Source organism: Clostridium sp. UBA4548 (genome assembly GCF_002387895.1).
Classification (GTDB): Bacteria; Bacillota; Clostridia; order Clostridiales; family Clostridiaceae; genus Clostridium_J.
Genome location: NZ_DGLI01000001.1, coordinates 115,343 through 230,685 on the forward strand (window position 1 = coordinate 115,343; position 115,343 = coordinate 230,685).

Consider the following 115,343-nt stretch of genomic DNA (forward strand, 5'->3'; position numbering starts at 1 on the left):
CTATTACGAAAGCTGTCATATCTACCCCCGAAAGATTTAATGCTAATAATATGGTTGAATAGGTGGGTAAAAAGGCTTCTGAAATATGCCTAAAATAGCTAGTAATAAAAGTCTTCTCCTCCTTGCTTATATAGTCTCCACCTGCATTGTCAACTATAGGAGAAGCTATTAGAACTGCACCAGCAGATGGTAATAAGCCAATTATAAATGGAGCAACCATGGCATTTACTCGTCTGTTGTTAAATAAATTGCTTAAGGATTTTTCTGCTAGTATTAAATGATCTCTTTTTTCCATCATTCTTTGAAGAAAGGTAATTGTATAAAAGGCTAAAACCAGATTAATTGTATCTAAACTAAAAGCTCCATGTTTCATAAGTTTAAAAGATTCTAAAGGATTTATTCCATATAAGAAAATTGTACCTAATATACCAGCGAATATTGATATGTATAGAGGCTTTTTTAGCTTTATTACTATAACTATACAAGAAAATATTAATATTAGTTTGATAATGTCCACAGTAGTCCCCCTTCAATTTTCTAAAATCATTATGGAGTTGTATTTTTAACTTAGCTACTAACTCTTTTATCCACAGAATACCATTAGTATTTTATCTATTTAAAAGATGATATTTATGTTATTTTATTACCTTTTCCAAAACTTCAAAATGTATTATAAAACTATTGTGGGCATTCTTATTCATTGTTATAATCACACTTCTGACATTGAGCCATTATATGATCACTTCCACTCTTATGATAAGCTCCAGACCATTTACAAATACTTTGTAAAATTGGCACAACAGATTTCCCTTTCTCCGTTAATGAATACTCAACCTTAGGAGGAATTTCATCATATTGTTCCCTTCTTACTATGTTATCTGAAATTAACTTCTTTAAAGTGGCGGCTAATACTGCATCTGTTATATCTGTCATTTCATTGCGAATTTCACTATAACGTAAGATATGCTTTTCAGCCAGCACACATATAATGCGTGAATTCCACTTGCCACCAAAGATGTCCAACCCATACTCTAAAGGGCATCTAATTTCTTTTTCCAACTTTGGTTTATACATATGCCATTCCTCCAATACTCCTGATACATAAATTATAACCTTTGTTGCTATCTATGAACAAGTTACTATGAAATTTATTAGTTACTCATAAATTTGCTCATATCTTTAACCCATGGAGCTTTCTTTATATACTCTAATTACACAATAAATATACCAATATTTAAGGAGGATTTTTTTAATGGAAGTAAAAGCTTATCTTGAAATCACAATGAAAATTAACAACGAAAAAAGGACTGCTGCAGCAAAGGTTTATTCAGATTATCGCACTCCATTTTTGAAGAGCATCTCAGGTGCACTTACTAAAGATCTTTTAATTCGCCCTGAGGATGTTCAGGTACTTCATGGATTTGACAGTTTAGAAAATGCAAAATTATATTTAGACAGTGAGTTATTCAAAAATGATGTTTTTGTAGCTCTCAAGCCCTTATGGGATACTGTTCCTGATGTAAAGATATATAGTGTAGCATAATTAAAAATTATATTCAAAGCCGTACAACATCCTATTTGTACGGCTTTTTAAATATTTTAATTTTACCTATATCTTGTTGATATCTTTTCATATGCTTCATATATAGAGCTAACAGAAGGTCCTCCCAATTCAAAAAAAACAAATTATAATTCTTGATTTTTTCTAACATCTGTTTTATCTTAATAATATTCTTAAGCTATGTATTAAGAATATTTTATTTATACGATATAATAAAATATAAATACATATAAATTTATATACCGGAGGGTGATTCATTTGAAAAAGGCTCGAAAAATTACATCACAAGGTAAGCTTAGACTAATTTCTGTCTTTTGCCTACTCACTCTTATTTTTACTATACTTCTGTCTAGATTATTTTATATAATGATAAATAAATCTAAAACCTATAAAGCTCTGGCACAATCACAGTGGACAAATCAAATGAAGATATCGCCTCGAAGGGGTAATATCTTGGATAGAAATGGTAACAAACTTGCAGTAACAGTTGATGAATACAGAATAGATCTAGATCTTGTTACCTTAAATCAAACTCTTAAAGATAAGAAAATTACTATAAGTGAATTAGCTTCAACACTCTCAAGCATTTTAGATATGAAATCAGAAGATATTAGTGGAATATTTGATAAAAAACTTGATAACGGTGACCCTATTACCTCGGCAATTTTAAAACGAAGTGTAGAAAAATCCCATGCTGATGAAATTAAGTCCCTTGATTTAAGAGGCATCATAATATCTCCAGAACTTGAAAGATACTACCCCAATAATAATTTATTATCTCAAGTTATAGGTCATACTGATTATGATGGGAAGGGTATTACTGGGGTTGAATTTAACTATGGTAAAGAACTTGAGGGCATCTCAGGCCTTAAGGGCTTTGAGGCAGATATTGCTGGAAATCAACTGCCCTATGATTCTTTTAATGTAAATGCAATTCATGGTGAGGATATTATTCTGACAATTGATCAAAACATACAACTAATGGCTGAAAAAGCTGCTGAAAAAGCACTTAAGGATAACAAAGCTAAATCAGTTTCTATAACAATAATGGACCCTAACAATGGAGAAGTGCTAGCCATGACAAATAAACCAGATTATAATTTAAATTCCCCTTGGGAGGTTGGCACTACTTCAGAGGAAATTCAAAATGCTTGGAAAAACAATGCAATACAAAGTGCCTTTGAACCTGGCTCCATCTTTAAAGCAATCACTGCTGCAGCCGCATTAGAAAACAACTTAGTTGATGAAAATTATAGATTTACTTGCAATGGAAGTCTTAAAGTTGGAGACAAAACAATATATTGCTGGCAAAGAAATGGACATGGTGAAGAAAACCTGATTGATATATTAAAGAATTCCTGTAATGTTGGCTTTATGGAGCTTGGTGAAAAAATAGGTAAAGAAAAATTGCTAGACTTTGTAAAAAAAATGGGGTTTGGTGTAAAGACAGGCATTGACTTACCTGGTGAATCTACTGGAATTCTTTCGCAAAGTAGTTCTATAGGACCTGTGGAACTTGCTACCATGTCTTTCGGACAAGGAGTAGCTGTTACTCAAGTTCAATATTTAGCCGCTTTTAATGCCATTGCAAATGGTGGGACCTTGATAACTCCTCATATAATGAAAGATGTTGTACATTATGAAGGCGACACAAAAGTGGTAGATAAGAAATTTGATCAGTCTAATGAAAAAAAGGTTATAAGCGATAATACCTCCACTAAATTAAGATTTGCCCTTGAAAAGGTTGTAACTGACGGAGTAGGAAAACCTGCTTTTGTTGAAGGGCTTCGTATTGGAGGAAAGACAGGTACAGCTCAAAAATCCAATTCTTCTACAGGTCAGTATGAGTCCGAAAAATACATAACCTCTTTTTCTGGCATGGCTCCTGTGGATAATCCTAAAATAACAATGCTAATAACTATAAATGAACCTGATCCTTCAAAATATTATGCTGCACAAACAGCAGCACCTGTTGGTAAAACTTTATTTACTGACATTATGAATTATTTAAATACTAAGGCCCCATAGTATATGGAAACCACTTCAACTTCGGAAACCTTCTTAGAACACAAAAAGGATTACCATAAACTTGGTAATCCTTTTATTATAATTAATTACTTCCTACTGAAATTCTACTGACCCGCCTGCTTGTTTAATAGCACTTACTATGCCCGCTAAATTTAAACCATTATTTCCACCTAATAAAGGAATTCTTACTATTAGACATATTCCACCTGGAGATGTTACTTCTAAAAGATTTAATAAATTAATTGTAGTTCCAGCCGGAATATTAATTCTTAATACTGTCCCTGGCAATTGTGGGCAATCATTTTGTGGATGTTTATCTTCATGATTATTATTACAATTCTTATTATAAGTGTTAGGAGTTATATAATCCTCAAACATTTAAATCACCTCGTATTATTTTCTGTACTATATCCTATTCATACACATGGACAAGCGTTACAGTTTTTTTATATAAATTACTTACCTTGATTCTTATAACTATGAATCCTTGAGATGAGCAATGCAATATGGCTTAATATTCCTTTTATATTCCTTAATGACTTAATATTATATTATAAAGATTTTATAAATTTAATCGATATTATAATTTGATTATCTCACAAAAATGCTTTCTTAAAAGTCACCGAAAATCAGTTGTGCTACTTACATTAATAAAGCCCTTCAAATTACATAGTGGAATTTAGGTGTGGCTTATTGTGATTTAATCATAATTTATATTATTCATAAGCAAAGCTTTAGGAAAGAAGGGATCAAACTATGAAAAACTTAAGAATGCGTCTCAAAATATTAACTTTATCAATAACAGCCCTACTTATAATTTTAGTAGTTGCTGGCGTAGGCTTCCTAAATATCCAGGATACCAATAGTGACTTAGCTTCCTTGTATGATAATAATCTATTACCAGTACAATATCTTAATGATAACAGAAACCAAGCTAGGGCCATTGAGGCTGATATTTATGCCACTATTTTAAATGTTGGCAATAAAGGCACGCAACAAGAAAAAGTAAGCGATATAGAAAAAGAAATAAAAGTTTTGATGATAATTTTAGTAAATACAAAAAACTAGATTTGGATAAATTCGAAACTGATTTGATTCCAGTGCTGGAAGAAAACTTGAAAAAATATAGAGAAGGTAGAGATGAAGTAATTAAACTAGCCTTAGAGGGAAAACAAAGTGAAGCTGCTACTAAATTCGATTCCACACAAATTCACCTTGATGCTTTTCAAAAGAACTTAAAAGATTTAGCAGATTATAATATAAATGATGCTGAAAAAGTAAAGATCCGCAATGATGAAGGTGCCAAAGCACTTACGAGATTTTATATAATTTTAATACTAATATCAACAGTTATAGGTGTTGTTATGTCACGTTTAGTTTCAACTAGTATTGTAAAGCCCTTACTAGCTATAAAAGACTTTGCAAACAGACTTAAAGACTCTGACTTTACAACTCCTATTAACCTTCAAAGAAAAGATGAGCTAGGCCAAATTGCAGCAGCTCTTAATGAAGCACAAAGTCAAATAAGTTCTCTTATAGGTGAAGTTCAAACTTCTGTTAATGATTTAAGCTCGGAAAGTGAAGAGCTTTCTGCAACAGTAGAAGAAATCACCGCAAAACTTGAGGAAATAAATATGACCACAGAAGAAATTGCCTCATCTGCACAAGATGCAAGTGCTGGAGCTGAAGAAATTGCAGCCTCTACTGAAGAGGTGGATGCAAGTATTCAGGAACTTTCCTCTCAAGCTCTGGAGGGAAGTAATAAGGCAGATACTATTAAAAGCAATGCTACTGCAGTGAAAAAGGAAAGTAATGATGCCTTTGAAAAACTACAAGCAATTCAATTAGAAAAGGAAAAAAACATTCGTGAGGCTCTTAAAAAAGCTGAAGTGGTAGAAAATATAAAAATGATGGCAGATGCAATTTCTAGCATCTCAGAACAAACTAATCTTCTTGCACTGAATGCAGCTATTGAAGCTGCAAGAGCTGGGGAGCAGGGAAGAGGCTTTGCAGTGGTAGCTGAAGAAGTTAGAAAGCTTGCTGAACAGTCCTCACAAGCTGTAGTTAAAATTCAGGAAACAATCTCAGAGGTAAGAGAAGCCTTCTCTGATTTAAAAGAAAACAGTAATGAAATCTTATTCTTCTTAACTAATGATATTTCAGACCAATTTAAGAAGTTCCTTGAAGTGAGCAAGGACTATTATGATAGTGCAGATTTCTATGCTAAGGTTTCAGAAAACATAGCTTCTATGTCTGAAGAAATAACAGCCACTGTAGATCAAGTTAATGGTGCTATACAAGATATGGCCTTACAAGCCCAAAATACTAGTGAGAGTTCTGAAGGTATAAAGGGTGGAATTAACGAGACTTCCATTGGTATGAATCAGGTTTCAGTAGCTGCTCAACATCAAGCTGAGATGGCAGAAAAACTAAGCGAGTTAGTTTCAACATTTAAAATATAATAATATTACTTATTTAACAACTCCATTTATAGACATCTATAAATGGAGTTGTTTTCACTTTAAACCTTCTTATAATAATTGCTATCATATTCTATAGTTAGCTCAGTGATGCCTGCTTTCATCAGCTTTTCTTCTATTATATGTTTCTTTTCATTACTTTCCATATTATTTACAGTGTTAAATACTCCATCAGCAATTGCTGTGAATTGTTTCATAGGTATGCCTACTGCTAACTCATGATCTTTCCAGCCTGCTCTATGTCTAGTACCAATACAAAGTGCTGATATTTGCATATCTTGAGTAAGAAAAGTTTTTGCAGTACATTCATAGCATATAGCTTGATTCCCTACAAATCCAAAATTACTTCTTGCTCCATAGTGATAGGAATAACCTTGTACAATTCTCATTAAATTATAGGAGTTAGTTACAATTAAAGCAATGTCAGGCTCACTGTCAAAATTGCTTAATGGTTGAACCAAAACACCATAAGGGTTGGCTTTTGAGTATGTAAGGCTTTCCCTCACTTGTTTTGAAACTTCAGCATTCTTGTATAACCCTAATCTGGTCCAAACTTGTCCACTTTCATTTACCGTATCTTCTATAAACCCTAGAGTTCTGCCACCACTAGCACAGGCTAACATATCTCCTGTTACTTTAAGGGCATTTCCACATGCCCCACTTTTTACCATACCACAGTAGTTAATTTTTTTTATAGGGCACTGCACCTCTAGTGATTTATATTCTTTTTCAGAAAAAATAAACTTAATCCCGACAATTTGTCTTTCTAGTTCTAAAGAACAATTTAACTTTATCAAAGCTTCCTTCCAAGTTAGTTCCATATACTTCCTCCTTCTATCCTTTTAATGATATATGAAACAGTACAGTTATTTTAATAACTGTACTGCAATGCTACACCTTTTTTTAAATTATTTCCCTAGATTATTATGTATTAATAAAAACTTTATTTCCCATTGTATTCATAATGAGTAAACACACCTGGAAATTTAGCATCAATTTCATCTCTTACGGATTTTACTTTTAAAGCTTTTGCAAAGTCTATAGCCCACTGTTTATCCTTGTTTTCTGCTTTAACAATAGGGCTAATTGGATAATCTACAGATTGTTTATCACGTACTAAGTATTTTGAAGGATCTTTTTTTGCATTAAACATGTGGGTAAAAAACACTAATGCTCCATCCATATCTTGTAGGCTTCTTACAGTTTGAGCTTGCTCCATATCAATGATTTGAATGTTTTTAGGATTTTTTGTTACATCTGTTATAGTGTAAGAACCAGTATGGTTTTTTTCTAATTCAATTAATCCTGCATCTTGAAGTACACGCATACCAATATCCATATTCATAGCATCGTTCATAATTGCTATTTTAGCACCATTAGGAAACTCTTCTACAGATTTATACTTTTCCGAATATAAACCAATTCCAGTGTAATAGCCATAGGGTTCTACCATATTTAAATTTTCATTTTGTCCCTTATTGAAGGTTTCCATGAATTTTTTATGTTGTCCCATAGAAATATCCACTTGTCCATCATTAGCTGCAGTTATAGATAAAACATTTGAATCAAATAGCACGAATTCTGTCTTATATCCTAATTTGCTGTATTCTTTTTCTACTGCATCATAGGTTACTTTAGAAACTTCGGTTCCTCCTACTTTAATCACTTTCTTTTCCTCTTCTTTTTTTGCTGTGCAACCTACCAACAATGATGCTACCATCATTGTTAATGTGATAATCTTTAGTAGTTTTTGTGTTCTTTTTTTCATTGTTTTCTTCCTTTCTATTTCAAAATTTTATAAATGAACCTGCCTAATCTTTGAATTAGAAGAACCATTAATAATAAAATAGCTACAATAAAATACATTATTAAATCATCGAACCTTTGATACCCGTATGCAAGGGCTACTGCTCCTAATCCTCCAGCACCTACAGCACCAGCAATAGTTGTAGTGTTTAGCATATTTATAATCATCATAGTGAGATTAGATACAAGATTAGGTAGAGCTACTACATACATTACTTTAAACACAATTTGAAAGGTTGAAGCTCCCATTGACTTTGCTGCTTCTATAAGTTGCTTGTCCACTATTCTTAATGAACTTTCAACTATCCTAGTTGCATAAGGTATTCCAGCTATGGAAATTGAAAAAATTGCTGAATTTACTCCAACAGTTGTACCTACAATGAGTCTTGTCAAAGGCATTAATGCCACAATAAGAATTAAGGTTGGAAAAGCCCTTAATATGTCAGCACTTTTATCAATAATAGTAAATATAAATTTATTTGGTGTTAGTCCTTCTTCGTCAACAAGCACTAATATAGTGCCTAAAATTAATCCTATACTAATAGAAAACAGAGACGAAAAGAATAAGATTTTTACTGTCACCCATATGGCAGGAATAATCACAGTTGGCAAATATTTTAGTAAACGACTATTACTTGCATCCATCAACAACTTCCTCCTTGGGTAACACCTTAAATTCAATATTTTTATCTCTTAAGAAATTTATGGTTTTATCAAAATCTTTATCATCAATATTAATAGTCATATTGTTATAACGTGTAGAGTCATAATTATAAAACTCACTATCTAGCAACTTAAAATCCCCTGAAATACTTTTACCTAGCTGAGAAATTAATTTACACTCCTTATCTAAATTAATATTAATACTCATATTAACGCCATTTTTAGGAAACATCATTTCTTTTTCTCCCAATAATCTTAAAAGAGCTTCAGGCTTGTCAGCAAATAACTTAACCACACTACCTGATTCTGTTATTTTGCCTTGTTCTAAAATTGATAGTTCATCACATATGCTTTGTACAACGTCCATTTCATGGGTTACCACCACAACAGTAATATTCATATCTCTACTAATTTGTCTCATAAGACTAAGAATAGATTTTGTAGTATTGGGATCTAGTGCTGATGTAGACTCATCAGATAAAATGTATTTCGGTTTTAGAGCTAAAGCTCTAGCAATTGCAACTCTTTGCTTTTGTCCTCCACTTAGTTCACTAGGACGAGCATGTATTTTATCCTCTAACCCTACTATCTGAACCAATTCTTTTACTCGTTGATTAATGTAGTCTTTTTTATATCCCCAGCATTCTAAGGGAAAAGCAATATTTTTATAAACTGTTTTTCTATCTATTAGTGAAAAGTGCTGAAAAATCATGCCAATATCTTTTCTGAAATTGCGTATCTCATGGCCATTCAAATCTTCAACTTTTACACCATCTACAAGAATTGAACCACAATCATATTGTTCTAACCCATTTATACATCTCAAAAGTGTTGACTTACCTGCACCACTTTGCCCAACAAGGCCATATATCATTCCAGTTTCTATTTTTAAGTTAATACCATCTAATACCTTAAGATTACCAAAGGATTTTCCCACATTTACAATTTCTATCATACTTTCTCCTTTATTATTCACTGTTAGAAATAGTAGCTTTTACTCTATTTTGTCATTTTATAAAACTTCATGTCATACATTGTGAAATTATACACGTTTATGATATATTTTAGAAATAGTAATAACTAATGGATAAATAACCACCTATTAGTTAAATCTATAGCATTAAATCAACAGCAAACGCAGATTTTCATATAATATTTACTATACATGTGAAGGAAATAATAAATCTCTTAGTAGAGTAGTAATCTCAAAACCCCTATAAAATAAAAATATCAGTAGGTATCTTATTGTAGGGAACCAGAGTTAAAACTTAACTTATAAATGAGTCCTACTCTGGTTTCCTTAAGGGTTTATGAATATGAATAAAATTCATCATGAATAGGTTAAAATTCTATCATGAAACCCTATATAAAAATACTTACTGATGTTTTGTACATTATTAAAAGTCCTGGAGAAACTGTGTCTACTATATTAACTTAAGTCCTCCCTAATTTTATGCCATAACTTATAACATCCTCCAGATTTTTTCCATAGTAATCCGCCCCTGTTTCTTCGCAGGGATTCTCACAATTTAAATATGCAGCTCCACCAATTATTATTTTTGGAGCATTTTTCACAAAGTGATTTTTAATTGCAGTTATAGTATTTTTTGCTGAATCTATATGGTAAGGTAGAGTGGTTGATATTGCAACAATATGAGGTTTTTCCATTTCTATTGCATTTATAATGCTTGCAACTGGCAAGTTTGACCCTAAATAAATTATGTTATACCCTTCTAGCTGAAGAAGATCTGTAATCATCCTTAAACCAATATTATGCATTTCTGGACCTGATGTAAAGGCAAGAATAGAGTACCCTTTTCCAGGTAACTCATCTTCCATTGCCTTTAATTCTCTCATAATATCCAAAAGGGCCTCAGATATAAAATGCTCCTGCCATACATCTATATGACCCTTTTCCCATAGAGTTCCAACTTCTACTAGCACTCTTTCTATAAGTGTAAAGTATATATCTTTAACACTGTAACCTTGTTCATAAAATTCCTTTACTATTTCCCTTGCCAATTCTCTTCGTCCTTTAATTAGGTATTCCAGCAGAATTTTATACACATTATTAAGCGTGACCATGGAAATGCTTATTTTTCTCTCCTCATTATATAATAGGTTCTCTTGCTCTCTTCCTAAAAGGTAATCAATTGTAACTCGAAAAAAGTCAGCAATTTTATTTAGTTTTTCAGCATCAGGAGTTCTTGTTCCTTTTTCGTAATTTGCCACAGTAGTCTGCCCTACCCCTATTGCCTTTGCCAACTGGTTTTGAGTACACCTTTTATGTTCTCTAAGTTCCTTTATTCTGCTAGAAAGTTCTATATTCATAAAATCACAGCTCCTTTCACTTTAGTTTTGCTATAGAATAATTTATTAACCTTACTTTATTTTCTAATAAATCTTACTATTATTATATCTTCTAATACCCCCACTTAGCTTATTTGTAAAATCACTTACTTCTCTTAATATCTTCTAAAAACCAATTTATGTCTTTTCTTAGGACGTTGATTATAAAAATATCACACTTAGTAATTTATATCAATATTTTTTTGTTGCAATTATCTTTTTCTTCTTGATTTATTACTTTTCGTGATATATTATATTAATATAAACAGCAACTAATAATAATTATCCATTAATAACTAATAGAGATAAATAATAACCAATAAATTTTTTTTATATTTAACTTGATAGTTAACTCTTTAAAATTGCTAGATTATCTGCTAGTAGTTTTCTAAAACATTTATAATATTGCTTTTATACTATATAGTGATTTTTAGATAAGTTTTTCAATTAGGATGATAAAAAGATAATTAGATTTATAAAAATTTCTAATATAGGGAACCAGCGTTAAAACTTAGCTTATACTGGAGTCCTCCTCTGGTTCCCTTAAGGGTTTATGAATATGAATAAATTAAAATTTCATCATTGAACCCTATAACTTGTTGTAAAAAAAAGAAAGGAGATATTTTATGAACAGTTTTTATGATGAATTTATGCAAATTATTGAAACAGAAAATCGTGAAGCGTCTTTAGATTTTATTTTATCCAAAGTGAAAAATCGTGACCTTGACATTGTTACTCTTTATACCCACATACTAACCCCTTCTCTAAATACCATGGTTGAAAAACCCAATGACGTAGCTTTTATTTGGAGGGAACATGTAAGGAGCTCTATTATAAGAACTATTATAGAAAATTGTTACCCTTTTGTTATTAAAGAAAGGGAAGAAAAATACAAAATTAAAACTGATAAGAAAGTTGCTGTGGTTTGCCCTTCTGAGGAATATCATGAAATTGGTGCCAGAATGGTTACTGACTTTTTTACTCTCTTAGGCTATGATGCTACTTTCGTTGGAAGCAACACTCCTAAGAATGAGTTTTTACAAGCCCTAAACACTATAAACTTCCATTACATTGCACTTAGTGTATCAAATCCTTATAACCTTATTGCAGCTCGTAAAACTATTGAAACTATAAAGGAAGTGGATTCTAAAGTTAAAATATTAGTAGGAGGAAATGCCTTTAAGCATAAGGAAAACTCTTATCTAGATGTTAAAGGACATATATTTATTGATACTTTTGAAGACATAATGAAACTTGCACAGGAGGATAACCATGAGGCTACCATTTAAAATTGCAGTACGTTTTTTAAAATCAAATAAAGGTCAAACCGCACTTATTGCTCTTGGAATTGCAGTTGGAGTATCTGTGCAAATCTTCATTGGTTCTCTCATACAAGGACTTCAAAAGGGTCTTGTAGATAAAACTATCGGAAATTCCCCACAAATTACTATAACTTCAAATACTGATGATAAGACAATTAGTGATTATGAAGATATAGTTACTAAGGTATCTAAAAATAATGGAGTTATAAATCTTTCCCTAGCTGCTGATGGACCAGCACTTATAAAAGAAGATAGTAAAAATTACTCTGTACTAATTAGAGGTTTTAATATAGAAGCTTCAGATAAAATTTACAATATTAAAAATAGAATCTATGAAGGAAAAGCACCCCAAGAAGAAAATGAAGTTATTATAGGAAAAGAGCTTCAAAAGGAGCTAGGCATAAGCCTTGGAGAGGAACTTGAAATCTTCGCTAACTCTAGTGGATTAAAAACTTTAAAAGTTGTAGGTTTTTATGATATTAAGGTTGCTTCTTTAAATAAATCTTGGATGATCACTACCCTAGAAACTTCCCAAAACATTTTTTCTATGGATGATAAAGTTACTTCCATTGAAATGCAAGCAGAAAATGTTTTTAGTGCCGACATTATTTCTGAGGAAATAACCTCAAGTATTCAAGGTGACCTTAAAGTAGATAACTGGAAAGCTCAAAATGCAGAACTTTTAAGTGGTCTTAATGGTCAAAGTATTTCAAGTCTTATGATACAAGTTTTTGTACTAGTGGCTGTAGTTCTAGGAATTGCTAGTGTACTTGCTATAACAGTGGTTCAAAAATCTAGACAAATCGGAATTCTTAAGGCAATGGGAATTACGGATAGATCTGCTAGTCTTATCTTCCTCTTTGAAGGTTTATTACTTGGATTTTTAGGAGCAATTCTAGGAGTTGTTTTAGGATTATTCCTAAGCTTTATGTTCACAAAATTTGCTTTAAATCCCGATGGAACTCCAGTGGTTCAGCTTTACATTGATTATGGTTTTATAGCACTTTCAGCTTTAATTGCACTGGCTTCCTCAACCATAGCAGCTTTAATTCCAGCAAGAGGTTCTTCAAAACTTAACCCAATAGAGGTGATAAAGAATGGCTAATATAATTGATTTAAAAAACATAAATAAAATATATGGAACTTTAGTTAAAACTCAAGTACTTTATGATGTGAATCTATCTTTTGAAGAAGGTACCTTTAACTCTATAATTGGAGCTTCAGGAAGTGGAAAGAGTACACTTTTAAACATCTTAGGGACTTTAGACAAACCAACTAGTGGACAGGTTTTAATAGATGGACAAATAACTGATACCATGAAGAAAAATGCTTTGGCAGACCTTAGAAATCAAACCATTGGGTTTATCTTTCAATTCCATTACCTTCTTCCAGAGTTTACTGCTCTTGAAAATGTATTGATGCCCTATAATATTAAAAATTCAAAACCCTCAAAGGAAAGTATTGCAAGGGCTGAAGAACTTTTAGACTTAGTAGGACTATCAAAGGTTAAAAACAATCTAGCTACAAACATGTCTGGTGGTCAGCAACAAAGAACTGCCATAGCAAGAGCCTTAATGAATAACCCTAAAATAATCCTTGCAGACGAGCCCACAGGAAACCTTGACTCAGATTCTACAGAAACTATATATAATTTAATGAGGGATATCAACAAAAAGTTTAATACAACTTTTATAGTAATAACTCATGATAGAAAAATTGCTGAAAAAGCAGATAGAATTGTAGAAATTAAAGACGGAAGAATAATTATGGACATATAAGGGCTTAAGAATCTATCTGAAATAAATATAAAACACATATCTATATCACCTTATATTGATATAAATATGCGTTGGTATAAATAGATATAGATAAGTATTGATATCTATATCTATTTTTTTATTCTTGTCCTCTTAAGAAGATATAGTGTTTAAGTCACTTTCAGATCTTTTACTAAAAAAAACATGTAAAAACACTTTAAAGAATGATCCTAAAATCCTTCTTTGAACACTAGCTATTTGAAAACCCAAGTTAAAAACTACTTGCCCTTTTTATGACACCACTGACCACAAAACTCTGCCTCTTTACTGCATAATACTTCAGTTGAACTACATTTGGGACAAAGTTCCTTATCTTGCTGAAAGTTAATATCGTAGACCTCACCACAATCCATGCACTTAAATTTACAGTGGTTTGTAGTGTAGTTACCACCTTCTATCCTTATAGCTTTTCCTTCTGTTAAAGCTACGGCTACCTTTTTTCTGGCACTATCAATTATATTTTGAAATGTCTGTCGTGACACCTGCATTCTCTCTGCGCACTCTTCTTGGTTTAATTCTTCTATATCCTTAAGCCTCATAGCTTCTAATTCTTCAACTTTTAGCATAACTTCTGCAATTTCACATTTTGGTTTTCCAAAAGGTACAAAGTAGTTACTTTCTGGGAAAAATTCTACTCTTCTAAACTTTACTGGTCTTGCCATTATTATCCTCCCAACATTTTCTTAATGACTATATGAATACTGTAGGGCATTAATTTATACGTTACCCATACATTACTAACTTTAATGCTTTATTGTGAAGAATAAGATATTCTTTCACTTTAGAACTCCATTACTATAGTCCAAAGTCATTTTTAAAATTCATCTTCATTATACTACCAAACTAAATAAATTTGTACGTCTATTACTAAGTTTTCTTCTAGCTTACTCTTCATAATAGATAATGGAAATATTATTTTATACCTACTAAATTGATTATTTATAAATAAAAAAATAATTGCATATTTGACATACTTTTAAATGAGGTTTATTATAATTATATCAGGCATATGCCAATAACTTTTTTTGTATTTTATTTTATTATTTTATATTGGAGGTTATATTATGAAAATTGCATTACCATCTCGTAATAATTCTATTGATAGTCACTTTGGACACTGTGAGTACTTCACTGTTTTTACCGTTGACACTAATACTAAAGAAATTCTTTCTTCTGAGCAGGTAACTTCTCCAGCAGGCTGTGGCTGTAAGTCAAATATCGCTTCAGTTCTTGCTGACATGGGAGTTAAGGTTATGCTTGCTGGAAACATGGGTGACGGAGCTGTAAACGTACTTAATAATGTAGGTATTCAGGTATTACGTGGCTGCTCCGGAGATGTAAAAGCTGTAGCTTCTAAATGGCTTCAAGGTGCTGTTGTTGATTCAGGAGACTCTTGTCATGCTCATGATCATGAGTGCCATAACCATTAAAAATAATACTAACTATTTTAACTAAACAATAGTCCTTAAGTAAGTTATTATTTTTATGGAACCAAGGTCAAGGGGTAAGTAATACCTTACTCCTACCTCGGTTCCTAAATATAATTTAACTTTAACTTTATTAACATAAATTTCCTATAAAACCACTCTTCTTCATATCATCTACATAATATAATTTTAAAATATAAGTATGATAAAGTTTATTTATATTCGTTCCCTTGAGTAGGTAAACTTTCATATTTATAATAAAAAGGAATCTGTAAGCCAACCAGTTTCCTTTTTATTTAGTATTCTTTGCAATTATTAAGTATTGTAAAGAAAATACATTATAATTGCCCTTACCTTCATATTATCTACATATTTTTATACTAAAATATAAATGTAGTAAGGTTAATCAATACCCCATCCCAAAATTGATTAACATTTCACTGAATTAACAAAAATTTTCATTTTTGTTAAAGAGTAATCAGATTATAAATTTGATTACTCTTTAATATTTTTTGAAGCTGCCTTAGTTTTTATTTTTTCAAAAGGCTGATATAATGTGTGTAGAATATTCATAAAGGAGTTATTACATGAAATTTTATTTAGCACCCTTGGAAGGAATTACAGGCTTCATATATAGAAATTCTTATAAAAAGATTTTTAACAATATTGATAAATACTTTACGCCTTTTATTGTACCTAATACTAGTAAGAATCTTAAAACTAGAGAGTTAAGAGATATATTACCTGAAAATAATGAGGAAATTAACATAGTACCTCAAATACTCACCAATAATTCAGAGGGTTTTATTACTACTGCTAGAAAATTAAAAGAGCTAGGTTATAGCGAAGTTAATTTAAATTTAGGCTGTCCTTCTGGCACAGTAGTTGCCAAAAATAGAGGTTCAGGGTTTCTAGCAAAGCCAGAAGAACTGGATATGTTTTTAGATGAAATATTTAAAATGGAGGATATGAAGATTTCTATAAAAACTAGAATAGGAAAAGATAGTCCTGAGGAATTTTATGAACTTATTAAAATCTACAACAAATATCCTATGGAAGAATTAATTATCCATCCTAGAACCCGACAAGATTTTTATGGAAACAAACCTAATTTAGAAGTGTTTAAAGATGCCTTAGCTTTAAGTACTAACCCTGTGTGTTATAATGGTGATATTTTTACTGCTGATGACTATGATAAATTAACAAGTGCTTTTCCTGAATTAAATACAGTAATGTTAGGAAGAGGTATCCTTGCTAATCCTGGATTAATTGATTTAATAAAAACTAATGCTAAGCTAGACAAAAAAGTATTAAAAGACTTTCATGATGAAGTTTTAAATAGTTACATAGCATTGTTTAAGGATGATAATATCGCCATCCTTAGGATGAAAGAACTATGGAGCTATTTGATTTACATATTTTCAGATAACAAGAAGTATAGTAAGAAGATTAAGAAGTCTCAAAACTTAAATGATTATAAAACAGCTGTGTTTACTTTGTTTTCAGAGCAAGAAATCATTAAAGGAGCTGGATTATTTCATAGTGAACTTTAAGGCAACTTAAGTTTACAATTAATTATTAGACTAAGCTTTCATATAACCAAGTCTGGTTTTGTATTTTAGATTCCATATTGGACTAAAACACAAGGCTCCACTCTAAAGAATGATTATAAATCAGGTACTTACGAATTAATGATGTAATTCAAGAAAAATTCTAGTTTTATGTAGTTCACATTTTTTAGATAACTAAAGAGCTCATATGAAAATAACAAAAACAGTGTACTTATTGCAAAGAATAAGTACGCTGTTTAAATCTTTTTGTACCTTATTATATTATTTTATTATAGATGTTGACTTCTTTATCTCCCGCTAAAAACTTTCCTATCATAGGTACAATTCTTGTAAAGTGCTCTGTTTTAAAGTGCTTCTCTAAAAAGTCTCTATTTTCCCACTCTTCAACCATTGTAAGTATTGTAGGGTTTTGTGTATCTTGATATAATTCATACTTAATACAGCCCTGTTCTTTTCTAGTTTTTTCCACTAGCTCTCTGTATAATTCAATAGCTTCATTAATTTTATCCTGTTGAATAAAGTTTTTTGCAACTACTTTTACCATTTGTATCCCACCCTTTTTTGCTATTATTTCACAATTATCATTTTTTTATAAACTCTAATAAAATTATCCCACTATTAGAGATCAGTAACAAAGAACTAATATCCTTTGTTACTGATTTCACCTTAGCAGAGCTTATATAAAATAATTATAAATACTACCTTAATTAATAGCAAGTACCCACTATTTTGTATTGTAGTATATTTAATATACTCTTCAAATTAGGAGCTTCCAAAGTGAAGTTGTATCTTTTTCACTTTCAAGGTGAGCTGTATTTAAATTATTACTTAAGGAAGCTTTTATTGTTGATGAAGAAGGTGTTATGTTAACTCCTTCTAAATATATTAGTGATGCTGTTGGAAAAACTAAAGTTAACATGGAAAAAATAAAACTAAGTATTGATTACAATGCTGAAATCACCTATTTCAATTATCGTAATCAATAAGCCTATGGCTCTTATTATGAGATACCTGATACGGGGTGGACCATATTTTTAGAGAAAGAAGCTAAAAGTGCAAATGAACTAAAAAATAAAATGATAAATTGATTTTTTTAAATATGATTGTAGAAATTTTTGTCATAGTTGTGGTTGAAAAACTCTATTTGTCTTATTTAAGTTGATATGACAACAAGGAAACCCATAAGAAAAAAAGATGTTAAAATAGTAGCTATAGGGAACTAATGTCACTTATATTTTCTTCCTACTTTGGTTCCCTTAAAACTTTTAGGTGAAAATCTATTTCATTAATCATGAATGAAATAGATTTTCACCTAGTAACCCTATAATTAATAGGGTTACTTTAGCTTTAATCAACTCTTTTCGCAGTAAGTTGATTATTGTCTTTTGTTACCTCCAAGGTTCCAAGAAGGTTTTTATAATTGCTATTAGCAACAAATTTCACTCCCTGTGTTTCTACCACTAAATCATTTTCTTTTTGTTCATCCAGAACAACTGCAAACTTGCTACCACTTCAACACATTCCTGCTACTACAAATCTTACAGCAGTTTTGTTTAGCTTTTTTAAAAGCTTTATAATATCCTCAAGAACAGTTGGAGATACTACCACATTAAAATTAGACTTTATCTCTTGTTCTAGTTCTCTATTTTTCTTTAAAAATGAAAACATCCCCATAAGTTACCTCCTACTACGATGAAATTTATACTATATATTTCTATAGTGAAACTCTAATTAAATAATCTTAAGGCTAATTTAAGATCAATGAAGTTCATCTTGAATTAGTTAAATTTTCACCACCAAAGCTTATACTAACTTTGCAGTTAAAAATTTAGCTAATTTTACTTTCATTATAATAAAGTATTATGAAGATTTTATGTAATATAAATCCTTCTCTTTAAACATATTTATTAGCATTTTACTAATTTTGCCCTACATAAGGAAGCCCTTTCTTAGAAGCACTAGCTAAAATGCTAAAGTGATTTTTCTTTAAGGCTCCAAAGTTATGTACCCTACACTTTACTCCTCTCTTAATTCTCTTAAGTTTTTTTAAATATTTAAATATATATTTATCTGGGGGATCTATAAAATACAAAATTTAAAAACACTAGATTTTAGTAAAGCCCTCCCTCTTTGAGAATTCTTTTTAAACCCAGTGTTTTTAAAATACCTCTACCTATAATTTATTCTTTTCAGTATTTCCTTGGGTATACTAACAAATACCCCCGTGTCTGCCTCCTTACTAGAATAATTTATAGTTTTTTCACAGGAGGCTTCCTTACTACAAGCAGCTATTTTGTTTTTATTAGGTATATTAAATTTAATTTTTTTTAGATTTTCAAATATCTTAGGTATGTTTAACTTTCCATATCCACTTTCAGGATTAGGATAGCTTACACCTTCATCCTTTGAAGTTGCACCTATGATATAATTTCTGATGCTTTGAGCATAAAGGTTTGGATTATTACCATCCACTATACCCCACTGAAACATTAAAGCTACTGTGCCAGCTAATATAGCTCCTGCTACACCAGAGCCACATCCTACTATAAGCTTATTTTCAAGGCCTGTAGTAATAATTCTATAGGATGCAGTAATTACATCTGGTTTTATTCGCCCATCTCTGGTGAAGCCTTTTCCTGATTCTTCTATTAACTCTCCTGTATCTTGATTATAAAACCCAGTACTTATCATATTCCTAGCAGTAGAAGGTGTAACTACAGTAATAAAAGGATCTGGTTTTAGAAACCTAGTTTCCTTCTGCAAAAGGTTTTTTTGAGTCATCCAAGCGTCATATCTACCATTAAGAAGTTGTTCGGCCTTAAGCGTTATTTTCCATACTCCTGGTGTTAATCCCCTAATTAAAAATTCCAAATTATTATCAGGAACTACCTTCTCTTCTGAATAGTTTTGAATAGTTATAGTTGAGGAACTAAGGTTAAAAGTAATACTTTCTCCTTGATTAGTAGGTGTTTCAATTTTTTCTACTGTACTTCCATCTGGAGCAATTATTCCAACTGAAACTTTATCTGGCTGAATTGTATATAAGGATATTATAATATTATTTTCTCCCTCAGCTATATTTATATCTATGGTGTCTTGCCCTCCAGTTTCGAAAAGATTACCGCTAGTGTGGGTATCTCCTGTACCTTGAACCCCTACAGTTGCTACTGTAGCAAAACCTCTCCTTTCAGTAAGAAAATCTATATATCTCTCAAGTACTGTGCCTCCATCATGTCCCCCAAGATTGCTCCCTAGTGGAATATAAACCACCATAGGTTTATTTAATGCTTGTTGTAAAGTTGAAAGATAATCCATTGCTTCTGCTATATCTATTCCTTCATAAACTCCCGCTTCAGACTCTTCTATGGCATTTACCACTAATATATTTTTTTTTGCCTTTTTTAATTTCACTATAGCAAATTCGCAATTAGGTGCTACACTTGAAAAAGCTTCAGTTTGATCTAATTTTCTTCCCCCAACAATACCTGCCATTGCTGTACCATATCCTGTTTCATCCCTATGCTCCACTTTATCATAAGGATTTTGTCCAAGAGTATTAAGCTTTATAGCTTCATTTATATCCAATCTTGTAAATTCTTTTCCATAAATAATGCTATGATGCCTTTTTCCCATATCAATGGTTTGATCCCAAATACTTATTATTCTGGTAGTTCCATCTTCCTTCATGAACCTTGGGTTGAGATAATCTATGCCTGTACTTATGATTCCAACCACTACACCCTCTCCATTATAGGGTACGTTCCCCTTTTCTATCCCCTTAGGACTGAAGGGTCCTTCTTCTAATACTGTTGGTGTTAGTGTATAGGGGAAATTTTTATGCAAGATTGTTATTTCAGGAACACTTTGTAATAAAGTATTAAGCATACCTTGTTTAACAAAAATAGTTCCAAAAAAATTATCAGTATAATACATCTTAGCATAATCAATATTTTTCAATCTTTCCTGAATATCTCCTGTAAATTCCACAAAATAAGCATCATATCCTTCATTAAAAAAGAGTTCTTTATAATTTACTTCTTCAACCTCTTTACTACCCTCAGTAGTTGAATTTGCCTCCCTGAAATTGCTAAGCCTTTCCCCTTTCATTGCTCCCCTCCTATAGACTAAGTGCTTTATACAAGCTTATACCTACATAATAAACCTTTTCATTATATGTTACGATAATTCTAAGTTTCATTACATACCTATAATTACATTATATTAGCTTTTATCTATATAGTTCTTCAAAATGAAATAGGTCTTATTTATTCTTTACTAAATTACTCGAGTAATCTGCCTAATAGGTTCCGCAATATTACTTTTGTAACATATATTTAGCTTCATATAAAATTAATAGCTTTTACTGGGCATTTATTAATAACCTTTTTCACCTCTTCCAACTCCTCTTCTTTGACTTTAATATATTTTAATTTAGCTTTTTTATCTACAATTTCAAAGTAATTTGGTGAAAATCTTTCACATAATCCACAGCCAACACAATAATGAGTTTTTATACTTAAGCATTCTCCTTCATTATTATTTGTTGAATTGTCTAGAGGAATCTCCTGTTTTTTTACTATCTTTGAAGTGATGTAAGCCATAATAAATATTGAAATTACAGTAAGTATCCATCTTATGCCCATAAATTTAGCACCTAGAAACTTAGCTTCATTTGCTAACATAGGTAATTTTATAACAGCCCAAGAGCTTAGAATAATAAATATATTTCCAACACTAGCGCCTTTACTTAATAGCATTTTACAGATTGGAAAAGCAGCATAAATTGGACCTGCGGAAATGCTACCTAATAATAAAGAAAACACCCCACCTTTTAACCCAGAATTATCTCCAAAGCTTTTTATTATAAGCTCCTTTGGAATAAGAGCTTCAATAACTGCGGTAAGAATAAAGATTACTGGCATGATAGATACCATTTCTTTAACATAATACATACTGTTTCCCATGGCCTTTGTTGCATAATCAGGAGCTGTTATAAAAAGCCCTAGGTATATGATTGCTACTAAAGCTAATAGTTTATTATTCTTAACAAGATTTAATATCTTCATAATAGTACCCCCATAACAAGAGCTATTAGAATAGCAAAGATGAAACTTAGTATATTTCTACTTACTGCAAACTTCAGCCCAAATTCTTGTTTTTCTAAAGGAATAGTCACAACTCCTACCATGGTTAAGGTAGTTAAAAAGGCTACTGAAGGAATAATACTTACCCCCATATCCACAAAGGACCCTACCAGTGGAAAGGCCACAAAGGGTGGAATTAAGGTTATACCCCCAACTACAGCAGCGATAACTGTTGAGACAAAGGTGTTTGAACTTCCTAATACACCCTTTATGGTTGCTGGTGGAATAAAGGTGAGTAATAAACCTATGAGAAATAATATAGCAACTATTTTGCCAATCATATTTTTCATCATTCCCTTTGCCATCTGCATAGAATGGAGAGTTTTGCTCTTATCCTTCTTCATTGAATATATAAAGAGAATAATAGTTACTATCCAAAGAGCTATAGTAAAAATATCCATATTTATTCCCCTTTATAATCTCTTGGATTTGGTGTTTTAAACACAAAAAATTCTAGCACTTCTTCATGAAAATTATTGACATTCATTTTTGTATTAAAGGGAATATTAAGAATATTTCCAACAGTATATTCATTAACTTCTCCATCATTAAATTTAGTTGTCATAGTCCCCCTTACAATTACCATATAAACATTAGAATTTGAGTAATGCTCAGGTAGGCCTGTGCCTTTAACAAGCACCATGTGATTTAAGTGAATATTTTCGTCATCTACTATTTTTTCAACTATCTTCTCATTTGTTACCATATACTTATAACTTTTCTCTATCATTGATAAAACCTCCTATTGAATATGTTATGATACTATTTTATAATTTTAACAACAGCAAATCAGTTACCATGGTAACTAATTTTAAAAAAGAGGTATTCTATGATTAAAAACAAGTTTCTAAATATATTAAAGATAAATAAGTTATTTAAAAATATATCAAGTGATACCATTGTAAATTACTACAATAGAAATAGACTCATATTTTGTGAGTATAGAAAAAACTCAGTGATTCATTTTGAAAGTGAAGTTTGTAAGTATGTGGATATAATAATTGAAGGGGAAGTTACAGTTCAAAAGATTGATGAGAAAGGCAACGTACTCACCATTGCGGAATTTTCTGAGGGAGAAAACTTTGGAGAAAACCTTTTATTTTCTAATCATCCAATATACCCTATGAGTATAATTGCTAAAAAGGATACCATCTTACTCCAAGTTAGCAAGGAATTAATTCTTGAGCTTTGCCAAGATAATAAGGATTTTTTACTCCAATTTTTAAACTGCATCTCTGTAAAAACCAATATACTAACAAGTAAAATTCAAAGCATTTCATTAAAATCTATAAGAGAGTCTATAATCGATTTTCTTAACTATGAGTATCGCATACAAAACAACTATAGGATAACCCTTCAAATGTCTAAAAAAGAGTTAGCTGAAAGATTGGGAATACAACGGACTTCTCTTTCTAGGGAACTAAATAAAATGAGGCAAGATGGATTGATAGACTTTGATGCACACTCAATTTTTATAAAAAATTTACAATTAATAAAATAATATTTTATATTTTCTCTATGTGCTATACCACTTCTTGGAAAGATATTTTAATGTTCAAGTAGTTTCTCTATAGGATTTTAAGGTTAGTATTCTTTTTATTCATCATGAACTTCATTCATCTTCAAAAATTCTTAAGGGAACTAATGTAGGTTCTCGTTATTAGTTAAGTCTTGAATTTGGTTTCCTTACAAAGAAAAACCATGGACAAATAGAGATGTAACGCATCTATTTATCTATGGTTTTTTTGATATTAATTAAATATTAGTTTTGCCTGAATCCCTGATCAATTTATTTAATAAATTGCTCAACTAATTTATTAAGCTATTTTCTAATTTTCATTGGTTCAGGGTTCACTTGCCTCTACTTAATTAACTTTAACTCTTATTAATTTCTTTGTCTAAGGGAACTTTTTAAGTCCTCATCAGCTGTACTTATTGGCATAATTCCAAAGGTATCTACTAGGTATTGTAATACATTTGGAGATATGAAGGCTGGTAAACTTGGTCCTAAGTACATATTCTTAATTCCAAGGGATAATAGTGCTAAAAGATCTGCCACTGCCTTTTGCTCATACCAAGAAAGTACTATAGTAAGTGGTAATGAGTTAACATCAGTTTCAAAAGCATCAGCAAGAGCTGTTGCTATTCTCACTGCTGAATAGGCATCATTACATTGACCTACATCTAATAGCCTTGGAAGTCCAGCTACTGTTCCAAAATCTAGTTTGTTAAATCTATATTTTCCGCAAGCCAAAGTTAAAATCACACAATCCTCTGGTACTTTCTCAGCAAATTCAGTGTAATAGTTTCTTCCTGGTCTTGCTCCATCACAACCACCAATTAAGAAGAAGTGTCTTATCTTTCCTTCTTTAACTGCATTTACTATAGTCTCAGCATGAGATAAAGTAGCATGATGTCCAAAGCCTACTAAAATTTCCTTTTCTTCTTCGTCCTCTTTAAAGCCACCAAGTTCTAGTGCTTTATTAATTATTTCACTAAAGTCCTTAGTTCCATCTTCTTTAACTTTTATGTTTTTAACTCCATCCCAACCCACAACATTGGTGGTAAAGATTCTATCTTTATATGTTTCTCTTGGTCTCATTAAACAGTTAGTAGTCATTAATATACATCCTGGAATTCCATCGAACTCTTTTTGTTGATTTTGCCAAGCTGATCCAAAGTTTCCTACTAAATGCTTATATTTTTTAAGAGATGGATAGCCGTGAGCTGGTAACATTTCACCATGGGTATAAATATTAACTCCAGTTCCTTCTGTTTGCTCAAGTAACATTACTAGATCTTTTAAATCGTGACCAGATATAATAATGAATGGACCTTTTTTAATATTAACATTAACCTTATGAGGTGAAGGATTCTTAAACTCTGTAGTGTTTGCATCATCAAGTGTTTTCATCACTAATACACTCATATCCCCTGTTCTCATAGTCATACGTATTAACTCTTCAACAGATAAGTTATCGTTTGTAGTAGCTTCTAAGCCTAAGAAATAGAAATTATCTACTTGGTAATTATTATAATTTAAGAATCTTGCTTGATGTCCATAAGCACTAATTCCTTTTAATCCATAAAGGATTGTAGACCTTAAGGAGCGAACATCTGCATCTAACTCTTGATCGTACATTATACCTGCTTTAACTGCATCTTTAAGCATTTCCTCTTTTGTTTCACTTAAATTATAGGTTGCAAAGTCTGGATACTGGCCTTCTGGTGCTTGATCTCTTAAATTTTCTTTTATTTTTTGAGATTTCTTTAATAGCTCTACATGAATCTGAGCATCAAAGTTTACATTTGTTAAGGTAGTAAACAAGCAATCTTCCATAAAGGCTACAATTTCCTTATCCATTGTTTCACCTTTTTCAATCAATGGTTTAGCATAACAAGAAATACCTTTTAATTGGTATATTAATAAGTCTTGTAGGTTGGCTATTTCTGGAGTTTTTCCACAAACCCCACTTTTAGTACAGCCTTTTCCCCCCATAGTTTGTTCACATTGGTAACAAAACATTGCATTATCCATATTAATTCGCCTCCTAAATTCTTATACTAATTCTCTTATATACTTACCAAATGCTAGAAAAATAATTCTTCATATAGATAAATATGTAAAAGCTATATTCAGTATATTACCATAATTTTCTGGAAATTAACATAGTTTCTTCTATTTTAATAATAATTATTCTCCAGTATAAAGGACTATCTCATACTCCATAAGCATCTTATTTCAGAAGTCTCTTATATTTTTATCTATAAATTTCCAAGTATTCTTTCTATTTAGCTTATTATGTAATTAAGTTTACTATTATATGGAATTCAAGACTTACCTTATACCTGAAACCTGTATTAGTTCCCATAAGGCTTTTTGAAAATCAGTGATATTTATAAGGAGTAAATTGAACTCTACCTAAAATAGCCTATAATTAAGACAAATTATACTTAGTCCTATTATTATATTATGACAAATTTCATTATTAGTTCTAATTTAGCTATACCCTAGGTTCATTGACATTTTTTGGTTGGTTGCGTTATAATCCTTTTAATAATGTATGGGGGTTTTACAGATGTACAATTTTACAGAATACTTATGGTTTTTTATTATTTATGCTTTTATTGGCTGGTGCATAGAAGTTATATATCATGTTGTAAAGTCTGGAGAGTTTGTTAATAGAGGCTTCCTAAATGGTTCCATATGCCCAATCTATGGTTTAGGAATGGTTATTATAATTTATTTATTAACTCCTTTAAAAAATAATCTTTTCTTATTGTTTATTGGTTCTTTTTTACTTACATCATTTTTAGAATTTCTTACAGGGTATATCCTTGAAAAAATATTTCATAACAAATGGTGGGACTACTCTAATCTGCCCTTTAATATTAAAGGGTATATCTGTCTAGATTTTTCAATAAAATGGGGACTCGGTGGGGTGTTTATCATAAATATAATTCACTCCCCTATATCTAAAATCGTATCCCTTTCAGATAATGTAATTGGACATGCTATATTGTTATTTCTAATTTGCTGCCTCCTATCAGATTTTATTATAACTATTTTTGGTATCATGAAAATTAAAAAACATATATATATCCTTGATGAAATTGCTAAAAAACTAAGATACTACTCTGATGACATTGGTGAAAATATTTATAGAAGAACAACTCTAGCCCTTAAGACTAAAGAGAATGTAAGGTGCAAATTTGATGAACAAAAATCAGAAATTAATTTAATGCTAAAAGAAAAGAATGTGAATCTTGAGGATTTAAAAATGAAATATGAAAAGGCAATAAAAGAAAAAAACTTCGTTCATAAGCGATTGGAAAAAGCTTTTCCAACTATTAGAGAAAAACTTCATAAATTCAACTCCAATAATATAAATAACCATAAAGAATAGTGTATTAAATAAATTCATCATATTAATCATGCTGTTAGTTTCATCTAATGATACCCCTTACAGCTATTAACAGCTCTTTATCCATTAAATAGTAAATATGTACCTTGAAAAGTAAAGTTTGTAATAACAAAAACTATTGGCATTTTACCAATAGTTCAATTTTAATTAATTGTTTTATATTAAAAATTAGGACATAGAGGCTTGTACCATCCTTGAGGATAATTGTCTACTGGACAAATAAAAGGTGCTTCTTTCCCTTCATGCAAATAACCACAATTTAAGCACTGCCATATTTCAACAGTATTACGATTGTATAAAGTTCCATTTAAAACATGATTATAGAGTTCTTCAAACTGCCTCCTATGCAAATCTAATACAACCCTAGCCTCTCTGTAAAAAATAGCAATCTCCTTAAATCCTTCTTCAGTGGCTTGTTTTTCATAATCTAAGAAACGCTCTAAGCTACTGGCTTCAGTTAACATAGAATATTGAAGATTTTCTTGTAGTGACTTAATTTGTCCTAAAAACCTTCCATAAACTTGTCTAGAGAGCCCAAGCTGATGTTCTGCAAACTCCTCATAAATTCTTGCAATAAATTCAAATCCTTCACTTCTTGCATGTTCTGCAAATAGTTGATATTGAGTTACGGTTCTTGAGTCTAGGGCAAAAGTTCTTTTTAAGTTTTCTTCAGTAATAGATCCAGAAAGTTCCATAATTTTCCTCCTAAAACGTTTTTTATATCTTACTTACTTGGTATAATATATTATTATAACTATGTTATTATTACTAAGTCGTTTCAGTAGGCTTTAATCTATAAAAATAATACTCTGGCAATATTATTTTAATTCAGAACCCTTGATTATTTCTATGAGAGTTTTAATCCTCTGTGTTTGTACCTTATCTTTAAGAAAAGCAATATGATTCACACTGATTAATTCGAAGTCATTTATTTTAACTTCAAAAAGTTCTCCATTACAAATTTCTTTCTCAACTAATATTTTAGGCAATACACTTATTCCTAATCCTTGCTTTACCCCCTGTATTAAAGCTTGTGAATTTACACTTATCCACTCTGGGCTTACTCTTATATTATGTAATAATAATCCGCTGTCAAAAACATCTCTTATAGCACTACCTTCTTCTCTAAGTAAGAACCTTTCCTTTACTAACTCATTGACATCTATGGCTTTTTCTGACACAAATTTATGTATAGGAGAACAAATAACCACTAACTCATAGGAGGAAAATGGAATCCTTATCAACTCTTCATTATAAACGATTCCTTCAATCAATCCTAAATCCACTTCATTATTAAGCACCATATTTTCAATATTTCTAGCATTATCAATACTAATTTTAGTAGGAGTATTCTTGCAAATTCTTTCAAACTCCAGTATTGCTTTAGGTAAGATGAAGTTTGCTATGGTTATGCTTGAACCAACTTTAATGGTTGCCTTATCTTCTAACTCCTTGGAATTTTGCTCTAGATCTTCATATAAATCTAAAAGCTTAAGTACTTTTGTAAGAAATAGCTTGCCTGTTTCATTCAAATATAGCTTTCGCGAAATTCTATCAAATAAGCAAATGCCCAAATAATCTTCTAAATCACTGATTGCATGAGAAACTGCTGGCTGTGTCATAAACAATTTTTCAGATGCCTTCGTAATACTTTCTTCCTCACATACTGTTTTAAAAATATTCAATTGCCTTATATTCATATCAAACTCCCTATTCATTACTGTTTAGTTATGTATTTCATAAAATTATACTATTATACTTATGAAGAGTCTATAGTGTATACTGAAACTGCTATAAATTACTTAATTAGGAGGAATGACACTTGTTGCTAAAAAAAATAAAATTATATTTTTTACTCTTTAGAATCACATTTTCTATTAGTGCTTTTACCTTTGGAGGCGGATATATAGTCATTCCTATGATTCGAAAATATTTTGTTACTAATTTAGAAATGATTAATGAGCAAGAATTATTAGATATGGCAGCTATTGCACAATCTACTCCAGGTGCCATCGCTGTTAATCTTTCAGTATTAGTAGGATATCGTATAACTGGAATCCAAGGCGCAATTATCTGTTGCATTGGTACAGTTCTACCAGCCCTATTGATATTATCTATTATATCTTTTTCTTATAGTGCATTTCGAAGTAGCAGAATCATTTCTTCACTGCTGAAAGGTATGGAGGCAGGTGTTGCCGCATCTATTTTGGATTTAGTAATTGATATGATTCAAGGTATTCTTAAGGAGAAAAATAGACTATTAACACTAATGGTGCTTGCTTCATTTTTAGCCAGTTTCTTCTTAAATATCAATGTGTTAATTATTATTATTTCCTGTGTTCTCTTAAGTTTTGGACAAGCTTATATATGCGCTAGAAAAGAAGGAGTTAAGCATGATTAAAACTACTTTTTCCTTACTTATGAGTTTTTTACAAATAGGTTTATTTAGCATTGGCGGTGGATATGCCATAATACCTTTGATACAGGAACAAGTTGTTGATAACCATCAGTGGATTACATTGAAGGAATTTACAGACATTATTACAATCTCTCAAATGACACCTGGGCCTTTGGCTGTTAATACTTCCACTTTTGTTGGCATACGCATAGCAGGTATAACTGGTGCATTGGTAGCTACTGTAGGGTGTATTCTTTCTGGATTTATTATTTCTATCCTTTTATACAACTTTTTTAAAAAGCATAAAACTGTAGATAGCATCTCAAATATACTGAAAGGTTTACGTGCTACTTCAATTGGACTTATTATATCTTCTGCATCTACTGTCATTATAATAGCTTTTTGGGGTTATCCATCACTAGGTGCTACGGCTGTGAATTTTAATATTACTGCTATCATTGTATTCACTATCTCTTTGTTTTTACTTAGAAAGTATAAGCTTAACCCAATATCGATAATTATTCTAACAGGTATTGTAGGTGTATTTTTTTATTATTGATGTTTGAAGAATATTCGTTAGTACGATTACATTATTGTTATACAAAGTGATTTAACAATCCTAAATAATAATTTGAGTATCTTAGGATATGCTCACCTAAAATAGGTAGAATATAGATTTACAAGTTTTATATTATACAAGAATTTAAAGTGGTCTTCTAATCCTTGTGTAATATTAACAGTAATAGTAGTCTGTATGCTAATGATTTAACACTACAAACTACTATTAGATAACCACATATTGTGAATATTACAAAAGGACAATCTCTATTGAATCTAAGATTATCTTTTTAATTCAATAAGTTATTACTTTTTATTTTCTTCTTCTTTTTTATCTTTTCTTGGGAAAACAAAGTTATAATAAATAAATCCTCCAATAACTATTCCCATAATGATGAATACAACTAAGTTACTATAATCCATTATATTACCTCCTTAAAAATTATCTATAAATATAAACCTTCATAAACAAAAAAAGTGGGAAACTCAAAATGAGTTTCCCACCCTAGAAACAAAAAGTTACTTGGACAAATTTTAGTTGTCCAACCGTAAAGTCCATATGAATTATTTAAGTATAGTATAACATAAAATATGTTTAAATTCAAATTTCTTATAACCCTTTTCTTTTGGCCCTACAAAGGATGTTCAAAAATGTACTATAAAACCAAATTAAATGAAGCCTCTATCAGTTATCTACTCATACTCTTATCTTATTCCTGCACTAAAATTCAAAGATTGTTTTATATATTTTTTAATTTAACTACTAGAATTTTTTAGGATAGTGTTATTCCATAGAGAGTTTATAACAGAGGGTAATCCAAAGAAGTACTAATTTGTTTTTATAGTTACTTAGGCTACAAAGACCTTTTAATAATTAATAGCCTTCATAGCCTAAGAAAAATTTCATATTATGTCTATACTAATTTATCATAGTTATTTAGCAATCTTAAGTAGTGATTTGCTTCTCTTAGAACATGATCTCCTAAAAGAGGTAAAATAATAGATTTTATTTGGCAATTTAATATTCCCTCAGTACCTTGCATCTTAAAGTCTCTAATTTTTTTAGTTGCTTCTCTACTATCCTCAGTTATATTTGATAATTGCGATAATGACATTGCATTATCATGCATTGAAAGTGCTTCCTTTGTCAACTTATCAAATTGCTTACCAAATTTATTTGCAGTGTCAAACAATTCTTCTTCTGTTGGATCTAAAAATCCTCTAATAAACTTGGCATGTTCACCCATGATTCTGTTCCAAAAAGCTTCTTGTGCAATAATTTCCCTATTAATATCTGTTTCTATACCCTCTTGTAGTCTTCCTAACATTCTAAGATAAAACATTGCTTCTCTTAAAATATGATCTAATAAAAGTGGGTAACTGCCTGTAAACATCTTACATCGTAGTACATTTGTTTTAATGGTATTTTTTAGCTTTGCAGTTTCATTAACTACAGGAATAATTTGTTGATTTAAATAGAATACCTCTTCTGATAATTTATGCATAGATTTACAACCGCTATAGTCTTCTAGGGCTAACTCCATTTCAGTTGTATTTGTGTTAATATCAATTCCAGTATAAAACTCTGTAAATTTTTCTGCTTCTAGGGTATAATTTGTAACAATCTCCCCTGTGTTTCCGGTTTTTGGTTCTACAACTCCCTTAGATAATTTTATAGTTTTCCTAAGTAAATCATCTAGTTGAAGCTTTAGCATATTTGCATGATTGAGGTAATTGTGACTTTTAGGAGTTAATGAAGCACCAACAAAAACTAGGTGCTCCTTCATTATTCTTAAAAAGAATAGGTTTAATTCAAGTGATTGTTTAATAAACTTCTCCTTTGATAACATATATTCTCCCTCAAAAAATACTTCAATATTATCATATGCATAGGTAAATATATTGACTCAGAAATTAAAAGTAATTTTATATATTGAAAAGAACTTAAAGGATGAGTACCATTTTAGAAAGGGTCAGCGCTTCTATGGAGCTGAAGTAGCAATATATGAACGTTATTTTAATAAAAAACTCATATGACTAATTATTATATATTAATGCAGTGAAAGCTTTAAATGAAAATTGTTTCTAAATTAAGTGAATTTAGATTTTATGAAAAAATAAAATAAAACACTGAGAAAAGTGCCTAAGAGCTTAATAGCTCCTTTCATTCTTTTCTTAGTGACTACTTATAAAACTTATTATTTTAAAAACTATAATTTATTATATCTAGCTTATATATATTTTTCTTTAACTGATCTTTTGTAAAAAAGTTTACCGTGACAAGACTGTTAAAAATTCAAATCAAATTGCCCTATTATTTTATGTAAATCATAGTAACATATACTGTTCAGAATAATAAAATTTATAAGATTGACAATAAAAGCGTATTTTTATATAATTGGTAGTGGAATAAGGGAGTAGTTAGCACAGAAATATTGTGTAATAAAGTCAACATACTGATAATATTTATCTGGCTTTATTTTAAATAATGAGACTTATCTGCAGAAAAGTTCTGCAGGTAAGTCTTTTTTTGTGTTAATAATCTAAATTATAAGAGGGAGTAATGAAAAATGAGTTTACTTGAATTATTTATTATTGCAGTTGGTTTATCAATGGATGCATTTGCAGTAGCCGTCTGTAAAGGATTGTCAATGAAAAATATTAGCTTTAAAAAAGCTGGAATTGTGGGCCTATATTTTGGAGCATTTCAAGGTGGCATGCCTTTGATTGGCTACTTTTTAGGCGTACAGTTTCAAGATAAAATCACATCCATTGACCACTGGATAGCATTTATACTGCTTGGAATCATAGGCATAAATATGATTAAAGAATCTCGAAACAGTAGCTGTGAGGTTGCAGTTGACACAGTTAGTGATGTGAATGTAGACAATTCTCTTAGTTTTAAAACCATGTCTGTATTAGCAGTTGCAACAAGTATTGATGCTTTGGCAGTAGGAATAACCTTTGCATTTCTTAATGTAAATATTACTCCTGCAGTATCTTTTATCGGAATTGTTACCTTTACATTATCCATGTTAGGTGTAAAGATAGGAAATGTATTTGGCGAAAAGTTCAAGACAAGAGCAGAATTTGCAGGTGGATTTATTTTATTGCTTATGGGCATTAAAATTTTACTTAATCATGCTGGTATTATTAATTTTTAAGGCAAGTTATAGGAAAGCAAATTGTGTTCACAATTTGTGAACTATCCCTAGTGTAAATTATTTTTAAATCCAAAATAAGTGGGCCTGTAGTAAAATTACTTTGAAAAGTAGTTTACCATTGATTTACATGAACTCTTTAGATAATGATTTCAGGATACATAGTATTACCAAAGATAACGTCTGCAGATTTGCAGACGTTATCTTTTTACACTGTTTATTTTTGGCCTTAATTTTTCAGTGATGAATTCATCTATGCAACTAATCCATGGATATTAACACTATAAGTAATTTTAGGAAAATAAAATATATTCTTTTATTAAACCAGTAAGGAGTTGCATTCTTTTATTATTAAATTAATAATAAAAACTACAAAATCCATTTGGGTCTTTTGTATGATTTTTTATTAGCTTTTCATTCCTGTAAATCATTTAAGTATAACTATTAATAAGTTTCTTTAAAAAAATACTTAAAATCTTCCTCTCCATGATTATCATTTTTTAAACTTTTATAACTAGACTTATTGTCCTCGTTGTGTAGACTTTGAAAACTTGTACTATTTCCCATATTGCTTATAGCTTCATTTTGTTTTTTATTTTTGTCTTTCTTATTTCTATTCATCTTATCTTCCCCTTTCTTCTCACCATTGTTTACATTCCTACTATTACTTATAAATAAATTATAAGGTATTAAATTTTACATTGAATGTAATTTGAATTTAGTTTGTATTAATCCTAGACTTGCTATGATTTTGCTTTTCTTGGTTTTCTGCATTAGGAGTTATTTTAGTTCCTCCATTTACTTGACAGCTATTTATGTTACCTTTTTTTCCTTTTGCCATAGTGATTACCGTTGCCAAAACCTTATAAAACCTTATAAAGCTTGTTTAATTCCCTGTTCAACATGTCCGATTTTGTAATTTAAAAGAATATACTACTTTCGTTTGATATAACACTTCGAGGGCTTAAATTCCCATACAACGCATGGTACATATTAGTAGTATCTTTTAAGTGATTAACCTACTAATTCATATCTTGATAAGTTGATACTTGCATTATAATCTCTATCTATAACTAAGCTGCACTTATCACAGATATATGTCCTTACTGATAGTGAAAGCTTTTGTTTCACATGACCACACTTACTACAAGTTTTTGATGAGGGATACCATTTGTCAGCTTCTATAAACTTAATTCCATTGAACTCACATTTATATTGCATTTGTTTTTTAAACTCATATAAACCTTGTTTTCCTATTGCTTTTGATAAATGCTTATTCTTCATTATGCCTTTAATATTAAGTGTTTCCATAACAACTCTTGATGGCTTGGCTTTCACTATCTTATTCGTTGCTTGGTGATTATGATTACTTCTTATATTAGCTAATCTTCTATGAAGTAATTTAATCTGCTTTTCAATTTTTATAATATTACTTGTTTTGACAAACTTACTCCCTTCTTTATTTCTTAGGTATTTGCGAGATACCCTACGTTGTAATCTACGTAGCCTTTTTTCAAGCTTTTTTACAATTCTTGTTTTATTAATATTTTTAAAAGTCATTCCATTGGAGCATATAGCTAAATCTTTTATGCCTACATCAACTCCTAGGCTGTCAGTAGTTAGCTCTATTATTGGTTTTTCTCTTTCTAAGCCTACTGATATAAACCAATACTTTCCATCAAAACTTACTCTTGGATTAGTATATTTACAGTTCATAGGTATTGCATTTTTCTTTATTTTTACCCAACCTACTTTTTCAATTAGCAAGTTACTTTCTTTAACTTTAAGCTTTGATGTATCATTATAGAAAGATGGCTTAGCCTTTTTTCGGCTCTTAAATTTTGGTCTATCAGCTAATCCTTTGAAAAAGTTTTTATAAGCTTCACCCCCATCTTTAACAGCTTGTTTAGCCACATTATTAGATACCTGATTAAGCCAGTTAAGTTCTGTTTTCTTTAAGATAGTTAATTCTTTTCTTAAATCATTATCAGATATAAACTTGCCACCACTTTTATAGTTTTCTTCTTGCCTTGTAAGTGTCCAATTATATATAAATCTTGCAGTACCTACGGATTGCCACAGTTTTTGTTCTTGCTCTTTAGTTGGAAATAGCCTAACTCTCTTCCCAAGTATCATTCTAGCTTTAGCAAACTCTCCTATTGAATAATGTTTCAATAGAATCACCTCCTAACGCTATTATACACACCTTATAAATAAAGCATACTGTTTTCTAAAGTCTTCTGCTGTTCTTACTACTGTTTTTTAACCTCCTTATATAATATTATCTATTAAGCATATAGGTTTTATCCTTCTAAAAGTTTGCTTTAAAAGTTAAACTTTAGTCACTTTTTAATTCATTTCCTTATTAAATAATGAACAATTTCACTTTGTAGATTTTGTGTACTTTGCATACTTTAACATCTTTTACCACTTTTAAAATTTAAAAGTTATTTTGCAATTAAAGCATAATAACTCCGTGATTCTATGCTACTATAAACCAAAAATCATATCATAATCACAGGCGGAACACTGCTAACTAAAATCCTAAGGTCCCACCACCAAACCTGAGTTATAAAAATTAATAATAACCTAGCACTCCCTACAAGTATCGAAAGTAAGGATATGTATATAAATATGATACTGGCTAAATGGCAAAATAAAAAACACCAGGTTCTAAAACCTAGTGTTTTCAATGGAACGAGTAAGTCTGTAAGCCGAGTTCTGTATTAGACAATCATCTATCTAGGCCCATTGTTACCAAGTGGGCTCAAGCGATACACCCGGAGACGGGACGGGCAGCCCCTATATGTCTCCCTATTGATCTTGCTCCAGATGGGGTTTACATAGCCGCAAAGTCGCCAGTGCGCTGGTGAGCTCTTACCTCGCCTTTCCACCCTTACCAGTACATGATAAATCATGCCTTTGGCGGTATCTCTCTGTTGCACTTTCCTTAGAGTCGCCTCCACTGGGAGTTACCCAGCACCCTGCCCTATGGAGCTCGGACTTTCCTCTCCTGAAGTTTCCTTCAGCAGCGATTGTCTGGCTTACTCGCAAAAACTATATTATCACATATGCTTTTAAAATGCAAATAGTATTTTATGCTAAGTTATAGGGGTCAAAGGTACTTGTTGAAATTATTACCTTATTATTATGCCCCATATCCTTTAATATATTGTTTAACTTTTTACCAATGACCTTCATTGGTGGCCATTCTGTAATAAAATGTCCTGCATCGATAATTGCAATATCCTCTTCTCTCATATCACTGACATGATGGTACCTAGTATCCCCTGTGATAATGCAGTCACAAGCTTTTTTTCTTACAAGGCTAAAATAATCCTCACCACTGCCATTAACTACTGCAATTGTGTTAATTTCCTTGTTGCCATCACCTACGAATCTTACAAAAGGAGCATTATATTTTTCTTTAACTCTATTACATAGTTCTAAAAGAGTAATAGGAGTGTTAACCTTCACTATTCTTCCAACACCGTTATTGTTGTTATCAAAGGCTTTGTTTACATCTAATACTCTGAAGTTATCGTATCCTAGTAGCTCAGTTGCTATATGATTTAACCCTTCAGCAGCGGAATCTAAGTTAGTGTGGCTAGAATATACATTTATTTTATTTTCTATAAGCTTAATAAGCTTTCTTCCAAGTAAAGTGTCTGTTGTTATAGTTTTAGGCTTTATAAATAATATTGGATGATGAGTTAGTATAAGATTACAACCCTTTTCTATAGCTTCTTCTATGACTTCAAAGGTTACATCTAATGCCACTAATATTTTATTTATTTCTGCATTTCTATTTCCAACCATCAAACCTACGTTATCATAGCTCTCTGCTAAGGTTGGTGGTGCCATAGTTTCCATGACTTTAATTACATCCTCTACCTTTAAAAACACTGCAAAAACTCCTTTAATCTGTTTATTATTGTTTCTAATTCCTCTTTACGCTTTTTTGCTAGCTCTGTTTCTTCTGTTAAATTCTCATAAACTCTAATATACTTCCCTAGTTTAAACTGGAGATACTCCTTAAATAAAGGCTCTCTTTTGTTAAGAAGTATTTCACTTACTTCGTAATATATGGGGTCAATTTCTTTTTTATTATTGTCATATTTTATCTTCATTATTTCATAGTACTTTTCTTCATCTTTTACGATGGTTTCATCAATAATAGTATATCCACTATTATAAACATATTCTCTTAATACCTCTGGGTTTTGTACTGGTTGAACAACAACATAATTTAAGGCCCTAAAAACTTTCTTACTGTCCTCTAGAATGTCCCTAATTAAATTCCCACCCATACCTGCAATTACTGCTGCTTCAACTTCCTTAGGCTTAACTGTAGTTAACCCTCCCCCTAATCTAGCAGCAATTTTATTTCCCAGATTATAATTTTCAATATTTTTTTTCGCCTTTTCCACGGGACCTTTATTTATATCACTGGCTATAGCAAAGTCTATAATATCGTTTTTAACTAAGTATATGGGAATATATCCGTGATCTGTTCCCACATCAACTATACTATTTACATTATTTATTAATTCACTTATAGCTTTTAATCTTTCGCTTAGAACCATATCTCTCACTTTATTTATGTACTCCTTATAAATTTAAACTAGCCCTAATAATTATATTAGGGCAAGTCAATATTTTATTTAATTTACTTTTAAATTTTTTCGCTTTAAATTCCCAACAAGGTGCTTATGACAGGTAACTTTGGAAGAATATTCAACTTAAACAAAGGTAATTTATTACATGAAAGTTCACTTTTTAGCCAAGGATTCATGCTTTAAACTCGTTTAAGCACTTATTAGCACAAGTGAATTCTCCCTCCAAAATGTGGACTAAGACTTTCTTATTCTTAAGTTTATCTTCTGTGATGCCCTAGGATTTAAATTGCACTTGTAATAATTTTCACTTGTAGAATTAAAAATATTACCGATACTAACAATGCAATGTATAGATACCTATAAGCAGTCTTTCTGTCATATTTTGCACAAAAATATGCTGCATAATACATACAAAATAATATTGCTGCATTTAATGCTCCATAAATCATTTGTGTAGAAACAAACTGTTTATCTGTTCCCATTGTAATTGGCTTAAAGGTTGCATCAAAAGTTAATGGCATTATATTTGGCAATCTATGAGTTAGATAATTAACTAATGGATTTAAGGTCATTACTATTATCACTGCACTTGTTAAAAATAATAGCTTTTTAAACTTTTTATCCTTATATAATTTATTTGGTTTATTAAATTTTACTTCCCACTGTATTTTAAAAATGTTATGTTTGTTTAATAGTTCTTCAAAAACTTCTGCTTCCTTAGGTGATATGGCATAATTTATCTCTTCTGTTCTTAAGTAAATCACCGATGTGTTATTAGTTACAAACATTCTTGTTGTACCTAAAGTCTTAACCACACTACGACCTAGGGCAAATCTATTTGAAGCAATTCCAGAAAGTTTAATTCCTTTAATTTTCCCTGATATTATAGTGTATCCCTTTATATCTGAAAGGGGTATTATTACTTTCTTTAAATTTCCTATTCCTGTTATTTGTAGTTCATCTTCTGTAATTACATATTTAACAGTAGCCCATAAAAAAATGTGGTATAAGTAAAAAACATTACACGCAATTAATAGTGCTCTAAGTAAGTTTAGCACTGTATAAGACCCTGTGTTGTACATTAAAAGCAATAGCAAAATATTATACATTACTGCTAATAAAACTGAATTTACTATTTCAAAGCTTTTTATACCTCTAAATACTCTCATGCTTTCACCACCTTATGGAAATTATAGCACAAAAGCTCTTCTGGGTAAATTGTTAAATTGATATAAAGCTTGTTTACCTTAATTTTATTAACTTTATTAACTAAAATTTTAATTTTAAGCTTAATAATACCTATGAAAAATTAAAACACCCCAATATTTTTAAATATAGGGATGTTTTAATTCATTTATATTCACATCTATATTGATATTTAGTTAAGTTTTATTAATCTAAATAATCTTTTAATTTCTTACTTCTGCTTGGATGTCTTAATTTTCTTAAGGCTTTAGCTTCTATTTGTCTTATTCTCTCTCTTGTAACATTAAACTCTTTACCTACTTCTTCGAGAGTTCTTGCTCTACCGTCATCAAGTCCGAATCTAAGTCTTAACACTTTTTCTTCTCTTGGAGTTAATGTGCGTAATTGACTAATTAATTGTTCTTTTAACATTGTGAAGGCTGCTGCTTCAGCTGGTGCTGGAGCATCGTCATCTGGAATAAAATCACCTAAATGGCTATCTTCCTCTTCACCTATTGGAGTTTCTAGAGATACTGGTTCTTGAGCAATTTTCATTATTTCTCGAACTTTATCTACAGACATATCCATGTGTTTTGCTACTTCTTCTGGTAATGGTTCACGTCCTAGTTCTTGAAGTAACTGCCTTGAAACTCTAATTAATTTGTTTATGGTTTCTACCATGTGTACAGGTATTCTTATAGTTCTTGCTTGGTCTGCAATAGCTCTAGTTATCGCCTGTCTTATCCACCAAGTAGCATAGGTACTGAATTTAAAACCTTTTCTGTAATCAAATTTCTCTACGGCTTTTATTAGACCTAAGTTTCCCTCTTGGATTAAGTCAAGGAATAGCATTCCTCTTCCTACATATCTTTTAGCAATACTTACAACAAGTCTCAAGTTTGCCTCTGCTAATTTTTTCTTAGCGTATGCATCTCCTTCTTCAATCTTCTGAGCTAACTCCATCTCTTCCTCAGAGGAAAGTAGAGGTACTTTTCCTATTTCTTTTAAATACATTCTTACAGGGTCATCTATAGCTATACCTTCTGGTATTGAAATGTCTATTTCTTCTTCTTCTTGAACATCTCCTACTACATCAATATCCATTGATTCAAGAACTTCGTAGATTTTCTCTATTTGCTCTGGGCTTAAATCTACATCCTCTAGTTCATCCATTATTTCTTTATATGTTAGAGAGCCTTTTTTCTTTCCCTTTTCAATTAGGGTTTTAACTATTGTTACTTTTGTATTTTTATCTTTCATATCTTTCGAGTCTTTTATTTCTTTTATGTCTTTTATGTCTTTTTCGTCTTTCATCACATTACCTCCTTTCTAAGGTTTATACGTTACTTATTTCCTTTTGTATAGTTATCAGTTGTTGCGCCAAATCCATAGATTCCTCTACTAACCCTTTGGACTCACATATCCTAATTTTGCTCATAATCTCTTTCTTCGACTCCTCTAACTTAAATTTTTTAATCTCTCTGATACAATCATGAATCATTCTCTCCACATCGTATTCGCCTAATTTAACTTGGAGTTCTTGTATATTTATCCATTCTTTTGTGCATTCACTATCTTCTGCACATTTTGTATCGATTTTAGAATTTCTTTCATCATCAGGCAAGTGATGATAATTTACTATTAAGTCATAAATCGTTCTATGACTTTCTACAATAAAATTTTCTCTATTTATTAAGTTTGTAATAATCTTTAAAAATTCCTTATCCTTGAGCATAAGCTTCAAAAGTGTTCTTTCACCTTTCACATAAGCAGGCTCTAAATATAATTTTTGCCCAAAATCTACATTAATATTAGTTTTTTCTTCATTTTTTGAAGTTTTTTTGTTAATATCTCTTATTGTCTCCAAAATAGACTCTTCACTTACTCCAGCTTTTTGAGCAACTTGTTTTACATACACCTCTCTCTCAATAGGTTGAAGTGTTGCAAGTATATTTGCTATGTTGTTCACGTATTTTATTATCATTTCTTTATTCAAGAAATTTATTCCATCTTCTGCTTTTTTTAGTCTATAATCAATAAGAGGTAGTGCATTATTTACAAGCTTTAAAAAGGCTTCTTTTCCATTAGCTTTAATATACTCATCAGGATCCTTACCTTGTGGTACTTGTAATACCTTTATATCAAAGTTCTCTTTTTTCAAGATTTCAAGCCCTCTTAAAGTTGCATTTTGCCCTGCAACGTCTGCATCAAAGGAAATTATCACCTTATCCACATATCTTTTTAAAAGCTTAGCTTGATATTCTGTTAAAGCAGTTCCTAAGGTTGCTACCACATTAGTTATTCCATGTTGATGAAGGGATATACAGTCCATATAGCCTTCTACTATTATTACTGTTCTATCCATATTAGTCTTAATTGCAAAATTTAATCCATAGAGGTGTATTCCTTTTCTAAATAAGGGGGTTTCTGGTGAATTTAAATATTTAGGTTTAGAGTCATCTAAAACTCTCCCTCCAAAACCAATAACCTTACCGTTATAATCAAAAACAGGGAAAATCACCCTATTTCTGAATCTATCGTATATTGACCCCTTGGGACTTTTTACTACAAGTCCTAGATTAAGCAATTCTTCCTCTTTAACACCCTTGGCTTTTAAATAATTTCTAAGGTTATGCCAACCATCAAAGGCAAAGCCAATTCCGAACTTCTTTAAAGTTGAATCATTAATACCTCTATTTTTAAAATATGAATAGGCCTTTTCATCTTTCCTTAAGTTATTATAAAAGAATCTTGCTGCTTCTACATTTATATTGTACATTTTGTCAAATTTAGCTCGCTCTATTTTTTTATCGTTATTTTCCTCAATGTCAATTCCTATTCTTTCAGCAAGAACTTTTACAGCTTCTGGGAAGGTTACATTCTTTGTTTTCATAACAAAACTTATGACATTTCCAGCCTCTCCGCATCCAAAACATTTGTAAATTTGTTTATCTCTTGATACAGTAAAGGAAGGTGTTTTTTCATGATGAAAAGGACACACGCCGATATAGTTTCTTCCTGTATGCTTTAATCTCACTACATCTGAAACCACATCTATTATGTCATTTTGTTCTTTTACCTTTTGTATGACTTCTTCTGAAAACACTTAACGATTTCACCTGCCTATAAAGTCCATACCTTTTCAATTTCGACAAAAAGTCTTATATTCCTTCTTTTGTTTGAACTTTTTTTATTTTTTTGTAGTAATTGCTATTATTATATTCTGTACAAAGTGCCGTTTTCCTTCAAAAAATTAAATTTTTAATAAATAATATATGGTTTTTAATAAATATGCATGCATTTAGTTACTAATAAGCTTACAATGCAACAACTTTTCTATTAATATTCCCTTAAACTATCTATAAGATAACCATTTCTCAAAACCTTATAATTAAAATCTATATAAATGAGCCTTACTAATGGCCATTATTTATCTTGGTAAATATATGTCATCAAATAAACTTAAGCAAAATTCATCACTCATTCCAGCAATGTAATCCCCAACACCTTGGGATAATCCTTCTTCCTTTGCAATTTCTCCATAAAACTTTGGAAGTTTCTCTGGGTGATTATAAAAGTACTTATACACATGAGTTAGAACAAATTTCGCCTTATCTCTTTCCACTTTTAAAATATCTCCGTTATATACATTTTTAAACATAAAATTCCTAAGACCGCTTAATGACTTTTCTATTTCACTAGATAAGGAAACTGAAGGGTTATAGTTTTTTATATTAGTAATTGTATTATATATACAGTCTTTCACTAGAGTATCAATTCTATCTCCATGACTTTTTCCAAGAGAACTTATATATTCTGCTGGTATTTCCCTTTCACTTAATAGTCCAGCTCTTATAGAATCATCTATATCATGGTTAACATAAGCAATCTTATCACTATACTTTACTATCTGCCCTTCTAAGGTGTAGGATCTTTTAGCTGAAGTTGAAAATCCGCTATGATATAAAATACCATCTAATACTTCCTCAGTGAGGTTCAATCCTTTACCGTTTTTCTCAAGTCTAGTTAATACCCTAACACTGTGTTCATTGTGTTTGAAGCCTTGTGGTAACAGCTCATTTAAAACCTCTTCTCCATTATGAGCAAAGGCTACATGTCCAATATCGTGTCCTAGGGCAATAGCTTCAATTAAATCTTCATTAAGACCTATGCCTCTACCTATAGTTCTTGCAATTTGAGCAACCTCTAGAGTATGGGTAAGTCTTGTTCTATAATGATCATTCCAAGTCTTGATATAAACTTGAGTTTTCATCTTAAGTCTTCTAAAGGATTTGCAATGTATTATTCTATCTCTATCTACCATATAACAAGTTCTTATATCATCTTTATTTTCTTCGACTTTTCTTCCTTTTGAATAAAATGAATATGCTGCCTCTGGTATTAATGTGTTTTTCTCAACACTTTCTATTCTTTCTCTAATATTCACAAAAACTCCTCCATAAAACTATATATATTTTCTAATATATATAGAATGCAATAAAGATACTACTTAAGTATACCTAATTCTATTTTGCATTCTCTTTTGTATAAGTTGCTCAAAATTATCTTACAATGAAGAAATAATATTTCAACTTACATATATTCTTACTTAAAAATGTAATATTTGTTACTACTTTAATAATATACTTGTATTATAAATAATATTATTACGATTAACTAAGTTTTTATAAAATTGAAGCTTAATTTTTATCATTTAACACTAGCTCTTTAACAACATTTTTGAAGCTTCAAGTCTGTCTTCTTCTTTAAGAAGCTGCTGATTGGCCTTGCGGTGCTCAGCTTATGTAAACTACTTTTATGACGGTCCAAATATGCTTTCAAAGTGGTTCCACAAAATAAACCTGTTCATAATTTAATATAATTGATTTTAATATTCTAGTGATTTTATTAAGCATATCTTTTATTAATTTATAATAGTTATCCTAGTGAATTTATGAATGAATGTTCCTTATTTATCTTTAGGGCGCTTTTTTAATGTAGAAATAATATTCTAGTACTGAAAATATTTTTTAAGGGGTGTTGTTATGACTAGTATTGCTAAAAACAAAAACAATATAGAATTATTATCTGAAAAAAATGTAAAAAAATACGTATTACCCTATTATGGTTTACATAATGCTGAGGTCTATCAAGTGAAATTAAAGGATACTGACAAGCAAAGAGCAGTATATAGGGTATCTTATAAGGATAAAGAATACTGTCTTAAAAAAGTTTATTTCCCCCTCGAAGAACTTTTATTTGTTTACTCAGCTGTGGAATGGTTATATAGGTATGAAATCAATGTTCCTAGAATTTTATCCACCTTAAATCACAGTAGATATGTTAATTATGAAAATATGCTTTTCATTTTAACGCCTTGGATTGATGGTGATAAATGCGATTTTGATTCTATAAAACATGTACTTTTAACTAGCGGCAACCTTGGTAAAATTCATAAAGTTTCTCAAAATTTCAAACCAATCCTAGGTAGTTCAGAGAAAATCGGTTGTAATAACTCTCATAATTCATTAAATAAACATTATAACAATTTAATGACCTATTCAAATTTAGCTTTTAAACATAACGACAAGTTTTCTAGAATTTTTTTAGATAACATTGAAACAAGTCTTTTATTAGCTAAAACTTCTAATAATATTTCTAGCTCTATAAACCTTAATAACTTATCAAAGTCTCTTTGCCATAATGATTATGTTAGCAAAAATATTATTGTAGATAAAAATGACATTTGGGTTATAGATTTTGATAAATGTAAATATGACTTCTGTGCTCTTGATATTTCCTATTGCTTAAGAAGACTTCTAAGGCGTGATGGAACAAAGTGGAACGTGGAATTAACTATAACTTTCTTAAATGAATATGAAAAACACAATGAACTGACAATAGACGACTACAAGTATATTTTATCTTATTTAGCCTTTCCTCAGAAATACTGGAAAATTTCTAGAGATTACTTTGCAAATATTTCAAAGTGTAATAAAAAGGCCTTTATATCTTTAATTGAAAAAGTTGTAGCTCAACATGAAGACCAGCTTAATTTTGTTCGCAAGTTTACAGAGTACATTGAGTTTAAATTTGGTGAAACTCTATAAATAACATATAAAAATATAGGAGTTGACTATTTAAAGCCAACTCCTTATTCTTGTATTTAAAACCTTAAGTCTTACATAAGTGAATTTAAACTCACCTTGAGAATAAACTTAGAAATTAACAACATCCATTATATGAATATTACTATTTTCTTGGGTTTTTAACTTCTGCTTGAGCAGCAGCAAGTCTTGCAACTGGAACTCTGAACGGTGAGCATGATACATAGTTTAATCCTATGTTATGGCAGAACTCAACTGATGATGGGTCTCCACCGTGCTCTCCACATATTCCAAGTTTAATATCTTCTCTAGTTTGTTTTCCTAGTTTTACAGACATTTCAACAAGTTTACCTACACCTGTTTGGTCTAATCTTTGGAATGGATCTGACTCATAGATTCCTTTGTCATAATAATGCTTTAAGAAGTTACCAGCATCATCTCTTGAGAATCCGAAAGTCATTTGAGTTAAGTCATTAGTACCAAATGAGAAGAATTCTGCTTCTTTAGCAATCTCATCAGCTGTTAATGCAGCTCTTGGGATTTCTATCATTGTACCAACCATGTACTTAAGCTCTATTCCTCTTTCAGCTATTATAGCATCAGCAGTTCTTGTTACTATATCTTTAACATACTTAAGCTCTTTAACTTCTCCAACAAGTGGAATCATTATTTCTGGAACGATGTCATAACCTTTTCTTGTTTTAACATCTATTGCAGCTTCTATAACTGCTCTTGTTTGCATTTCAGCGATTTCTGGGTAAGAAACAGCTAATCTACATCCTCTATGTCCCATCATTGGGTTGAACTCATGTAATGAGTCAACTGTAGCTTTTAACTCTTCGAAAGTTATTCCTAATTCTACAGCTAATTCTTTGATTTCCTCATCTACATGTGGTAAGAACTCATGTAGTGGTGGATCTAAGAATCTTATAGTAGCTGGTCTATCAACTAACTCTTCATAGATTCCTATGAAGTCTTGTCTTTGCATTGGTAATAATTTTTCTAATGCTGTTCTTCTTGAAGTCTCATCTTTAGCAACGATCATTTGTCTGATTGCCATAATTCTATCAGCTTCGAAGAACATGTGCTCAGTTCTGCAAAGACCTATACCTTCAGCTCCGTATTTAACAGCTTGAGCTGTATCCCTTGGAGTATCAGCATTTGTTCTAACTTTTAAGCTTCTTATTTCATCAGCCCAAGCCATGAATGTTCCAAAGTATCCACTTATTTCTGGCTCAACTGTTTTAATTTGTCCTGCATATACGTTTCCTGTGCTTCCATCGATAGATATGTAATCTCCCTCATGGTAAACAACTCCGCCAACTTCGAAAGTTTTAGCTTCTTCGTTAACTTTAATATCTCCACAACCAGCTACACAGCAAGTTCCCATTCCTCTAGCAACAACAGCTGCGTGAGAAGTCATTCCACCTCTAACTGTTAATATACCTTCAGATGCAATCATTCCCTCGATGTCTTCTGGTGAAGTTTCAAGTCTTACTAAAACAACTTTTTCTCCTTTTTCATGAGCAGCTTTTGACTCTTCAGCTGTAAAGTAAACTTTACCACAAGCAGCTCCTGGAGATGCTGGAAGACCCTTTGCTATTACTGCAGCATTTTTCATGTCTGTAGCATCAAAGTTAGGATGTAATAATGTATCTAATTGTTTTGGTTCAACTTTAAGAATTGCTTCTTCTTTAGTTAACATTCCTTCTTCAACTAGGTCAACAGCTATTTTAAGAGCAGCTTGAGCAGTTCTCTTACCATTTCTAGTTTGTAAGAAGTAAAGTTTTCCTTCTTCTATAGTAAACTCCATGTCTTGCATGTCTCTGTAATGATTTTCTAATGTATTTACTATATCCATGAATTGTTTGTAAACTTCTGCATTTTCTTTTTCTAATTGCTCTATTGGTTGTGGAGTTCTGATACCTGCAACAACGTCCTCACCTTGAGCATTCATTAAGTACTCAGCAAATATTTTCTTTTCTCCAGTAGATGGGTTTCTTGAGAATGCAACTCCTGTACCAGAAGTTTCTCCTTTGTTTCCAAATACCATCTCTTGAACGTTAACAGCTGTTCCCCAGCTTCCTGGAATATCATTCATTCTTCTATAAACGATGGCTCTTGGGTTGTTCCAAGATCTAAATACAGCAGTTATCGAAGCTATTAATTGCTCTTTTGGATCGCTTGGGAATTCTTCTCCCTTAGCATTTTTATAGAAAGCTTTGAACTTTTTAACTAACTCTTTTAAGTCGTTAGCATCTAATTCAGTGTCAAGTTTAACACCTTTAGCTTCTTTCATTTCATCCATGATTTCTTCAAAATGTTTTTTCTCAACTTCCATAACAACATCAGCAAACATTTGAATAAATCTTCTGTAAGAGTCGTAAGCAAATCTTGGGTTTCCAGTTTTGTTAGCCATAACTTCTACAGTATCATCATTTAATCCAAGGTTTAATATTGTATCCATCATACCAGGCATTGAAGCTCTTGCTCCAGATCTAACTGATACTAGTAGTGGATTTTCTAAACTTCCAAATTTCTTTCCTGAAATGTTTTCTAATTCAGCCATTTTAGCATGAATTTGCTCAACGATTTCTGGAGCTATTGTTCTGTTATCATCATAATATTTGTTACAAGCTTCTGTAGTTACTGTGAATCCCTGTGGAACTGGAATTCCTATGCTTGTCATGTCAGCAAGGTTTGCACCCTTACCACCAAGTAAATTCTTCATTGAAGCGTCACCTTCACTAAAAAGGTAAACGTACTTTTTGTTTTCCATGGTATACACCCCTTAAAATTAATATCTATAGTTTAATAAATAGAGAGTTATAAACTCCTACTCATCTTCACCCATCGTAACGAATAATTGTGTTATAGTAGTTTTTGAAACTTTTCCTACTATTTTAAACACTTCTTTATTTTGTTCTACTACCTTTTGTACTACTGGTAAACTATCAACTTGTCGCTCTATTATCTTTTTTGCCGCATCTAAAACTGATTCTTCTTCGTATACATAAACTATATTTGGCATTCTAGTCATTATTATGCCAACTGGTACCCTGTGTATATCAACTGTTCCCATTACCATCTTAATAAAATCCTTTCTTGATACTGCTCCCACTAGGTTGCCATTGTTTTCTACAAACAGTGTACCAGCATCATTTAAGAAAAGATTTAAAATTGACTGATAAACTGTAGTTTCTTCAGATACTACAGTAGGTTTCGACATAACATCTTTAACTTTTATGTTTGTGAAACAAGACTTACTTATTTGTTCTGATGGTTTTTTCCCAAATATGTATCCAACCTTTGGTCTTGCTTCTAGGTATCCACTCATTGTCAGTATTGCAAGATCAGGTCTTAGGGCGGAACGAGTTAACCCTAACTTTGCAGCTAATGCTTCACTAGTTATAGGCTGATTTTCTTTTACTAATTTAATTATTTCTTCTTGTCTTGCTGAGAGTTTAATATATTTCGCCGCCTTTCAATATGAACTAAAGCAGATTTACATAAGTTATATGAAGATAGATAAGTTGACATATTTTCCATAGTTTCTATTATACCATGATATTATAACAAGTAATACAATTTTTCAATGTTTTTCTTAAATTAACCAAGAAATATTAAGATTTTTTAATGAAAAATCTTAGCTATCTCTTATTTTTGTTAAATAATATAAATTTTATACATTTTATATTACAAAACCTCACTAAATGAAAACATTTTCATAAAAATGAAGGTATTAATGGAGTTTTTCAATATATTTTTTATATGTAATAAAGCAAATTTCATTAAACTTATATAGAATACAATAAAGAAACTTCACTAATAATAAAACTACTTTTGCACGCTCTTTCCTATAAGTTGCTTTTAGCTTTGAATTTATTAAGTTATATAGGAATACTGCTGAACTTATGTATTTGCTACATAACTAAACTAGTTTTTCAATTGTTTAGTTATGTAGGGAACTAAAATAAACACTTAACTTGCACATTATTACTAACGTGGTTCCCTTAAGGCTTTTTTGTAATTAATAAAATACTTTTTTACTTGTAAGGTTATATGACTTATGTTAAACCTAAAATTAGTTATAAAGTATAAATTAATAGTCTATATCTTTATTATTCATAATAAAAAGTTAGCATTGCTGCTAACTTTCTTTATGCTCAGTATTTTCTTCAGGTTTTGCTATATCTTCTTCAAACTTTACAGTGTAGGTAAAAGAATTTACTTCATCAGCATTCTTTTCCTTTTCACTATTATGACTATTAAACTTATCCTTAATATCTTGGGCAGCTTCATTAGCCTTTTCCTTAGTTTCATTGAATACAGACTTTATGATTTTGTTTACTACTTCAACTGTACCATCTTCTTTTGTTATTTCAACTTGAATCTTAGTGATTATAGCTGCAGCTGCTCCAACCATTAATAATATTGGTTGTAATAGTGCCACAAGACCTATTGCAATACCTGCATTAACGGGAATATCTACAAGAGTTTTATCTTCTTTTTTAATCTTAATTCTTGTAACATTCCCTTTTTTAACCAAGTCTTTCATATAAGCAATAAATTCATCTACTGTCATTGATACATCATTCATGAAAGATTTTTCTTCCTTGGTTTCTTCTTTCACCTTTTCATGATAAACCAATGCATCCACCACATCACCATTGCATTTTTCAAGGATTTCTTTTGCTTCGCTGTAACTTAAGTTAGTTCTACTTCTTATAATATCAATTTTCTCTAAGGTAATTTCACTCATACCAATTCCTCCTTTATTCTTTATCCTCACTGATTTCAGGTATTATGTTAAAATAATCTAGCATAGCTAAGCTCTTAGGTTTTCTTGGATAATTTAAAAATATAAAGTTTGTAATAATTTTATATATGTCCTTTTTTGTAGCTTCATTAACAGAAAGCCTAGATATTTTATCTGTATCCACGGAATTTAAAAACTTTAACACATTATATGTGCCCTTTGATACATGTGTTCCATGAACTTTTTCACACTCTCCACAAACTGCACCATAAAATTGCAAGGATATAAAATCAGAGGAACTAATTTTTTTATCACATATAGCACAATTTTCAAGATGAAGTCCATACCCAGTAGCCTTTAAAAGCTTTAGTTCAAAGGTTCTAGCTAGTAATTCTAAATCTACAGCTTTACTTTTCAATAGATAAAAAGAGCTTACAAGATCCTTAAAAAGACTTAAATAATTTTCCTCTCCACAAGCTATGTCTATAAGCTCGTTAAAGTAGGAGCCATATGTTAAGGTTTCATAATCATTTAATATGTCCTGAAAGGATTCAATAATTCTTCCTTCATTTAAAGTATAAAGACTTCTGCCCTTATAAACCACATACTCACCGAAACAAAAGGGTAAAGTTATAGAAAACCCTTTATTCTTACTCTTTTTAGCTCCCTTTGCAAGTACAGAAATCTTTCCTAAATCCTCACTTAAAAGCCAAACCAACCTATCATGTTCTTTGTAATCTTGAGTTTTTATAACTACTGCTCTCGTTTTTATAGTACTCAATTAATCAACCCCTACGTTGTTTAGGATTATTTATATCCAAGCTCTTTAAGCATAAATTGGCTGTCTCTCCAGTCCTTCTTAACTTTCACCCAAAGCTTTAGTGTTACAGGAGCATTTAAGAATTTTTCTAAGTCCTGACGTGCATAGGTGGAAATTTTCTTCATCATAGCTCCATTTTTTCCTATTATTATTCCCTTATGAGAATCTTTTTCACATAATAGGTTTGCTTCTATATTATATCTGCCTTTTTCATCTTTTTTCATATGAATTATTTCCACAGCAATACCATGAGGTACTTCTTGGGATAGAAGTCTTAAAGCTTTTTCTCTTATGGTTTCCGTAATTATAAACCTCTCCTGCTGGTCAGTAATCATATCTTCTGGATAATACATTGGTCCCTCAGGTAAGTATTTTTCTATAAGGTCTGTTACTTTATCTACATTTTTACCATTAATTGCTGCCATAGGTATTATCTCTTTAAAGCTAAATATCTCAGAGTAATTCACCAAAGTTTTTGCAATTCTATTCTCTGGGTTCTCATCAATTTTATTAACTAATAAAAACACTGGTACATTACACTCTTTTAATTGTTCTAATATGTGCATATCTCCAGCATTAACTTCTTCCTCAGGAGTAGTTAAAAATAGTACTACGTCTACTTCATTAACTGAATCCTTTGCAACCTTAACCATGTACTCTCCTAGCTTGTGTCTAGGTTTATGCATTCCTGGAGTATCTACAAACACTATCTGATGTTCTTTAGTAGTATGAATAGTTTGTATGTTGTTTCTTGTGGTTTGTGGTCTACTTGAAACTATAGATAGTTTCTCCCCCATTATATGATTTATTAAGGTAGATTTTCCTACATTTGGTCTTCCAATAATTGTTACGAATCCTGATTTGAACATAATTCCTCCTTATTTAAATAAGTCTTCTTTAGTAAATGCACCTGGCAATATTTCTTCTAAAGTTTTCTTTACATATTCTTCTTCATTTTTAATTAATATGATTTCTATATCCTTGCTTGCAAATTCTGCAATTACTTGTCTGCATATGCCGCAAGGTGTAGTGAAAGTAGTCATATCTCCTACTACTGCAATTCTTCTTATAACTCTATGACCTTCTGATACAGCTTTAAAAATAGCTGTTCTTTCTCCACAGTTTGTAGCACCAAAGGATGCATTTTCAATATTACAGCCAGTAAACACTGTTCCATCTTCCATTTCAACAGCAGCTCCTACTGGAAACTTTGAATATGGTACATAGGCTTTTTCTCTTGCCTCTATAGCTAATTTCACTAAATTTCTTTCCTCCACAGTAAATCCCTCCAAAAATCAATCTATAAGTTTCGCTACTACTTCTACATTATAATTCTTCTTATTCTTCAACAATGTTACATATATTTTATTCAATTCTCACTTTACAAGCTTATGGTACATAAATTATACCACTACAGTTAATAAATTCAATGTTTAATTTTCTATGAAAATATATTTTCCAGTGTATTACCTATTAGACCCAATTTGTGGACTTCAGTAACAAATATTATATAAAAGTAAGCTATTTCAAAAACTAAAGTACTTTCTACTTTAAAAATTGTTAAATAATGAACAAGTTTATTTTGAATTATATTCTAGTTTATCTGCTTCATAAACCAAGGTCAACACTTAGCTTATATATTTACTTCTACCTTGGCTGTTTTAAGACTTTTCAGTTCTATACAAAACAAGTTATCACCATAGACTCCTAAACTAACCTAAAAACTGATAAAGTAATAAGGTAAGTAAAGACCCGAAAGCTGCTCCAAATATAACCTCTAAAATAGAGTGCACCTCTGAATCTACCCTACTTTGTGCTACAATAGCTGCTAGTAGATAAGAAAGAATCATCACTAGAGGCTCATTGGTTAACAGGGTTATTGTGGTTGCTACTGAAAATGCTATAGCACTATGACCACTTGGCATTCCTCCTTTTAGAGGTGTTCCTTCATCATATATGGCTTTAACTACTACAGTAACAATACTTACTACCACAAGCATGAGAAATATCATGTGTGGGCTAGAGTTTTTAATCTTTGACATCATTATAATAGAAAAAGGTAATACTCTATCATAAAATATGATGTATGCTACTAATACTGCATTTATTGCTGTAATTAATACTGCCCCAGCTGCCACATTTTTTGCAATTTTAGCTAAAGGGTGATAATAGTTTGTAGTTGCGTCAATAGCGCATTCTACTGCTGTATTTATCATCTCGGCCATAATTACCATTGTAATAGTTATAGTTATTATTAGTAATTCTATTTTGCTTAAATCGTAAAAGAAGCATGCAGTAAGTACTAAAAGAGCTACTGCCATGTGAATTCTCATATTTCTTTGAGTTCTAATAGAATATATTATTCCCTCGATAGCATAATTAAAACTATCAACAAGCTTTTTGACCTTCATTACAAAACCACCTTAAACAAAGTTGACATGGTGCTTTTCACCATGTCAAACACTTATGATTATTTTATCTATTAATATTAAATCTATTCAATATTTCCTCTTCTCTTTTTCTCATAACTACTTTATCTTCTTCTTCCATGTGGTCATAACCTAAAAGATGAAGAATAGAATGAACTACAAGATAGCAAACTTCTCTTAAAAAAGAATGTCCATAATCAACGCTTTGTTCTAATGCCCTTTCTAAAGAAAGAGCCATATCTCCTAGAACTAAGTTTCCTTCATTTAAGTCAGTGGGACTAAAGTTGTAGTCTAGATATAATTCCTTGAAGACCTTATGTTCTTCATATTCTAGCATAGGAAAGGACAGCACATCTGTCACCTTGTCTATATGTCTCATATCATTATTTATTTCTCTTATTTCCTCATTATCAACAAAGATAACGCTAATTTCACAAGGAATATGAACTTCTTCTTGTTTTAATGTATACTGGATAATTTCCATAATAGTTTCTTCTAGTTCCTCATTTATCTCTATTTTATCTTGTCTGTTATCTAAATAGATCATGCTATTACTCCTTCTTTTGCTCTATACCCTTTTCCTTTGGGTATTCAATTCTTTCATGGTATATTCCAGATAAAACTTTTAAAAAAGCTTCTCTAATATTTTTAATATCTCTAAAGGTCAACTCTGAGTTTGAAAGTTGATTTTCTTCTAATCTTCCTTTTATTATGTTATCAACCATAATTTCAATTTTTTCTTTAGTTGGTCCTTGAATAGACCTAACTGCTGCTTCAACGCTATCAGCAAGCATCACAATGGCTCCTTCTCTAGTTGTAGGAGCTGGTCCTTTATACTTATAATCCTCTTCCTTAACATCCTCTGGATTTTCACTATTATTCTTCATTGTAATATAAAAATACTTTACTAAAGAGTCGCCATGGTGCTGTCCAACTATATCAACTATAGCTTGTGGCAATCCATACTTTTTACCTAATCTTACTCCATCCACCACATGAGAAAGGATTATTGAGGAACTTAAGGCTGGCTCAATTTTATCATGAGGATTATCTATGCCTACCTGATTCTCCTTGAAGTAATAAGGTCTCTCTAGCTTACCTACATCATGATAATAGGCTGAAACCCTTGCTAGGACAGCATTTGCTCCAATGCTCTCCGCCGCCATTTCTGCAAGATTAGCTACTAAAACCGAGTGATGGTAGGTTCCTGGAGCTTCAAGTAGCAATCTTTTCATTAAGGGATGATTAGGGTTAGATAGCTCTAAAAGTTTTATATTTGTCACTAAATCAAATATATTTTCTAAAAAAGGTAAGATTCCAATAGCTAAAATTCCTGAAACAAGAGCTGATATTCCTGTTGTTAAAGATTTCTTTGCTATATCTAACATATTACTGCTTAAAAAATATCCTATTATTGCCGTGAATACTATATTTACAATTGCCATAAAAAGGGCAGAGTATATTATATCATTTCTTTGTTGGACTTTTTTCAAAATTATTGGCACTGTTATTACATTTATTAAGGCAATTAGAGTAATATCTATAGAGAATTTGCCTAAAAAGGCTATAAATATTACATTCAATGCACTTATAACTATTGCCACTTTATCTTCTATAAGAATGCTAAGTAGTATTGGCATACAGGAAAAAGGAATTATATATGGAGATATTATCCCCAAGGTTCTCCCCAAAATCACAGTTAATAAAGTTAAAAAATTAATCAAGATTAACTTGCTCTGGTCTAAATAAACACTTTTATTTTTTCCTTTAAGATAGATCCATTGAAGTCCCACTATAGCTAACACCATTGCAATTAAACTTATGTGAAGAGAAAAACTGAAGGATCTGTCTTGATTTAGCAGTCCTAGCTTTTTTAGGATATCAATTTGGCCCTGTGTAATTGGCTCTCCTTCACTTACAATAGTCTGATCTTTCTTAATTATTACCGGCTTAACCCCTTTACTCGCTTCTTGTCTTAGTTCCTCAGTCTTTTCATGATCAATAAAATAATTTGGCTTTACCTGAGTATATCCAATAGCCATACCTAAATCTTTAATACTTTTAGAATAGGCCGAATTATTAAAGGTTGTAGTTATTACCCCTTGTGCTACCGCCATATCTTGTGGTTTATTTTCATAAATTACAGTAGTATCAAAGAGCTTGCCTATAGTTTCTGTGAGAAATTTACTTAAGCTATCTAATTGTTTATCATCTAAACTAACTAGTATGTTATAGTTTTCTAGAGAAAGATTTCCAATAGGACTTTGTTCTCTTAAACTCTTACTTCTTTCTTCTTGAAGCTTTTCTGAAGAACCTTCCTCACCATTTGTAGTATTTGGCTGTATTTCTTTGTTAACCTTTTTAACCGTGTTAAATAGACCCTCGATATTTTGTATGGCATTCTTTTTTACATTGGCATCATAGCTATACATATCTTGAACATGCTTCAAAGCCTGTTCTATATTCTTTTGAGTAGTTATTTCGTCTTCAATATCCTTAGGTGCTCTAATGTCTATCTTAGCAATATCTCCTACAGCTAAATCATATCTTGTGGTTATGAGAGAAGAACTTAAAGTAAAATAGACTAAAAGTATAGTAACAAGAAATATCATATACGGTTTGGTTTTCGAAAGATTTATTTTTCTTAAATTTGTGTAACCCATTATTATCACCTTTTCTTTTTGGATAATTACTGATTGGACACCACTTCATCCACTCCAATATCTTCTTCAGCAATGATTAATACTTTAATCAAATACTTATCTTGTAACTTTTCAATTTTAGGGGTTACTTCAATAATCTTTACTGATTTATCTAGGTTTAATCTTATTTTGTTTTCCAATTCCTTTGCTAAAATCTCCGGATCTGTTGGTTTCTCATTCTGATTTACCTCATAATAAACATCACAGTTAATTATTCCCCTATTGTTTTCTATTTTATCATAAAATTCAAAGTTATTTAATGAATTTTTAAGATAATATTTTTTATCCTTAAAGGTTACATAGTAATTTTTTAAAACCTTACCCGTTCTTACCTTTTCAACGGTGTTCATCGGCAATTCAGCAGTTTCCTCATAAAAAGTCCTAGCATAGACCTTGCCTTCCGCCTTAATTGTATAAACCTTGCCTTCTTTCCCTTGTTCTCCCTTTACTAGCAAATCTCCCTTTTTAACTATCTTCCCTGGTTCTATAGTTGCCGTCCCCGATGTAGTATATACCCTCTCTATAACTCCATCCATCTTAGCAACTACATTTCCCGTTAGCTGCTGTTCCTTTATCTTAGGAGGTGCCTGTCTTTCTACAACTTCTATAGATAGCTTTGATCCTTCAATTCTTGCTTTAACCCACATAACTTCATCTGTATCTTTAACAATATTATCTTCAAGCTCCTCAACATTCAAAGTTGATTTTTTCATTCCTGGAGTTATACCATAGCTCTTAACTAACATTCTAAGCTCTAAAGGTGTTAAGTGATGTTTGGTTACTATTTCTATTTTCCATATAAAACTACTTAAATAATATAATATACCAAAGAATACTAGTACTCCCCCTAGAAGGACTTTTCTTCCTCTTAGTTTTAGTAATAAAAATGTAACTCCCCTTCTTTTCTCTATTTTAATTTTACTATGGGTCTTTCTTACTACTTCTTCTAAAATTTTATAATCACACAGTCTTATTTCTAGCGTCATTGATGCCACATTATTCTTTTTTATGTTCTTTATTTGAGCTTCATGCTTCCATAAATAATTTAATATTTTTTCAGGGTTTAAGGTTTGAACTTCTACTGTTATATAACTTTTTTTATATCTAGTTAAACTACTCATTATCATCAAATACAACAGACTTAAATCTACCGCTTAAGGCTATTGTACTTCCTCCTACAAAAATGATTTCAAAACTATCCCCTGAAATATTAACTACTCCTATTGAAGTCCTAATTTTAATTTGACTTTCCCCAAAAAATATAACACCTTTATGATTCTCTATGGAAATTTCGCTATTTGATATTATGGTAACCTTAGGCAAGTCCAAAACCATCTCTCTAGGAAGATCTAGCTTGCCTATCACTGTTTCCTTTACTTTTCTCAATTTATCACTCAAACTTATCACCTCATCCTAATACTGTAACACTATAATTACTCTCTTAAATTTTATGATAAGGTTATAAGATAAATTACTGAAAATAAAAGTAGAAGTTAAATTAATTTCTTTCAAAGGTATTCTAAAACCAAGGACCTGACTCTAGCCTGCAAAAATACTCTTCAATTATATAAAAGCTGCTAATAAGTTTTAAAAAGTGTAATTATCTAATTATTACAAAGATATACTTAGTTTACTAAATTTAAACACAAAAACAAAGGAACTCAGATACTCTGAGTTCCTTATTTATTCAAATATTCTTTAACTATTTGGCTTACTATTTTTCCATCTGCACGACCATTTACTTTCGGTCTAATGTCAGACATAATTTTTCCCATATCTTTCATGCTATTAGCGCCCAGTTTTTCCGCTGACTCAACAACAATTTGTCGAACTTCATCTTCAGTTAACTGCTTAGGAAGGTATTCTAACAAGATTTCAATTTCTGCAACAGCACTATCAACTAAATCTTGCCTATTTCCTTTTTCAAACTCTTGCATGGCATCTCGCCTTTGCTTGACTTCCTTAGCTAAAACCTCAATAATTTGATCATCATTAAGACTTGAACCGTCGGCTTTTTCAGCCATTAGAATAGCAGCTTTAGCCATACTAATTACACTTGCCTTAAACTTTTCTTTTTGCTTAAGAGCATCTTTCCAGTCCTGTTGTAATCTCTCCTTAAGGGATGACATTATTCAACCTTCTTTCAAAAATTCTATTTGAATTTTCTCTTTCTTGCAGCTTCTGATTTTTTCTTTCTCTTAACACTTGGTTTCTCGTAATGCTCTCTCTTTCTTACTTCTGAAAGAACACCAGCTCTAGCACATTTCTTCTTAAATCTTCTTAATGCGTTCTCTAGTGATTCGTTTTCTCCAACCTTAATTTCTGACATTTATATCCCTCCCTCCGCTAGCTCAATTCTAATTTAAATTAAAAGTAGCCAATGCGGGGCCTAAATAGCACAGTATCAATTATACAGTCGGTATATCATATTGTCAAGAATTTCTTAACCTGGTGGCCACCCTAAATTTCTTCCACCTAATAGATGAAAGTGTAAGTGTTCTACGGTTTGCCCTCCTTGGGTGCCGACATTTGTAACAACCCTATAACCATTGCTATCTACACCTAATTCTTTAGCTAGTTTTGCTGCTGTAGTAAATATATGCCCTACCACTTCTGCGTTATCCTCATTAATCTCATTAACAGAGGTGATATGTTTTTTAGGAATTATAAGTACATGCACTGGTGCCGCTGGATTAATATCCTTAAAAGCTAATATTTTATCATCTTCATAAACTTTTGTGCAGGGTATTTCGTTGTTGATTATCTTACAAAAAATGCACATATTCATCATTCACCTCCATCCTACTTATTTTTTCAATAATTTACAATATTATTCTACAAAAAGAAATTTTTTCCTGCTGTTTGAGCAAATAAACTTTAGAGATAGACCTCTAAGGTAAAATGTATTTTAAATTTCACCAATCATATTTTCACTTTCTACTGCTATAAGCTTTGTAGTAACTATTTTGCTTTTCAAATCCACTTCAGCACTAGGAGTCATAACCTTAATATAGTTTGGAGTGTACCCAATATAGTAATCTTCTCTTCCCTTTACCTGTTCCTCGTAAAGCACCTCCATTTTTCTATTTAAGAACTTTTCCATATAAGCCTTTTCATTTTTGCTATTAAGCTCTATAAGCTTGTTACTTCTTTGTTCTTTAATATTTCCATCTACCTGAAACTCCATTTCTGCAGCTTTAGTTCCACTTCTTGGACTATACTTAAAAATGTGCATTTTAGATAACTTAATATCACTTAAGAAATTATAAGTTTCATTAAATTCTTTTTCAGTTTCTCCAGGAAAACCTACAATTATATCAGTAGTAATAGATACATCCGGCATATGGTTTCTTAGGTTTTCAACCACAACCTTATAATCCTCAGCAGTATAATGTCTATTCATTCTCTTTAAAGTAGCATCACATCCACTTTGTAATGATAAATGGAAGTGTGGACACATCTTTTTAAGCTCTACAATTTTTTCTATTACCCCATCAGAAAAAAAGGTAGGATCTATAGAACCTATTCTAATTCTCTCGATGCCTTCCACTTCATGGATTTCTTCTAAAACTTTAACTAAGGACCAATTCCCGTCTAAATCCACTCCATAGGAAGCTGTATGTACTCCTGATAATATAATTTCCTTGAATCCATTCTTAGCAAGCTCTTTTACTTCACTAATTATTTTCTCAGGTTCCTTACTGCACACTGCACCTCTTGCAAAAGGAATTAAGCAATAAGAGCAGAATCTATTGCAGCCATCTTGTATTTTTAAGAAAGCTCTTGTCTTATCTTGATACTCTTCAATAAATAACTCTTCAAACTGTTTATTTTTAAGGACATCGCTAACTTCTACTACTTGCTTTCTTTCTTCTCTTGCTCTATTAACCCAGTATACTATTTCCCCTTTGTTTCTACTTCCTAGAACTACATCTACTCCCGGAATTTGCGAAATTTCGTCTGATGCAATTTGAGAATAACACCCCACTACAGCTACAATAGCCTCTGGATTTTTTCGTCTTGCTCTACTAATCATTTGACGAGATTTTTTATCTCCCATGTTAGTAACTGTACAAGTGTTTATTACATAAACATCTGAAAATTCATCAAAGGCTGCAACTTCATAGCCTTCCTTTATAAATTTCTCAGTCATAGCTTCTGATTCATATACGTTAACTCTACATCCTAATGTAGCAAAAGCAACTTTCATTATATATTTCCTCCTAAATCTCCTAATTCATACATCAGAAGGCTTAGTGCAGTGAATCCTGCTGTTTCTGTTCTTAGTATTCTTGGCCCTAAGGTTACTATATAAGCTCCTAGGTCCTTAAAACTTTGGATTTCACTTTCCTCAAAGCCTCCCTCAGGTCCTACTATTATAGCTACATCTTTAATTTTCTTATTCCTAACTTCATTAACTACGTATCTTATTCCTTGCCCCTGTGCGTTCTCGTAAGGAACTATAATTAAATCATATTCCTTTAAATCTTGAAGTAACTCCTCAAACTCAATAGGTGTGTTGATAATTGGAATCAAGCTCCTTTTGCTTTGTTTGCAGGCTTCTAAAGCTATTCTATTCCACCTATCCACCTTTTTAAATTCCGAAAGCTCACTTCTTACAACCACTCTTTCAGTGAATATTGGGGTAATTTTAGAGATTCCAAGCTCAGTACATTTTTGAACAATTAAATCCATCTTAGCAGATTTTGGCATTCCCTGATAAAGATGTACCTTTAAATTGCTTTCATTGTTAAGTTCAACCTTCTCTAAAAGCTTTACCTTAACTTCTTTTTTATTAACGTCCTGAACTTCTCCTAGGTACTCAGTACCTTCTCCATCATTTATGTTAATTTTATCTCCGCTTTCAAGTCTTAGAACCTTGTAAATATGCTTAACGTCTTCCCCTTCAATGATGCAGTTATCACCATGGATATTTTCCTTTAATATAAAAAACTTATGCATAGATGTAATACTCCTATCCTTATAAAGTATCAATTATCTCAGAAACTTCTTTCATTGATTATTGTAATTTTAAAGAGTTAAAATTAAAGATTATTATATACTCCTTATTAGGTTAGCTCTCTAAAAACATCTTAAATAATAAACATGCCCATTTAAAATAGAGAATTTGGAAATGCGTTTAATTATTCTTCCAAAATGTAATTAAAGTCTAGAAATTATGCAAACCCATTCCCCATCTTCCATTACATCCATAACTTCAAAGCCGCACTTCTCTAGCTTTTCAACTACAGCTTTTCTCTTCTCTAAAATAATTCCTGAAGCTATAAAGTATCCACCTTCTTTTATAAAATCTTTTACTCCTTCAGCTAGGAACATTATTACATCAGCAATGATGTTAGCAATTACAATATCAGCTTTTCCTTCAACTACTTCCATTAAATCTCCATAAAGAATTTCAATATTGTTTAAGTTGTTAAAGGATATGTTATTCTTTGCAGAATCCACAGCTACTGGATCTAGGTCTACTCCAATTACTTTCTCTGCTCCAAGTTTTGCTGCAGAAATAGCTAGAATTCCTGATCCTGTTCCTATATCAAATACTGTAGAATTTGGTTTAACATGTTTTTCTAGGGCCTGTATGCACATTCTTGTAGTTTCATGAGTACCTGTTCCAAAAGCCATACCTGGATCTAATTCTACAATTAGTTCCTCTTCTTTCACATCATAGGTTTCCCAGATTGGCTTAACAACAATTTTTTCCCCAACCTTAGTTGGTTTATAATATTTCTTCCAGTTGTTTTCCCATTGCTCCTCATTAACCTTTGTTACTGTAACAATACCTTCACCTTTAGCAAATCCAAATTCAGGCAACTTATCTACACTATCCTTTATATACTGAAAATACTCAGGGAAATTCTCATCTTCCTTAAAATACCCCTTAACTACAGCTCCTTCTTTTATGTTAAGAATAGTTTCATCAAAGTAATCCCAATCACCAGGATTTCTCTTTTTAAATTCTACATCTTCTGAATCTTCTATAGAAACCCCTTTTACTCCTGTGTTATAAAAGAATCCCGACACCGCTTCTGTTGCTTCACTACTTGTAACTACAGTTACCTCTACCCAATTTTTATCCATTTATTTGCCTCCATTTATATTAAAGTTTTATTTACAATATATATCTTCCAGTAATGAAAATACATTTTAATAATCATTAGATAATCTTAAAATCTAAATTGCAAAGTGTAAACTTAATTTCAGTATCTATATAATATTATTATCCTTTCCAATTAGAAGATTTCTATATAGATAGAACGAAAATTAAGCCTTAACTTGTAAATTACTCCTACCTTGGTTTTCTTAAGGTTTTTTAAAGGTGAATAAGCTAAAATTTCATCATAGAAACCTATATAGGTAATTAAATTTCCATTAAGTCTCCTTAAGTTGCACCCTATAATGTAAGTATTTTAGTAACTTTCATTCAAGTTATTATTATAGATTTAATTAATAATTAAATCAACCTATATATAAATAAAGATAGTGCCTTAAGTTTAAGGCACTATCTAACTTTAATAATATTTAATATTATTATAACTAACATTATTATTTAGGCATTTGAAAATGCCTTAACTTTAAACTCAACAAGTTTTACTTTTTAAATAAATCCTTAAAAGATTTTTTATGATCTTCGGAACCTTCGAATTGTTCACCACTTGCTTCCATAAACATTCTTAAAGCTTCTTTTTGTTTATCATTTATTGCTTTAGGAACATCCACTATTACTTTCACATAATGGTCTCCTCTACCGGCAGAATTAACTCTTGGTACACCTTTGCCTTTTAATCTAAATACAGTTCCTGGCTGAGTTCCTGCTGGAACCTTATAAGTTACATCTCCATCTACAGTTGGAACTTTAATTTCCGTTCCAAGGGTAGCCTTAGCAAAGCTTACATGTGTTTCCATATGAATATCAAAACCCTGACGTTTAAAGGTCTTGTGTGGAGCCACTCTTATATTTATATATAAATCTCCTGGAGGTCCACCATTTTCGCCTGCCTCTCCTTGTCCTCTAAGAGGCATTACATTTCCTGTGTCAACTCCTGCTGGAATGTTAATGCTTACTTTTCTTGTTTTTCTTTCTTTTCCTGTACCACGACAAGTTTGGCATGGACTATCTATAGTTTTACCTTTTCCTCCACACACATCGCAAGTTGTTTGTGTAGCGATAGTACCTAATGGAGTACTTCTAGTAACTCTAATTTGTCCAGTTCCACCACATCTTGAACACGTATTTGCTGAGGTTCCTGGTTTTGCTCCAGTACCAGAACAAGTTTCGCATTTTTCTCTTCTTGTTACAGATATTTCTCTCTCACAACCAAATACCGCTTCTTCAAAGGTTAAGTTTAGGTTATATTCTAAATCAGCACCTTTTCTTGGAGCGTTCTTGCTTCTTGAACCTCCACCACCAAATAAATCGCTAAATATATCACCAAAACCTCCAAAACCTCCAAAGCCTCCGCCAAAGTCAAAACCATCGAAGCCTTGACCATTGAAGTCTGCTGTTCCGTACTGGTCATATCTTTGTCTTTTTTCAGAGTCTGATAGAACTTGATATGCTTCATTTATTTCCTTAAATTTTTCTTCTGCTTCTTTATTATCTGGATTTCTATCTGGATGGTATTTTAGGGCTGCCTTTTTAAAGGCCCTTTTTATGTCCTCTTCACTAGCATTTTTCTCTAACCCAAGCACTTCATAGTAATCTTTATTAGCCATATTTGTTCCTCACCACCTATTTTTCTCTGTTTTATATGATAAAACATATTAGGTATAAATTCAACTGTTTATACCGCACTTTCATGGGTTTGGCAAAAACTGCCTCTATACTCAAATTAAACTAGTAAGGGGTTAACCCTTACTAGTTTAGTTAATTAATGAATCACAAGATTTCCTTTTTCAGGTTATAAGTAAGCTTTATTCCTAAAAAATTAAGGTTTCCAGGGACTTTAGCTTTCTTATTTAATGCTGATAAAAACCTCTTAGGCACGTGCCTTTAAAGTTGTGATTATATTAGTCTACTTTGAAATCAGCATCTACTACATTGTCATCTTGAGGTCCATTGTTTGCAGCGCCTTGTGCTCCACCCATATTGTTTGGATCGAAGCCTTCTGCTCCACCTTGTGCACCCTCAGCTTGATATATTTTAGAAGATACAGCATAGAACTCTTGAGTTAATTCTTCAGTAGCCTTTTTAATAGCTTCTAAATCTTCACCATCTTTTATTTTCTTTAAAGCTTCAATTTTATCATTTATCTTAGCTTTATCTTCAGCAGAAACTTTTTCTCCAAGTTCAGTTAAAGTTTTTTCTGTTTGATAAACAAGTTGGTCTGCATTGTTTTTAGTTTCTATAGATTCTTTTCTCTTCTTATCTTCTTCAGCAAATCTCTCTGCTTCATTTACAGCTTTTTGGATTTCATCTTCACTTAGGTTAGTTGAAGCAGTAATAGTGATGTTTGCTTCTTTTCCAGTTCCTTTATCTTTAGCAGAAACTTTTACTATACCGTTAGCATCGATGTCAAAAGTAACTTCGATTTGTGGAATTCCTCTTGGAGCTGGTGCAATTCCTGAAAGAGTGAACCTTCCAAGAGTTTTATTATCAGCAGCCATTTGTCTTTCCCCTTGAACAACGTTGATTTCAACAGAAGTTTGACCATCTGCTGCAGTTGAGAAGATTTGGCTTTTCTTAGTTGGTATAGTTGTATTTCTTTCTATTAATGGAGTTGCAATTCCTCCCATAGTTTCAATACCCAATGTTAATGGAGTAACGTCTAATAATAATACGTCTTTAACATCTCCAGTTAATACTCCAGCTTGAATTGCTGCTCCTGCTGCAACGCACTCGTCTGGATTAACGCCTTTTGATGGCTCTTTTCCAGTGAAGTTTTTAACAGCTTCTTGTACTGCTGGAATTCTTGTAGATCCTCCAACTAAAACAACTTTATCAATTTCACCAATTGAGTAACCAGCATCTTGTAATGCCTTTCTCATTGGCTCTATTGTTCTTTGTACTAAATCATGAGTTAACTCATTAAATTTAGCTCTAGTTAAGTTTAAATCGATGTGTTTTGGACCAGTTGCATCAGCAGTGATGAATGGTAAGTTAATGTTTGTTTGCATTGAAGATGATAATTCAATCTTAGCTTTTTCAGCAGCTTCTTTTAATCTTTGAAGTGCCATTTTATCATTTCTTAAATCTATACCATTTTCTGCTTTGAAAGTATCAGCAATATAGTCCATTACCTTTTGGTCAAAGTCATCTCCACCAAGTTTTGTATCTCCATTCGTAGATTTAACCTCGAATACTCCATCACCAAGTTCTAGGATAGATACGTCAAAAGTACCTCCACCTAGGTCGTAAACAAATATTTTTTGGTTTGTATCCATTTTATCAAGACCATAAGCAAGTGATGCTGCTGTTGGCTCGTTGATTATTCTCTTAACCTCAAGACCAGCTATTCTTCCAGCGTCTTTAGTTGCTTGTCTTTGGCTATCGTTAAAGTATGCAGGAACTGTGATAACAGCTTCTGTAACTGTTTCTCCAAGGTATGCTTCTGCATCTGCTTTAATTTTTTGAAGTACCATTGCTGATATTTCTTGTGGGCCATATTCTTTCCCATCTATATTTACCTTGTGGTTTGTTCCCATGTGTCTTTTTATTGACATTATAGTTTTTTCAGGATTTGTAATTGCTTGTCTTTTTGCTACTTGACCCACTAGTCTTTCACCATTTGCTAAGAAAGATACTACTGATGGAGTAGTTCTAGCGCCTTCAGCGTTAGGTATAATTACTACATCTCCACCTTCCATTACAGCAACACAAGAGTTAGTTGTTCCTAAATCAATTCCTATTACTTTTCCCATATTAATTTACCTCCTAAAGTTAATTTACAACCTTTACCATACTATATCTTAAAACTTTGCTTCCTTTTTTGTATCCCTTTTGGAACACTTCAGCAATTTGGTTTTTACCTAGATTTGCATCTTCAGCATGCATTACTGCATTATGAAGATTTGGGTCAAATTCACCACTTGCATCAACTTCTTCTACCCCAAGTTTTTCTAAGGAGTTGTTGAATTGTTTTACTGTCATTTCTATTCCTTTTTTAAGGTCTTCTGCACTTCCATCTACCACTAAAGCTCTTTCAAGATTATCAAGTACTGGTAGCATATCCTTTAAAACATCTTCACAGGCATCTGTATAAATGTTTTCTTTTTCTTTAATACTTCTTTTTCTGTAGTTGTCATATTCAGCTACAGTTCTAAGTAATCTATCCTTTAAAGAGTCTAACTCCTCTTGAAGTTTTTTATTTTCTTCTTTTAATGATTTAAATTTAATCAACTCATTATCCTCCTCGGATAGATTTTCAAACTCTAAATCCTCGTTTACTTCCGCTTCTTCTACCGTTTCAGTAGAATCCTCTTTAAGTTTTTCTGATGCATTTAGAGTTTCTTCAGTAACATTATCCATGTTAACTTCAGAACTATTTACATTTTTTTCATCCAAATTATTATTCAAACCTTATTCCTCCAATCCGGTCTTAATATAATAGGTTATGGTGAATTGTCATATATTTTTGATATATTATTATTTATAACATTTACTACACTATCAAGAACGGATATTACTTTAGCATAGTGGATTCTAGTAGGTCCAATAACCCCTATAGTTCCTAATGTGTTTCCATTGTAGCTATAGGTAGCTGTTATAATACTACACTCTTTAGCACATTCTATAAAGTTTTCCTCACCAATCTTTACAGACAACTTACCTTGTATATTACCTTGATCTAGTAAGTTTTTAAGGCTTTCCTCGTTATTAACTAATCCTAAAAACTCTTTAGCTTTATCAATATTGTTGTACTCTGGATAATTGAATATATTAGTTGAACCTTGGGTATAAACCTGGTCATATTCATTATTCACAAGACTTTCATACAATACTGGAATAATAGCATCAAAAATCTCTTCATATCCACTTAATTGTTGTTTAAGATTGAATAAAAAATCAAGAGATATTTGTTGTATTGTAATCCCTGCTAAAGACCTATTAAGAATATTATTAAGAGTTAAAAGCTTATTAGTATCAATTGTATTGCTTATTTTAATCAAGTTGTGCTTTATAATACCGCTATCTGTAATTATTGTAGATAGTATGTTGCCTTTCTCTAAGCTCATGAGCTGTATAAGCTTAATGGAGCTTTTTCTAACAGAAGGCGATTTCACTATTGATGTTAGTTTAGTTAATTCTGAAAGGATATTTGTTGCAACTCTAACTATCTTATCAACTTCATAAAAAGCAATGTCTACTAAGTAGTTCTTAATGGCTTCTTCTTCCTCAAAGGTAAGATTTGATATTTTCATCAGCCTATCCACATAAAGTCTATATCCCTTATCTGAGGGCTTTCTTCCAGAAGATGTGTGCAATTGTTCAATAAACCCCATCTCTTCAAGGTCTGCCATTTCATTCCTGATAGTAGCCGAACTTATGCCTAAGTCGTATTTTTTAGCAATGGTTCTGGATCCCACAGGCTCACCATAATTGATATAATCATTTATTATAGCCTGAAGTATTTTGATCTTTCTTTCATCCATCTCCATACTTTCACCTCATTATTAGCACTCGTCACTTGCGAGTGCTAACTACTATATTTTTAATATATTACTAAGGAAATTAATTGTCAATAGTTTTTAATGTTTTTTTACAACAAAAAATCTGACATTACAATATTGGATACTTCAATGCCCCTATGAGTAAGATATATTCTTTGATTTTTACTATTTAACAATCCTAATTTTACATATTTCTCAATAACATTTCCATAAACACCTTCTATATCTACTCCAAATCTTTCTTTAAACTCTAAAGTGCTTATACCCTGGGTTTTTCTTAATCCTAAAAACATAAATTCTTCCATGGTTTCTTCTTTTGAGTTTAAATGTTCCTCAATGATGGCATTGTTTTCATTTTCAATTTTACAAGTATATTTTTCTATATTTTCTTCATTTCTATACCTAATTCCATTTAAATAAGAATGAGCTGCACTACCACAACCTATATAGTTATCTAAACTCCAATAGATTAAATTATGTTTGCACTTCTTACCTTTCTTAGCAAAATTTGAAATTTCATATTGAGTGTAGCCATTTTCCTTTAATATACTTACCGTATCTTCATACATTTGTCTTTCGGTATCTTCCTCTGGAAGTTTCAACTGATTCTTTTGATAAAGATTATAAAAGTAGGTACCTTCTTCAATTATTAGGCTATAAGCAGATATATGTTCTGGATTTAAACTTATAATCTGTTCCAGTGTTTCTTTCCACTGTATTAAAGTTTGGCTAGGAATTCCAAACATTATATCCACGTTTATATTTTCAAACCCATACCCTCTTAACAAATTAAAAGTATTCTTAAAATCCTCTAAGGTATGTATTCTTCCTAAAGACTTTAAATGCTCTTCTTGCCAAGCCTGAAGTCCTACAGATATTCTATTTACCCCCATGTCCTTAAAAAGCTTTAACTTTTCTTCTGTAAAGGTTTTAGGATTTCCTTCTATAGTAAATTCTATGTGCTCCTTCTTAATTTCATCTATAGCCTCTTTTATAATCCTCCACCCATGTAAAGATAAATAGGTGGGAGTTCCCCCACCTATAAATATAGTTTTTATATTATTTTCTTTACACTTTATACGGATTTCTTTAGAGAGAGCTTTAGCATAGGAAATCATATTATCTTCTTTTCCACTAAAGGAAGGAAAATCACAATAATAACATTTCATCTTACAAAATGGAATATGAATATATAATCCTGCATCTTGCATTGTTTCTCTTCTCCATCCATCATATTTTATTAATCTACTTTTAATACTGCCATGAATGCTTCTTGTGGAACTTCTACACTTCCTACTTGTCTCATTCTCTTCTTACCTTCTTTTTGCTTCTCAAGAAGTTTCTTCTTTCTTGAAATATCTCCACCATAACATTTTGCAAGAACATCTTTTCTCATTGCTTTAACTGTTTCTCTTGCAATGATTTTTGAACCTACAGCCGCTTGAATTGGAATTTCAAACATTTGTCTTGGGATTATTTCCTTAAGCTTTTCAACCATAACTCTTCCCCTATGATATGCTCTTTCTGCAGGAACTATCATTGATAACGCGTCAACTACATCTCCATTTAAAAGAATATCAAGTTTAACAAGTTTTGTTTCTTTGTAACCCTTTAGGTCATAATCAAAGGATGCATATCCACGAGTTCTTGATTTTAATGCATCGAAAAAATCATATACTATCTCGTTTAGTGGCATATCATAGTTGATAACAACTCTTGTTTCTTCAAGATATTGCATATCAATAAATATTCCTCTTTTCTCTTGGCATAGCTCCATTACTGCTCCTACATATTCTGATGGTGCTATGATAGATGCTTTTACCAAAGGTTCTTCCATATGAGTAATTTCTGTTGGTTCTGGAAGGTTTGTTGGGTTTGTTATTTCTAATAACTCACCGTCAGTTTTCATTACTTTGTAAATAACTGAAGGGGCTGTAGTAATAATATCTAAATTAAATTCTCTTTCAATTCTCTCTTGAATGATTTCCATATGAAGTAATCCTAAGAATCCACATCTGAAACCAAATCCTAAAGCTATTGAAGTTTCTGGTTCAAAAGCTAAGGCTGCATCATTTAATTGAAGTTTTTCCAAAGCTTCTTTTAATGCTTCATATTTTGCTCCATCTACAGGATATATACCACTAAATACCATAGGAATAGCTGGTCTATATCCTTCTAGGGCTTGTTCTGCTGGTCTACTTGCCTCTGTGATTGTATCTCCCGCTCTTGCATCTTTTACATTCTTAATTGATGCGCTTAGGTATCCAACATCTCCTGCCCTAAGTTCTCCAATTGGCAGTGGTGAAGGAGTGAATACTCCAACCTCTGTTACATCATATACTTTGTTTGAAGCCATAAGTTTAATTTTAGTGCCTGGTCTAACAACACCATCAAAAACTCTTATATAAGTAACTACGCCTTTATAACTATCATAATATGAGTCAAATATTAAGGCTTTAAGAGGTGCTTCTTCGTCACCAGTTGGTGCTGGTATCTTCTTAACTACAGATTCAAGGACATCTTGTATATTTAAACCTGTTTTTGCTGAAATAAGTGGTGCATCTTCTGCCTCAATGCCAATAACATCTTCTATTTCTTTTTTTACTTCCTCAGGTCTTGCACTAGGTAAATCAACTTTGTTAATTACTGGTGCAATTTCTAAGTCATGATCAAGGGCTAAATAGCAATTTGCCAAGGTTTGTGCTTGTATTCCTTGGGTTGCATCAACTACAAGAATTGCTCCTTCACATGCTGCTAAGCTTCTAGAAACCTCATAATTGAAGTCTACATGACCAGGAGTATCTATAAGATTTAATATGTATTCCTCTCCATTCTCTCTTTTGTATACTAGTCTAGCTGCTTGAGCTTTTATTGTTATTCCTCTTTCTTTTTCCAGTTCCATATTGTCTAGTATTTGGGCTTCCATTTCTCTTTCTGTTAGGGTACCAGTTTTTTCAAGTAACCTATCTGCAAGAGTAGACTTACCGTGGTCTATATGTGCAACAATGGAAAAGTTTCTTATGTATTTTTGTCTATCACTTTGCATGAAAATTACCCCCGTAAATGTATTATCTATTCTATAGTTAATCAATTAGTATACCTATCCTTTGAATACCTATTGATTACATGCTTCGGTTATATTCTTAGAGTAAACCATTGTAAATTATATCATAGATTTAAGGATTTTTGTCAATATTTAAGCACAAAGAACTTATAATTTTAAAATTCTCACCTTTTTAATGATACAACAGTGTCTTTTATAGCATCACAAATTGCTACTACACCATCTTTAAATTCCTTAAAAACCTTGGTGCTGAAAATTACGTGGTTTTCGCCTAAATCAACTACAACCTCTGGGGGATTATTATTAAAGCTTACTAAAAAGCTTGATTTTTCTCTTATAACCTCTGCTAAATTCACATTTACTAAGGTTATTCCATAAATTAAAAAAATTATAGACAAAATTAAAAGTACCTTATATTTAAATTTGTTTTTATTGTTTTTTTCACTATTATCATCAAATTTATATTCCATAATAAAAAGAGCACCTCCTTTTTAAAAGGATGTACTCTTTTATATATTTTTATACAGCCCATGATTTTAAACCCTTATAAAGATTTTTTTAATTCTTCGAAGTTTTATTTAAGTGTTCACTTAGTACTCTACTAAAATATTTCATACTATTTATTGCTTCCTGTAAGGTATTTGTGGTAGCTCCTACCTCTATCAAAACTGCATTATTGCTCAAATCTTGATTATAATATTTTACTCCTGTTGGATTTTCGTATAAGTTTCTCTCTCTAAAAAGCCCTGGACAAACATCTTTGGAAATTTCAAAGATAGACTTAATATTATTTATATGTGCCTTATATTTTGGATTTTTTGTTGTGGTTACAAACATAAGTCTTGCAATGTTTTGACCCTCTACATTTGCTGTTACATGCTTTTTATCTGGACCCGCATCTCTATGCATATCTATTACAAAATCAAACTCTCCATATTTACTATAGTACTTACTAACTGTTTCCCTTGATTTATAATAAGACTTATTATAATCGATATCATGAATTGTTTTGTCATGGATTACTGTAAAGCCTTGTTTTTCTAGTTCCTTTGTTAAGGCTTCCCCTACAGATACTATATTTCTATTAGGATCAGTGGTTCTCGTTTCTTCTGTAGAGTAGGCCTCACTAGTATGAGAATGATATATAAGTATTTTCTTTTTAGAATTATCTGCCGGATTACCAACTGTTTCGACTTTTGGTTCTTGCTTAGTTATTTCCCCTTCACTTAGGTTGAAGGGATTTATTACTATTTGCTCTACAACCTTAGATTTTTCTATTACTTCTTCCTTTACAAACTCTTCTTTAAAATTTTTATTATCTAAATAGCTAATTTCATTTTTTACCACACTTAAAGGATTAAAAGAAAACATACCTGAAAGACTAGTATCATCATTCCTGCCTACAGATTTAAATACAGATATTGCATTATCTATAACCTTCCCCAATAAAGTTGCCTGTCCTTGGTCTGTATCTCCATCATAAGCCTTAGTTTCTTTAGGTATAAGCATTGACAAGGAAAGCACACCAACAAATAAAATTGCTGCTAATTTAGTCCTAGCTATGTTTAACTTTTTATTTTTTTTACTTTGGTATTTCATTTTACACCTCCTGTTTGTACATGAGAAATGAAATTACTTCTCTAAATCTATTCCATATATATGAGGTGGTTTTGAAATTTATTACAAAAGTTATGAAGGAATTACAAACCCCTATTGTAATTCCTTCATAAATAATTTTATGAGTATTTAGTTAGTTTAAGTATTTATTTATATCATCAAGTGTTAATGCTGGTTGTAAAGCTATATTTATTCCATTAGCTATAATCCTAGATACAGATTCTATAACTTTATCAATATCCTTTGGGGTAACCACTAAGCTGCCTAAATCAGGATCTAATACCTCTTGGATTAGTCTCTGCTTTTCATTTCTATCCAGCTCTCTTAACATTTTATAGAATGGTCCTCCTGTGGTTGCTTGCTGTGAAAGTTCATCTATAACTAAATCAATAGTATCATTAGCTAAGGTACCTGCATCAACCACTGTGGGAATCCCTATGGCAAGAACTGGTATACCTAAGGTTTTTTCACTTAATTCCATTCTTTTATTTCCAATCCCTGCTCCTGGTGAAATTCCTGTGTTACCAATTTGAATAGTTCTGTTAACTCTTTGAGTTTTTCTTGAAGCTAGGGCATCTATACAAATTACTAAATTAGGTTTAATTTTTTCAACTATACCTCTTATGATTTCTCCTGTTTCCATGCCTGTAATTCCTAGAACTCCTGGTGCTATAGCACATACTGGTCTTACACCTTCATCTATGCTATCGGGTACATACTCCTTTAAATGTCTTGTGACCATTATTTTTGATACAACCTTTGGTCCAACTGCATCTGGAGTAATGTTCCAGTTTCCAAGACCAACCACTAAAGCTGTCATACTATCTTGAAGTTTAACTAATGGAGATAACTCCTTTGCAACAGATTTGCTTACTTCATCAATACTTTCTCCATCATAATGTACAAACTCTGGGAATTCTAAAGTTACATAGGTTCCTTTTGGTTTACCAATAATTCTTTCTCCCTCGTCATTTACTACTTCTACCCTAGAGATTCTCACTTTTCCCTCTGAAAATTCATTGACTTTTATTCCTGGCACATCAGTATTATTTTTCTCTGTATAATACTCCCTAGCTTCTAATGCTAAATCTGTTCTTACACTAACAAATTTATCACTCATTCTTTCACCTCATTCAAAAATTCATAATTTTGTATTTATGTTTACCAAATTGCTCTATTACTATTCTTTGCTTATCCATAGCAAAAGCCATTGATAATTAAAAAGTATCCTATATTCATAAGTCTTAACTATTAAATAATGGACAAATTCATTTTGTAGAGCTGCTTTGGAGGCTGGTTTAAACTAGACAAAGATATTTTGTGAACAAACTGCGTTTGTTACACCAAAGCAGTTTACCTAAGCTCAAGAGTGCAAGACTGCTCAGCAGCCCCCTAATGAAGATTGCAGACTTGAAGCTTCCAAAATCTTATTAAAGTTGTATGTTTAATTATAAATCTTAGTATTTTTCTAGAATTTAAAAATATAAATTGGTAATATATTTTTAAAGGTATAATTCTATAGCTTTTAGTCAAATACTTATTAATAAAGCCTTCATCATTGCTCACAGCTACAGTTTTAAAAAAACTAGGTTTAATTTATATGTAAAAATCTACTTGAAGTGGCTAAGAAATAATGTTATAATAGCTTTTGTTATGTAGAACTCATACGCAGACTTCCCCAAAGCTGCTGTGACGTGATAAAAATACAAGGGGGTGAATTGATAATGGCAAACATTAAATCAGCTAAAAAAAGAATTAAAGTTACTCAAGCTAAAACTATGAGAAATACAATGTTAAAATCTGCTTTAAAAACAAAGATAAAGAAGTATGAAGCTGCTATAGCAAGCCAAAACCTTGAACTTGCTAACGAAAGCTTTAAAGTTGTAGTTAAAGCTTTAGATATGGCTGCATCAAAAGGAATAATACATAAAAATAAAGCAGCTAGAAAAAAATCTAGATTAGCAACTAAATTAAACAGCTTATCAGCTTAATAAATAAACCGGTGAAATTTCACCGGTTATTTATTTTATTCGTTTTATTTGCTTTTCCATGTATATAATTATTCTATTTGAAGAAATTATTGACAAGTAAATTTGTCCATGGCATTTTAAGCCAAGGACTAATCATTAATAATTTGTTTTATTTATTTATCATACTATTTATTATAAGCATTTCTAAAGCTGTTTTATCATCTATTGAAGTAGATTTAATTAAGCTTTCCACTTCTACACAAAGCTTTAAATTCTTTCTTAAAGCTTCCAGCGTAAATTTTTGGCTCTGTTTAACCATTTTCTCCGCAATAAAAGGATGAAGTTTTAAGTTTTTAGCCAGCACTTCATGTCCCTTTCCACCTTCATTTCCAACTCTCAGAGCTAATAGCAACTTAAATTGTCTCTCAATCATATATAAAATTATTGAAGGTTTGTCACCCTTATAAATTAATTCATTTAGAATGTCTATTGATTTTTTTATATTTCTTTGAGATAAGTAATCTACTAGATTAAATATGTCATTTTCACTTTTAGGAGGCATTAGGGTAATAATATCTTCTCTAGCTATATCTCTTCCTTCTGTATAACAAATAAGCTTATCTATTTCATTACTTACAATATTCATATTGTTATCTATTATGCTGCAAAAAAAACTCAATTCTGCTTTGTCAATTTTCTTGCCCCTACTTTGAAATATTTCCTTTACTTTATTCTGAAGAGATGCACCTTTTAGCTTATCTACTTTTACTACAGTAGCTTTTCCTTCTAGTTTTTTTACTTTTCCACTTACCTTGTCTCTCTCACTTTCAAATATATAATACATGATAAGTACAGTATAAGTGGGTAGTGTTGTAATATACTTAGATAATTCATTAAAGTCCATGGCTTTTCCATCACCTGAACCCTTTACATTCCCATCCTCTAAAAACTTAGCTCTGTATACTTCTACAATCTTCTTGTCTGACATAAAAGGTAAGGTTTCACAAGAGTTTAAAAGCAAATCATTATTTACCTTAGCTCCATCATACCTTACATAATTTAACTCCTTAAAAGAAGGGTCTATTAATTTACTTACCATATTATCTATGGATTCCCTTATAAGATTTTCGTCTGTTCCACAAAAAATATAACAATTATCTATCTTATTGCCTTTTAAATTCTTCTCAAAATCTGATAGCTGAATCAACTTCAACACCCTCCCCCTAATAAAAAAATCCTCAACTTTTCCTTTAATTATTTCTAATGTATGTAGGTTTCAAAAGCTTTTCCATTAATTATTTTGAAACTTTTGAAATATCGACCCTTAGGATTCAATTCTTTATCTTTGACAACCCTTATTATATCATAAGGCAGGCTATATTCACTATAGAAAGGTTCCTTATCTTCATGTTTTTCCTCATCTTGAAGTTCTGAAATTTCTTCCCTCCTCATTACTTCCATGTCCTTACTTTCTTTAACTAAGTCTTCTTCAATTTTTTCTTCTTTATTGCAAACCATAAAACTAACATAATGATTTTTATTAAACATCTTTAACACTATATCTTTGTTTTCTTTTATACCCTTTATCTTATATTTATCATCCAGCTGAATTTCAACTTCCTTTTCAAAGTCATCATAAATCTCCTGAACTGTTATAGGCTCGTAAACTTTGCTTAATTTAACTCTCTGAGGTGAAAGTAAGATTCTCTTATTTTTATAATGAACACTTATAATATTAAATGCACCTCCATTAATGTAGCTAACCTCTGGAGTAAATTTATACTGATTAACTCCTATTAACACACATAAAGCTATAGGCATATATAGCAAGGCTCTATGCCCCCTCTTTACAAGCATATAGGTAGGATATAGCATGATTACAGCTAACCCTTCCATATAGCTCAATTTTAAAGGAACAGGTAATATATCTATGAGGAACTTTTGGCTAATGTTTATTATACTAAAAATAGATACTAACATATTAGTGCAAATATTAAATACGGGTTGAACTTTATGTATAACCAAGGCTATATTTCCAATTATAACAACAAAAGTGTAAAAAGGAATAATTATTAAGTTTGCTATTAATCCACCTAAACTAAAGGTCTTAAAGATAAATATTATATAGGGCATAGTAAAAAAAGTTGCAGCAAAAGTTAAACTTATAGACTCATTTAAAAACCTTGGTAATTTATAAAACTTTCTTCTAATAGGTTTATATAATAGATATAAACCTAACATCCCTAAAAAACTCAAAGAGTATCCTACATCCAATATATAATATGGTTTAATCAGCAATAAGAGGAAGGCTGCAAAGGAAAGGGCAGAAATGCTATCATGATTCTTTTTTAACTTTTTTGAGAGCACTAATGTTACAATCATAATAAAAGCTCTCATGGTAGCAGACTTTGCACCAGTAAAAACCACATATAAAAATAATACTATAATTGATAACTTATAACCTAAAATTACGCTTATTGCTCCGTAAATCAATGAAGTATGCAATCCTGACACACTAATTACATGAGAAATTCCCAGTACATTAAAAGCTTCCATTTCATCATAGGATAAGTAACTGCTATCTCCATAACAAACCCCCATAAGTACAGAGGTATTATACCTACCTAATTTTTCACTGTATTTTTTAAACAACTCCCTTTTCAATTTATAGGTATTGCTAATAAAGTCTACATCCATTTCTTCAAAGCCCTTTACTTTAAAATTACCTATAATTCCTCTTCTATAATCAGCTATTTCTTCAAAGTCACCTTGCAGAACATATCTTCTTCCTAGCTGAAATTTCTCTTTCGTATCTATCACTTTTATCTTTCTTCCATTAAAATCTCCTATAAAATAATAACCCTTATCCTCCACAATTCTACTCTGAATAGTATTATCAGGTGCACTAAAGTTAAAATATAAATTAAAAGAAATTATTCCCAGTATAAAATAGCATAAAATAACATAAGTAACTCTTTTATCTAAGGTTTTAATAAGTACACCCAAAAATAGTAGGCTTAAAATCACAGAAGTTATTATATTATGATAGACATAGAGGATACAACTTGCTATCCCCATAAATAATCCACAAAACAAATATACAAACGGTCTGTCCACTAATATTTCACCTCAGATAAAATATTACCCAAGAAAATGTATTTTAATCGCTGTTGTAGCAACTTATAAACATTTCCCTATTTTTCTGTATAATATCAATATAAACCTTTAATCTGCTTATGTAGTCAAATATATTCAAAATAAAAATAACAGAAATTCTCTTTGATTATTAAAATTTCCTCTATGCTTTTGAGAAAAACATTTTGCTGTAAATGCTGAAGTATTTAAATTGTTTGCCTCTAAACTTTTAGAACTAAGAATTTTTTCTCTTCACAATAGCTTGTATAATTAAATAGGAGGTACTGCATTACACAGTTACCTCCTATTTAATATTTTGATTTTTAATTAATTCATTAGATAAGGATCTATACTTTTTAACAAGTGCAGGTGTTTTTATTGAAGATTTGCTATATTGCATAGATAATGTGCTTATTATAGCTGAACATCCAATAAACATTATTCCTGTTTGAGGTGCCATCATTGTAAAATCCACAACACCATGTCCTATTATCAACACCTGAATCCCTGCTAGCATCGGAGCCATTCTACAATTCTTATGGTAAAGAAGCTTTATACTTTTATACAAATTAAACTTCATATATAGGTAAATAAATAATCCTACGCCTCCAATAGTAGCAGTAAATGTAAGCCAAATGTTATGTGCATGATATAGTGTTTCATAGTAGTTACCACCTAAATAATCATGCTGAGGACGTAAAAAAGTCATCATCCCCCACCCAGTAACTGGTTTATCTTCTATCATTCTTATGGCGCCTAGCCATATACCTAGACGACTATTTACAGATGCATCAACCTCATGGTTTTCTTCACCACTGTCTACATTTTCTCCACTAGTAACTTGATTATTTGTTTGCTTTTCCATAGTATCATTAAAATCCAAAAGATTTGTTGGTATAATAATTAATGTGGCTGCAAACAAACAAATTAAAGAAACAGTTAGTATATCTTTTTTATTTTTCTTTAAGAACCAAAATACACCTAACCCACATAATATACCTATATAAGCACCACGCGAGCCTGTAAGAAATACTGAAATAACAAACAAAATTGTCACTATTGAATAAAATGTTTTCTTTCTTTTTACACTAATATCAGTAAAGTACACTGACAGAATAATCATTATTCCAAACCAATTTCCCGCTACATTTGGATTTCCAAAAGTGCTATAAATTCTATTTTCAAATACTTGCTGTGAAGTTAGCTCCAAAATCCATCTCCATAGACTAAAGCCCCACCCTAAATATAAAGTTTTCTCAATAAGACCCAATATTGATGAAAATATTGAAATATGCACTAATGTTCTATATATTTTTTCTACTATGCTTTCACTTGTACAATAATTGTTCAAAAAAACACTAAAGCAAAAATATACTAGAAATGCGAAGGATGCAAAAAATGACATCATATTACGATTAATAATACCTACTATCATTGACCATATGAATAAAGAAAATAATCCCATATTCCAATAATTCTTATGTAAATTTATTCCTTTAAGTAAAGTTATATACGTTGCATAAATCATAGGTAAAATTGCGGTATAAGGGGAAATAACTATGAGTAGTATAAAGGCAATTATAATAACCCCCTCCTTTTCATTATTCATATCTTCTAATAATAAATAAATATTAATAAAACTTCAACAAAAACTTTTACTATTAACATATTGTTTATAAAATAACCTTTAAAGTATGATTATTTATATACATAATTAACATATTTATAAAACTTCAAAACAAATGGGCTTGACACTAATCCATATTAGCACAGTCAAACCCATTTCATATGCTTATATTTGGCGGGAGTATGTGAGAATCGAACTCACCCGTCGTGGTCTTAGCACGGCAACACAGTTTTGAAGACTGGCAGGCACACCAGCACCTATCTACTCCCATATGTTTTAAGCACAATATGTATTTTATTACATAATAGATAAAAAATCAAGTATTATTTTTTTAAATACTATGTTTTTATACAAAATTTGACTATATTTGACTCATATTTTATAGATTGTAAAATTGTTTTTATATTAACTTTTAGCTGTAATAAAATTCTTCATATATAAGTTATACTTTTTTCTTGAAATTACGCTGCATTTATATTATATCAAGTCTTTAACTAAATATCTTGCTAATTTCTTAGTTTTTTCTTAATTATATCTTTTAGCTAAATTATATCTACATTTTATAATTTATGTTCCCACTATTAAGTTCATAATAGGATTATGGCAGAAGAATAGAAACTTCTACCATATCCTACTATAAAGTTAACAATTTTAATTTAAAACAATACTCTGTCGTTCTCTATACGTTTAGTAAATTTAATACTATCTAAATGCTCTAATATAGCTACAGCATACTTTCTATTTGTATTTAAAAGTTCTCTAGCGGAGCCCGCTGCTATGCTACCATTATCTATAATATACTTTTTAATCAATTCCTTACCACTATTATAATCTTCATTAAGCAAAGTACATTCCTCATTAAGTCTTATTATTATACTTTGATCTATCAATGAATCATAAACCATTTTGAAACCAGCTTTATCCTTTTGTTTAGCAACCATATCTGTATATTTAGGAGGAGAAAATTTCAAGTTTTTAAACTCCTTAATTATCTCTTCCTTCATTTTCTCCTGCTCTTTAGTAAACTTAATCTTAAATTCATAATTAGCTATAAACTTCTCGCTAAGATTTATCCTTTTTCGTTGAACTAAAATATTTAAAATTTCATCATATATCTTTTGCTTAATATTCTTTCCAAAAATTTTTGTTTTAATCTCTTCTTTCGACATCCCAAATTTTAAAGGATTTTTCTTATGGAATTCCTCTAGTAATACTTCTAATTCAGCAGTTCTATCTTTTAAATATTTATTATGAATAAATATAGAGTTATCTAATACTTGTACTTGTACTATTTTCCTATCTTCAACTAAGAGTTGAAGATTTTCTTCAATATCCTCCATATTTTTTCCTAAGTTTTTTAGAATCTGCTCCTTATCAGGATACTGATTGCTTAAATTTTTCACAGTGTTTTCTAATATATTTTCACTTTTCCCACTTTCTTTAATCTTTAATTCTTCCAAATGCTCTGAATCAAACCTTCTGGCCTTTTTAGCCACTGGCTCTATAATTGTTCCACCAGCAATAGTAAACATTGGAGAGTAATTTCTTATTACATATCTATCATTTCTTTGAGCAGTAATAGGTTTTTCTAATCTTAATTGAACATAAGCATTTTCACCTGGTTTGATTTCTTCTGTATCTAATATTACTACCCTGCATAAGATCTCTTCTGTTCCGTGATAAAGTCTTACTCTTTGTCTATTTTCCAGAGGCTTTTCCATGGTCTTTAAATAGTATAGATTGCAATCAACAGTATAGGATGGTTCCATTATTCCTTCTCTAGCTAATACATCTCCTCTTTTCACTTCTGATAGCTTTGTATTAGCTAAATTTATTGCACATCTTTGACCCGCCTCCCCAAATTCTGAGGACACTCCATGAATTCTTATTCCTCTAACTTTAGAAAGTGTTTTTGATGGATATACTTCTATATTATCTCCCACATTTACTCTTCCGCTTATAATAGTACCTGTAACTACAGTACCAAATCCACTTATACTAAAAGCTCTATCTACCGGAAGTCTAAAATGTCCCTCTGTATCCTTAGGTTCTATTTCTTCAGTAATTTTATCTATATCTCTTATGAGTTCTTCGAAACCTTGTTTATTTTTTGAAGATACCGCATGTATAGGAGCATTTTGAAGAAAAGTTCCTTTAAACTCTTCTTTAATATCTTCTGTAATCATTTCTATCCAATCACTATCTACCAAATCTGCCTTAGTTAAAACCACTATACCTTTTTTAATGTTTAATAATTGTAAGATTTCAAAGTGCTCTCTTGTTTGAGGCATAATTCCTTCATCTGCTGCTATAACCAACAAAACTACATCTATGCTACTAATACCAGCAAGCATATTTTTAACGAATTTTTCATGGCCTGGAACATCAATAATTCCTGCTCTTCTTCCCGATGGAAGATCGAAATAAGTAAAACCTAAATTAATAGATATTCCTCTATCTTGCTCTTCTTTTAAAGTATCTGTTTCGCGGCCTGTTAAAGCTTTAATTAATGTAGTTTTTCCATGATCTATATGTCCAGCTGTTCCTATAATTATATGCTTCATATAGTGCTTACACCCCTTCAATTATAGTTTACAAGCCATAGTAATTCCATGGCTATTTATGAGAAACCTAAAAATTTATACCAACTTTACCTTCGAGAAACATTGAACAATAATATCAAAATCCTTCTCAAACAAGGTTCTTCCATCCAAGATAAGTTCATTGTTGAAAATTCTGCAGATTATAGAAACTTCACCCATTCTCAGTTCCTTTTCCATTTCCTGTGGAGACAACTTGTCACTTTTAGCTTTAATTACATAGGTTGGTATCTTTTCAGTAGGCATTGAACCTCCACCTACCATAGAGTAGTCACTATCAATTGTTAAGTCTAACCAATCAATCTTATTCTGCAACTTTTTTTTCAACTTTACACACTTTTTCTTTACCTCTTCCTTTGAACACAAAATCATATTCAATGAAGGTATATTCTTTATAGCTTCAGCTTCATCAAGATAATATTTAAAAGTTCCTTCAAGTGCTGCCAAAGTCATTTTATCTATTCTTAGTGCTCTTGTAAGTTGATTCTTTTTCATTAGATCTATGTACTGTTTTTTACCAGCAATAATTCCGGCTTGAGGACCTCCTAACATTTTATCCCCACTAAAGGTAACTACATCCACACCTTTTTTTATACTTTCTTGAACTGTAGGCTCATAGGTAAAACCATATTTAGAAAAATCTATTAAAACTCCACTTCCTATGTCTTCAACTACGGGAATATTTTTTTCATTTCCTAAGGCTACAAGCTCTTCTAGTGATACTTCCTCAGTAAACCCATAAATTTTAAAGTTTGAAGTGTGAATTTTCAATAATACACCTGTACTGTTCGTTATATTATTTTCATAATCATAAACATGGGTTCTATTAGTAGTACCAACCTCTACAAGCTTAGCTCCACTAAACTTCATAACCTCTGGCACTCTAAAAGACCCTCCAATTTCAACAAGCTGTCCTCTTGACACAATTGCCTCTTTATCTTTTGACAAGGTGTCCAATACTAACATTATTGCAGCTGCGTTATTATTAACTACCATAGCAGCTTCAGCACCTGTAATCTTCTTAATCAATTCCTCTATATGAGAATATCTAGAGCCTCTTTTTCCGCTATCTATATCATACTCTAAGTTATTATAACTGCCTGCCACAGTTACTACATTTTCTATAGCCTTTTCCCCAAGCAATGAACGTCCTAAATTTGTATGAATTACAGTGCCCGTTGCATTTATAACCTTTCTTAAGTTAGATCTATTTTTTTTACTTAATAGGTTAAGAGCATAATTTAAAACCTGACTTTTTTCTAAACTTTGTATTTTATCACTTAAAATCTCTTTCCTAAACATATCTATAGACTCTCTTAGCGCCTCTACAACTAAAACCCTTGGATTATAGTCTATAGCATTTTGGATTTCTTTTTCTTTTAGTAGTTCATCTATTTTAGGTAATTTTCTTAACAACTCACTATTCATACCTATCTCCTATTATTCAACTATAATATATTTTTCTCCTTTTGGAACTACTTCTCCAATAATCTGACTTGGAATTTCTAGCTTTGATAGTTTTTCCATCAGTGCTTTCCCTTCACTAGATGATATTGAAATTAGTAGTCCTCCTGAGGTTTGAGGATCAAATAATACATCTTCTAACCAAGGTTCTATATTTCTAAGTTCATATTTACCCTGAAGATATTTTTTATTATTGTAGCAACCTGCTGGAATTAATCCCATCTGGGCATATTCCTTCACTCCATTAATTAATGGTAGCTTATCCTTATATAATTTAAAGGTAACCTCTGAAGCAGATGCCATTTCAAAGCCATGTCCCATAATTCCGAATCCTGTAATATCCGTACATGCAGTAACGCTATGCTCAGCTATTATTTCTCCTGAATATTTATTTAAAGTGCTCATCACCTTAACTGCTTCATTATATACATCCTTTGAAGCCATTTCGGCCTTTATTGCCGTTGTAATAATTCCTGTTCCAATAGGCTTCGTTAATATAAGCACATCACCAACAACTGAACCATAGTTTTTTAATACTTTCTGTGGATGAACCATCCCCATTACAGATAAACCATATTTTGGTTCATCATCTTCCACGGTATGTCCTCCTATAACTACAGCTCCAGCTTCTATTACCTTATCTGCTCCACCCTTAAGTATTTCTCCCAGTACTTCGATATTCAAACAGTTTGGAAAACAAACAATATTAAGTGCTACTGTTGGCTTTCCACCCATAGCATACACATCGCTAAGAGAATTGGCAGCTGCAATAGCTCCATAGGTATATGGATCATCTACCACTGGAGTGAAAAAGTCTAAAGTTTGAATTATTGCAATATCCTCTGTTAATTTATAAACCGCCGCGTCATCAGAAGTTTCTATTCCAACTATTAGGTTCTTATCCTCCATTTCAGGTAATTTATCTAATATCTTTGAAAGGGTCTCCGGCCCTATTTTTGCTGCTCATCCAGATGTTTTTGAAAGCTCTGTTAATCTTTTCTCCATTTAAAGCACCTCCATCTATTAAGTAATTATTTACTAATTTCCATTGAAAATCAGTCAACTTTTTGTATTTTGTCATTTCCATAATTCTTTAATAATTTTATACTAATACTCATTTTATGTCTACCTTATCTCTTAATTTGTCAACTGTTTTACTACCAATACCATCAACATTTCCTAAATCGTCAATGGACTTAAATCCTCCATTCTTCTCTCTGTATTCTATTATAGCTTTTGCTTTAACCTCGCCTATACCATAAAGAGTTGATAACTGTTCTTCCGTTGCTTTATTTATATTTATTTTTTCCTTTTTATCACTATTAGGCAATTCAATGGATTTACTTAAATTAGAATTATTGTTTACTGCCTCTCCCTTTTTATAAATGATAATGCATTCTTCATCTCTTAAAACTTTAGAGAAGTGTATAGTATTTTCATCTGCTTCCTCTGTAATTCCACCTGCAGCCTGTATTAAATCTCTTACCCTTGCTCCTTCCGCTAATTTATATTCTTTAGGATTTGTTATGGCTCCTTTAATATCAACGATTATATCCTTTTTCTCTCCTATATCCCTCTGTGAAACCTTGTCTGTTTTATTAGCTTTATAATCTATAGGAGCTTTATCTGTATTGCTGCTGTCCACAAAGATTGATTCCTTTTCATTTTCCGTGAAAATTTGATTTTTAACTTCTGACTCCCTTTTGCTTATTAGGTGTCCACTAATTAAAAATACTAAGCTTAATACTAATATGCCAATAGAACCTACTATTTTTTCTTTTAATTTCATGTTTTCTCCTCCTATTTCTTCTTAATTATTACCAACTTTATAAAATTCTATCGAATTAATGAATTTTTTTTGATATAATCTATTTATTACTATTTTGGGGAGGATTCTATGAAAAAGATACTTTTAAGCCTTACTTTGGCAGTTTCTATTATGACTTTAAATATAAGCAATGCATTTGCAGCATCTCAGGCACCTTCTGCAAACGCAAATGGTGTAGTTGTTATGGATGCAGTTACTGGTGCTGTAATTTATGGAAACAATGAGGATACAAAATATCCACCTGCATCCCCAACAAAACTAATGACTGTGCTCTTAACTTTGGAAAAGTGTAAATTAGATGAAAAAGTTAAGGTTGGAACTATTCCTCCAACTATTGAGGGGTCGAAAATTTACATAGATACTAATGAGGAAATGACAGTAAAAGAAATGCTTTATGCAGTTATTATGGTTTCTGCAAACGATTGTGCAGAAGCTTTAGCTGAACATATTTCAGGTAGCGAAGAAGAGTTTGCAAAACTTATGACTCAGAGAGCTAAAGAACTAGGTTGCAAAAATTCCACTTTTAAAAATCCTCATGGACTATATGATGATGAACATAGAACTACAGCTTATGATTTAGCTACAATTGAAAAGGAGTTATTAAAGCATCCTGAGTATTTAGAAATCTCAAAAACTAAAACATATATGCTTCCAGCAACAAATGTTTACCCTGAGCAAAGACCTTTATGGAATGATAATAGATTATTACATAACTATGAGAAGTATTACTATGAATATGCAATTGCTGGCAAAACAGGCTATACTGATGAATCCAGACACTCCTTTGTAGCTTCTGCTACTAAAAACAATAATACATTTATTATTGCTATGCTTTACGATCCAGTAAAAACTTATTTTGCTGATAGTAAAAATTATTTTGAGTGGGCCTTTGATAATTTCCAAACAACTAAATTATTTTCTAAGGGGCAAGAAGTTACAAAATATACCTCATCTAATGGAACGGTAATTCCCCTTCTCGCAGGAGAGGATATTTATTATACTAAAGAGCTAAGCCTGAGCTCTGAACCTGAATTTAAATTTGATGCTAATACCCTAAAAGATAAGTTTTTTCTCAAAGGACAACCTATAGCACAAGGTAATGTAACTTATAATAACCAGTCTTATACTGTGCCTCTAGTTAGTGGTGTAGATTATGAGAAAAAAGTACTTCCTGTAGTAGGTGATTTACTGACTACAGAAACTAATACCATTAATTATACTTATTTAGGACTTTTGATCCTTGTAACTATTATTTTCTTCTTGTTGCTATTTTTTGCTCTAGTTAGAAATATTAAGAAGAAGAACTCCTCAAAACCTAGAAGAAATACTTATAAAAAGTAAGTTAAAATTTAATTTTATATAAAAAGAAGATAATTTTTAAAATTATCTTCTTTTTATATTATCTATTCTTTACTATGACAGTAACTGCTCTAATTAATATTTCTTTAATAACATACACTTATTTATTTTATTACTTCTATTAACCTCTTCATATCCTCAGGTAAATCACTATGGACTGTAAGTATTTCACCTGTCCTTGGATGAGGAATAACTAACTTATAAGCATGTAGCGCTTGCCTATTTATTAAGCTATAACCTTCTTCTGCTCCATATAAAGTATCTCCATATATAGGATTTCCTATATGACTCAAGTGCACTCTAATCTGATGAGTCCTCCCAGTTTCCAAGGTTAAATCTATTAAAGAACCTTGTTTGTATGTATCAATGGTTTTATAGTGAGTTATGCTCTTTTGTCCCTCCTCACAAACAACTCGTTTAATGGAACTTTCATCTGGTCTTCCTATGGGCAAATCTATAGTTCCACTTTTAGGTTCAATTTCTCCCTGTACTAAAGCTAAATAAGATTTTACAATATTATTTTCCTCCATAGCCTTTGCTAGGTTCATATGTGCAAATTGACTTTTAGCTATCATAATCAATCCAGAGGTATCCATATCTAACCTACTTACTAATCTAACTATGCATTTTTCATTATTTTCCTTAAAATGATATAATACTCCGTTAGACAAAGTTCCTGTAGGATGACTTTTTGTTGGATGAACTACCATAAATGGTCTTTTATTAGCAACCAGTAGGTCAGCATCCTCATATACAATTTCTATATTTAAATCTTCTGGAATGATGTTTTGACTTTCTTCTTTTTCAATTTCAATAGTCACAGTATCTCCGCAGTGAAGCTTGTGATTTAACTTTACTATACTTCCATTTACTTTTATTCTTTTTTCCATTCCAGCATTTCTTGTAAATCTCCCTGAAAAACTTAAGACTTCAGTCATATAATCTCTTATTTTTACTCCGTCACCCTCATTGGTAACTTCATAAGTCAAGCTTTTACCCATATAGCACCTCTTAAATTAAAATTAGTTGATTTTAAAAAACCTCCAGATCCCTGGAGGTTTCTAATTATTATTCTACTATTGCTATAACTTCTATTTCCACTAATGCATCTTTAGGTAGTCTTCCTGCTTGCACACAAGATCTTGCTGGTGGATTAACTGAAAAGTATTTTGCATATACTTCATTCATTGGTACAAAATCATTCATATCTTTTAGAAATACTAATGTCTTAACAACTTTATCTAAAGAAGTACCTGCTTCTTCTAATATAGCCTTTACATTTTCTAAAGCTTGAGCTGTAGCTTTTTGAATATCATCATTAATAAACTCTCCTGTAGCAGAATTTATTGCTAGTTGTCCAGAAGTATATAATAAATTTCCCACCTTTATCGCTTGAGAGTATGGTCCTAATGCTGCTGGAGCTTTAGCTGTGCTTATTACTTGTTTTTCCATTATTATGCCTCCTAAAATTTCAATATTTTATATTTTATTGTTTAGGTTTTATAAAATCTCTGTCTTCCCCAAGTATAACTTCTACCTCGTAAAGATCATTATACTTAGTTGAATATTCAAGATTTTGTATACCAAACTGCTTTTTAATGTATTCACCAGTTTCTTTATCTAAACCGTATATTACAATTTTAGATTTCGAGTTAATATTAGTATCTCCCAATTCATATCTACTAAATCCTAACTTATTAATGTACTCACCAAAATCCGATGCTAATCCAGTTTTTCCACTACCATTCAGTATCTTAATACGAATTTTATCTGTATCAATATTACCTTGCACAGAAGTTTTTTCCTTTAAAATAGCATCTATTTCTCCATTTTTAGTTTTATCAAATATAAAATAGGAAATATCATCAATATACTTATCTTCTCCTCCAATTATATGATATCCTATTTCTTCTCTTTTCGTTTTCGCTACACTCATTGCATATTTAATTATATCGTTAGCATTTAAATCTGTTTCGATGTACTTAGGAAAGATTCCTAATATACTTGGAATCTTTGGTATAATTGCCGGACTTTGAACCTTTGCTAAAACAGTATCAAAGAACTTTTGCATATTTCTAATTCTACCCATATCACCTTCTAAGTATCCGCTCATATCATTATTTTTTCTCCATCTTATAAAGCCTTCCGCCTTTTTACCATCTAATTTTTGTGGCTCGCTGCTTTTATTTAAATGTATATGAAGATTTTGTGTTGGGTCATCATAATTCATATCTCTTTCAACTACAACTTCTATGCCTCCAAGAGCATCTATAAACTCCCTAAAAGCAACTGTATCTATTTTTACATAATGATCAATTTTAATGCTTAAAAGCTTTTCAACTTCTTTTACTGCTAAGGGAATGCCTCCTGATGCGTGAGCAGAGTTAATTTTTTTATCCCTACGAGTTGTTTCTACTTTGGTATCCCTTGGAATAGATATTACATCATATTTTTTTGTTTTAGAATTATAATGTACTACCATCATAGTGTCGGTCCTCTTAGGATCCTTCTTGTTATTCTCATCACCTTCACCTAAGTCTACACCAACTACTAAAATATTGGTTGAGTCACTTATCTCTTCTTGAGGTTCTTCTTTAGAAGCATTGCTATTATTATCTTTTGGCTCATTAATATTTACAGCATTATTGCTAAAGCTATCTAAATATAAATAAACCCCCGCTGTGACTAAAACTATAGTGAAAAATAAAACTAAAACTACTATTGGAAACTTTGATTTCTTTTTTCCTTTTTTCTTTTTACTAACTTTAACATCTTTTTCTTCTTCTTTATTATTTCCCATTAACCTATTTTCCTTATCCTTCATAAAATCACCTACTATTTTTTATATAAAATAAAGTTTCTAGCCTCAATAGTGTCTATATGCAATAAACTCCCCCTTGAAACTGTATATGTTATAGTATCATCAAAAGATTTTAACAATACTTTATTTATATCTACGTATGAAAGTCTTCTTAGTTCGCTAATTCCCTTAAAATTTCTTGATGGCTCAATATAATCTGAAATATATATAATCTTCTCAAGAATACTCATGTTTTTTCTACCTGTAGTATGATATCTTATGGAGTTTAAAATATCTTCATCCTGTATCCCAAATATGTCTTTACTCATATATGCTCCTACCAGTCCATGTAATAATTGAGGGGCATATAAGTAAATTTCTGATATTTCTTCGCCACTTTCCTTGGCTATAGCTATTAACTCCTCTCTAGATAAATTTTTAGCACAATCATGACATAATCCTGCTAGTCTAGCTTTATATGGATCCTCATTATAATGAAGTGCTAACTTCTCACTGGTTTCCATAACCCCAATACTATGTACAAATCTGGATTCATTTAAATGTTCTTTTATATATTTTTTTATTTGATCTTCCTTCCACATATGATCACAACCTTTATTTGTATATATGGTATCTCTCTATAACCTCTTGTACTCCGCAAGGAAGAAGATAATCTATTTGTCTACTGAGTTTAATCTTTTCCTTTATTACTGTAGATGATATATCTAAAACTGGTATTTCTAAATACATAATTTCTTTTTTATAGGTTTTTTCAATATAATTTTTCATTTGGACTATATCTTCATGAGCATATCCTGGTCTAGAAAAAACAGCAAGATTGCAATGCTCTAGAAGAATATCAACATTCCTCCACTTCTTTAAGTCCATCAAGCTGTCTACACCAGTTAAAAAGTACCAATCAGTTTGCGATTCAAGATTATTAAAATATTCCATAGTTTTATATGTATAACTAAGGTTAGAATTATTTATTTCATAGTCATTGATTTCAAATAATGGTTCTTTGCTAATTGCAGCTTCAACCATTTCATATCTTATTTCTGCTGCTGTTACAACTCTATTTACCTTATGTGGTGGATTACCACTTGGCATAAAAATAACCTTATCTAATTTTAAATTATATAATGCTTCATATGCTATATGCAAGTGTCCCACGTGAATTGGATCAAAGGTGCCGCCAAAGATAGCTTTTTTCATTTCAAAACCTCTTCGTATTATAATACCATATAAACATGGTATTACCAAATTTATAGTATATTTTTTAACACTAGTATTCCTTTATTATAAAACATTACTGTAAAATTTCAATACTTAATTTTAGAGATGATAAAAATCAAACTAGTAAAGCAATGTTTGCCCTACTAGTTTTTAAATCTTTTTTAACATATTACAGTAAAAGTACTCTGAAATACTCTTGCATTAATTCATTTAGTATACACTAAAAACTATTTAAATATCTAGTATTAATTTATGTTTTTAAAATTTAATCCTGTTAGGGAAATTTAAAAATTTAAAATCTCTCACAAATTATGTAAGATTAAGTTACCTAGGTAATTCAATCTTAGGATTTTTAGAAGATTTTCTGTATAATACTAGTTTACTTCCAATTGCTTGTATTCCATAGCATCCTAATTCTTCACAAATTATATCTGATGCTTCTCTTGATGTAATACCACTATTGTTTAAAGTTTTTATTTTAATAAGTTCTCTAGCCTCTAATGCCTGATCTACTTGCTTTAAAAAGTTCTCCTCTATTCCACCTTTTCCTACTTGGAAAATTGGTTCTATATTGTTTGCTAGTGATCTTAAATAACTTCTTTGTTTTGTAGTTATCATATTTTCCTCCTATAATAAGAATTCAAACTCAAAGTCATTGAGCCTTACAATGTCTCCATCCTGAATTCCCTTTTCTTTTAATCCATCCATAACTCCCTTATTTCTTAATACCTTATGGAAATATCTTAAAGAGTCTGGATCATTTACATTAACACTGTTCAATAGTCTATCTACAAAAGTTCCAGTAACCTCAAAAATTCCCTCTTCAACTTCATTTATTTCATAAGTAAATCTCTTCTCTTCTGGAACATACCTGTCTTCTGCTTTAATTTCAAGCTCTTGAACTGGAATTGTAGTTAAAAGTTCTGCTGCTGCTTTCATTAATTCATCTATACCTTGATTTGTTGCTGCTGAAATTTTAAAAATTTTATCATATCCCATTTGGTTTAATTCGCTTTTAAACTTTTCAAAAACTTCATCTTCAAATAACATATCTGCTTTATTTGCTGCAATTATTTGAGGTCTATCCCATAGCTTTACACTATACTTTTTAAGCTCCTCATTTATCTTATTGAAGTCTTCAATTGGATCTCTTCCTTCAACTCCAGATATATCTATTACATGTATAAGAATTCTAGTTCTCTCAATGTGTCTTAAAAAGTCTAGCCCTAAACCTACTCCTTCTGCAGCGCCTTCAATTATTCCAGGAATATCAGCAATAACGAAAGGCTGAATTCCTTTCAAAGCTACAACTCCTAAATTTGGCTTTAAGGTAGTAAAGTGATAGTTAGCAATCTTTGGTCTAGCCTTTGAAACCACTGATAACAATGTAGACTTTCCTACATTAGGGAATCCTAAAAGCCCTACATCTGCTAGAAGTTTTAACTCAAGTTTAATCCATCTTTCTTCACCTGGCATTCCCGGTTCAGCAAAGTCTGGTGCCTGTCTTGTTGGTGTACAAAACTTCGCATTACCTTTTCCACCTTTTCCACCTCTACAAATAGTATATGTATCTCCTGGGTGAGATAAATCACACATTATCTTATCAGTTTCTACATCTTTAATAACAGTTCCCATAGGAACCTTAATTAGAAGATCATCGCCAGCTTTTCCATAACATTTTGAGCCTTCACCTTTTCCACCATTTTCAGCAATAAACTTTTTATTGTATGAAAAATCTAAAAGAGTGGTCAAATTGCTATCTGCTTCTAAAATAACACTTCCACCATTGCCGCCATCTCCGCCATCGGGTCCTCCTAGTGGTACATACTTTTCTCTTCTAAAGGATATAGATCCATTTCCACCATCACCTGATCTTACATATATCTTCGCCGTATCTATAAACATTTCATCACCCTACCTTATCATGTTTTACCAGTTAATGAACAACTTGCTTTTGTTCAACAGTTATGGCAGGAAGTTTAACTCCCACCAAAGCATTACTTTTTACTAGGACTCACACCTTTAATTTATTTAAGTGATGTGAGACTTCGAGACTTATCTCGCCAAAATGTAGTTAAACATTTTTTCATTAATAAATCCTTAGCTATATTATAATAAAATAATAATATTATAATATAATAATATTATTAACCAAAATAATAAAATTACATCATATATAAGTTATTTATAGAAAGCACCTAGTTAAAGAGCGTACTTTTTTATGCCATAGCCTTAAGCTATAAATATTATCTAACTTAAATTAGATAACTGTTAATTACTTATTTTGATGTTAGTTTAATCAAATGAAATCTATGGTATAAAAAAGCACCCCTTGCAGGGTGCCTTTAAACTATTCAGCTATTGCAACTTCTACATCGATTGGATAAACACTAGCTTTTTTCTTGTCTCTACCCATTCTTTCGAATTTAACAACTCCATCTACCTTAGCAAAAAGAGTGTCATCTCCACCAATTCCTACGTTGTTTCCTGGATGGATTTTTGTTCCTCTTTGTCTAACAAGGATGTTTCCTGCAAGTACAAATTGTCCATCTGCACGTTTAACACCAAGTCTCTTAGACTCACTATCTCTTCCGTTCTTTGAGCTACCTACCCCTTTTTTGTGAGCAAATAACTGAAGGTTCATAATTAGCATAATATTACACCTCCTCTAATTCTACTTTTATATAATCACCATAAGTAAATTCAATACTTCTTAATCCAAGTAACATAGTTTCAAGAAGAACCTGACATCTATCCACATCTTCGTTACTCTGATTGTCTAAAGTTAAACTTATGAATCCATCTTTTATCTTATAGATTGCCTTTATTTTTAACACTTCTTCAATACCAATTATGGTAGTCTGAGAAATAGCAGAAATAGAAGCACAAGTTAAATCTACGTCCAAATCCAACTCCCTTGGAGCGGCATGACCATACATTTTAAAACCTATAAGTTTATTAGACTTCTTATAAAATTTAACAGTAGTCATAATTAAGCTTCAATCTTCTCAATTACGATTTTAGTGAATGGTTGTCTGTGTCCTTGTTTCTTTCTGTAGTCTTTCTTTGGCTTATATTTGAAAACTATAATTTTCTTAGCTTTTCCTTGTGCTACAACTTTAGCAACAACTTTAGCGCCTTCAACTACAGGCTTTCCAATCACTAAACCTTCTTCTTTACCAACTGCTAAAACCTTATCGAATTCTACAGTTGTATCAACCTCAGCTTCAAGTTTTTCAACGAATAAAACGTCTCCCTCTTGAACTCTGTATTGTTTTCCTCCAGTAAGTAATACTGCGTACATTAAATACACCTCCTCAATCCAGTCTCGCCATCTCAGGTACAATTTTATTTGCATAAAACTGTTCATAAAAAACCTTATGTGTGCGGTCTACAAAAGCCATTTTAACATATTCATTTATACTTGTAAAGGAATTTATTGCTTTTTTTCTCTAAATATTGTACTCCTTAACTTGTTTAATAATCTAAAATGAAGTTTTTGACTTCCAAAACTCTCTTTAATTTTACAAAATCTTATATTCTATTGAGGATAAGTCTGACTCTTTCTAAAGTAACATTAGAAAATTAAATTTTAGAAACATCGCCACACTGAAAAATTCTTATATTTTCTAAATTTTTTATTTGATTTGAAAATATGAGTGGTTCTACCTTAAAACCTTCAAAATGGGGAAGAAAACTCACATAAACATTTCTATCTATAGCTTCAATAGAAGTTATAAAACTTATAACATTAGTTTTAATTTCTTTTTCATACATTGAATCTAATTCTATAAAGATATCTTTCACATTTTGCTCTGCTTTGATTCTACTAATCTTGCTTCTTATAATGTTACTTAGGTAGGATAATCTTATTTTATTTCCTCGTCCTCTACAAGTGTTACAAGGTTCTAATATATAATCATATATAGATTTCCCATATCTTTTTCTTGATATTTGAACTAAGTTCAACTCAGTAAAGGGATACACTGTAGGATTATTCTTATCTTCTCTAAATCCTTCTTTAAGAACCCTTAATACTTTTTCTCTATCTTTAGCTTCTTTCATATCTATAAAATCTACTAAAATTATTCCCCCAATATTTCTAAGTCTTAGCTGCTCAGCTATCGCTTTAGCTGCCTCTAGGTTGGTAGTTATCAAGGCATCTTTAAAATGAACTGTCTTAGTATTTTTAGCTGAGTTTACATCAATAACGTGCATAGCTTCAGTTTTTTCTATCACAATATTGCCTCCATTTGGAAGCATAATTTTACTATTCCTTAAAGCCAATATTTCAGTTTCCAGTCCATAATAATCAAATAATGTTAAGAACTCTTTATATACTTCTAAGGTACAGTTACTTATCCCTTTGCTCTCTAGGTATTCTCTGCAGTATAAATAGTCTTCATTATTATTGAAGGTTATTTTTACATTCTCTTGTCCTAAGTAGTTTCTTAAAATTCTACTTAAGGCTCCTTCATCAGTATAAAGTTTACCTAGTTTTGCAGAATATTTAAATCGCTTCACAATGTCTAGGTAGTTTTTGTATATCCACTGAATTTCACTATTAAGCAGTTCAATATCTACATTCTCTGCTTTAGTTCTAATGACCACCCCTATATCTTCAGGTTTAATCAACTTTTCTTTAATTAAAGCTTTAAATTCTTTGTTATTTATTTTAGGAGAAATACTCACCTGGTTATTGCCATTAGTTAAAACTACATAAGTTCCAGGCAAGGATATTTTATTAGTCACCTTAGGACCTTTTTTATCTATTTCCTCTTTTAATATTTCTATTAAAACTTCATCACCCTTTTTTAAAGTGTTTGAACTATCTTTCAAATTCATATAACAGTTCTTACTATACCCAATATCTATAAAAGCACTCTTCATTGAAGCAACAATGGTTTTTATCGTACCCTTATAAATTTCTCCAACTTTAGGAGTGTTATCTTCCTCTTCCACATAACACTCCTTTAATATTCCGCTCTCTCTAATAGCTATTCTTAGTAACTTTTGATTTCTCTCAATAAAAATCTCCTTCACTTAGCTACACTTCCCCTAAAAAAACTTATTAAGAGGAACTAACTTATTATTCTTATAGGCATACATATCTAGTCTTTCAATATCCACAAAGGCTTCCTTATCTATGTATTCTATATGTTCTTTTATATAATCAGCTAAAAGACTTGGTGATAAGTTTTCCCTGCTACCACAGGCTATGATTACTTCTAGTACTAGTAGATTTTCACTCTCTGTTATTTTTAATTCTTTAACTAGAGGTTTAATATCTACTTCTTTTTCCCCACTCTTAGTCTTTTTTATAATATCCCATTGTGGTGTATTTTTAACTTTTTCTAAAACTTTCATAGTTTCTTTTATGTCGGTAGACTTGAGTCTCATCACATATTCAGCTGCGTCAATAATAGCCATAGCCTGAGGTGCCTTTCCCGTCTCACTCTTTTCCACCTTAACCACATCAAGAAACTTAACCCCATTAGGTGCGTTTTCATTTAACTTATCTAGTATAAGCTTTGTATCAACTTCTTCTGTAAAAACTACATCCATGTATTCTCCCTTAGAATAAACGCCTACTGAAAGAGGTTGTGCAATGGATATGGTCATGTGAGGATTGAAGCCCTTTGAGTATTCAATTGGAAGACCAGCTCTTCTAATAATCCTTTGTATAGTTCTCATTAAATCTAGGTGAGATATGAACTTTATCTCACTAGCTTTAGTATACTTAACTAAATAACGCACCTTCAAAACACTTCCCTTCTTTAAAGTTTTTATTTATTCCGCAGTTTGTACAGTTGCCTCTGCAATCTGGAGTAACTACAGCATTCTTAGCTCTTTCATTTTCATCAACTAAGAACTGCTTATTTATACCAATATCTATAAAGTCCCAAGGAAGTATTTCTTCGTAAGCCCTTTCTCTGTATGCATAGAAATCTCCATCTACACTACACTCCTTAAGAGCTTCTTGCCATAATTCAAAGTTAAAATACTCTGCCCAACCATCAAAGCGAGCCCCCTTCTCAAAGGCTCTAACTAGTACATCACAAAGTCTTCTGTCACCTCTTGCAAAGATAGCTTCCATATAACTTAATGGAGATTCGTGCCAATTATATACTATTGCTTTACTTTTTATAGAGTTTCTTAGGCTGTATATTTTTTCTTTAACCTCAGGCATTTTATCCATTGGCGCCCATTGGAAAGGTGTGAATGGCTTTGGAACAAAGATTGAAGTACTTACCGTTACCCTAAGCCCTCTTTGTCTTACATTTTTAGGTACCATAAAGTATTGGTCCACAACCTTCTCTGCAAGCTCACCAATGCCTAATACGTCCTCCATAGTTTCATAAGGAAGTCCTATCATGAAGTAAAGCTTAAGAGTAGCCCAACCAGCTTCAAAGGCGCTTTTGCTTGACTTAAGCATATCTTCTTCTGTAACCCCTTTATTTATAATATCTCTCATTCTTTGACTTCCTGCTTCAGGTGCAAAAGTTAGTCCTGTTTTTCTTACCTTTTGGATTTCTTTAATTAAATCAACTGAGAAAGAGTCAATTCTTATTGAAGGTAAGGACACTCCAACCTTCTCTCCCTCATATTTTTCAACTAAGGAAAAAATAAGATTTTGTATATCTGAATAGTCGCAAATACTTAAGGAAGATAAAGATACTTCTTCGTATCCTGTTTTGCTTATTAAGCTTTCTACTTGACTTAAAAGTTTATCTGTTTTCTTTTCCCTAACTGGTCTGTATATCATACCCGCTTGACAGAATCTACAGCCTCTTGTACATCCTCTAAAGGTCTCAAGCACAACTCTATCATGAACTATTTCTGTATATGGAACTATTAGTTTCTCTGGAAAAATGTTTTCATTAAAGTTACTTATTATTCTCTTTTTAACCTTAGCTGGCACATCTTCAAACTTAGGCTTAAATTCTTCTATTGTACCATCTTCCTTGTAAGAAACTTCATAAAGACTCGGTACGTAAACTCCTTGTATTCTAACAATGGCTCTTAAGAACTCAGCTTTGGGCTGACCTTTTAATTCCTTGTACTTATCAAGGATTTCATGGATAACCTCTTCTGCTTCCCCAATTACTACTATATCAGCAATATCATATAGTGGCTCTGGATTGTAACCACAAGGTCCTCCAAGCATTACTATAGGATCTTCTTCTCCTCTTTGAGAGGCTCTAAGAGGGACTCCTGCCATATCTAACATATTTAAAATATTTGTATAACTCATTTCGTATTGTAGTGTAAATCCTAAGAAATTAAACTCTTTTAATGAGTCCTTACTTTCAAGGGTATAAAGTGGTATATTATTTTCTCTTAAAAGCTTTTCCATATCTGGCCAAGGAGCAAAGCTTCTTTCACAAAAGGTATCTTCTCTTTCATTTAAAGTGTAATATAATATTTTAGTTCCAAGATGAGACATCCCTACCTCATACACATCTGGAAAACAAAATGCATATCTTATATCTACTTTTTCTTTATCTTTACTATAAGAGTTAAATTCACCACCAATATATCTAGCTGGCTTTTCAACCTTATAAAGAATATCATCGGAAATTTTGTTCATTCAAATTCCTCCTTAAGTTAATTCAATTACTTATTTTATCACATAGAGAACCAAATACAAGCCTTTTATGCCTAAGATTACCTGGACTCTCTTTCATTGACCAATTCTTCTAGGGTTATATTACCTAGAAATTTTATGGCATTTAAAACTTCTTCTTCATATAGTATATCCATTACATTCATATCTTCATCAAGGATAGTAAAAACATTATACTTATTTTTATCTACTAACTCTAAAACCTGTAATAGGGATAACTTATAGTATACAGAAACACTTTTGTTTTCTATATATCCACGTTTGGTAAGCTTTTCCTTCTTTTTAATAATATAGCCCATAATTATATATGCTATCCTCCTTTTTTCCCTATAAGAAATAACTAAAATAAAAATAGCTATCAAGAGTAAGTTTAAATTAGGTATACCCATGAACAAAGATGTAAAGAAACCAAGAAGAAAAATATACCCTATGCCTATACTTATCCTTAATGCTATTTCGTTTGCTTTTTTATATATTAACCTAGTAGCAAATATATCCTTTAGAATTCTTCCCCCATCCAGTGGATATGCAGGAATTAAATTAAATACTCCTAAAACTAAGTTGTAATTAACTATCTGAACTAGGAGGTTACTATTATAAAAACAATTTATTATACCGCCTATTAGAGCAATACAAAAATTACCTAGTGGTCCACTTATGGATATTATTAAATCTTCCTTAGGTGTAGCTTCTTCTAAGTCCCGTAATTTAAGTACTGCTCCTATAGGTAAAATCTCCACTGAAAATCCTGAAAACCCTAGAACTCGTGCTGTAATTAGATGTATAATCTCGTGAGTTAAAATTATAATAAACCCTACTATCATTTCTGACTTAAATCCAATAACTAAGATAAGGGCTATATAAGGTATTAAGTATTTACTAATTCTAAGCAATTGTTTCCTCCTAATTTAGTACTGTATAGTAAATAACTTCACTGCCACAATTGTTACACTTCAAAATAATCCATAACATTTTGTCTCTCACCCATGTATAATAATTCAAAATAAAAAGTTTCAAAGTTTGGAACTTGTGGTTTTATCATCCCAATAGTATCTCCCTTATTAACTTCATCCCCTACCTTAACTGTTATTTCACTGAGATTATTATACTTTGTTTCTATACCTTTTCCGTGATCTATAGTAATATAATTTCCTAAAGAATCATCCTTGCCTATTTTCTTTACCCTCCCATTTTGGCATGAATTAATTGTACTTTCCTTGTCTAACTTCACCCACATCATGTTGTCCTTATTAATTCCCTTAGCTAATAGAGAACTCTCATTATTAGTCTTCATATTACTCATAGATACTGGAAGTGCATAATCATTTTTAACTTCATCCTGCAATGTTAGTCCACCAGTTATTGAACTTTTTATTTTTTCAATTAACATAATACTTTTCCCTTCAATTTCCCCTAGATTAAACCCTTTGATCTTGTCTAAAATCAAAGCATAATTGTAGTTTTCATTTATGATTTTTTTACTCACATCGTAAAATTGCCTAGTATAGGAGTTTTCAAAAGTTTTGCACCCTAAAAAAACAATCATAAAAACTAATACCACTCCTAACTGCATTATAAATTTATTAGTAAAATTTTTAAAATATCCTGTTGAGCCCCCTTGCTTATAATTTCCACCACTATATTTATATGCGGTTGTATTGCTTGGACCTGTTTTTCTCTTCATAAGTTGTTTTGAACCTTTCTTCCCTACAGATGCATAGTATCTTTGATAATAATCATTATAGTTACCCATGTTTTTCACCTACATTAATTAGATTTTCATTAATAAATATATTACATAGGTTGAGATTTATGATTGAAACCTATAAAAACATAAAAAAATAAGCTAGCAAGAACAATTATTCTTACTAGCTTATTTTTATTAGCGACCTATTTATTGAGTCTTTAAAAAATTTTTATCTACTTTTTAATGCTTTCATTAAAACTTCTGCAGTACCCAAATTAGTAGCTAGAGGTATGCAATGAACATCACAGAGTCTTATTAAGGCTGTGACATCCGGCTCATGGGGTTGTGCAGTTAGAGGGTCTCTTAAGAATACTATAAGATCCATTTCTCCCTGTGCAAGTCTTGCTCCAATTTGTTGGTCACCACCTAATGGGCCTGATAAGAATCTACTTACAGTTAACCCTACAAATTCACTTATAAGTTTTCCAGTAGTACCTGTAGCATATAATTCATGCTCCACTAAAACATCTCTATATCTTTTAGCAAAGTCAATCATATCATCCTTCTTTTTGTCATGAGCAATTAATGCTATTCTCATAATAATCCTCCTTAAATAATAAAAAACTTCATTTAGTTCAATGGCTTTGAAAGGAGCCTCAACTCCCTCTAGTATTTATTTTCTAGTAAAATACCCCTGCCTAAAGAGTACAGCAGTATTACCCTACTAAAATATCATTAAAAGTTAATTTTATTTCTTCTCATTCCTACATTTAATGCCAGAGCTAAGGAAATAAAGTTAGTAAGCATAGAACTTCCTCCATAACTTACAAAAGGTAGTGTAATCCCTGTAATTGGCATTATTCCAATGGTCATTCCCATGTTTTGAATAATAGAAAACAATAAAGATGCTGCAACACCAGTACATATAATACTTCCACTTAAATCCTTAGAAGTTTTTGCAATACTTATAAGTTTATAAAGCAATATTCCATAAAGTGTCAAAAGAATTATTGCACCAATAAATCCCCACTCTTCATTTATAACTGCAAAAATAAAATCAGTATGATTTTCTGGAATAAATTTATACTGTCTTCCATTAGAATAACCTAATCCAAAAATTCCTCCAGAACCAATAGCAATTCTTGATTGTAGCAACTGAAAACCGTAGGTTAACTCAAATTTTTCTGGAGTCATAAAGGATAGTAATCTACCCTTCCAATACGGTGGCATAAGGGGAGAATTCCAAAGACCCACTATGACAACAAAAACTGCTGATAGTCCCCCCATAATTATTTTCCAATCAAGATTGGCTACAATTACAATTCCTAGTACGATAAAAAAGGATACCATAGTTAATCCCATATCCGGTTGTATTACAATTAAAATCATTGGTATAGCTGCATACATTAGCACCTTAGCAAGATTTTTAATATTGTTAATATTACCTTCCATATCTTGAATTATCTTAGCAAGCATTAATATCATAGCAATTTTAGCAAATTCCCCTGGTTGTATAGCTCTTTTACCTATTTGAATCCAAGCATTTGCACCATTAACAGATTTACTAAAAATATCATTAAATAGCAATAATCCTACTGCAAACCAATAAATTATTGGTGCATAATTCAATATCTGAATATAATCCACATAGATAATAAAGTATGTTGCAACAAGTCCTATAATAAGCCAGAAAAATTGAAGTCTTGCATAACTGAATCCTCCTGAGCTGTATATGTTAACTATGCTAAATAGTACTATGGCACATATTATGCCAATGATACTGAAATCTATATGCTTAATTAATTTATCATTTATCTTAAAATATTTTATCATCTCAATCCCTCCAACATAATTATGATTATATCACAATAAGAAAAAAAATAAAGCTATGTTTACCCATAGCTTTACCATTTTATCTTCCTTTTACTTTTTTTATTGGAATACTGGCAATTAATGCAGGAGAATGACCTTCCATTTCTTCTGCTCTTGTTAGTCTAACTTCAACTTCCCCATCATCTATTTCTGCATAATTGGAAATAACTTTTAGCAAATCGCCCTTAATCATCTCTAAAAAGTCAGGTGAAAAGTCTGCTCTGTCATGTATAAGTATTAATTTTAATCTATCCGTTGCAATGTCCTTGGATGCTATTTTATTTGAAAAAAGCTTAAAAATATCCATGATTTCCTCCTATTTTCCCCCAAATAATTTTTTAATAGCTGCAAAAAAACCATTCTGTGAATTCGTTGTATCTAAATTAAGAAATGGTACCTCTTCACCTACTATTCTTTTTGCAATATTCTTGAAAGCCTGTCCAGCTAATGCGCTAGTATCTAATACAATTGGTTCTCCTTTATTAGTAGATACTGTTACTTTTCTATCATCAGGAACTACACCTATAACTTTAATTGCTAAACACTCTCTAATATCTTCTATGTTAAGCATATCACCATTCTTAGTCATTTCAAAATTAATTCTATTTACAATTAACTCTTGCCTATCTACGCCCTTAGCATCTAATTTCCCAATTACTCTATCTGCATCCCTCACTGATGTTATTTCTGGGTTAACTACAACTATAGACCAATCAGCTCCAATTACAGCGTTTTCAAAGCCTTGCTCTATACCTGCAGGACAGTCAATAATTACATAATCAAAGTCACTTTTCAGTTCATTTACTATCTTTAACATACCATTGATATCTACATCATTTTTATCTCTTGTTTGGGCTGTTGGTAATAAGAATAAGTTGTTAAATCTCTTATCTTTAATTAGTGCTTGTTTTAATCTACATCTTCCTTCTATTACATCCAAAAGAGTAAATACTACTCTATTCTCTAGTCCCATAAGTACGTCTAAATTTCTTAATCCTGTATCTCCATCTATAACAACTACCTTCTTATCCATTGCTGCAAGCGCAGTTCCAATATTTGCAGTAGTAGTAGTTTTTCCAACTCCACCTTTTCCAGATGTTATAACTATAGCTTCTCCCATTTAATACTCCTCCATTAAATATATTTATTAACTAAATAAGGTTCAACAATTATATTTCCATTCTTAATTCTTGCAAGTTCAGGATATTGCGGTCTAGTATTATCCTCAGGTGATCTTGTTATTATATTAGCTATTTGAAGAATCTGAGGTTGCAAAGAAAAACCTGCAACAAAGGCCTTTTCATTACCATTACTCCCTGCATGAATAGCCCCCTTAATACTTCCTAACACAATAATATTTCCTGCGGCATAAACTTCTGCACCAGGATTTATATCTCCTATTACAACTAAATTCCCTGAGTACTCGTATCTCTGTCCACTTCTAATAGTCTTTCTTACAAATTTTGTTCTACCTTCGCTTACTCCATTGAAAAATTTATTTATTCTCTCTCCAGAATCTTGATATATGCAATCTTTTATTCCAAAATCATCGAAAAGAATTTCCTTAATCCTAATTTGATCTCGTTCATCAATTTGCTTCATATCCGTAGTAATATTTAGAGTAGCTCCTTTATAGAACCTTTTTGCAGGAGACAACTTTTTTACAAGAGCATTAATTACTTCCTCAGTATTCTTAAATCTATTAGCATCAATTACTATATTTAAACCTTCCTTATTTCCTTTAAACACTATTTTATTATCTTGCATATGTACCCTCCACATACTGAGATACTTTTACTATTTCAACGCACGTTATTAAAATCCTTCTAATTATTACAGAAAAATCAATATTATTTAAAAATATCATACTATTACTATAATTCTCGTAGTAAATCATTAAATAATTAGCCTTTTTTCCCATTACACTGAATTAATTTTAAAAAAGTAATTTTCTTTTCATGAAAATAGAAAAATAACAAGTTTAATTATTCTAAGTAGAAAATTAAACTTGTTATTAAAAATTTGTTATTCTAGTTTTTCTTAATATAAAAACTAGTTACCCCGGGAATTGTTTGTCATGTTGTTTGCTGGATTATTTGAAGTACTGTTTGGTGTGTTACCTGTAGTATTATTTGTTGTGCTTTCACCGTTTGTACTTTCACCTTTTTTGCTTTCATCTATTACATTTCCAGCATTATCAACTTTTTCGTCCCTGTTGTACATAAACTTATAAGCAGGATTTTGAGCTTTTATTTTATCTCTAAAATATTCTTCAAATACTGCTCTAGCTACTGGAGCGCCGTATCCTCCGCTACCTCCATCGAAAATTACAACACAAGTAACAATCTCTGGATTATCATAAGGAGCAAATCCTAAATAAGTTCCATAAGCAGTTCTATCAATGGCTTCTTCAACTACAACATTTACATTGGCAGAACCAGTCTTACCGCCATTTTCTATTGGAAATCCTCTGAAAGCATTTACAGCAGTACCATTATCTCCTGATGTAACATCTTTCATACCTTTTTTGATTGTAGCAAGGTATTTCTCTTCTATATCCACATGCTCCATAAGTTTAGGTTTAAACTCTGTAGTTTCTCCAGTAACAGGGTCTATAATCTTATTAACAAGCTGTAACTCGTATCTATTGCCACCATTTACTAGAGTTGCCATATAACTTGCCAACTGAAGGGGTGTAAAGAAATTCATTCCTTGCCCTATGGATGCATTATAAGCATTTGCTGCAGAGCTAATAAATGTTCTTGCATCATTAGTGGAGAAAATTATAGCTAATATTATTCCATCTATATCATCTTTTGTATAGCCTATTGCTTTAGCTTGTGGTGAAGCATTTATAACCTCTTTAATTAGTGGCTCCATAATTTGCCCAATTTCTTTGTCGCTACTTTTATTTTCCTTAGTCATTTCGGCTTTAATTGCTTCGATTAAATTGCTTTTTTTCTCATTTATTTTTTTAATTTCTGCAATTTCTTTAGGTGTTCCATATTCCTTTTCCTTAACTATATTAAAAGGCTTGTATTGATTTGATTGTGCATTTAATGAGTTAGAGCCCTTGTTTAAAAACTCTACCAATTGATTTATATAAACACTTGATTGACTTCTTTTACTTGACTCATAATTATAAACTTGCCCAAAGTTTTCTGCAATTTCAATACCTGTAGTTGGTTCTAACCCACTATTAGGTGGTACTCCTAATCCAAACTTCCATGCATATTTAGCAATTATATCTAAGGCTGCAGGATTTTCGCCATACTTATCATATAACCTATCTGCTACATCATAGAAATAATAGTTACAGGAAACCTCTAAGGCTTTGGCTACATCTATAGCTCCATGTGAACCATGGCTCTGATTAAATTTCCAACAAGCTCCTTTATAATCTGCATATCTTTTATTATAATAGCCATTATCTAATATTTTTTCGCTTGGCGTTATTACTCCCTCTGTGAGCCCCGCTAAGGCAGTAACAGGTTTGAAAATTGATCCTGGAGGAATTAGCGATAGCGAAGCATAGTTGTAAAATGGCTTTGGAAATATATCATAGATGTCTTGTCTTATGGTAGTATTCCCTTCAATGGAAGTATCTATAGGAAACATTCTATCTAAGAGGATCTTAGCTCTTTCAGCTGCTGGAAGTCCCATTTCCTTATCTGTTAATACGCCCTTTTTATTTATAAGCCCCTTTTTCGCAATGTATTCCTTACCCATTTGTTCTAAGTTAGGATTAAAATACTTTTCAGATAGCTCAGGAGTTAAAAGTCCTGGCACTGTAAAGGTATTAGGATCATACCCGGGTCTGCTTACAAGGGCTAAAACTTGACCAGTTTTTGCATTTAATACAACAGCCGCACCTCTAGTAGCATTACTTACATTACTTGTTCCCATAGTACCTTTTTTTTGCATATCCTTCATGGTATCATCCAAGGCATCTTCTGCTGCTTTTTGTATATTTTTATCTATATTTAACTGAACAGTTTTTCCTGGATAAGAATCTGCTTCTACAATAGTTTTTACTTTTCTTCCTGATTTGTTTACTTCTATAATCTCCTGTCCCTTAGTTCCCTTAAGGTAAGGTTCAAGAGCTGCTTCTAACCCTGACTTACCAACGTTGTCAGTACTTATATCATAACCTTTTTCTTCAAATTTTTCCTTTTCCCAAGGATTGATTTTAGAAATATACCCTAAAAATGCTGAACCTAATTCTTTATTTGGATAAGTTCTCATAGGTTGTGTTTCAACAGCTATCCCAGGAAGACTAGCTTTACGCTGTTCAAATTCAAAGGCTGCTTCTTGGCTAAGGTTATTAGCAATAATTACAGGTTTGTAACCTGAAAAACTTTGCATTTTTATGCTATCCTTAACTATCATATATTTTCTTTGTTCTTGAAGCGCATAGCTTTTATCTATCTTATATTCTTCTAATAGCTTATCAAAAACCTGTTGAGGTGAAACTTTTAAAATTTCCTCATCTATAAATTGCTGTTCTTCTTTAGTTAGTTCTTCTTTTTTCTTATCTTCAAAGTGTTTTCCAATTAGATTATCCTCAATGCCTCTATCCTTTTTGAATCTAATCTCCATCCATCTTTTGCTTTCTTCATCAGTAGCTTTAAACTTAAAAACTAAATTATTATTTTCAATTACAATTGGAAATTCATCAACCATGTAAATTTTATTGTTATCAAGAATTTTAAAAACCTCAGCCATGGTTTCAAAAAACTTATCTTTACTCTCTTCAGTTTGTGTAAACATCAAAGAGTAGCTCTGTTTACTTGTAGCTAGCACTTCCCCCTTAGCATCAATTATGTCTCCTCTTGCTGCAACCTTAGGAACGTTTTTACTAGCTTTTTTATTAGCTTCTTCTCTATATTCTTCTACCATGATTACTTGTAGATAAAGTAATCTACCAATTATAGTAGTAAAAATCAGGCCCATGGCAATAAAAAATATATTAAACCTAGAAAATTTAGTTTTATTCTTTTTATTATTTCCAACTTTTTTATTCACCATATTATCTCTAGAATCTCCACTCTTTCTTTATAATTTTTGTTTCGCTAAGCTTAAAAACAAGTCTATACAAGAAAATCGATACTATCATATCATATAAAGCTTTATACAAGACTATTGTTATACCAATAGTTTTAATCCTTAGTAAAAATAAAATTCCTATCACAAGTAGCCCTTTTAAGAAACTTAAAAAGAAAGTTGAAACTATTGGCACAATTGATTTATCTTTAAATATACTCTTTCCTATTTCTGAGGCTAGCAAACAAATAATCATATTACTAAACATGTTTATTCCCATTCCACTAGAAAAGTATAAATCTTGAAAAGCTCCAGCTGCAATTCCCACTACAATTCCTTCTATGGGACCATTTATAATAGCATAGGCAATCACAAATACAAGCAAAGTACTTGGGTAAATATATTTTATGGAAAGAAAGGTTATTACTGTATTATCTAAAACCGCTAATAGCAAAATTATTAGAAATAAATATATTACTTTTTTCATATTATACCTCTAATACTTAACATCGCGAGTTTCTTTAGGCACCACAATTATGAGTTGTTCTAGCTTATTGAAATCAACACTAGGCTTAATTATAGCATTTTTAACTACAGCGGCTTTGTCTTCTTCAACTTCTAAAACTTCTCCAATCTTGATACCTTTGGGATAAATTCCCCCAAGACCTGAGGTTAATATGGTATCACCTTTAGAAACCTGTGACTTAATTGATAATCCAGTAATTTGAGCTAAAAACTTGTCTTCATTTCCTTTATATCCCTTAACTATTCCATCACTTTCTTGAGTGCTTAATTCATATCCAGCCACAGCAATATTTTCATTACACAAAGATTGAACTATGGCCCAATTATCACCAACTGATGTGACCTGACCAACTAATCCTTCCCCAGTAATTGCAACCATGCCTTTTTGGATACCTACATTTTTCCCTTTATTAATTACATAACCGTCTAAAAAATTAGATCCACTTATACCTACAATATCACAACCAATATAGTTATATTCATTTCTTAAATCAGTAAAGTTAAGCATTCCTCTTAACCTCTGATTTTCTTGTTCAAGTAACACATTTTGAGTAACTTTATTTTCAAGCTCACTATTCCTACTTCTAAGTTCTTCATTTTCCTTTTTTATATCATTAACGCTAAAAATAAAGCTTAATGAGTTTTTAACACTATTTCCTACTTTATAAAACAATCCCTGAATAGGATTTAGAGTAGCCCCTACTCCATTTTCCACTAAAGACACATTTTCCTTTTGAACAGAATAGCCAATTAAGAATAAAAAGCATACTGACAGTATAATTACTATTACTGCCAGTTTGTTTTTAATGTTTTTCATTTTTTATCTTCTCTTACTCATGACATCTACATTGTCTAAGGCTTTACCAGCCCCTATAGCCACACAGTCAAGTGGAATTTCAGCTATGTTAACAGGCATATGTGTTTCGTGGTTAATTAATTTATCTAATCCTTTTAGAAGAGCTCCGCCTCCAGTTAGCATGATACCTTTATCCATAATATCTGCTGCTAGTTCTGGTGGTGTTTTCTCAAGGGTAGTTTTAATGGAATCTATAATAGCAGCTATAGGCTCACCTAGTGCTTCTCTTACCTCTGATTCAGTTATTTCTATAACCTTTGGAAGACCTGTAACTAAATCTCTTCCTCTAATTTCCATTGTATTATCTGGTTCACCTAAGTCAAAAGCTGAACCCAACTCTATTTTTATTGCTTCTGCAGTTCTTTCACCAATCATTAGGTTATATTGCTTTTTAATATATGCAATAATAGAAGTATCAAGTTCATCACCTGCTACTCTTAAAGATTTACTAGTTACAATTCCTCCAAGAGATATAATTGCAACTTCTGTAGTTCCCCCTCCAATGTCTACTACCATGCTTCCTGTAGGTTCATTAACTGGAAGACCTGCTCCTATAGCTGCAGCCATTGGCTCTTCCATTAAGAATGCCTCTCTTGCACCTGCACTTTTTGTAGCTTCTTCAATAGCTCTTTTTTCCACTTCAGTTACCCCTGATGGGAAACATACTACTATTCTAGGACTTTTAAAGGCATTTTTAGCCCCAACTTTATCTATAAAATGTCTTAACATCTTTTCAGTAACATCAAAGTCAGCAATAACGCCATCTTTCATTGGTCTAATGGCTACGATGTTCCCTGGCGTTCTACCAATCATCTGTTTAGCTTCATTACCAACTGCAAGAACTTTTCCTGTATTTTTATTTATTGCCACCACCGAAGGTTCTCTAAGCACTATACCTTTTCCTTTAACATAAACTAATGTATTAGCTGTTCCTAAATCTATTCCCATATCTCTTGACTTTGCAAATAATCCCATAAAAAAATTCTCCTTTCTACTATAAGACACCTTTTTCTTTTAAACTAACATAGGTGCCATTCCCAATTATAATGTGATCTAAAACCTCTATTCCAATGAGTTTTCCACACTCTTTTAACCTACTAGTAATACCTATATCTTCCTTGCTAGGAGTTGGATCTCCTGAAGGATGATTGTGACAAACTATGATTGAAGCACTACTACATTTAATTGCTTCAATGAATACTTCTCTTGGATGAACTATTGAGCTATTTAAACTACCTACAGATATATCTACAGACTTTATTATCACATTTTTAGTGTTAAGCATGATAAGCTTTAGATATTCTTTCTTTAAATATCGCATGTCTTCCATCACATAATCTACAAGGTCATTTGGTTGTTTAATTTTAATATCCTCTCCAGACTTAAAAGACTTAAACCGTCTCGAAAGCTCTGAAAGAGCTATGAGTTGAGTAGCCTTAGCTTCTCCAATACCTTTTAAATTTTGAAGGTCCTGTATATTAGAACTTAACAATCCATTTATGCCTCCGCATTGAGAAAGTATCCGATTGCTTAAATTTAAAATATTTTCTGTTTTGCTTCCTGTCCTTAATATTATGGCTAAAAGCTCACCATTTGACAAGCTGTTAGCTCCATATCTTAACATCTTTTCTCTTGGTCTTTCATTTTTTGGTAAATCCGTAAGTTTAATTTTTTCTTCCATTTTAAAACTCCTTTAAAGATTTACCCCCATCTCCTTAAGCATTAAATATAATTTACTTATAGACAACCCCACTACGTTGTAATAGCATCCATTTATTCTTTCAACAAAGATAGCTCCATTACCTTGTATGCCATAGGCTCCAGCTTTATCAAAAGGCTCTCCTGATTTTATGTATTCACTAATAATTTCATCATTAAGTTCCATAAATTTCACTTCTGTGCAAACACAGCTTTTTTTCACTTCCCTAGTGATATTATTTGTTATAACAATACTAGAATAAACATGATGTACATTGTTGCTTAACATTCTCAGCATAGAAAAAGCTTCTTTTTCATCTTTGGGTTTTCCTAGCACTTTGCCATTATAAAATACAATAGTGTCACAACCAATAACTAATGCTTCACCATTTACTTGTTCTAATACATCATTTACTTTTTCTTCAGCTAATATACAAACATAATCACAGGGATTTCCATGAAATTTCACAGTACTTTCATCAAAGTTGCTTGCTAAAATCTTAAAATTTTTAGTTAACTTCCCTAAAAGTTGTTGTCTTCTTGGAGATGCTGATGCCAATACAATATTCATAGTCTCACTCCTATAGTTTTCTAAATAATATTATTGCCAAAACTATACCAATAATAGACATAAAATTAATATTAAAGTTAAATCCGAAAGCTAATTCTATAACTTTTAAATCTAATAGTAACGGACTTTTAAGCCCTATGGAATAAGCCTTTCCTAAGAAATTTAGTCCACTAAAATTGTTTGCTAAAATTTCCCCAATAAAACTCCCTGAAATGGCTCCTAATAATATACCAAAAACATACTCTTTGGTTTTTATATCTCCATTTCTCATTATATATCCCCCATTTTAAAATTGAAATACATATACATTTTTATCTTATATAGTTTAACACTTAACATTTGCATATACAAGGCTATAACTTATTTTTTAAAAATTTTTTATTATTTTGTTATTTATTAGTAATTTATGTATTAATTTATTTTACATTAATGCTTTTATTGACAACATATGTAAGGTAACCTTAAACTTAGTTTGGATTTTTTAAATTACTTTGAAAAAATGTAAAAAGTGTTCATAAATGAACACCTTCTCATTTCTTTATATTATTTTTTAAATTGTTTTATTTTATCATAAGTAATACTTATGATTTCAGAAACTTTTGTTTTATCTACTTCTTCTGGCAATCCTTTAATATACTCTTTTAATTCACTAACATCCTTATAGTGTTTTTTATCTTCTTCTATGGCCTGTAAAGAGCTTGCCCAAGTTTTCAACTCATTAGTCTTAACCCCCTTTATATTCTGTTCAGAGGCTTTGTTAACTATTTTGAAATTTGCTTCAATTATTTGACACAACTCTCCTGTAGATAAGTCATCATAATATACATCAATCACCGATTTAGTAGTGTTAATCCCTTTTTCTTTAAGCATGTTATAAACGGGCTCCCACTGTTCTTTAGAATATACTCCAAAATACACTCTGAATAACTCTCCCTCTTGCACGATAAAGGGACTTCCTAAAGGTTCTACAGTCTTTCTTAAAGCTTCTGCATTTTCTTTCACTTTGAATACTCCACACTGCAATAAATAAAACTGATGATTTGGCTCTCCTTTATTTTCACCTTGCTCTTTTTTTGTCTTTTCATTACTTTCAACTGTCTTTGCATCTAGTTTACCTTCAGAACCTTTATTAAACATAAAAGATAAGCCTGTCCCTAAAAGCAATGCCGTTAAAAGAGTTATAACTAAATATAAAAAGAAACTCCCCTTACTCTTTCGCTTTTGCTTTATATTATATCTTGTGTACTTCATTTTATCACCCCAACCTTTTAATCAAATTACAAAGGATTTATTGTAATTCTATAATAATCTTTATTATACTAGCTAAAATTTTATGATAAAAACTCTTCGACATAGTTTTTTTTAAAAAATAAGTAGAGGTTTGTTTTCCTCTACTTAACATTCCTATTCACAATACATAAGCGTTAATCTTATTACTCTTCTTACAAGTCTTCTAGCCCTCTCATAAGGTATTCCATTTCGCTCCAGAAATCTGAAAATTCCTGGATTATTTTTCTCCATCCTAGTAAGAATTAAATCTACTCGAGAATAATTATCCTCATAATATTCATCTTCTATGTTAATAAGTCTATTGCCTATAAATGGAGAAGCTCCACTTACCGGAAACCCTCTTTGCATAGGACTTATTAAATTATTCATTGGCATCATTCCCATCATACAGCACATTGACATAAATTCCTTCATTTCTTCCGGAATAGCTGTGTTATCCATAGGGGCCATTGGAACAAATTCATACTCTTCATAGATAATTCCATCTTTGTCCTTTTGAATATCCATATTATACCTCCATTTTATTTCCTCCATAAAATGTATGCATATAAATTTAAATAAATTCTTTTTTTGTTTATTCTCAAGGTAAGGTAATAAGTATCTACAATAGCTCAATGACATCCCCAGCATTTTCCTTAAGTTTATCTATAGAATGTATGTATCTATTAGTGGTAGATACATTCTTATGTGCAGCAAACTCTCTTACTTTCTCAATGGTTACCCCTTTTGTTATTGCTATAGTTATTGCTGTATGTCTAGTAGAATGAACTCTTAACTTTTTATTTATATTTGCTTCTTTACATACTCTCTTTATCATGTAATTCAGGGTGCTTGGATCAAGCTTTTCTTTATTTTGACCATTAAGGGAATGTCCGATAAATAAATATTCCTCCTTATTGTTTTCAAAACCTCTCCCACTACTTAATACATATTCATGGATAAGTTCCTTCACCTTTTGTTGAATTTTCACTATATCTGCTTTATTTCCCTTTCTTATAACTTTTATCACATCATACTCTCCGTAAGTTATGACATCCTTAAGCTTTATATTAATTATTTCTGATTTTCTTAATGCAGTTGTTAATGCTAAGGATAATAAAGCTTTATTCCTTAGTCCTAGAATTGTGGAGGTGTTAATACTATTCAACAGTATTTTACATTCTTCTTCTGTTAGAAACTCTGTTTCATTATTATTTATAGTTGGTTTTTCTTCCTTTAAGTTGCCAAAGGGGTTAAACTTTATGATTTGAAACCCACTATAATTATCTGCATATTTCATCAACCACTTGTATAATGCACTAAGAGAAGATACTTTTCTATTAATAGTAGCAGAAGCTAGCCCCTTAGCTTCTAATTCCATAATAAAATCTTGAGCATGAAAAATATTCACTTTAATAATATCTTCAATTGTAATGTCCTCTATATCAATAACCTTAAAAAAATCTTTTATATCCCTTTCATAGCTTAGGCTCGTGTATTTGCTTTTTAATGCTCTAATTTCTAGAAAGTATCTAATAAAATGTTTATTTCTAAATACTTCTAAGCCCTTGCTCAATGTGTCATAATTAACAATTTCAGTATTCACTATATCACCCTTAATTTCTATAAATTCTGCCTATGAATAGATTCAAGGTTAAAAATAATTTTACTAGTTCCAAAAACTCTGGAGGAACCACGTTAAGTTAAGGTATAAATTCACTGCAGCCCTTGGTTCTCTATATTAAAACTCCTACAGCTTTTAGACTCTAAAATAAACTCGTTCCTATAACTACAAATTTAAATAATACTTTGACTTTTTACCTATCCTAATACCTTAGGAAACCTATCCCTTTAATTATACACTAAGTCTCTAAAAATATAAGAGTAGTTATTATTTTCAAAGATTTAATGTGTCTTAGGAGGGTTTATATTTAAGCTACTATAACTACTAATAAAAACTACTGAGTTTTAAAAAAATTAAAAGACTCCTATACTAAATCAATAAATTAAAGCCAATAAGTTATACATAACCTCAATACAAAGTATACCTTCAATAAAAATTACCTTTATTTCATTACACAATGCAACGGCTTAAATTTTATGCGAAAAATAAAATAAGCTATAACACCAATTATTTTTTAGTGTTATAGCCTAAATTTTTTAGAGTTCTATTAAACTAATTTGGATAATTCTAACCTGAGATTAACCTTCAAAGCTCTCAATTAACTCTACAATTTCTTTTAAAGCTGCGTTCTCATCTGAACCTTTAGTGCTTAGTGTTATGTTAGCACCTTTGCTTATGCCTAATGATAGAATACCAATTAAACTTTTTGCATTAGCACTCTTTCCTTTATGTTCAATTTTTATGTCGCATTTAAAACGTGTTGCTTTTTGAACTAAAAGAGTTGCTGGTCTAGCATGAAGCCCTTGAGAATTTTTTATTTCCATTTCTTTCGATACCATAATGTATCACCTCATCTTCTTTGGTGAATTTTTATTTTACTAAATTAACAAACTTTTCTATTCTATCTAATCCATTTTTGATATTTTCCATTGAAGTTGCATAGGATAATCTTATGAAATTATCTACTCCAAATGCAATTCCTGGAATTACAGCAACTTTTTCTTTTTCTAGTAATAGATCACTAAAAGTTAGAGAATCTTTAATTACTTTTCCATCTATCTCTTTGTTTAAAACCTTAGAAATATTAACCATAACATAGAAAGCACCTTCTGGTTTTACACAAGAAAGATTGTTTATAGAATTAATTCTGTCTACCATAAAATCTCTTCTTGCTTTAAATTCCTTCTTCATGTTTTCAACTTCACTTTGATCTCCCTTTAATGCTTCTACTGATGCATATTGAGAAATTGAGCATGGGTTTGAAGTTGTATGGCTTTGTATATTAGACATTAACGAAGTGATTTTTTCACTTGCAGCAGCGTAACCAATTCTCCAACCAGTCATTGCATAAGCTTTTGACACACCATTAATTACTATAGTTCTATTATATGCATCTTCATTTAAGCTTGCAATGGATATATGCCCTTCATTTCCATATAATAACTCTTCATATATTTCATCTGAAATTATAAATAAGTCCTTTTCCTTTGCAAAATTTGCTAATAACTCTAATTCATTTTTTGTATAAACTGTACCTGTTGGGTTATTAGGGCTATTAATGATTATAGCTTTTGTGTTTTCAGTAACAACTTTCTCTAATTCCTCTACAGTTAATTTAAATGAATTACTTTCCTCTGATTGAGCAAATACAGGAACTCCATCAGCAAGCTGAATTAACTCTGGATAACTTACCCAGTAAGGAATTCCAACAATAACTTCATCCCCTGGATTTAAAATTGCTTGAAAAACGTTAGCTAAGCATTGCTTTGCACCAGTAGAAATAATAATTTGAGAAGTTTTATAAGTTAAGTTATTATCTTTCTTAAACTTTTCAACTATAGCTTCTTTTAATTCTATTATTCCTGAAGCTGCTGTATATCTTGTAAGTCCTTGCTCAATAGCTTTTATAGCTGCTTGTTGAATATTTTTTGGAGTATTAAAATCTGGTTCTCCAGCTCCAAATCCTATAACATCAATTCCCTCGGCTTTCATTTTTTTAGCTTTTGCTGTAATTGCTAAAGTTAGAGATGGTGATATTTGCATAGCTTTTTTTGATAACATCATATTTAGTACCCCCAAATTTATATATTTTATAAAACTGAAATATTAAATTTCAAATCTATATAATTATTTTTTATTTAATCCTTATTTTTTATTACTATAATTCTTAATAATTTTAATTAATTATTTTATTTGATTTGTAGGGAATAAAAATTAAGACTTAGTTTTCAAATACACCTAGCTTAATTTTGTTAAAACTTTTATCCATAAGGAAATAAGTTTTACGCCACTTAACCCTATATAATACAACATTTAGCCACAAACAATATTGAACTAATTGTTAATTTTTGAATTGAATTAACATTTGAATAAAAAACTTCAACCTTTCATAAAAAGAAAGTTTGACTTCAC

Annotated in this window: 110 protein-coding genes, 1 tRNA gene, 1 other RNA gene and 1 pseudogene (1 of these 113 cut by a window edge); 18 read left to right on the top strand and 95 right to left on the bottom strand. The window is 31.1% G+C overall.

Annotation, left to right across the window (positions count from 1 at the left end):
- Both B3040_RS00640 and B3040_RS00645 read right to left on the bottom strand, forming a co-directional pair.
- Nucleotides 1-517 carry the start of a DUF401 family protein gene (locus B3040_RS00640; RefSeq protein WP_291569335.1) on the bottom strand. 689 nt of this gene lie to the left of the window's left edge, so 517 of the gene's 1,206 nt are visible here — the first part of the coding sequence; the start codon lies at nt 515-517; its stop codon lies beyond the left edge, outside the window.
- A 176-nt stretch (nt 518-693) separates the two neighbouring features.
- The gene (locus tag B3040_RS00645; protein WP_291569336.1) at nt 694-1,074 is read right to left on the bottom strand and encodes a winged helix-turn-helix transcriptional regulator; all 381 of its coding nucleotides are present in this window, start codon (nt 1,072-1,074) and stop codon (nt 694-696) included.
- A 178-nt stretch (nt 1,075-1,252) separates the two neighbouring features.
- Between B3040_RS00645 and B3040_RS00650 the strand changes: the two genes are divergently transcribed.
- Nucleotides 1,253-1,543, top strand: a complete 291-nt coding sequence (locus B3040_RS00650) for a hypothetical protein (protein ID WP_291569337.1) — start codon at nt 1,253-1,255, stop codon at nt 1,541-1,543.
- A gap of 276 nt (nt 1,544-1,819) precedes the next feature.
- On the top strand, nt 1,820-3,589 hold the full coding sequence (locus B3040_RS00655) for a stage V sporulation protein D (protein ID WP_291569338.1): 1,770 nt from the start codon (nt 1,820-1,822) through the stop codon (nt 3,587-3,589).
- 93 nt (nt 3,590-3,682) lie between these two features.
- On the opposite strand, the gene B3040_RS00660 is transcribed toward B3040_RS00655, so the two are convergent.
- Complete coding sequence (locus tag B3040_RS00660; protein WP_291569339.1) at nt 3,683-3,967, bottom strand: hypothetical protein; 285 nt, start codon at nt 3,965-3,967, stop codon at nt 3,683-3,685.
- Between the two features lie 393 nt (nt 3,968-4,360).
- Here B3040_RS00660 and B3040_RS00665 point away from each other — a divergent pair.
- Both B3040_RS00665 and B3040_RS00670 read left to right on the top strand, forming a co-directional pair.
- A pseudogene (locus B3040_RS00665) lies at nt 4,361-5,103 on the top strand (MCP four helix bundle domain-containing protein); the annotation flags it as partial.
- Between the two features lie 120 nt (nt 5,104-5,223).
- Nucleotides 5,224-6,051 (top strand): methyl-accepting chemotaxis protein, encoded by an 828-nt coding sequence (locus B3040_RS00670; RefSeq protein WP_291569431.1) that lies wholly within the window; start codon nt 5,224-5,226, stop codon nt 6,049-6,051.
- Nucleotides 6,052-6,110: 59 nt separating this feature from the next.
- On the opposite strand, the gene B3040_RS00675 is transcribed toward B3040_RS00670, so the two are convergent.
- The 5 genes from B3040_RS00675 to B3040_RS00695 form a co-directional block, all read right to left on the bottom strand.
- The gene (locus tag B3040_RS00675; protein WP_291569340.1) at nt 6,111-6,890 is read right to left on the bottom strand and encodes a DUF169 domain-containing protein; all 780 of its coding nucleotides are present in this window, start codon (nt 6,888-6,890) and stop codon (nt 6,111-6,113) included.
- Nucleotides 6,891-7,012: 122 nt separating this feature from the next.
- Nucleotides 7,013-7,837 (bottom strand): MetQ/NlpA family ABC transporter substrate-binding protein, encoded by an 825-nt coding sequence (locus tag B3040_RS00680; protein ID WP_291569341.1) that lies wholly within the window; start codon nt 7,835-7,837, stop codon nt 7,013-7,015.
- Nucleotides 7,838-7,851: 14 nt separating this feature from the next.
- Nucleotides 7,852-8,520: a methionine ABC transporter permease gene (locus B3040_RS00685; RefSeq protein ID WP_291569342.1), complete on the bottom strand. Its 669-nt coding sequence runs from the start codon at nt 8,518-8,520 to the stop codon at nt 7,852-7,854.
- Entirely contained in the window at nt 8,507-9,514 is a 1,008-nt protein-coding gene (locus tag B3040_RS00690) for a methionine ABC transporter ATP-binding protein (protein ID WP_349679154.1), read from the bottom strand. The genes B3040_RS00685 and B3040_RS00690 overlap by 14 nt, the downstream gene beginning before the upstream one ends.
- 458 nt (nt 9,515-9,972) lie before the next feature.
- Nucleotides 9,973-10,869, bottom strand: a complete 897-nt coding sequence (locus tag B3040_RS00695) for a helix-turn-helix domain-containing protein (protein ID WP_291569343.1) — start codon at nt 10,867-10,869, stop codon at nt 9,973-9,975.
- Nucleotides 10,870-11,513: 644 nt separating this feature from the next.
- On the opposite strand from B3040_RS00695, the gene B3040_RS00700 reads away from it, so the two are divergent.
- From B3040_RS00700 to B3040_RS00710, 3 genes are read left to right on the top strand one after another with little or no spacing between them, the layout of a single operon-like run.
- Complete coding sequence (locus B3040_RS00700) at nt 11,514-12,176, top strand: cobalamin B12-binding domain-containing protein (protein WP_291569344.1); 663 nt, start codon at nt 11,514-11,516, stop codon at nt 12,174-12,176.
- Nucleotides 12,160-13,314: an ABC transporter permease gene (locus tag B3040_RS00705; RefSeq protein WP_291569345.1), complete on the top strand. Its 1,155-nt coding sequence runs from the start codon at nt 12,160-12,162 to the stop codon at nt 13,312-13,314. Before B3040_RS00700 ends, B3040_RS00705 begins: the two co-directional genes overlap by 17 nt.
- Complete coding sequence (locus B3040_RS00710; protein WP_291569346.1) at nt 13,307-13,987, top strand: ABC transporter ATP-binding protein; 681 nt, start codon at nt 13,307-13,309, stop codon at nt 13,985-13,987. Before B3040_RS00705 ends, B3040_RS00710 begins: the two co-directional genes overlap by 8 nt.
- Nucleotides 13,988-14,244: 257 nt before the next feature.
- On the opposite strand, the gene B3040_RS00715 is transcribed toward B3040_RS00710, so the two are convergent.
- Nucleotides 14,245-14,688, bottom strand: coding sequence for a DUF134 domain-containing protein (locus B3040_RS00715; RefSeq protein ID WP_291569347.1), 444 nt, complete (start codon nt 14,686-14,688; stop codon nt 14,245-14,247).
- A gap of 402 nt (nt 14,689-15,090) precedes the next feature.
- Here B3040_RS00715 and B3040_RS00720 point away from each other — a divergent pair, with 402 nt between their 5' ends.
- Together B3040_RS00720 and B3040_RS00725 are read left to right on the top strand one after the other, a co-directional pair.
- Nucleotides 15,091-15,456 carry a NifB/NifX family molybdenum-iron cluster-binding protein gene (locus tag B3040_RS00720; RefSeq protein ID WP_291569348.1) on the top strand — a complete coding sequence of 122 codons (366 nt, stop codon included), beginning with the start codon at nt 15,091-15,093 and terminating at the stop codon, nt 15,454-15,456.
- A gap of 584 nt (nt 15,457-16,040) precedes the next feature.
- Nucleotides 16,041-17,006 (top strand): tRNA dihydrouridine synthase, encoded by a 966-nt coding sequence (locus B3040_RS00725; protein WP_291569349.1) that lies wholly within the window; start codon nt 16,041-16,043, stop codon nt 17,004-17,006.
- A gap of 274 nt (nt 17,007-17,280) precedes the next feature.
- On the opposite strand, the gene B3040_RS00730 is transcribed toward B3040_RS00725, so the two are convergent.
- Nucleotides 17,281-17,568: a putative quinol monooxygenase gene (locus B3040_RS00730; RefSeq protein WP_291569350.1), complete on the bottom strand. Its 288-nt coding sequence runs from the start codon at nt 17,566-17,568 to the stop codon at nt 17,281-17,283.
- Between the two features lie 319 nt (nt 17,569-17,887).
- Here B3040_RS00730 and B3040_RS00735 point away from each other — a divergent pair, with 319 nt between their 5' ends.
- On the top strand, nt 17,888-18,010 hold the full coding sequence (locus B3040_RS00735; RefSeq protein WP_291569351.1) for a hypothetical protein: 123 nt from the start codon (nt 17,888-17,890) through the stop codon (nt 18,008-18,010).
- Between the two features lie 526 nt (nt 18,011-18,536).
- Here the strand turns inward: B3040_RS00735 and B3040_RS00740 are convergent.
- The 5 genes from B3040_RS00740 to B3040_RS00760 form a co-directional block, all read right to left on the bottom strand.
- Complete coding sequence (locus B3040_RS00740; RefSeq protein ID WP_291569352.1) at nt 18,537-18,698, bottom strand: hypothetical protein; 162 nt, start codon at nt 18,696-18,698, stop codon at nt 18,537-18,539.
- A gap of 495 nt (nt 18,699-19,193) precedes the next feature.
- Nucleotides 19,194-21,131 (bottom strand): S8 family peptidase, encoded by a 1,938-nt coding sequence (locus B3040_RS00745; protein ID WP_291569353.1) that lies wholly within the window; start codon nt 21,129-21,131, stop codon nt 19,194-19,196.
- A 233-nt stretch (nt 21,132-21,364) separates the two neighbouring features.
- Nucleotides 21,365-22,090, bottom strand: a complete 726-nt coding sequence (locus B3040_RS00750) for a permease (protein WP_291569354.1) — start codon at nt 22,088-22,090, stop codon at nt 21,365-21,367.
- Nucleotides 22,087-22,569, bottom strand: coding sequence for a permease (locus B3040_RS00755; RefSeq protein WP_291569355.1), 483 nt, complete (start codon nt 22,567-22,569; stop codon nt 22,087-22,089). Before B3040_RS00755 ends, B3040_RS00750 begins: the two co-directional genes overlap by 4 nt.
- A 2-nt stretch (nt 22,570-22,571) precedes the next feature.
- On the bottom strand, nt 22,572-22,898 hold the full coding sequence (locus B3040_RS00760; protein WP_291569356.1) for a cupin domain-containing protein: 327 nt from the start codon (nt 22,896-22,898) through the stop codon (nt 22,572-22,574).
- Nucleotides 22,899-22,997: 99 nt separating this feature from the next.
- Here B3040_RS00760 and B3040_RS00765 point away from each other — a divergent pair, with 99 nt between their 5' ends.
- A complete protein-coding gene (locus B3040_RS00765) occupies nt 22,998-23,669 on the top strand; it encodes a Crp/Fnr family transcriptional regulator (protein WP_291569357.1) in 672 nt (223 codons plus the stop codon).
- A 384-nt stretch (nt 23,670-24,053) separates the two neighbouring features.
- On the opposite strand, the gene hcp is transcribed toward B3040_RS00765, so the two are convergent.
- The gene (hcp, locus tag B3040_RS00770) at nt 24,054-25,706 is read right to left on the bottom strand and encodes a hydroxylamine reductase (RefSeq protein ID WP_291569358.1); all 1,653 of its coding nucleotides are present in this window, start codon (nt 25,704-25,706) and stop codon (nt 24,054-24,056) included.
- A gap of 541 nt (nt 25,707-26,247) precedes the next feature.
- Between hcp and B3040_RS00775 the strand changes: the two genes are divergently transcribed.
- Complete coding sequence (locus B3040_RS00775) at nt 26,248-27,075, top strand: putative ABC transporter permease (protein ID WP_291569359.1); 828 nt, start codon at nt 26,248-26,250, stop codon at nt 27,073-27,075.
- 179 nt (nt 27,076-27,254) lie between these two features.
- Here the strand turns inward: B3040_RS00775 and B3040_RS00780 are convergent, their stop codons facing one another.
- Both B3040_RS00780 and B3040_RS00785 read right to left on the bottom strand, forming a co-directional pair.
- Entirely contained in the window at nt 27,255-27,788 is a 534-nt protein-coding gene (locus B3040_RS00780; protein WP_291569360.1) for a rubrerythrin family protein, read from the bottom strand.
- Between the two features lie 123 nt (nt 27,789-27,911).
- A complete protein-coding gene (locus B3040_RS00785) occupies nt 27,912-28,793 on the bottom strand; it encodes a LysR substrate-binding domain-containing protein (protein WP_291569361.1) in 882 nt (293 codons plus the stop codon).
- 125 nt (nt 28,794-28,918) lie between these two features.
- On the opposite strand from B3040_RS00785, the gene B3040_RS00790 reads away from it, so the two are divergent.
- Nucleotides 28,919-29,494 (top strand): chromate transporter, encoded by a 576-nt coding sequence (locus tag B3040_RS00790; RefSeq protein ID WP_291569433.1) that lies wholly within the window; start codon nt 28,919-28,921, stop codon nt 29,492-29,494.
- Nucleotides 29,487-30,050 (top strand): chromate transporter, encoded by a 564-nt coding sequence (locus tag B3040_RS00795; protein WP_291569362.1) that lies wholly within the window; start codon nt 29,487-29,489, stop codon nt 30,048-30,050. The genes B3040_RS00790 and B3040_RS00795 overlap by 8 nt, the downstream gene beginning before the upstream one ends.
- A 913-nt stretch (nt 30,051-30,963) precedes the next feature.
- Here the strand turns inward: B3040_RS00795 and B3040_RS00800 are convergent.
- Nucleotides 30,964-31,899: a DUF2935 domain-containing protein gene (locus B3040_RS00800; RefSeq protein WP_291569363.1), complete on the bottom strand. Its 936-nt coding sequence runs from the start codon at nt 31,897-31,899 to the stop codon at nt 30,964-30,966.
- Between the two features lie 720 nt (nt 31,900-32,619).
- On the opposite strand from B3040_RS00800, the gene B3040_RS00805 reads away from it, so the two are divergent.
- On the top strand, nt 32,620-33,213 hold the full coding sequence (locus B3040_RS00805; RefSeq protein ID WP_291569364.1) for a manganese efflux pump MntP family protein: 594 nt from the start codon (nt 32,620-32,622) through the stop codon (nt 33,211-33,213).
- A 441-nt stretch (nt 33,214-33,654) separates the two neighbouring features.
- Here B3040_RS00805 and B3040_RS00810 read toward each other — a convergent pair whose 3' ends face one another.
- The 10 genes from B3040_RS00810 to B3040_RS00855 all read right to left on the bottom strand — a co-directional run bounded on the left by B3040_RS00810 (nt 33,655) and on the right by B3040_RS00855 (nt 43,461).
- Complete coding sequence (locus tag B3040_RS00810; RefSeq protein ID WP_291569365.1) at nt 33,655-33,831, bottom strand: hypothetical protein; 177 nt, start codon at nt 33,829-33,831, stop codon at nt 33,655-33,657.
- 97 nt (nt 33,832-33,928) lie between these two features.
- Nucleotides 33,929-34,051 carry a hypothetical protein gene (locus tag B3040_RS00815; protein ID WP_291569366.1) on the bottom strand — a complete coding sequence of 41 codons (123 nt, stop codon included), beginning with the start codon at nt 34,049-34,051 and terminating at the stop codon, nt 33,929-33,931.
- A gap of 173 nt (nt 34,052-34,224) precedes the next feature.
- The gene (locus B3040_RS00820) at nt 34,225-35,346 is read right to left on the bottom strand and encodes an RNA-guided endonuclease InsQ/TnpB family protein (RefSeq protein WP_291569434.1); all 1,122 of its coding nucleotides are present in this window, start codon (nt 35,344-35,346) and stop codon (nt 34,225-34,227) included.
- Nucleotides 35,347-35,904: 558 nt separating this feature from the next.
- Nucleotides 35,905-36,261: RNase P RNA component class A (gene rnpB / locus B3040_RS00825), an RNA gene on the bottom strand.
- A 45-nt stretch (nt 36,262-36,306) separates the two neighbouring features.
- Nucleotides 36,307-37,116 (bottom strand): Nif3-like dinuclear metal center hexameric protein, encoded by an 810-nt coding sequence (locus B3040_RS00830; protein ID WP_291569367.1) that lies wholly within the window; start codon nt 37,114-37,116, stop codon nt 36,307-36,309.
- Nucleotides 37,107-37,796, bottom strand: coding sequence for a tRNA (adenine(22)-N(1))-methyltransferase (locus B3040_RS00835; RefSeq protein ID WP_291569435.1), 690 nt, complete (start codon nt 37,794-37,796; stop codon nt 37,107-37,109). Before B3040_RS00835 ends, B3040_RS00830 begins: the two co-directional genes overlap by 10 nt.
- 314 nt (nt 37,797-38,110) lie before the next feature.
- Nucleotides 38,111-38,998: a PH domain-containing protein gene (locus tag B3040_RS00840; RefSeq protein WP_291569368.1), complete on the bottom strand. Its 888-nt coding sequence runs from the start codon at nt 38,996-38,998 to the stop codon at nt 38,111-38,113.
- Nucleotides 38,999-39,221: 223 nt separating this feature from the next.
- Nucleotides 39,222-40,328 carry an RNA polymerase sigma factor RpoD gene (gene rpoD, locus B3040_RS00845; protein ID WP_291569369.1) on the bottom strand — a complete coding sequence of 369 codons (1,107 nt, stop codon included), beginning with the start codon at nt 40,326-40,328 and terminating at the stop codon, nt 39,222-39,224.
- A 22-nt stretch (nt 40,329-40,350) separates the two neighbouring features.
- Nucleotides 40,351-42,120 carry a DNA primase gene (gene dnaG / locus B3040_RS00850; RefSeq protein ID WP_291569370.1) on the bottom strand — a complete coding sequence of 590 codons (1,770 nt, stop codon included), beginning with the start codon at nt 42,118-42,120 and terminating at the stop codon, nt 40,351-40,353.
- A gap of 324 nt (nt 42,121-42,444) precedes the next feature.
- Nucleotides 42,445-43,461 (bottom strand): deoxyguanosinetriphosphate triphosphohydrolase, encoded by a 1,017-nt coding sequence (locus B3040_RS00855; RefSeq protein ID WP_291569371.1) that lies wholly within the window; start codon nt 43,459-43,461, stop codon nt 42,445-42,447.
- Nucleotides 43,462-44,059: 598 nt separating this feature from the next.
- On the opposite strand from B3040_RS00855, the gene B3040_RS00860 reads away from it, so the two are divergent.
- A complete protein-coding gene (locus B3040_RS00860) occupies nt 44,060-45,124 on the top strand; it encodes a CotS family spore coat protein (protein ID WP_291569372.1) in 1,065 nt (354 codons plus the stop codon).
- A 142-nt stretch (nt 45,125-45,266) separates the two neighbouring features.
- On the opposite strand, the gene ppdK is transcribed toward B3040_RS00860, so the two are convergent.
- From ppdK to gpr, 26 genes are all read right to left on the bottom strand, one after another.
- On the bottom strand, nt 45,267-47,900 hold the full coding sequence (gene ppdK, locus B3040_RS00865) for a pyruvate, phosphate dikinase (RefSeq protein ID WP_291569373.1): 2,634 nt from the start codon (nt 47,898-47,900) through the stop codon (nt 45,267-45,269).
- A gap of 57 nt (nt 47,901-47,957) precedes the next feature.
- Nucleotides 47,958-48,590, bottom strand: a complete 633-nt coding sequence (locus tag B3040_RS00870) for a helix-turn-helix transcriptional regulator (protein WP_291569436.1) — start codon at nt 48,588-48,590, stop codon at nt 47,958-47,960.
- A 681-nt stretch (nt 48,591-49,271) separates the two neighbouring features.
- On the bottom strand, nt 49,272-49,883 hold the full coding sequence (locus B3040_RS00875) for a DUF4342 domain-containing protein (RefSeq protein WP_291569374.1): 612 nt from the start codon (nt 49,881-49,883) through the stop codon (nt 49,272-49,274).
- 13 nt (nt 49,884-49,896) lie between these two features.
- Nucleotides 49,897-50,661, bottom strand: coding sequence for a DNA repair protein RecO (recO, locus tag B3040_RS00880; protein WP_291569375.1), 765 nt, complete (start codon nt 50,659-50,661; stop codon nt 49,897-49,899).
- A 26-nt stretch (nt 50,662-50,687) separates the two neighbouring features.
- Nucleotides 50,688-51,569, bottom strand: coding sequence for a GTPase Era (gene era / locus B3040_RS00885; protein ID WP_291569376.1), 882 nt, complete (start codon nt 51,567-51,569; stop codon nt 50,688-50,690).
- Nucleotides 51,570-51,578: 9 nt separating this feature from the next.
- A complete protein-coding gene (locus B3040_RS00890) occupies nt 51,579-51,977 on the bottom strand; it encodes a cytidine deaminase (RefSeq protein WP_291569377.1) in 399 nt (132 codons plus the stop codon).
- 435 nt (nt 51,978-52,412) lie between these two features.
- Nucleotides 52,413-53,111, bottom strand: a complete 699-nt coding sequence (locus tag B3040_RS00895) for a diacylglycerol kinase (protein WP_017414418.1) — start codon at nt 53,109-53,111, stop codon at nt 52,413-52,415.
- A 64-nt stretch (nt 53,112-53,175) separates the two neighbouring features.
- Nucleotides 53,176-53,676: an rRNA maturation RNase YbeY gene (ybeY, locus tag B3040_RS00900; protein ID WP_291569378.1), complete on the bottom strand. Its 501-nt coding sequence runs from the start codon at nt 53,674-53,676 to the stop codon at nt 53,176-53,178.
- A gap of 4 nt (nt 53,677-53,680) precedes the next feature.
- Nucleotides 53,681-55,792, bottom strand: a complete 2,112-nt coding sequence (locus B3040_RS00905) for an HD family phosphohydrolase (protein ID WP_291569379.1) — start codon at nt 55,790-55,792, stop codon at nt 53,681-53,683.
- A gap of 26 nt (nt 55,793-55,818) precedes the next feature.
- Nucleotides 55,819-56,952 carry a sporulation protein YqfD gene (yqfD, locus tag B3040_RS00910; protein WP_291569380.1) on the bottom strand — a complete coding sequence of 378 codons (1,134 nt, stop codon included), beginning with the start codon at nt 56,950-56,952 and terminating at the stop codon, nt 55,819-55,821.
- Complete coding sequence (gene yqfC / locus B3040_RS00915) at nt 56,945-57,229, bottom strand: sporulation protein YqfC (protein WP_291569381.1); 285 nt, start codon at nt 57,227-57,229, stop codon at nt 56,945-56,947. Before yqfC ends, yqfD begins: the two co-directional genes overlap by 8 nt.
- Nucleotides 57,230-57,510: 281 nt before the next feature.
- A complete protein-coding gene (locus B3040_RS00920) occupies nt 57,511-57,960 on the bottom strand; it encodes a GatB/YqeY domain-containing protein (RefSeq protein WP_017414423.1) in 450 nt (149 codons plus the stop codon).
- A gap of 23 nt (nt 57,961-57,983) precedes the next feature.
- Nucleotides 57,984-58,160 carry a 30S ribosomal protein S21 gene (gene rpsU / locus B3040_RS00925; protein ID WP_010292600.1) on the bottom strand — a complete coding sequence of 59 codons (177 nt, stop codon included), beginning with the start codon at nt 58,158-58,160 and terminating at the stop codon, nt 57,984-57,986.
- Between the two features lie 114 nt (nt 58,161-58,274).
- Nucleotides 58,275-58,619: a histidine triad nucleotide-binding protein gene (locus B3040_RS00930; RefSeq protein ID WP_291569382.1), complete on the bottom strand. Its 345-nt coding sequence runs from the start codon at nt 58,617-58,619 to the stop codon at nt 58,275-58,277.
- Between the two features lie 120 nt (nt 58,620-58,739).
- Nucleotides 58,740-60,041 carry a tRNA (N(6)-L-threonylcarbamoyladenosine(37)-C(2))-methylthiotransferase MtaB gene (gene mtaB, locus B3040_RS00935; RefSeq protein WP_291569383.1) on the bottom strand — a complete coding sequence of 434 codons (1,302 nt, stop codon included), beginning with the start codon at nt 60,039-60,041 and terminating at the stop codon, nt 58,740-58,742.
- Nucleotides 60,041-60,793: a 16S rRNA (uracil(1498)-N(3))-methyltransferase gene (locus B3040_RS00940; protein WP_291569384.1), complete on the bottom strand. Its 753-nt coding sequence runs from the start codon at nt 60,791-60,793 to the stop codon at nt 60,041-60,043. The genes mtaB and B3040_RS00940 overlap by 1 nt, the downstream gene beginning before the upstream one ends.
- A 201-nt stretch (nt 60,794-60,994) precedes the next feature.
- Complete coding sequence (prmA, locus tag B3040_RS00945) at nt 60,995-61,930, bottom strand: 50S ribosomal protein L11 methyltransferase (protein ID WP_291569385.1); 936 nt, start codon at nt 61,928-61,930, stop codon at nt 60,995-60,997.
- A gap of 510 nt (nt 61,931-62,440) precedes the next feature.
- Nucleotides 62,441-63,565, bottom strand: a complete 1,125-nt coding sequence (gene dnaJ / locus B3040_RS00950; RefSeq protein WP_291569386.1) for a molecular chaperone DnaJ — start codon at nt 63,563-63,565, stop codon at nt 62,441-62,443.
- A gap of 294 nt (nt 63,566-63,859) precedes the next feature.
- Complete coding sequence (gene dnaK / locus B3040_RS00955; RefSeq protein ID WP_291569387.1) at nt 63,860-65,710, bottom strand: molecular chaperone DnaK; 1,851 nt, start codon at nt 65,708-65,710, stop codon at nt 63,860-63,862.
- A 19-nt stretch (nt 65,711-65,729) separates the two neighbouring features.
- Nucleotides 65,730-66,365, bottom strand: a complete 636-nt coding sequence (gene grpE, locus B3040_RS00960; protein WP_291569388.1) for a nucleotide exchange factor GrpE — start codon at nt 66,363-66,365, stop codon at nt 65,730-65,732.
- 35 nt (nt 66,366-66,400) lie between these two features.
- Nucleotides 66,401-67,447 (bottom strand): heat-inducible transcriptional repressor HrcA, encoded by a 1,047-nt coding sequence (gene hrcA / locus B3040_RS00965; protein WP_017414431.1) that lies wholly within the window; start codon nt 67,445-67,447, stop codon nt 66,401-66,403.
- A 101-nt stretch (nt 67,448-67,548) separates the two neighbouring features.
- Nucleotides 67,549-68,670 (bottom strand): radical SAM family heme chaperone HemW, encoded by a 1,122-nt coding sequence (gene hemW, locus B3040_RS00970; protein WP_291569389.1) that lies wholly within the window; start codon nt 68,668-68,670, stop codon nt 67,549-67,551.
- A 29-nt stretch (nt 68,671-68,699) separates the two neighbouring features.
- Nucleotides 68,700-70,505, bottom strand: coding sequence for a translation elongation factor 4 (gene lepA, locus B3040_RS00975; RefSeq protein WP_291569390.1), 1,806 nt, complete (start codon nt 70,503-70,505; stop codon nt 68,700-68,702).
- Nucleotides 70,506-70,687: 182 nt separating this feature from the next.
- Nucleotides 70,688-70,993, bottom strand: a complete 306-nt coding sequence (locus B3040_RS00980) for a hypothetical protein (RefSeq protein WP_291569391.1) — start codon at nt 70,991-70,993, stop codon at nt 70,688-70,690.
- A gap of 88 nt (nt 70,994-71,081) precedes the next feature.
- Nucleotides 71,082-72,122, bottom strand: coding sequence for a stage II sporulation protein P (locus tag B3040_RS00985; RefSeq protein WP_291569392.1), 1,041 nt, complete (start codon nt 72,120-72,122; stop codon nt 71,082-71,084).
- A 151-nt stretch (nt 72,123-72,273) separates the two neighbouring features.
- Entirely contained in the window at nt 72,274-73,260 is a 987-nt protein-coding gene (gene gpr, locus B3040_RS00990) for a GPR endopeptidase (protein ID WP_291569393.1), read from the bottom strand.
- 604 nt (nt 73,261-73,864) lie between these two features.
- Here gpr and rpsT point away from each other — a divergent pair.
- Nucleotides 73,865-74,131, top strand: a complete 267-nt coding sequence (gene rpsT, locus B3040_RS00995; RefSeq protein ID WP_291569394.1) for a 30S ribosomal protein S20 — start codon at nt 73,865-73,867, stop codon at nt 74,129-74,131.
- A gap of 148 nt (nt 74,132-74,279) precedes the next feature.
- On the opposite strand, the gene holA is transcribed toward rpsT, so the two are convergent.
- From holA to B3040_RS01035, 8 genes are all read right to left on the bottom strand, one after another.
- Nucleotides 74,280-75,326, bottom strand: coding sequence for a DNA polymerase III subunit delta (holA, locus tag B3040_RS01000; protein WP_349679155.1), 1,047 nt, complete (start codon nt 75,324-75,326; stop codon nt 74,280-74,282).
- Nucleotides 75,327-75,370: 44 nt separating this feature from the next.
- Nucleotides 75,371-77,227 carry a ComEC/Rec2 family competence protein gene (locus B3040_RS01005; RefSeq protein ID WP_291569396.1) on the bottom strand — a complete coding sequence of 619 codons (1,857 nt, stop codon included), beginning with the start codon at nt 77,225-77,227 and terminating at the stop codon, nt 75,371-75,373.
- A 322-nt stretch (nt 77,228-77,549) separates the two neighbouring features.
- Nucleotides 77,550-78,455, bottom strand: coding sequence for an O-antigen ligase family protein (locus B3040_RS01010; RefSeq protein WP_291569397.1), 906 nt, complete (start codon nt 78,453-78,455; stop codon nt 77,550-77,552).
- Between the two features lie 589 nt (nt 78,456-79,044).
- Nucleotides 79,045-79,141, bottom strand: a tRNA-Sec gene (locus B3040_RS01015).
- 387 nt (nt 79,142-79,528) lie between these two features.
- Nucleotides 79,529-81,436: a selenocysteine-specific translation elongation factor gene (gene selB, locus B3040_RS01020; RefSeq protein ID WP_291569398.1), complete on the bottom strand. Its 1,908-nt coding sequence runs from the start codon at nt 81,434-81,436 to the stop codon at nt 79,529-79,531.
- Nucleotides 81,437-81,511: 75 nt separating this feature from the next.
- Nucleotides 81,512-82,900, bottom strand: a complete 1,389-nt coding sequence (gene selA / locus B3040_RS01025) for an L-seryl-tRNA(Sec) selenium transferase (protein ID WP_291569399.1) — start codon at nt 82,898-82,900, stop codon at nt 81,512-81,514.
- Between the two features lie 12 nt (nt 82,901-82,912).
- On the bottom strand, nt 82,913-83,941 hold the full coding sequence (selD, locus tag B3040_RS01030; protein ID WP_291569400.1) for a selenide, water dikinase SelD: 1,029 nt from the start codon (nt 83,939-83,941) through the stop codon (nt 82,913-82,915).
- 109 nt (nt 83,942-84,050) lie between these two features.
- A complete protein-coding gene (locus B3040_RS01035; protein ID WP_291569401.1) occupies nt 84,051-84,725 on the bottom strand; it encodes a helix-hairpin-helix domain-containing protein in 675 nt (224 codons plus the stop codon).
- Nucleotides 84,726-84,833: 108 nt separating this feature from the next.
- Between B3040_RS01035 and B3040_RS01040 the strand changes: the two genes are divergently transcribed.
- A complete protein-coding gene (locus B3040_RS01040; RefSeq protein ID WP_291569402.1) occupies nt 84,834-86,105 on the top strand; it encodes a D-alanyl-D-alanine carboxypeptidase family protein in 1,272 nt (423 codons plus the stop codon).
- Between the two features lie 122 nt (nt 86,106-86,227).
- Here the strand turns inward: B3040_RS01040 and B3040_RS01045 are convergent, their stop codons facing one another.
- From B3040_RS01045 to B3040_RS01200, 32 genes are all read right to left on the bottom strand, one after another.
- Nucleotides 86,228-87,124: an RluA family pseudouridine synthase gene (locus B3040_RS01045; protein WP_291569403.1), complete on the bottom strand. Its 897-nt coding sequence runs from the start codon at nt 87,122-87,124 to the stop codon at nt 86,228-86,230.
- Between the two features lie 67 nt (nt 87,125-87,191).
- Nucleotides 87,192-87,575 (bottom strand): RidA family protein, encoded by a 384-nt coding sequence (locus B3040_RS01050; protein WP_017414448.1) that lies wholly within the window; start codon nt 87,573-87,575, stop codon nt 87,192-87,194.
- A gap of 34 nt (nt 87,576-87,609) precedes the next feature.
- A complete protein-coding gene (locus tag B3040_RS01055) occupies nt 87,610-88,947 on the bottom strand; it encodes an LCP family protein (protein ID WP_291569404.1) in 1,338 nt (445 codons plus the stop codon).
- Nucleotides 88,948-88,958: 11 nt separating this feature from the next.
- On the bottom strand, nt 88,959-89,525 hold the full coding sequence (gene yqeK / locus B3040_RS01060) for a bis(5'-nucleosyl)-tetraphosphatase (symmetrical) YqeK (protein ID WP_291569406.1): 567 nt from the start codon (nt 89,523-89,525) through the stop codon (nt 88,959-88,961).
- 13 nt (nt 89,526-89,538) lie between these two features.
- Nucleotides 89,539-90,138, bottom strand: coding sequence for a nicotinate-nucleotide adenylyltransferase (gene nadD, locus B3040_RS01065; RefSeq protein ID WP_291569407.1), 600 nt, complete (start codon nt 90,136-90,138; stop codon nt 89,539-89,541).
- 345 nt (nt 90,139-90,483) lie between these two features.
- Nucleotides 90,484-90,777, bottom strand: coding sequence for a ribosome assembly RNA-binding protein YhbY (yhbY, locus tag B3040_RS01070; RefSeq protein ID WP_017414452.1), 294 nt, complete (start codon nt 90,775-90,777; stop codon nt 90,484-90,486).
- A gap of 9 nt (nt 90,778-90,786) precedes the next feature.
- Entirely contained in the window at nt 90,787-92,064 is a 1,278-nt protein-coding gene (gene obgE, locus B3040_RS01075) for a GTPase ObgE (protein WP_291569408.1), read from the bottom strand.
- A 445-nt stretch (nt 92,065-92,509) separates the two neighbouring features.
- The gene (gene rpmA, locus B3040_RS01080) at nt 92,510-92,812 is read right to left on the bottom strand and encodes a 50S ribosomal protein L27 (RefSeq protein WP_017414454.1); all 303 of its coding nucleotides are present in this window, start codon (nt 92,810-92,812) and stop codon (nt 92,510-92,512) included.
- A gap of 4 nt (nt 92,813-92,816) precedes the next feature.
- Nucleotides 92,817-93,149, bottom strand: coding sequence for a ribosomal-processing cysteine protease Prp (locus B3040_RS01085; protein WP_291569409.1), 333 nt, complete (start codon nt 93,147-93,149; stop codon nt 92,817-92,819).
- A gap of 2 nt (nt 93,150-93,151) precedes the next feature.
- Nucleotides 93,152-93,463 carry a 50S ribosomal protein L21 gene (gene rplU, locus B3040_RS01090; RefSeq protein WP_017414456.1) on the bottom strand — a complete coding sequence of 104 codons (312 nt, stop codon included), beginning with the start codon at nt 93,461-93,463 and terminating at the stop codon, nt 93,152-93,154.
- A 281-nt stretch (nt 93,464-93,744) separates the two neighbouring features.
- Entirely contained in the window at nt 93,745-95,202 is a 1,458-nt protein-coding gene (locus B3040_RS01095; RefSeq protein WP_291569410.1) for an Rne/Rng family ribonuclease, read from the bottom strand.
- A 15-nt stretch (nt 95,203-95,217) separates the two neighbouring features.
- Nucleotides 95,218-95,922, bottom strand: a complete 705-nt coding sequence (locus B3040_RS01100; protein ID WP_291569411.1) for a TIGR03936 family radical SAM-associated protein — start codon at nt 95,920-95,922, stop codon at nt 95,218-95,220.
- The gene (locus B3040_RS01105; RefSeq protein ID WP_291569412.1) at nt 95,900-97,750 is read right to left on the bottom strand and encodes a TIGR03960 family B12-binding radical SAM protein; all 1,851 of its coding nucleotides are present in this window, start codon (nt 97,748-97,750) and stop codon (nt 95,900-95,902) included. Before B3040_RS01105 ends, B3040_RS01100 begins: the two co-directional genes overlap by 23 nt.
- Before the next feature lie 77 nt (nt 97,751-97,827).
- The gene (locus B3040_RS01110; protein ID WP_291569413.1) at nt 97,828-98,679 is read right to left on the bottom strand and encodes a M50 family metallopeptidase; all 852 of its coding nucleotides are present in this window, start codon (nt 98,677-98,679) and stop codon (nt 97,828-97,830) included.
- 53 nt (nt 98,680-98,732) lie between these two features.
- Nucleotides 98,733-99,539 carry a M23 family metallopeptidase gene (locus tag B3040_RS01115; protein WP_291569414.1) on the bottom strand — a complete coding sequence of 269 codons (807 nt, stop codon included), beginning with the start codon at nt 99,537-99,539 and terminating at the stop codon, nt 98,733-98,735.
- A gap of 163 nt (nt 99,540-99,702) precedes the next feature.
- Nucleotides 99,703-100,071 (bottom strand): methylglyoxal synthase, encoded by a 369-nt coding sequence (mgsA, locus tag B3040_RS01120; protein WP_017414462.1) that lies wholly within the window; start codon nt 100,069-100,071, stop codon nt 99,703-99,705.
- Nucleotides 100,072-100,208: 137 nt separating this feature from the next.
- Nucleotides 100,209-101,306 (bottom strand): rod shape-determining protein RodA, encoded by a 1,098-nt coding sequence (rodA, locus tag B3040_RS01125; protein ID WP_291569415.1) that lies wholly within the window; start codon nt 101,304-101,306, stop codon nt 100,209-100,211.
- A 79-nt stretch (nt 101,307-101,385) separates the two neighbouring features.
- The gene (gene minE, locus B3040_RS01130; RefSeq protein ID WP_017414464.1) at nt 101,386-101,652 is read right to left on the bottom strand and encodes a cell division topological specificity factor MinE; all 267 of its coding nucleotides are present in this window, start codon (nt 101,650-101,652) and stop codon (nt 101,386-101,388) included.
- A 9-nt stretch (nt 101,653-101,661) separates the two neighbouring features.
- Nucleotides 101,662-102,465, bottom strand: a complete 804-nt coding sequence (gene minD / locus B3040_RS01135; protein ID WP_291569416.1) for a septum site-determining protein MinD — start codon at nt 102,463-102,465, stop codon at nt 101,662-101,664.
- 14 nt (nt 102,466-102,479) lie between these two features.
- Nucleotides 102,480-103,112: a septum site-determining protein MinC gene (gene minC / locus B3040_RS01140; protein WP_017414466.1), complete on the bottom strand. Its 633-nt coding sequence runs from the start codon at nt 103,110-103,112 to the stop codon at nt 102,480-102,482.
- Nucleotides 103,113-103,397: 285 nt separating this feature from the next.
- Nucleotides 103,398-106,373 (bottom strand): penicillin-binding transpeptidase domain-containing protein, encoded by a 2,976-nt coding sequence (locus B3040_RS01145; protein WP_291569417.1) that lies wholly within the window; start codon nt 106,371-106,373, stop codon nt 103,398-103,400.
- Nucleotides 106,374-106,380: 7 nt separating this feature from the next.
- Complete coding sequence (gene mreD, locus B3040_RS01150; protein WP_291569418.1) at nt 106,381-106,875, bottom strand: rod shape-determining protein MreD; 495 nt, start codon at nt 106,873-106,875, stop codon at nt 106,381-106,383.
- A 9-nt stretch (nt 106,876-106,884) separates the two neighbouring features.
- Nucleotides 106,885-107,730: a rod shape-determining protein MreC gene (mreC, locus tag B3040_RS01155; RefSeq protein ID WP_291569419.1), complete on the bottom strand. Its 846-nt coding sequence runs from the start codon at nt 107,728-107,730 to the stop codon at nt 106,885-106,887.
- 3 nt (nt 107,731-107,733) lie between these two features.
- The gene (locus B3040_RS01160) at nt 107,734-108,744 is read right to left on the bottom strand and encodes a rod shape-determining protein (RefSeq protein WP_291569420.1); all 1,011 of its coding nucleotides are present in this window, start codon (nt 108,742-108,744) and stop codon (nt 107,734-107,736) included.
- Between the two features lie 19 nt (nt 108,745-108,763).
- Nucleotides 108,764-109,450: a RadC family protein gene (gene radC / locus B3040_RS01165; protein WP_291569421.1), complete on the bottom strand. Its 687-nt coding sequence runs from the start codon at nt 109,448-109,450 to the stop codon at nt 108,764-108,766.
- A gap of 12 nt (nt 109,451-109,462) precedes the next feature.
- Nucleotides 109,463-110,038, bottom strand: coding sequence for a Maf-like protein (locus B3040_RS01170; protein WP_291569422.1), 576 nt, complete (start codon nt 110,036-110,038; stop codon nt 109,463-109,465).
- A gap of 10 nt (nt 110,039-110,048) precedes the next feature.
- A complete protein-coding gene (locus tag B3040_RS01175; protein WP_291569423.1) occupies nt 110,049-110,309 on the bottom strand; it encodes a DUF4321 domain-containing protein in 261 nt (86 codons plus the stop codon).
- Between the two features lie 272 nt (nt 110,310-110,581).
- Nucleotides 110,582-111,289 (bottom strand): SPOR domain-containing protein, encoded by a 708-nt coding sequence (locus tag B3040_RS01180; protein WP_291569424.1) that lies wholly within the window; start codon nt 111,287-111,289, stop codon nt 110,582-110,584.
- Between the two features lie 153 nt (nt 111,290-111,442).
- A complete protein-coding gene (locus B3040_RS01185) occupies nt 111,443-111,835 on the bottom strand; it encodes a hypothetical protein (protein WP_291569425.1) in 393 nt (130 codons plus the stop codon).
- A 94-nt stretch (nt 111,836-111,929) separates the two neighbouring features.
- Complete coding sequence (locus tag B3040_RS01190) at nt 111,930-112,913, bottom strand: tyrosine-type recombinase/integrase (protein ID WP_291569426.1); 984 nt, start codon at nt 112,911-112,913, stop codon at nt 111,930-111,932.
- Between the two features lie 596 nt (nt 112,914-113,509).
- On the bottom strand, nt 113,510-113,770 hold the full coding sequence (locus B3040_RS01195; RefSeq protein WP_291569427.1) for an HPr family phosphocarrier protein: 261 nt from the start codon (nt 113,768-113,770) through the stop codon (nt 113,510-113,512).
- Between the two features lie 31 nt (nt 113,771-113,801).
- A complete protein-coding gene (locus B3040_RS01200; RefSeq protein WP_291569428.1) occupies nt 113,802-114,995 on the bottom strand; it encodes a pyridoxal phosphate-dependent aminotransferase in 1,194 nt (397 codons plus the stop codon).
- Between the last annotated feature and the right edge of the window lie 348 nt (nt 114,996-115,343).

Bases quoted from the DNA above. Each gene is read 5' to 3' on its own strand.
- B3040_RS00645 (WP_291569336.1), bottom strand. From the start codon at position 1,074: ATGTATAAACCAAAGTTGGAAAAAGAAATTAGATGCCCTTTAGAGTAT.
- B3040_RS00650 (WP_291569337.1), top strand. From the start codon at position 1,253: ATGGAAGTAAAAGCTTATCTTGAAATCACAATGAAAATTAACAACGAA.
- B3040_RS00660 (WP_291569339.1), bottom strand. From the start codon at position 3,967: ATGTTTGAGGATTATATAACTCCTAACACTTATAATAAGAATTGTAAT.
- B3040_RS00670 (WP_291569431.1), top strand. From the start codon at position 5,224: ATGACCACAGAAGAAATTGCCTCATCTGCACAAGATGCAAGTGCTGGA.
- B3040_RS00675 (WP_291569340.1), bottom strand. From the start codon at position 6,890: ATGGAACTAACTTGGAAGGAAGCTTTGATAAAGTTAAATTGTTCTTTA.
- B3040_RS00680 (WP_291569341.1), bottom strand. From the start codon at position 7,837: ATGAAAAAAAGAACACAAAAACTACTAAAGATTATCACATTAACAATG.
- B3040_RS00685 (WP_291569342.1), bottom strand. From the start codon at position 8,520: ATGGATGCAAGTAATAGTCGTTTACTAAAATATTTGCCAACTGTGATT.
- B3040_RS00695 (WP_291569343.1), bottom strand. From the start codon at position 10,869: ATGAATATAGAACTTTCTAGCAGAATAAAGGAACTTAGAGAACATAAA.
- B3040_RS00700 (WP_291569344.1), top strand. From the start codon at position 11,514: ATGAACAGTTTTTATGATGAATTTATGCAAATTATTGAAACAGAAAAT.
- B3040_RS00705 (WP_291569345.1), top strand. From the start codon at position 12,160: ATGAGGCTACCATTTAAAATTGCAGTACGTTTTTTAAAATCAAATAAA.
- B3040_RS00710 (WP_291569346.1), top strand. From the start codon at position 13,307: ATGGCTAATATAATTGATTTAAAAAACATAAATAAAATATATGGAACT.
- B3040_RS00715 (WP_291569347.1), bottom strand. From the start codon at position 14,688: ATGGCAAGACCAGTAAAGTTTAGAAGAGTAGAATTTTTCCCAGAAAGT.
- B3040_RS00720 (WP_291569348.1), top strand. From the start codon at position 15,091: ATGAAAATTGCATTACCATCTCGTAATAATTCTATTGATAGTCACTTT.
- B3040_RS00725 (WP_291569349.1), top strand. From the start codon at position 16,041: ATGAAATTTTATTTAGCACCCTTGGAAGGAATTACAGGCTTCATATAT.
- B3040_RS00730 (WP_291569350.1), bottom strand. From the start codon at position 17,568: ATGGTAAAAGTAGTTGCAAAAAACTTTATTCAACAGGATAAAATTAAT.
- B3040_RS00735 (WP_291569351.1), top strand. From the start codon at position 17,888: ATGTTAACTCCTTCTAAATATATTAGTGATGCTGTTGGAAAAACTAAA.
- B3040_RS00740 (WP_291569352.1), bottom strand. From the start codon at position 18,698: ATGGGGATGTTTTCATTTTTAAAGAAAAATAGAGAACTAGAACAAGAG.
- B3040_RS00745 (WP_291569353.1), bottom strand. From the start codon at position 21,131: ATGAAAGGGGAAAGGCTTAGCAATTTCAGGGAGGCAAATTCAACTACT.
- B3040_RS00750 (WP_291569354.1), bottom strand. From the start codon at position 22,090: ATGAAGATATTAAATCTTGTTAAGAATAATAAACTATTAGCTTTAGTA.
- B3040_RS00755 (WP_291569355.1), bottom strand. From the start codon at position 22,569: ATGGATATTTTTACTATAGCTCTTTGGATAGTAACTATTATTCTCTTT.
- B3040_RS00760 (WP_291569356.1), bottom strand. From the start codon at position 22,898: ATGATAGAGAAAAGTTATAAGTATATGGTAACAAATGAGAAGATAGTT.
- B3040_RS00765 (WP_291569357.1), top strand. From the start codon at position 22,998: ATGATTAAAAACAAGTTTCTAAATATATTAAAGATAAATAAGTTATTT.
- hcp (WP_291569358.1), bottom strand. From the start codon at position 25,706: ATGGATAATGCAATGTTTTGTTACCAATGTGAACAAACTATGGGGGGA.
- B3040_RS00775 (WP_291569359.1), top strand. From the start codon at position 26,248: ATGTACAATTTTACAGAATACTTATGGTTTTTTATTATTTATGCTTTT.
- B3040_RS00780 (WP_291569360.1), bottom strand. From the start codon at position 27,788: ATGGAACTTTCTGGATCTATTACTGAAGAAAACTTAAAAAGAACTTTT.
- B3040_RS00785 (WP_291569361.1), bottom strand. From the start codon at position 28,793: ATGAATATAAGGCAATTGAATATTTTTAAAACAGTATGTGAGGAAGAA.
- B3040_RS00795 (WP_291569362.1), top strand. From the start codon at position 29,487: ATGATTAAAACTACTTTTTCCTTACTTATGAGTTTTTTACAAATAGGT.
- B3040_RS00800 (WP_291569363.1), bottom strand. From the start codon at position 31,899: ATGTTATCAAAGGAGAAGTTTATTAAACAATCACTTGAATTAAACCTA.
- B3040_RS00805 (WP_291569364.1), top strand. From the start codon at position 32,620: ATGAGTTTACTTGAATTATTTATTATTGCAGTTGGTTTATCAATGGAT.
- B3040_RS00810 (WP_291569365.1), bottom strand. From the start codon at position 33,831: ATGAATAGAAATAAGAAAGACAAAAATAAAAAACAAAATGAAGCTATA.
- B3040_RS00815 (WP_291569366.1), bottom strand. From the start codon at position 34,051: ATGGCAAAAGGAAAAAAAGGTAACATAAATAGCTGTCAAGTAAATGGA.
- B3040_RS00820 (WP_291569434.1), bottom strand. From the start codon at position 35,346: ATGATACTTGGGAAGAGAGTTAGGCTATTTCCAACTAAAGAGCAAGAA.
- B3040_RS00835 (WP_291569435.1), bottom strand. From the start codon at position 37,796: ATGGTTCTAAGCGAAAGATTAAAAGCTATAAGTGAATTAATAAATAAT.
- B3040_RS00840 (WP_291569368.1), bottom strand. From the start codon at position 38,998: ATGAGAGTATTTAGAGGTATAAAAAGCTTTGAAATAGTAAATTCAGTT.
- rpoD (WP_291569369.1), bottom strand. From the start codon at position 40,328: ATGAAAGACGAAAAAGACATAAAAGACATAAAAGAAATAAAAGACTCG.
- B3040_RS00860 (WP_291569372.1), top strand. From the start codon at position 44,060: ATGACTAGTATTGCTAAAAACAAAAACAATATAGAATTATTATCTGAA.
- ppdK (WP_291569373.1), bottom strand. From the start codon at position 47,900: ATGGAAAACAAAAAGTACGTTTACCTTTTTAGTGAAGGTGACGCTTCA.
- B3040_RS00875 (WP_291569374.1), bottom strand. From the start codon at position 49,883: ATGAGTGAAATTACCTTAGAGAAAATTGATATTATAAGAAGTAGAACT.
- era (WP_291569376.1), bottom strand. From the start codon at position 51,569: ATGTTCAAATCAGGATTCGTAACAATTATTGGAAGACCAAATGTAGGA.
- B3040_RS00895 (WP_017414418.1), bottom strand. From the start codon at position 53,111: ATGAAGGTCAAAAAGCTTGTTGATAGTTTTAATTATGCTATCGAGGGA.
- ybeY (WP_291569378.1), bottom strand. From the start codon at position 53,676: ATGATCTATTTAGATAACAGACAAGATAAAATAGAGATAAATGAGGAA.
- B3040_RS00905 (WP_291569379.1), bottom strand. From the start codon at position 55,792: ATGGGTTACACAAATTTAAGAAAAATAAATCTTTCGAAAACCAAACCG.
- yqfD (WP_291569380.1), bottom strand. From the start codon at position 56,952: ATGAGTAGTTTAACTAGATATAAAAAAAGTTATATAACAGTAGAAGTT.
- B3040_RS00920 (WP_017414423.1), bottom strand. From the start codon at position 57,960: ATGTCATCCCTTAAGGAGAGATTACAACAGGACTGGAAAGATGCTCTT.
- rpsU (WP_010292600.1), bottom strand. From the start codon at position 58,160: ATGTCAGAAATTAAGGTTGGAGAAAACGAATCACTAGAGAACGCATTA.
- B3040_RS00930 (WP_291569382.1), bottom strand. From the start codon at position 58,619: ATGAATATGTGCATTTTTTGTAAGATAATCAACAACGAAATACCCTGC.
- mtaB (WP_291569383.1), bottom strand. From the start codon at position 60,041: ATGAAAGTTGCTTTTGCTACATTAGGATGTAGAGTTAACGTATATGAA.
- B3040_RS00940 (WP_291569384.1), bottom strand. From the start codon at position 60,793: ATGCATAAGTTTTTTATATTAAAGGAAAATATCCATGGTGATAACTGC.
- prmA (WP_291569385.1), bottom strand. From the start codon at position 61,930: ATGGATAAAAATTGGGTAGAGGTAACTGTAGTTACAAGTAGTGAAGCA.
- dnaJ (WP_291569386.1), bottom strand. From the start codon at position 63,565: ATGGCTAATAAAGATTACTATGAAGTGCTTGGGTTAGAGAAAAATGCT.
- dnaK (WP_291569387.1), bottom strand. From the start codon at position 65,710: ATGGGAAAAGTAATAGGAATTGATTTAGGAACAACTAACTCTTGTGTT.
- hrcA (WP_017414431.1), bottom strand. From the start codon at position 67,447: ATGGAGATGGATGAAAGAAAGATCAAAATACTTCAGGCTATAATAAAT.
- hemW (WP_291569389.1), bottom strand. From the start codon at position 68,670: ATGCAAGATGCAGGATTATATATTCATATTCCATTTTGTAAGATGAAA.
- lepA (WP_291569390.1), bottom strand. From the start codon at position 70,505: ATGCAAAGTGATAGACAAAAATACATAAGAAACTTTTCCATTGTTGCA.
- B3040_RS00980 (WP_291569391.1), bottom strand. From the start codon at position 70,993: ATGGAATATAAATTTGATGATAATAGTGAAAAAAACAATAAAAACAAA.
- B3040_RS00985 (WP_291569392.1), bottom strand. From the start codon at position 72,122: ATGAAATACCAAAGTAAAAAAAATAAAAAGTTAAACATAGCTAGGACT.
- gpr (WP_291569393.1), bottom strand. From the start codon at position 73,260: ATGAGTGATAAATTTGTTAGTGTAAGAACAGATTTAGCATTAGAAGCT.
- rpsT (WP_291569394.1), top strand. From the start codon at position 73,865: ATGGCAAACATTAAATCAGCTAAAAAAAGAATTAAAGTTACTCAAGCT.
- selB (WP_291569398.1), bottom strand. From the start codon at position 81,436: ATGAAGCATATAATTATAGGAACAGCTGGACATATAGATCATGGAAAA.
- selA (WP_291569399.1), bottom strand. From the start codon at position 82,900: ATGAATAGTGAGTTGTTAAGAAAATTACCTAAAATAGATGAACTACTA.
- B3040_RS01035 (WP_291569401.1), bottom strand. From the start codon at position 84,725: ATGAAATTAAAAGAAAAAATAGTAGGTTCTATTGGCATATTAGTATTA.
- B3040_RS01040 (WP_291569402.1), top strand. From the start codon at position 84,834: ATGAAAAAGATACTTTTAAGCCTTACTTTGGCAGTTTCTATTATGACT.
- B3040_RS01045 (WP_291569403.1), bottom strand. From the start codon at position 87,124: ATGGGTAAAAGCTTGACTTATGAAGTTACCAATGAGGGTGACGGAGTA.
- B3040_RS01050 (WP_017414448.1), bottom strand. From the start codon at position 87,575: ATGGAAAAACAAGTAATAAGCACAGCTAAAGCTCCAGCAGCATTAGGA.
- B3040_RS01055 (WP_291569404.1), bottom strand. From the start codon at position 88,947: ATGAAGGATAAGGAAAATAGGTTAATGGGAAATAATAAAGAAGAAGAA.
- yqeK (WP_291569406.1), bottom strand. From the start codon at position 89,525: ATGTGGAAGGAAGATCAAATAAAAAAATATATAAAAGAACATTTAAAT.
- nadD (WP_291569407.1), bottom strand. From the start codon at position 90,138: ATGAAAAAAGCTATCTTTGGCGGCACCTTTGATCCAATTCACGTGGGA.
- yhbY (WP_017414452.1), bottom strand. From the start codon at position 90,777: ATGATAACTACAAAACAAAGAAGTTATTTAAGATCACTAGCAAACAAT.
- obgE (WP_291569408.1), bottom strand. From the start codon at position 92,064: ATGTTTATAGATACGGCGAAGATATATGTAAGATCAGGTGATGGTGGA.
- rpmA (WP_017414454.1), bottom strand. From the start codon at position 92,812: ATGCTAATTATGAACCTTCAGTTATTTGCTCACAAAAAAGGGGTAGGT.
- B3040_RS01085 (WP_291569409.1), bottom strand. From the start codon at position 93,149: ATGACTACTGTTAAATTTTATAAGAAGTCTAATAAACTTATAGGTTTT.
- rplU (WP_017414456.1), bottom strand. From the start codon at position 93,463: ATGTACGCAGTATTACTTACTGGAGGAAAACAATACAGAGTTCAAGAG.
- B3040_RS01105 (WP_291569412.1), bottom strand. From the start codon at position 97,750: ATGAACAAAATTTCCGATGATATTCTTTATAAGGTTGAAAAGCCAGCT.
- B3040_RS01115 (WP_291569414.1), bottom strand. From the start codon at position 99,539: ATGGGTAACTATAATGATTATTATCAAAGATACTATGCATCTGTAGGG.
- mgsA (WP_017414462.1), bottom strand. From the start codon at position 100,071: ATGAGAATAGCATTAATTGCTCATGACAAAAAGAAGGATGATATGATT.
- rodA (WP_291569415.1), bottom strand. From the start codon at position 101,306: ATGATAAAATATTTTAAGATAAATGATAAATTAATTAAGCATATAGAT.
- minE (WP_017414464.1), bottom strand. From the start codon at position 101,652: ATGGATATTTTTAAGCTTTTTTCAAATAAAATAGCATCCAAGGACATT.
- minD (WP_291569416.1), bottom strand. From the start codon at position 102,465: ATGGGAGAAGCTATAGTTATAACATCTGGAAAAGGTGGAGTTGGAAAA.
- minC (WP_017414466.1), bottom strand. From the start codon at position 103,112: ATGCAAGATAATAAAATAGTGTTTAAAGGAAATAAGGAAGGTTTAAAT.
- B3040_RS01145 (WP_291569417.1), bottom strand. From the start codon at position 106,373: ATGGTGAATAAAAAAGTTGGAAATAATAAAAAGAATAAAACTAAATTT.
- mreD (WP_291569418.1), bottom strand. From the start codon at position 106,875: ATGAAAAAAGTAATATATTTATTTCTAATAATTTTGCTATTAGCGGTT.
- mreC (WP_291569419.1), bottom strand. From the start codon at position 107,730: ATGAAAAACATTAAAAACAAACTGGCAGTAATAGTAATTATACTGTCA.
- B3040_RS01160 (WP_291569420.1), bottom strand. From the start codon at position 108,744: ATGGGATTATTTGCAAAGTCAAGAGATATGGGAATAGATTTAGGAACA.
- radC (WP_291569421.1), bottom strand. From the start codon at position 109,450: ATGGAAGAAAAAATTAAACTTACGGATTTACCAAAAAATGAAAGACCA.
- B3040_RS01170 (WP_291569422.1), bottom strand. From the start codon at position 110,038: ATGAATATTGTATTGGCATCAGCATCTCCAAGAAGACAACAACTTTTA.
- B3040_RS01175 (WP_291569423.1), bottom strand. From the start codon at position 110,309: ATGAGAAATGGAGATATAAAAACCAAAGAGTATGTTTTTGGTATATTA.
- B3040_RS01180 (WP_291569424.1), bottom strand. From the start codon at position 111,289: ATGAAGTACACAAGATATAATATAAAGCAAAAGCGAAAGAGTAAGGGG.
- B3040_RS01185 (WP_291569425.1), bottom strand. From the start codon at position 111,835: ATGGATATTCAAAAGGACAAAGATGGAATTATCTATGAAGAGTATGAA.
- B3040_RS01195 (WP_291569427.1), bottom strand. From the start codon at position 113,770: ATGGTATCGAAAGAAATGGAAATAAAAAATTCTCAAGGGCTTCATGCT.
- B3040_RS01200 (WP_291569428.1), bottom strand. From the start codon at position 114,995: ATGATGTTATCAAAAAAAGCTATGCAAATATCACCATCTCTAACTTTA.